The 115,343-nt window shown below is 72.4% G+C and carries 95 protein-coding genes and 8 pseudogenes (1 of these 103 running past the window's edge); 52 read left to right on the top strand and 51 right to left on the bottom strand.

What is annotated here, in order from left to right; translation table 11 throughout:
• The 5 genes from pucL to ASD33_RS08365 form a co-directional block, all read right to left on the bottom strand.
• Positions 1-599 carry the 5' portion of a factor-independent urate hydroxylase gene (gene pucL, locus ASD33_RS08385; protein WP_056555879.1) on the bottom strand. 325 nt of this gene lie to the left of the window's left edge, so 599 of the gene's 924 nt are visible here — the first part of the coding sequence; the start codon lies at positions 597-599; its stop codon lies beyond the left edge, outside the window.
• Between the two features lie 5 nt (positions 600-604).
• The gene (gene uraH, locus ASD33_RS08380) at positions 605-1,009 is read right to left on the bottom strand and encodes a hydroxyisourate hydrolase (RefSeq protein ID WP_056555876.1); all 405 of its coding nucleotides are present in this window, start codon (positions 1,007-1,009) and stop codon (positions 605-607) included.
• Positions 1,006-1,539, bottom strand: coding sequence for a 2-oxo-4-hydroxy-4-carboxy-5-ureidoimidazoline decarboxylase (gene uraD, locus ASD33_RS08375; RefSeq protein ID WP_056555874.1), 534 nt, complete (start codon positions 1,537-1,539; stop codon positions 1,006-1,008). The genes uraH and uraD overlap by 4 nt, the downstream gene beginning before the upstream one ends.
• A 155-nt stretch (positions 1,540-1,694) precedes the next feature.
• On the bottom strand, positions 1,695-2,033 hold the full coding sequence (locus ASD33_RS08370) for a helix-turn-helix domain-containing protein (protein WP_056556181.1): 339 nt from the start codon (positions 2,031-2,033) through the stop codon (positions 1,695-1,697).
• A gap of 44 nt (positions 2,034-2,077) precedes the next feature.
• Complete coding sequence (locus ASD33_RS08365; RefSeq protein WP_063991915.1) at positions 2,078-2,329, bottom strand: hypothetical protein; 252 nt, start codon at positions 2,327-2,329, stop codon at positions 2,078-2,080.
• Between the two features lie 140 nt (positions 2,330-2,469).
• On the opposite strand from ASD33_RS08365, the gene ASD33_RS08360 reads away from it, so the two are divergent.
• From ASD33_RS08360 to ASD33_RS08350, 3 genes are all read left to right on the top strand, one after another.
• Positions 2,470-3,321, top strand: coding sequence for a TIM barrel protein (locus tag ASD33_RS08360; RefSeq protein ID WP_056555869.1), 852 nt, complete (start codon positions 2,470-2,472; stop codon positions 3,319-3,321).
• A gap of 44 nt (positions 3,322-3,365) precedes the next feature.
• Complete coding sequence (locus tag ASD33_RS08355; RefSeq protein ID WP_056555866.1) at positions 3,366-4,256, top strand: 2-hydroxy-3-oxopropionate reductase; 891 nt, start codon at positions 3,366-3,368, stop codon at positions 4,254-4,256.
• 187 nt (positions 4,257-4,443) lie between these two features.
• Entirely contained in the window at positions 4,444-5,901 is a 1,458-nt protein-coding gene (locus ASD33_RS08350) for a catalase (protein WP_056555863.1), read from the top strand.
• 301 nt (positions 5,902-6,202) lie between these two features.
• Here ASD33_RS08350 and ASD33_RS08345 read toward each other — a convergent pair whose 3' ends face one another.
• Positions 6,203-7,495 (bottom strand): MFS transporter, encoded by a 1,293-nt coding sequence (locus ASD33_RS08345; protein WP_056555860.1) that lies wholly within the window; start codon positions 7,493-7,495, stop codon positions 6,203-6,205.
• Positions 7,496-7,566: 71 nt separating this feature from the next.
• Here ASD33_RS08345 and ASD33_RS08340 point away from each other — a divergent pair, with 71 nt between their 5' ends.
• Positions 7,567-8,553, top strand: a complete 987-nt coding sequence (locus ASD33_RS08340) for an ArsR family transcriptional regulator (protein ID WP_056555856.1) — start codon at positions 7,567-7,569, stop codon at positions 8,551-8,553.
• A 150-nt stretch (positions 8,554-8,703) separates the two neighbouring features.
• Here the strand turns inward: ASD33_RS08340 and gcl are convergent, their stop codons facing one another.
• Positions 8,704-10,491: a glyoxylate carboligase gene (gene gcl, locus ASD33_RS08335; RefSeq protein ID WP_079044649.1), complete on the bottom strand. Its 1,788-nt coding sequence runs from the start codon at positions 10,489-10,491 to the stop codon at positions 8,704-8,706.
• A gap of 204 nt (positions 10,492-10,695) precedes the next feature.
• On the opposite strand from gcl, the pseudogene ASD33_RS36155 reads away from it, so the two are divergent.
• The 4 genes and pseudogenes from ASD33_RS36155 to ASD33_RS08320 form a co-directional block, all read left to right on the top strand.
• A pseudogene (locus ASD33_RS36155) lies at positions 10,696-10,989 on the top strand (hypothetical protein); the annotation flags it as partial.
• Positions 10,990-11,535: 546 nt separating this feature from the next.
• Positions 11,536-11,964: pseudogene (locus ASD33_RS08330) on the top strand (hypothetical protein); the annotation flags it as partial.
• Between the two features lie 68 nt (positions 11,965-12,032).
• Complete coding sequence (locus ASD33_RS08325; protein ID WP_056556176.1) at positions 12,033-12,824, top strand: TIGR04222 domain-containing membrane protein; 792 nt, start codon at positions 12,033-12,035, stop codon at positions 12,822-12,824.
• 19 nt (positions 12,825-12,843) lie between these two features.
• Complete coding sequence (locus ASD33_RS08320) at positions 12,844-13,368, top strand: GNAT family N-acetyltransferase (RefSeq protein ID WP_056555839.1); 525 nt, start codon at positions 12,844-12,846, stop codon at positions 13,366-13,368.
• Between the two features lie 43 nt (positions 13,369-13,411).
• Here ASD33_RS08320 and ASD33_RS08315 read toward each other — a convergent pair whose 3' ends face one another.
• Positions 13,412-14,434 (bottom strand): serine hydrolase domain-containing protein, encoded by a 1,023-nt coding sequence (locus ASD33_RS08315; RefSeq protein ID WP_056555836.1) that lies wholly within the window; start codon positions 14,432-14,434, stop codon positions 13,412-13,414.
• A 109-nt stretch (positions 14,435-14,543) separates the two neighbouring features.
• Between ASD33_RS08315 and ASD33_RS08310 the strand changes: the two genes are divergently transcribed.
• Positions 14,544-15,443, top strand: coding sequence for a LysR family transcriptional regulator (locus ASD33_RS08310; RefSeq protein WP_056555833.1), 900 nt, complete (start codon positions 14,544-14,546; stop codon positions 15,441-15,443).
• A 54-nt stretch (positions 15,444-15,497) separates the two neighbouring features.
• Here the strand turns inward: ASD33_RS08310 and ASD33_RS08305 are convergent, their stop codons facing one another.
• Entirely contained in the window at positions 15,498-17,102 is a 1,605-nt protein-coding gene (locus tag ASD33_RS08305; RefSeq protein WP_056555831.1) for an AMP-binding protein, read from the bottom strand.
• On the bottom strand, positions 17,099-18,784 hold the full coding sequence (locus tag ASD33_RS08300; protein WP_056555829.1) for an AMP-binding protein: 1,686 nt from the start codon (positions 18,782-18,784) through the stop codon (positions 17,099-17,101). The genes ASD33_RS08305 and ASD33_RS08300 overlap by 4 nt, the downstream gene beginning before the upstream one ends.
• 91 nt (positions 18,785-18,875) lie before the next feature.
• Here ASD33_RS08300 and ASD33_RS08295 point away from each other — a divergent pair, with 91 nt between their 5' ends.
• Entirely contained in the window at positions 18,876-19,691 is an 816-nt protein-coding gene (locus ASD33_RS08295) for a helix-turn-helix transcriptional regulator (protein ID WP_056555826.1), read from the top strand.
• 141 nt (positions 19,692-19,832) lie between these two features.
• On the opposite strand, the gene ASD33_RS08290 is transcribed toward ASD33_RS08295, so the two are convergent.
• Complete coding sequence (locus ASD33_RS08290) at positions 19,833-20,957, bottom strand: winged helix DNA-binding domain-containing protein (RefSeq protein ID WP_056556173.1); 1,125 nt, start codon at positions 20,955-20,957, stop codon at positions 19,833-19,835.
• 117 nt (positions 20,958-21,074) lie between these two features.
• Between ASD33_RS08290 and ASD33_RS08285 the strand changes: the two genes are divergently transcribed.
• The gene (locus ASD33_RS08285) at positions 21,075-22,196 is read left to right on the top strand and encodes a magnesium and cobalt transport protein CorA (protein WP_056555823.1); all 1,122 of its coding nucleotides are present in this window, start codon (positions 21,075-21,077) and stop codon (positions 22,194-22,196) included.
• A 443-nt stretch (positions 22,197-22,639) separates the two neighbouring features.
• On the opposite strand, the gene ASD33_RS08280 is transcribed toward ASD33_RS08285, so the two are convergent.
• Positions 22,640-23,248 carry a PadR family transcriptional regulator gene (locus tag ASD33_RS08280; RefSeq protein WP_056555820.1) on the bottom strand — a complete coding sequence of 203 codons (609 nt, stop codon included), beginning with the start codon at positions 23,246-23,248 and terminating at the stop codon, positions 22,640-22,642.
• 61 nt (positions 23,249-23,309) lie between these two features.
• Positions 23,310-24,248 (bottom strand): formylglycine-generating enzyme family protein, encoded by a 939-nt coding sequence (locus tag ASD33_RS08275; RefSeq protein ID WP_056556169.1) that lies wholly within the window; start codon positions 24,246-24,248, stop codon positions 23,310-23,312.
• A gap of 343 nt (positions 24,249-24,591) precedes the next feature.
• Here ASD33_RS08275 and ASD33_RS08270 point away from each other — a divergent pair, with 343 nt between their 5' ends.
• The 5 genes and pseudogenes from ASD33_RS08270 (at position 24,592) to ASD33_RS36910 (ending at position 30,195) form a co-directional block, all read left to right on the top strand.
• Positions 24,592-26,199 (top strand): sulfatase, encoded by a 1,608-nt coding sequence (locus ASD33_RS08270; protein WP_079044647.1) that lies wholly within the window; start codon positions 24,592-24,594, stop codon positions 26,197-26,199.
• Positions 26,196-27,962: a sulfatase gene (locus tag ASD33_RS08265; protein ID WP_056555817.1), complete on the top strand. Its 1,767-nt coding sequence runs from the start codon at positions 26,196-26,198 to the stop codon at positions 27,960-27,962. The genes ASD33_RS08270 and ASD33_RS08265 overlap by 4 nt, the downstream gene beginning before the upstream one ends.
• A 116-nt stretch (positions 27,963-28,078) precedes the next feature.
• Complete coding sequence (locus tag ASD33_RS33980; RefSeq protein WP_157870012.1) at positions 28,079-29,425, top strand: MFS transporter; 1,347 nt, start codon at positions 28,079-28,081, stop codon at positions 29,423-29,425.
• 108 nt (positions 29,426-29,533) lie between these two features.
• Positions 29,534-29,905: pseudogene (locus ASD33_RS36150) on the top strand (alpha/beta hydrolase); the annotation flags it as partial.
• The gene (locus ASD33_RS36910) at positions 29,815-30,195 is read left to right on the top strand and encodes an alpha/beta hydrolase (protein WP_347232265.1); all 381 of its coding nucleotides are present in this window, start codon (positions 29,815-29,817) and stop codon (positions 30,193-30,195) included. The pseudogene ASD33_RS36150 and the gene ASD33_RS36910, both read left to right, overlap by 91 nt.
• A gap of 9 nt (positions 30,196-30,204) precedes the next feature.
• On the opposite strand, the gene ASD33_RS08250 is transcribed toward ASD33_RS36910, so the two are convergent.
• Positions 30,205-31,245, bottom strand: coding sequence for an Lrp/AsnC family transcriptional regulator (locus ASD33_RS08250; RefSeq protein WP_056555807.1), 1,041 nt, complete (start codon positions 31,243-31,245; stop codon positions 30,205-30,207).
• A 101-nt stretch (positions 31,246-31,346) separates the two neighbouring features.
• Between ASD33_RS08250 and ASD33_RS08245 the strand changes: the two genes are divergently transcribed.
• The 5 genes from ASD33_RS08245 (at position 31,347) to ASD33_RS36905 (ending at position 36,825) form a co-directional block, all read left to right on the top strand.
• Positions 31,347-32,558: a M20 family metallopeptidase gene (locus ASD33_RS08245; RefSeq protein ID WP_056555805.1), complete on the top strand. Its 1,212-nt coding sequence runs from the start codon at positions 31,347-31,349 to the stop codon at positions 32,556-32,558.
• 67 nt (positions 32,559-32,625) lie between these two features.
• Entirely contained in the window at positions 32,626-33,972 is a 1,347-nt protein-coding gene (locus ASD33_RS08240; RefSeq protein ID WP_079044646.1) for an MFS transporter, read from the top strand.
• A 40-nt stretch (positions 33,973-34,012) separates the two neighbouring features.
• Positions 34,013-34,912 (top strand): alpha/beta hydrolase, encoded by a 900-nt coding sequence (locus tag ASD33_RS08235; RefSeq protein WP_056555802.1) that lies wholly within the window; start codon positions 34,013-34,015, stop codon positions 34,910-34,912.
• A gap of 177 nt (positions 34,913-35,089) precedes the next feature.
• Positions 35,090-36,541 carry a cellulose binding domain-containing protein gene (locus tag ASD33_RS08230; protein ID WP_056555799.1) on the top strand — a complete coding sequence of 484 codons (1,452 nt, stop codon included), beginning with the start codon at positions 35,090-35,092 and terminating at the stop codon, positions 36,539-36,541.
• Positions 36,538-36,825 carry a CorA family divalent cation transporter gene (locus tag ASD33_RS36905; protein WP_347232264.1) on the top strand — a complete coding sequence of 96 codons (288 nt, stop codon included), beginning with the start codon at positions 36,538-36,540 and terminating at the stop codon, positions 36,823-36,825. The genes ASD33_RS08230 and ASD33_RS36905 overlap by 4 nt, the downstream gene beginning before the upstream one ends.
• A gap of 212 nt (positions 36,826-37,037) precedes the next feature.
• On the opposite strand, the pseudogene ASD33_RS08220 reads toward ASD33_RS36905, so the two are convergent.
• Both ASD33_RS08220 and ASD33_RS36140 read right to left on the bottom strand, forming a co-directional pair.
• Positions 37,038-37,707 (bottom strand): annotated as a pseudogene (locus tag ASD33_RS08220) (transposase family protein); the annotation flags it as partial.
• Positions 37,708-37,761: 54 nt separating this feature from the next.
• Positions 37,762-38,819: pseudogene (locus ASD33_RS36140) on the bottom strand (ISL3 family transposase); the annotation flags it as partial.
• Between ASD33_RS36140 and ASD33_RS35425 the strand changes: the two are divergent.
• Entirely contained in the window at positions 38,781-39,128 is a 348-nt protein-coding gene (locus tag ASD33_RS35425) for a hypothetical protein (protein WP_063991911.1), read from the top strand. The pseudogene ASD33_RS36140 and the gene ASD33_RS35425 sit on opposite strands and share 39 nt — an antisense overlap.
• Here ASD33_RS35425 and ASD33_RS08205 read toward each other — a convergent pair.
• From ASD33_RS08205 to ASD33_RS08180, 6 genes are read right to left on the bottom strand one after another with little or no spacing between them, the layout of a single operon-like run.
• Positions 39,100-40,290: an alpha/beta hydrolase gene (locus tag ASD33_RS08205; RefSeq protein WP_056555791.1), complete on the bottom strand. Its 1,191-nt coding sequence runs from the start codon at positions 40,288-40,290 to the stop codon at positions 39,100-39,102. The two genes, ASD33_RS35425 and ASD33_RS08205, sit on opposite strands and share 29 nt — an antisense overlap.
• Positions 40,287-41,528: an amidohydrolase gene (locus ASD33_RS08200; protein ID WP_056555788.1), complete on the bottom strand. Its 1,242-nt coding sequence runs from the start codon at positions 41,526-41,528 to the stop codon at positions 40,287-40,289. Before ASD33_RS08200 ends, ASD33_RS08205 begins: the two co-directional genes overlap by 4 nt.
• On the bottom strand, positions 41,525-42,346 hold the full coding sequence (locus ASD33_RS08195) for an ATP-binding cassette domain-containing protein (protein WP_056555785.1): 822 nt from the start codon (positions 42,344-42,346) through the stop codon (positions 41,525-41,527). Before ASD33_RS08195 ends, ASD33_RS08200 begins: the two co-directional genes overlap by 4 nt.
• Positions 42,343-44,196, bottom strand: a complete 1,854-nt coding sequence (locus ASD33_RS08190; RefSeq protein ID WP_056555784.1) for a dipeptide/oligopeptide/nickel ABC transporter permease/ATP-binding protein — start codon at positions 44,194-44,196, stop codon at positions 42,343-42,345. The genes ASD33_RS08195 and ASD33_RS08190 overlap by 4 nt, the downstream gene beginning before the upstream one ends.
• On the bottom strand, positions 44,196-45,191 hold the full coding sequence (locus tag ASD33_RS08185; RefSeq protein ID WP_056555781.1) for an ABC transporter permease: 996 nt from the start codon (positions 45,189-45,191) through the stop codon (positions 44,196-44,198). The genes ASD33_RS08190 and ASD33_RS08185 overlap by 1 nt, the downstream gene beginning before the upstream one ends.
• Entirely contained in the window at positions 45,191-46,759 is a 1,569-nt protein-coding gene (locus tag ASD33_RS08180; RefSeq protein ID WP_056555778.1) for an ABC transporter substrate-binding protein, read from the bottom strand. The genes ASD33_RS08185 and ASD33_RS08180 overlap by 1 nt, the downstream gene beginning before the upstream one ends.
• Positions 46,760-46,883: 124 nt before the next feature.
• On the opposite strand from ASD33_RS08180, the gene ASD33_RS08175 reads away from it, so the two are divergent.
• From ASD33_RS08175 to ASD33_RS08145, 7 genes and pseudogenes are all read left to right on the top strand, one after another.
• Complete coding sequence (locus tag ASD33_RS08175) at positions 46,884-47,948, top strand: AsnC family transcriptional regulator (RefSeq protein WP_056555775.1); 1,065 nt, start codon at positions 46,884-46,886, stop codon at positions 47,946-47,948.
• Positions 47,949-48,105: 157 nt separating this feature from the next.
• Positions 48,106-49,557 carry an amidase gene (locus ASD33_RS08170; RefSeq protein ID WP_056555772.1) on the top strand — a complete coding sequence of 484 codons (1,452 nt, stop codon included), beginning with the start codon at positions 48,106-48,108 and terminating at the stop codon, positions 49,555-49,557.
• A gap of 58 nt (positions 49,558-49,615) precedes the next feature.
• Entirely contained in the window at positions 49,616-50,572 is a 957-nt protein-coding gene (locus ASD33_RS08165; protein WP_056555770.1) for an alpha/beta hydrolase, read from the top strand.
• Between the two features lie 55 nt (positions 50,573-50,627).
• Positions 50,628-52,553 (top strand): acyl-CoA synthetase, encoded by a 1,926-nt coding sequence (locus ASD33_RS08160; protein ID WP_056555767.1) that lies wholly within the window; start codon positions 50,628-50,630, stop codon positions 52,551-52,553.
• 77 nt (positions 52,554-52,630) lie between these two features.
• Positions 52,631-53,379: pseudogene (locus ASD33_RS33965) on the top strand (cellulose binding domain-containing protein).
• A 446-nt stretch (positions 53,380-53,825) separates the two neighbouring features.
• Positions 53,826-54,521: a helix-turn-helix domain-containing protein gene (locus ASD33_RS08150; protein WP_157870009.1), complete on the top strand. Its 696-nt coding sequence runs from the start codon at positions 53,826-53,828 to the stop codon at positions 54,519-54,521.
• Between the two features lie 258 nt (positions 54,522-54,779).
• Positions 54,780-55,514, top strand: coding sequence for a DUF4232 domain-containing protein (locus ASD33_RS08145; RefSeq protein ID WP_157870008.1), 735 nt, complete (start codon positions 54,780-54,782; stop codon positions 55,512-55,514).
• A gap of 432 nt (positions 55,515-55,946) precedes the next feature.
• Here the strand turns inward: ASD33_RS08145 and ASD33_RS08140 are convergent, their stop codons facing one another.
• Positions 55,947-57,377, bottom strand: a complete 1,431-nt coding sequence (locus ASD33_RS08140; RefSeq protein WP_056556164.1) for an MFS transporter — start codon at positions 57,375-57,377, stop codon at positions 55,947-55,949.
• Between the two features lie 101 nt (positions 57,378-57,478).
• On the bottom strand, positions 57,479-57,937 hold the full coding sequence (locus ASD33_RS08135; protein ID WP_242426872.1) for a MarR family transcriptional regulator: 459 nt from the start codon (positions 57,935-57,937) through the stop codon (positions 57,479-57,481).
• A gap of 399 nt (positions 57,938-58,336) precedes the next feature.
• Here ASD33_RS08135 and lanL point away from each other — a divergent pair, with 399 nt between their 5' ends.
• The 6 genes from lanL (at position 58,337) to ASD33_RS08110 (ending at position 66,291) form a co-directional block, all read left to right on the top strand.
• Positions 58,337-61,096, top strand: coding sequence for a class IV lanthionine synthetase LanL (gene lanL, locus ASD33_RS08130; RefSeq protein ID WP_056556161.1), 2,760 nt, complete (start codon positions 58,337-58,339; stop codon positions 61,094-61,096).
• A 50-nt stretch (positions 61,097-61,146) separates the two neighbouring features.
• Entirely contained in the window at positions 61,147-61,302 is a 156-nt protein-coding gene (locus ASD33_RS35725) for a VenA family class IV lanthipeptide (protein ID WP_165962041.1), read from the top strand.
• Between the two features lie 173 nt (positions 61,303-61,475).
• Positions 61,476-62,615, top strand: coding sequence for an ATP-binding cassette domain-containing protein (locus ASD33_RS08125; RefSeq protein ID WP_056555752.1), 1,140 nt, complete (start codon positions 61,476-61,478; stop codon positions 62,613-62,615).
• A complete protein-coding gene (locus tag ASD33_RS08120) occupies positions 62,612-63,466 on the top strand; it encodes an ABC transporter permease (RefSeq protein WP_056555750.1) in 855 nt (284 codons plus the stop codon). The genes ASD33_RS08125 and ASD33_RS08120 overlap by 4 nt, the downstream gene beginning before the upstream one ends.
• A gap of 321 nt (positions 63,467-63,787) precedes the next feature.
• The gene (locus tag ASD33_RS08115) at positions 63,788-65,185 is read left to right on the top strand and encodes an APC family permease (protein ID WP_056555747.1); all 1,398 of its coding nucleotides are present in this window, start codon (positions 63,788-63,790) and stop codon (positions 65,183-65,185) included.
• Positions 65,186-65,436: 251 nt separating this feature from the next.
• Entirely contained in the window at positions 65,437-66,291 is an 855-nt protein-coding gene (locus ASD33_RS08110) for a serine protease (RefSeq protein WP_056555744.1), read from the top strand.
• A gap of 71 nt (positions 66,292-66,362) precedes the next feature.
• Here ASD33_RS08110 and ASD33_RS08105 read toward each other — a convergent pair whose 3' ends face one another.
• Positions 66,363-67,673: a hypothetical protein gene (locus ASD33_RS08105; protein WP_056555741.1), complete on the bottom strand. Its 1,311-nt coding sequence runs from the start codon at positions 67,671-67,673 to the stop codon at positions 66,363-66,365.
• Between the two features lie 299 nt (positions 67,674-67,972).
• Here ASD33_RS08105 and ASD33_RS08100 point away from each other — a divergent pair, with 299 nt between their 5' ends.
• Positions 67,973-68,191, top strand: coding sequence for a DUF6243 family protein (locus ASD33_RS08100; protein WP_056555738.1), 219 nt, complete (start codon positions 67,973-67,975; stop codon positions 68,189-68,191).
• A gap of 27 nt (positions 68,192-68,218) precedes the next feature.
• Here ASD33_RS08100 and ASD33_RS08095 read toward each other — a convergent pair whose 3' ends face one another.
• The 4 genes and pseudogenes from ASD33_RS08095 to ASD33_RS08080 form a co-directional block, all read right to left on the bottom strand.
• The gene (locus ASD33_RS08095) at positions 68,219-69,421 is read right to left on the bottom strand and encodes a type III PLP-dependent enzyme (protein WP_056555735.1); all 1,203 of its coding nucleotides are present in this window, start codon (positions 69,419-69,421) and stop codon (positions 68,219-68,221) included.
• Positions 69,418-71,196, bottom strand: coding sequence for an IucA/IucC family protein (locus ASD33_RS08090; protein ID WP_056555732.1), 1,779 nt, complete (start codon positions 71,194-71,196; stop codon positions 69,418-69,420). The genes ASD33_RS08095 and ASD33_RS08090 overlap by 4 nt, the downstream gene beginning before the upstream one ends.
• A pseudogene (locus ASD33_RS08085) lies at positions 71,196-72,474 on the bottom strand (MFS transporter). The gene ASD33_RS08090 and the pseudogene ASD33_RS08085 overlap by 1 nt, the downstream one beginning before the upstream one ends.
• Positions 72,471-73,928, bottom strand: a pseudogene (locus ASD33_RS08080) (IucA/IucC family protein); the annotation flags it as partial. The pseudogenes ASD33_RS08085 and ASD33_RS08080, both read right to left, overlap by 4 nt.
• On the opposite strand from ASD33_RS08080, the gene ASD33_RS36135 reads away from it, so the two are divergent.
• Positions 73,891-74,571, top strand: coding sequence for an ABC transporter ATP-binding protein (locus ASD33_RS36135; protein WP_056555729.1), 681 nt, complete (start codon positions 73,891-73,893; stop codon positions 74,569-74,571). The pseudogene ASD33_RS08080 and the gene ASD33_RS36135 overlap by 38 nt on opposite strands.
• Before the next feature lie 18 nt (positions 74,572-74,589).
• Here the strand turns inward: ASD33_RS36135 and ASD33_RS08070 are convergent, their stop codons facing one another.
• The 3 genes from ASD33_RS08070 to ASD33_RS08060 form a co-directional block, all read right to left on the bottom strand.
• Positions 74,590-75,936, bottom strand: coding sequence for a diacylglycerol kinase family protein (locus tag ASD33_RS08070; RefSeq protein WP_056555726.1), 1,347 nt, complete (start codon positions 75,934-75,936; stop codon positions 74,590-74,592).
• A 176-nt stretch (positions 75,937-76,112) separates the two neighbouring features.
• Entirely contained in the window at positions 76,113-77,459 is a 1,347-nt protein-coding gene (gene gdhA / locus ASD33_RS08065) for an NADP-specific glutamate dehydrogenase (RefSeq protein ID WP_056555722.1), read from the bottom strand.
• A 138-nt stretch (positions 77,460-77,597) separates the two neighbouring features.
• Positions 77,598-78,890, bottom strand: coding sequence for an NAD(P)/FAD-dependent oxidoreductase (locus ASD33_RS08060; RefSeq protein WP_056555720.1), 1,293 nt, complete (start codon positions 78,888-78,890; stop codon positions 77,598-77,600).
• A gap of 259 nt (positions 78,891-79,149) precedes the next feature.
• Here ASD33_RS08060 and ASD33_RS08055 point away from each other — a divergent pair, with 259 nt between their 5' ends.
• Positions 79,150-79,383 (top strand): hypothetical protein, encoded by a 234-nt coding sequence (locus ASD33_RS08055; protein ID WP_056555717.1) that lies wholly within the window; start codon positions 79,150-79,152, stop codon positions 79,381-79,383.
• A gap of 44 nt (positions 79,384-79,427) precedes the next feature.
• Here ASD33_RS08055 and ASD33_RS08050 read toward each other — a convergent pair whose 3' ends face one another.
• A complete protein-coding gene (locus tag ASD33_RS08050) occupies positions 79,428-80,141 on the bottom strand; it encodes a winged helix-turn-helix domain-containing protein (RefSeq protein WP_056555714.1) in 714 nt (237 codons plus the stop codon).
• Positions 80,142-80,279: 138 nt separating this feature from the next.
• Here ASD33_RS08050 and ASD33_RS08045 point away from each other — a divergent pair, with 138 nt between their 5' ends.
• Positions 80,280-80,762, top strand: coding sequence for a GNAT family N-acetyltransferase (locus tag ASD33_RS08045; protein ID WP_056555711.1), 483 nt, complete (start codon positions 80,280-80,282; stop codon positions 80,760-80,762).
• 35 nt (positions 80,763-80,797) lie between these two features.
• Here the strand turns inward: ASD33_RS08045 and ASD33_RS36750 are convergent, their stop codons facing one another.
• Positions 80,798-80,929: a hypothetical protein gene (locus tag ASD33_RS36750; RefSeq protein WP_277922082.1), complete on the bottom strand. Its 132-nt coding sequence runs from the start codon at positions 80,927-80,929 to the stop codon at positions 80,798-80,800.
• 147 nt (positions 80,930-81,076) lie between these two features.
• Between ASD33_RS36750 and modA the strand changes: the two genes are divergently transcribed.
• From modA to ASD33_RS08020, 5 genes are all read left to right on the top strand, one after another.
• Positions 81,077-81,904, top strand: a complete 828-nt coding sequence (gene modA, locus ASD33_RS08040; RefSeq protein ID WP_056555707.1) for a molybdate ABC transporter substrate-binding protein — start codon at positions 81,077-81,079, stop codon at positions 81,902-81,904.
• Between the two features lie 153 nt (positions 81,905-82,057).
• Entirely contained in the window at positions 82,058-84,037 is a 1,980-nt protein-coding gene (locus tag ASD33_RS08035; RefSeq protein WP_056555704.1) for an ABC transporter permease, read from the top strand.
• A gap of 150 nt (positions 84,038-84,187) precedes the next feature.
• Complete coding sequence (locus ASD33_RS08030; RefSeq protein ID WP_056556158.1) at positions 84,188-85,411, top strand: serine hydrolase domain-containing protein; 1,224 nt, start codon at positions 84,188-84,190, stop codon at positions 85,409-85,411.
• Positions 85,412-85,635: 224 nt separating this feature from the next.
• Positions 85,636-87,786: an RNA polymerase recycling motor ATPase HelR gene (gene helR / locus ASD33_RS08025; RefSeq protein ID WP_056555701.1), complete on the top strand. Its 2,151-nt coding sequence runs from the start codon at positions 85,636-85,638 to the stop codon at positions 87,784-87,786.
• Between the two features lie 114 nt (positions 87,787-87,900).
• Positions 87,901-88,311, top strand: a complete 411-nt coding sequence (locus ASD33_RS08020; protein ID WP_056555698.1) for a hypothetical protein — start codon at positions 87,901-87,903, stop codon at positions 88,309-88,311.
• Positions 88,312-88,438: 127 nt separating this feature from the next.
• On the opposite strand, the gene ASD33_RS08015 is transcribed toward ASD33_RS08020, so the two are convergent.
• Complete coding sequence (locus ASD33_RS08015; protein ID WP_056555695.1) at positions 88,439-88,828, bottom strand: VOC family protein; 390 nt, start codon at positions 88,826-88,828, stop codon at positions 88,439-88,441.
• A 296-nt stretch (positions 88,829-89,124) separates the two neighbouring features.
• Between ASD33_RS08015 and ASD33_RS08010 the strand changes: the two genes are divergently transcribed.
• The gene (locus ASD33_RS08010) at positions 89,125-90,405 is read left to right on the top strand and encodes a radical SAM protein (protein ID WP_056556155.1); all 1,281 of its coding nucleotides are present in this window, start codon (positions 89,125-89,127) and stop codon (positions 90,403-90,405) included.
• A 27-nt stretch (positions 90,406-90,432) separates the two neighbouring features.
• Here the strand turns inward: ASD33_RS08010 and ASD33_RS08005 are convergent, their stop codons facing one another.
• Positions 90,433-90,615, bottom strand: coding sequence for a cold shock domain-containing protein (locus ASD33_RS08005; RefSeq protein ID WP_079044659.1), 183 nt, complete (start codon positions 90,613-90,615; stop codon positions 90,433-90,435).
• 261 nt (positions 90,616-90,876) lie between these two features.
• Positions 90,877-91,476 carry a TetR family transcriptional regulator gene (locus ASD33_RS08000; RefSeq protein WP_056555693.1) on the bottom strand — a complete coding sequence of 200 codons (600 nt, stop codon included), beginning with the start codon at positions 91,474-91,476 and terminating at the stop codon, positions 90,877-90,879.
• 124 nt (positions 91,477-91,600) lie between these two features.
• Here ASD33_RS08000 and ASD33_RS07995 point away from each other — a divergent pair, with 124 nt between their 5' ends.
• Complete coding sequence (locus ASD33_RS07995) at positions 91,601-92,782, top strand: alkane 1-monooxygenase (RefSeq protein ID WP_056555690.1); 1,182 nt, start codon at positions 91,601-91,603, stop codon at positions 92,780-92,782.
• Positions 92,783-92,813: 31 nt separating this feature from the next.
• Here ASD33_RS07995 and ASD33_RS07990 read toward each other — a convergent pair whose 3' ends face one another.
• Positions 92,814-94,118: an amidohydrolase gene (locus ASD33_RS07990; RefSeq protein ID WP_056555687.1), complete on the bottom strand. Its 1,305-nt coding sequence runs from the start codon at positions 94,116-94,118 to the stop codon at positions 92,814-92,816.
• Entirely contained in the window at positions 94,115-95,407 is a 1,293-nt protein-coding gene (locus ASD33_RS07985) for an MFS transporter (protein ID WP_056555683.1), read from the bottom strand. The genes ASD33_RS07990 and ASD33_RS07985 overlap by 4 nt, the downstream gene beginning before the upstream one ends.
• A gap of 63 nt (positions 95,408-95,470) precedes the next feature.
• Here ASD33_RS07985 and ASD33_RS07980 point away from each other — a divergent pair, with 63 nt between their 5' ends.
• Entirely contained in the window at positions 95,471-96,562 is a 1,092-nt protein-coding gene (locus tag ASD33_RS07980; RefSeq protein ID WP_242426871.1) for an Lrp/AsnC family transcriptional regulator, read from the top strand.
• 174 nt (positions 96,563-96,736) lie between these two features.
• Here ASD33_RS07980 and ASD33_RS07975 read toward each other — a convergent pair whose 3' ends face one another.
• Positions 96,737-97,750 carry a LysR family transcriptional regulator gene (locus ASD33_RS07975; RefSeq protein ID WP_056555677.1) on the bottom strand — a complete coding sequence of 338 codons (1,014 nt, stop codon included), beginning with the start codon at positions 97,748-97,750 and terminating at the stop codon, positions 96,737-96,739.
• A 154-nt stretch (positions 97,751-97,904) separates the two neighbouring features.
• The gene (locus tag ASD33_RS07970; RefSeq protein ID WP_063991913.1) at positions 97,905-98,453 is read right to left on the bottom strand and encodes a carboxymuconolactone decarboxylase family protein; all 549 of its coding nucleotides are present in this window, start codon (positions 98,451-98,453) and stop codon (positions 97,905-97,907) included.
• 144 nt (positions 98,454-98,597) lie between these two features.
• Here ASD33_RS07970 and ASD33_RS07965 point away from each other — a divergent pair, with 144 nt between their 5' ends.
• Positions 98,598-99,176, top strand: coding sequence for a TetR/AcrR family transcriptional regulator (locus tag ASD33_RS07965; RefSeq protein WP_056555670.1), 579 nt, complete (start codon positions 98,598-98,600; stop codon positions 99,174-99,176).
• A 36-nt stretch (positions 99,177-99,212) separates the two neighbouring features.
• Here ASD33_RS07965 and ASD33_RS07960 read toward each other — a convergent pair whose 3' ends face one another.
• The 8 genes from ASD33_RS07960 to ASD33_RS07925 all read right to left on the bottom strand — a co-directional run bounded on the left by ASD33_RS07960 (position 99,213) and on the right by ASD33_RS07925 (position 110,452).
• On the bottom strand, positions 99,213-100,601 hold the full coding sequence (locus tag ASD33_RS07960; protein ID WP_056555667.1) for a M1 family metallopeptidase: 1,389 nt from the start codon (positions 100,599-100,601) through the stop codon (positions 99,213-99,215).
• Between the two features lie 91 nt (positions 100,602-100,692).
• On the bottom strand, positions 100,693-102,420 hold the full coding sequence (locus ASD33_RS07955) for an AMP-binding protein (protein WP_347232263.1): 1,728 nt from the start codon (positions 102,418-102,420) through the stop codon (positions 100,693-100,695).
• Positions 102,417-105,740, bottom strand: a complete 3,324-nt coding sequence (locus ASD33_RS33645; protein ID WP_242426870.1) for an FAD/NAD(P)-binding protein — start codon at positions 105,738-105,740, stop codon at positions 102,417-102,419. Before ASD33_RS33645 ends, ASD33_RS07955 begins: the two co-directional genes overlap by 4 nt.
• The gene (locus ASD33_RS07945) at positions 105,737-106,210 is read right to left on the bottom strand and encodes a cobalamin-dependent protein (protein ID WP_056555664.1); all 474 of its coding nucleotides are present in this window, start codon (positions 106,208-106,210) and stop codon (positions 105,737-105,739) included. The genes ASD33_RS33645 and ASD33_RS07945 overlap by 4 nt, the downstream gene beginning before the upstream one ends.
• A gap of 555 nt (positions 106,211-106,765) precedes the next feature.
• Positions 106,766-107,191 (bottom strand): cupin domain-containing protein, encoded by a 426-nt coding sequence (locus ASD33_RS07940; RefSeq protein ID WP_056555660.1) that lies wholly within the window; start codon positions 107,189-107,191, stop codon positions 106,766-106,768.
• Positions 107,184-108,095: a sulfurtransferase gene (locus ASD33_RS07935; protein WP_056555657.1), complete on the bottom strand. Its 912-nt coding sequence runs from the start codon at positions 108,093-108,095 to the stop codon at positions 107,184-107,186. The genes ASD33_RS07940 and ASD33_RS07935 overlap by 8 nt, the downstream gene beginning before the upstream one ends.
• 109 nt (positions 108,096-108,204) lie before the next feature.
• Complete coding sequence (locus tag ASD33_RS07930) at positions 108,205-108,744, bottom strand: HPP family protein (RefSeq protein WP_056555654.1); 540 nt, start codon at positions 108,742-108,744, stop codon at positions 108,205-108,207.
• Between the two features lie 157 nt (positions 108,745-108,901).
• Complete coding sequence (locus tag ASD33_RS07925) at positions 108,902-110,452, bottom strand: vanadium-dependent haloperoxidase (protein WP_056555651.1); 1,551 nt, start codon at positions 110,450-110,452, stop codon at positions 108,902-108,904.
• A 331-nt stretch (positions 110,453-110,783) separates the two neighbouring features.
• On the opposite strand from ASD33_RS07925, the gene ASD33_RS07920 reads away from it, so the two are divergent.
• Together ASD33_RS07920 and ASD33_RS33955 are read left to right on the top strand one after the other, a co-directional pair.
• Positions 110,784-111,272: a DoxX family protein gene (locus ASD33_RS07920; protein ID WP_056555648.1), complete on the top strand. Its 489-nt coding sequence runs from the start codon at positions 110,784-110,786 to the stop codon at positions 111,270-111,272.
• Positions 111,273-111,517: 245 nt separating this feature from the next.
• Positions 111,518-112,276: a ScbR family autoregulator-binding transcription factor gene (locus ASD33_RS33955; protein ID WP_242426869.1), complete on the top strand. Its 759-nt coding sequence runs from the start codon at positions 111,518-111,520 to the stop codon at positions 112,274-112,276.
• A gap of 71 nt (positions 112,277-112,347) precedes the next feature.
• Here ASD33_RS33955 and ASD33_RS07910 read toward each other — a convergent pair whose 3' ends face one another.
• Positions 112,348-113,298 (bottom strand): NAD-dependent epimerase/dehydratase family protein, encoded by a 951-nt coding sequence (locus ASD33_RS07910; RefSeq protein WP_056555645.1) that lies wholly within the window; start codon positions 113,296-113,298, stop codon positions 112,348-112,350.
• A 14-nt stretch (positions 113,299-113,312) separates the two neighbouring features.
• Positions 113,313-114,242, bottom strand: a complete 930-nt coding sequence (locus ASD33_RS07905; RefSeq protein ID WP_242426868.1) for a ScbA/BarX family gamma-butyrolactone biosynthesis protein — start codon at positions 114,240-114,242, stop codon at positions 113,313-113,315.
• 116 nt (positions 114,243-114,358) lie between these two features.
• Here ASD33_RS07905 and ASD33_RS07900 point away from each other — a divergent pair, with 116 nt between their 5' ends.
• Both ASD33_RS07900 and ASD33_RS36130 read left to right on the top strand, forming a co-directional pair.
• Complete coding sequence (locus ASD33_RS07900) at positions 114,359-115,072, top strand: ScbR family autoregulator-binding transcription factor (protein ID WP_347232262.1); 714 nt, start codon at positions 114,359-114,361, stop codon at positions 115,070-115,072.
• 158 nt (positions 115,073-115,230) lie between these two features.
• A partial coding sequence (locus ASD33_RS36130; protein ID WP_242427036.1) for an acyl-CoA dehydrogenase family protein occupies positions 115,231-115,343 on the top strand: 113 nt, incomplete at its 3' end.

Raw genomic sequence — 115,343 nt, 5'->3', positions numbered from 1 at the left:
TCGTCGGTCCAGTTGAACCGCCAGCGGGCGGACACCTGCGTGGCCAGGATGCGGTCGTACGCTTCCTGGAGCGTCGTGTACTGGTCCTTGATGTAGCCCCAGAACTCCGAGTTGGTGGAGTTCATGACGACGAGGTCCTTGAGGCCGGAGATGACCTCCCACGTCGTGCCGTCGTAGCTGATCTGGGTGACGCGGGTCTCCTGGCCCTTGCGGGCGAAGGAGTGGTTGACCTCGTCGGCGCCGATGAACTTGGAGTTGGCCTCGGAGGACGCGATGCGCTCCCAGGAGTACTCCTCGATCCGGATGCGCGCCTTCTTGATCGGCTCCTGGCTCGTCACGAAGTGGCGGGCGAGGTGGATGCCGAACTGCTCGGCGGACTCGATGCCGTACTCCTTGGCGAACGCGAAGATGGTGTTCTTCGTCGTGTCGGTGGGGAGGCAGTGGGCGTTCGAGCCGGTGAGGTGGACGTCGTCGAGGTCGCCGGAGAGGGCGACGGAGACGTTCAGGTCCTTGATGTGGTGGGTGTCGCCGTCCCGCGTGATCTTGACGACGCGGTTCTCTGCTTTGCCGTACTGGTTCTGGCCGAGAATCGTGGGCATGTCTGCTAGCTCCCTCGGTATACGGAGTAGCCGAACGGGTTGAGCAGCAGCGGTACGTGGTAATGCTCGCCCGGGGTGACGGCGAAGGTGATCGCCACCTCGGGGAAGAACGCACCGCTGTCCCTTACGCGGGGGGCGTCCTGCTGCGCCTCGGCTTGCTTCTTGAAACTGTGCTGACTGGAGAAGTACGTCTCGACCTCGAAGTCGAGGCGTACGTGGGTGGTGCCTTCCGGCAGGGCCGGCAAGTCCTTGCAGCGTCCGTCCGCGTCGGTGGCCGAACCGCCGAGCGCGACCCACTCCGCGTCGGAGCCGCTGCGGGCCGCGAGCGTGATGGCCACGCCCTCGGCGGGGCGGCCGATGCTGGTGTCCAGGATGTGCGTGGACACCGAGGCCGTGGTGTCGGTGCTCATGCGGAGCTCTCTTCCTCGGAGGTCTCGGAGGTCTCTACGAGACGGGTCAGCCGGATGCGGTTGATCTTGCCCAGTTCGGTGCGGACGATCTCCCGCTCCGCCTCGGGCGAGTTCCCGATCCGCTCCCTGAGCGCGTCCCGCATCTGCTCGCCGGTCCTGCCGGTGGCGCAGATGAGGAAGACGTGACCGAACCTGTCCTGGTAGTCCAGGTTGAGGTCGAGCATCTCGGCCTTGAGCTGGTCGGAGGCGCCGGCCATCCCGCTCTGTTCGCGGGAGGAGGTCGGGTCCCCTGCCTTCGGACGACCGATCGGCGGGTGCCCCGCCATCGCCTCGGCAAGGTCCTCGGCGGTCAGCTCGGCCATGGCGGCGTCACTGGCGAGGAAGAGAGCTTCGGCGGTGGAGTACGGGCGCTGGGCGAGGACCTTGCTCCCCCACGCCGAACTGGAACACACCTCGTGGAGCGCGGCGACGGCCTCGCTGTCCGCCGAGGTGTTGAACCGGGTGAGACCCGGTGTCGTACCTGAAGTCACGGGAAGCCTCCGTGGCTGTTTTTCGCTGTGCGTCGGACGGGCTGCGGATAGCTAACGCCCTCCGCAACACAACGTCAACACTTTGTTGAAAACTCGGCCACGCAAAAGCCGTCGTCCCGACATCCGGACGACGGCTTGTGGTCATAGGTGATCAACTAGTCGCCCTTGGCGGCCTTTTCCCTGTTCAGGGCGGTCTCCCTGTTGAGGTAGTTGTACACGGTGAAGCGGCTGACACCGAGTGCACCGGCCACCGTCTCCACTCCATGGCGCACCGAGAAGGCGCCGCGCGCCTCCAGCAGCCGTACCGCCTCCTGTTTGGCCTTGCGGTCGAGTTCGGCCAGCGGCACCCCGTGCCGCCGCTCCATCGCGGCGAGGATGTGATCGAGGGATTCGGACAGCTGGGGCAGCCGTACGGCGAGGACGTCCTCGCCCTCCCAGGACAGGACGACGTCGTCGGCCCCCGCCTGCGCGGGGACGAGCAGCTCGGCGCCCATGGCGTCGACCAGGGGCTTCACCGCGGCCACCAACGGGTGCTCACTCACTTCTCCTCCTCACCGATCACGTTGACCTGGAGCGAGACGCGCGTGGCGCCGGCCGCGAGCGACTTGCGCAGCAGCGAGTCGACCGCGGTGAGCACCGCGTCGGCGCCGCCTTCCGCCGTATTGCCGAAGGGGCCGACGTCGACCGCGTCCAGTTCGGCGGACTGGATGACCTCACGGGCCACGACCGCGTGCGCCGGCGCCTCGTCGAGGTCGAACGGCTCGGTCGTGAACTCCACTCTCAAACGCACCATGGCCCCAAACTACGGCCCCGATCCGGCCCACGGCAGCCCCGGACCTGCGGGGACCTCTTGACAAGCGGGGCAACCCCCTTGCAACATTCCGTCAGACAGAAACTTACTTCCGCGATACGGAAGGAGCGCCGCCCCTCATGGCCCGCTTCTCAGTAGGCGCAGGCACGGACCAGCGCTTCGATGTGAACCTGTCGATCCTCTTCACGGAACTCCCGCTCCTGGAGCGCCCCGCGGCCGCCGCCGCGGCGGGCTTCACCGCGGTCGAGCTGTGGTGGCCCTGGATCGACACCGCCACCCCCGAGCAGAGCGAGCTCGACGCCCTCAAGAAGGCTCTTGAGGACGCCGGCACCCAGCTGGTGGGACTGAACTTCTACGCCGGGCAGCTGCCCGGCCCGGACCGCGGAGCCCTCTCCGTACCGGGTGACGAGTCGGACCGCTTCCGCGCCAACATCGAGGTGGCGGCCGACTTCGCCGCCTCGGTCGGCTGCAAGGCGCTGAACGCGCTCTACGGCAACCGCGTGGAGGGCGTCGACCCCCAGATCCAGGACACCCTCGCCCTGGAGAACCTGGTCCTGGCCGCCCGCGCCGCCGACCGGGTGGGAGCGATCCTCCTCGTCGAGACCCTCAACAAGCCGGAGTCCCCGCTCTACCCGCTGGTGAGCGCCCCCTCCGCCATCGAGGTCATCGACAAGGTCAACGCGGCCACCGGACTCGGCAACGCCAAGTTCCTCCTCGACATCTACCACCTGTCGATGAACGGCGAGGACGTCAGCCAGGTCATCGCGGAGTACGCGGCCAAGACCGGCCACGTCCAGATCGCGGACAACCCGGGCCGCGGCGCGCCGGGCACCGGCGACCTGCCCCTGGAGCAGCTCCTCGACGAGCTGAAGAAGGCCGGTTACGACGGCTGGGTCGGCCTGGAGTACAAGGCCGCCGACGCCGCCACCTCCTTCGAGTGGCTGCCCGCCGAGGCCCGCCCGGCCCGCTGACGCAGGCCCCCTCCCCGTATCACCTTGTTTTGAGAGGCACCGTCATGAGCACTCTTCCCAAGATCGCGTGGATCGGCCTCGGCATCATGGGCTCCCCCATGTCCGAGAACCTGATCAAGGCCGGCTACTCGGTCACCGGCTTCACCCTGGAGCAGGACAAGCTGGACCGCCTGGCCAAGGCCGGCGGCTCCTCCGCCGGGTCGATCGCCGAGGCCGTCGGGGACGCCGACGTCATCATCACGATGGTGCCCGCCTCCCCGCAGGTCGAGGCCATCTCGTACGGCCCCGCCGGCATCCTGGAGAACGCCAGGCAGGGCGCGCTGATCATCGACATGTCGTCGATCACCCCGCAGACCTCGGTCGACCTGGCCAAGAACGCCGCCGAGAAGGGCATCCGCGTCATCGACGCCCCGGTGTCCGGCGGCGAGGCCGGCGCCATCGAGGCCGTCCTCTCGATCATGGTCGGTGGCGAGCAGGCCGACTTCGACGAGGCCCTCCCGATCCTCGAGGCCCTCGGCAGGACCATCGTGCTCTGCGGCCCGCACGGCTCCGGCCAGACGGTGAAGGCCGCCAACCAGCTGATCGTCGCGGTCAACATCCAGGCCTGCGCCGAGGCCGTCGTCTTCCTCGAGAAGTCCGGCGTGAACCTCCAGGCCGCCCTGGACGTCCTCAACGGCGGTCTGGCCGGCTCGACCGTGCTGACCCGCAAGAAGGACAACTTCCTGAACCGGGACTTCAAGCCCGGCTTCCGGATCGACCTGCACCACAAGGACATGGGCATCGTCACCGACGCCGCCCGCAACGTCGGCGCGGCCCTCCCGGTCGGCGCGGTCGTCGCCCAGCTCGTGGCCTCGCTGCGCGCCCAGGGTGACGGCGGCCTGGACCACTCGGCCCTGCTGCGCGCCGTCGAGCGCCTCTCCGGCCAGCAGGTCTGATCCACCGCCCCTTCGCGGGGCCCCCAGATTTCCGGTCGGCGGCGGCGCTGACAACCTGTCCTGTCGCGCCCAGGCGTCGCCGCCGACCGGAACACCACACTTCCTTTTCAACAAACTGTTGACGTTACGTTCCAGCCGAATTTACGCTCCTCGGACCGTCAGCAGAGCTCCCGTACGGAAGGTCACGATGTCGAAGCGCGTGCTTACGACCGAGTCCGGCGCCCCCGTCGCCGACAACCAGAACTCCGCCACCGCCGGCGTCGGTGGCCCGATCCTCCTCCAGGACCAGCACCTGCTGGAGAAGCTCGCGCGCTTCAACCGTGAGCGGATCCCGGAGCGCGTGGTCCACGCCCGCGGCTCCGGCGCGTACGGCTACTTCGAGGTGACCGACGACGTCACCGCGTACACGAAGGCCGACTTCCTCGGCGAGGTCGGCAAGAAGACCGAGACCTTCATCCGCTTCTCCACCGTGGCCGACTCGCTCGGCGGCGCGGACGCGGTGCGCGACCCCCGCGGTTTCGCCCTGAAGTTCTACACCGAAGAGGGCAACTACGACCTCGTCGGCAACAACACCCCGGTGTTCTTCATCAAGGACCCGATCAAGTTCCCCGACTTCATCCACTCCCAGAAGCGCGACCCCTTCACGGGCAAGCAGGAGGCGGACAACGTCTGGGACTTCTGGGCGCACGCCCCCGAGGCCACCCACCAGATCACCTGGCTCATGGGCGACCGCGGCATCCCGGCCTCGTACCGTCACATGAACGGCTACGGCTCCCACACCTACCAGTGGACCAACGAGGCGGGCGAGGCCTTCTTCGTCAAGTACCACTTCAAGACGAACCAGGGCGTCCGCAGCCTCTCCGCCGACCAGGCCGCCGAGCTCGTCGGCAAGGACGCGAACTCGCACCAGACCGACCTGCTCCAGGCGATCGAGCGCGGCGTGAACCCCTCCTGGACCCTCTACGTCCAGGTGATGCCGGCCGCCGAGGCCGTGGACTACCGCTTCAACCCCTTCGACCTCACCAAGGTGTGGCCGCACAGCGACTACCCGCTGCAGCGCGTGGGCCGCCTGGTCCTCGACCGCAACCCGGAGAACGTCTTCGCCGAGGTCGAGCAGGCCGCGTTCTCCCCGAACAACTTCGTCCCGGGCATCGGGCCCTCGCCGGACAAGATGCTGCAGGGCCGTCTCTTCGCCTACGCGGACGCCCACCGCTACCGCCTCGGCGTCAACCACACCCTGCTGCCGGTGAACGCCCCCAAGGCGACGACCGCGCAGAACTACGGCCGTGACGGCGCCATGGCGCTGCGCAACGGTTCGCGCCACGACAAGAACTACGAGCCCAACTCGTACCAGGGTCCCGCCCAGACCGACGCCGCGCTCTCCGCGCCGCTGGCGATCCACGGCTGGACCGGCACCCACGAGGCGCCCGCGCACACCAAGGACGACGACTTCTTCCAGGCCGGTGAGCTCTACCGCCTGATGTCCGAGGACGAGAAGGGCCGTCTGATCGCCAACATCGCCGGCGGTCTGTCCCAGGTCTCCCGCGAGGACGTCATCGAGAAGAACCTCGCGCACTTCGCCGCCGCCGACGCGGACTACGGCAAGCGCGTGGCCGAGGCCGTCCGCGCCCTGCGCGAGGACTGATCCTCAAGGAACACCCAGACTGCGTACGGCACCTGACGGGAGGTCAGTGCCGTACGTGGTCCGGATCGCCGGCCCGGATGAGGGGTGGCCGGCGGACCGGACAAGCGTGAGGACCGCGGCGGCGCCGAGCCAGTGCGGTGGTAAGGGCGTGAGGCCCTCCTTCTTGACCTGAAAGAAGGGGTGCGCCGGACGCCCGTCGGCACCGCCGCGGTCCCAACGCCCCCTTTGTCAGGGGAACTTCCCCAAGACTCCGCCCGGCGGTGCGAACGTCCTGTCGCGCCAGCCTCGCACCGTCGGGCGGTCACGAGCGGGAGAGCGCGGAACCAGGTTTACGGTCCCTGGTTCCGCGCTCTTCTTCGTTCCCGGGCACTTCTTCGTTCCCGGGCGCTCCTTCGTCCCCGGGCGCTCCTTCGCTCCCGGGCTCCGCGGTGGGCCGTCCCGTCCCCCGGTCGGCCCGCGCCAGCCCCAGCGTCACCGCGAGCGAGGCGAGCGCGAGCACCACCATCGCCGTGCGCGGCGAGGTGTACTGCGCGAGGGTCCCCGCGAGCGCCGCGCTCACCCCCTGGAGGGCGATCATCCCGGAGGAGTGCAGCCCCAGCGCGTGCCCGGACAGCTCCTCCGGCACCAGGGTCATCAGCCGCTCCTGGTGCAGCAGGCTCGCCGCGTACCCGACCGCCGAGACCGTCACCGCGAGCAACGCGAGCGGCAGCGGCGGGTTCAGGGCGAACAGCAGGAACGGGGCCGCCAGTTGCGCCTGGAGCGGGAAGCGGACCCGGCCCCGCAGCCGGGCCGGCAGGAAGCGTCCGACGACGGTGTCCCCCGCCAGCATCCCGAACGCCGCGCAGGCGAAGAGGAGCCCGGCGCGCTCGGGGGCGTACGGCACGAAGAGCGACTCGCAGCCCACGATCAGACCGTTCGGCACCCAGAGGGCCAGGTACGCCCGGCGGCGGGCGGGCAGGGACCACAGCCGCGCGTTGGTGCGCCAGGTCTCGGCGACCGAGGCCCGGCCCTCGGCGCGCGCCGGACGCGCCCCGAGGCCGAAGCGGGCGAGGAGCGCCGCGGCGAGGTAGAGCCCGGCGCCCGCGAGGACCGTGCCGCGCGGCGAGAGCAGTGCGATCAGGACGCCGCCGGTGGCGAAGCCCGCGATCTGGCAGACGCCGACGGCCATGTTGGTCACCGAGCGGCCGAGCAGGAAGGACTCGCGGGGCAGGATCTCGTTGAGGAGCCCGTACCGCACGCCGCCGCCGAGGGAGGCGGCGAGCCCCTCCGCGAAGAGGATCACGAAGACCGCCCAGGTCGGCAGCCCGGGGATCGCGAGGGCCGCGGTGCCCAGGGCGAAGAAGAGCCCGATCCCGGCCATCGTGGCGCGCGGCGGCAGCCGGTCGGCGGCGGAGAGCAGGGTGGTCGCGCCGAGCAGCTGGGCGAGCGAGGGCCCGAAGAGGGCGAGCGCGGAGAGGAACGGGGAGCCGGTCGCGCGGAAGACGAGCGTGGCGAGAGCGAGCCCGGCGACGGTCTGGGCGGCGGTGTGGACGGAGCCGGTGAGGAAGAGCGGGGTGAACTCGGGGGTCCGGAAGAGATCGCGGTAGCGGGGCATGCCGGGAGTCTCGGGCGCGGGTGGGGGTCCCGATACTGTTTCGCGGGGACGCGAAACGACAGGGGGCGGGAATGGGCTGGTGGCAGATCGGCACGGACTCCCTCGCCGGGAGCAGATTCGTCGTCTCACCGCTCGCCGAGACGGTCGCGGCCCTCAAGACCCTGCACGCGGCGGTCGGCGCCCACCCGGGCGAGCGGGCCTGGCTGACCGCCCATCTGCCGGCCTACCGGGCACGGCTGGCCGCCGAGCCCCTCGACGCGCTGCTCGTCCGGGCGGCCATCGGGCCCACCTGGAACGCCGACTTCCTGACGCCGACGCCGACGGGTGACCGCGACCGGTCGTTCGAGGAGGAGGTCGAGGCGGTCCGCGTCGTCGAACCGGCCGACGCAGTGCCGCAGTTGGAGGTCGCGGTCGGGGGTCCCGTACCGGAGCCGCTGCGGTCGGCGCGGGATCTTCCGCACCGGCTCGCGGGCGTCCTGGAGTGGGTGTGGCGGGAGACGGTGCTGCCCGACTGGCCGCGCCGGCGCAGGGTCCTGGAGGCCGATGTGGTGGCGCGGACCGCGCAACTGGCCCGGGACGGCTGGGCGGCGGCGCTCGACGAACTGTGCCCGGGAAAGATGCGCTGGCTGGGCGACGGGCGGCTTCAGGTCAACCCCCGCGCGTATCCGCCGAGGCGCTTCGACGACGGCCGGCTGCTCTTCGTCCCGGTGACGCCGAACAAGGGCTGGGTGTCCTGGGAGGGCTCCGAACGGTCCGCGATCGTGTACGCGTGCTCCGGCGCCCTGCGGGACGCGACCGTTCCGGTCGTGCCCGAAGCCCTCGGCGCACTGCTCGGCGGGGCGCGCGCCGGGGTCCTCGTACGGCTCGAATCACCCAAGTCCACCAGCCAGTTGGTGGCACTCACCGGACAGGGACTCGGTTCGGTGGGACGGCACCTGAAGGTGCTGCTCGACGCGGGGCTGGTACGGCGGGGGCGGGCGGGCCGCTCGGTGCTGTACGAGTGGACGGAGGCGGGCGGGGTGCTCGTACGGGCGCAGGGGCGCGCGGCCTCCACGTGAACGCCGGACGGCCCCCGCCCCGGTGCTCGTCCGGGCGGGGGCCGTGTCACGGCTCCGTGAGCGTCCTGATCCGGCCTGTCGGACCTGCCAGACCTGTGGGGCCGGTGGGGCCGGTGGGGCCTGTGGGGCCGGTCGGGCGGATCCCGCCGGTCAGGCCTGGAGGGCCTTGATCGCGGTCGGCGCGTGGCCGGGCTCGGTGGCCAGGTCCTCGAACTCGGTGACGTCGCTCATGTCGACCGTCTTGCTCATCGCGATGTTCGTGATGCGCTCCAGGATGGCCTCGACGACGACCGGGACCTGGTGCTCGACGGCCAGCTTCTTGGCCTCTTCCAGCGCCTCGCCGAGCTTGTCCGGGTCGGTGACGCGGATGGCCTTGACGCCCAGGCCCTCGGCGACCTTGACGTGGTCGACGCCGTAGACGCCGATCTCAGGGGTGTTGATGTTCTCGAACTCGAGGTTGACCTCGAAGTTGATCCCCAGACCGCCCTGCGCCTGACGGATCAGGCCCAGGTAGGCGTTGTTCACGAGGACGTGGACGTAGGGGACCTTGTGCTGGGCGGCGACCGCCAGCTCCTCGATCATGAACTGGAAGTCGTAGTCGCCGGAGAGCGCGACGACCGGGGTGTCCGGGTCGGCGGTCGCGGCGCCGATCGCGGCCGGGATGGTCCAGCCGAGCGGGCCGGCCTGGCCGCAGTTGATCCAGTGGCGCGGCTTGTAGACGTGCAGGAACTGGGCCGCGGCGATCTGGGAGAGACCGATGGTGGTGACGTAGCGCGTGTCCGGGCCGAAGGCCTTGTTCATCTCCTCGTAGACGCGCTGCGGCTTCATCGGGATGTTGTCGAAGTGCGTACGGCGCTGCAGGGTGGCCTTGCGCTCCTGCGCGGAGGCGGCCCAGGCGGAGAAGTCCGGCAGCGCGCCCGCGGCCTTCAGCTCCTTGGCGATCTCGATGAAGAGGAGCAGCGCGGCCTTGGCGTCGGAGGCGATGCCGTAGTCGGGCGCGAAGATCTTGCCGAGCTGGGTGGGCTCGATGTCGACGTGGACGAACTTCCGGCCCTTGGTGTACGCCTCCAGGTTGTAGCCCGTGTGGCGGTTGGCCCAGCGGTTGCCGATGCCGAGGACGAAGTCCGACTCCAGGAAGGTCGCGTTGCCGTAGCGGTGCGCGGTCTGGACGCCGACCATGCCGGCGGCCAGCCCGTGGTCGTCCGGGATGGTGCCCCAGCCCATCAGGGTGGAGATGACCGGGATGCCGGTGAGCTCGGCGAACTCGACGAGCAGGTCGGTGGCGTCGGCGTTGATGATGCCGCCGCCGGCGACGATCAGCGGGCGCTCGGACTCCAGGAGGAAGCTCAGCGCCTTCGCGGCCTGCGCGCGGGTGGCCTGCGGCTTGTAGACCGGCAGCGGCTCGTAGGTCTCCGGGTCGAACTCGATCTCGGTCAGCTGGACGTCGATCGGGAGGTCGATGAGGACCGGGCCGGGGCGGCCGGAGCGCATCAGGTGGAAGGCCTGCTGGAAGACGCCGGGGACCTGTGCGGCCTCCAGGACGGTCGTCGCGGCCTTGGTGACCGGCTTGGCGATCGTGGCGATGTCGACGGCCTGGAAGTCCTCCTTGTGGAGCTTCGAGACCGGGGCCTGGCCCGTGATGCAGAGGATCGGGATGGAGTCCGCGATGGCCGAGTACAGGCCGGTGATCATGTCGGTGCCGGCGGGGCCTGAGGTGCCGATGCAGACGCCGATGTTGCCGGCCTTGGCACGGGTGTAGCCCTCGGCCATGTGGGACGCGCCCTCGACGTGGCGGGCCAGCGTGTGGCCGATGCCGCCGACGTTCTTGAGCTCGCGGTAGAAGGGGTTGATCGCCGCGCCGGGCACGCCGAACGCGGTGGTGACGCCTTCGCGCTTGAGGATCTCAACGGCCGCTGCGGCGGCGGTCATACGAGGCATGGGAGTGCTCCTGCTTCGGCCGGGCGGATCCAAGCCCACCGGTCGGCTCGGGGAGCCCGGACGGCTTGTTTCCGTAATGCGGAAATACTGTTCTGCTATACGGAAGCAATGTAGGTCGGGCTCCGGAGAGCCGTCAAGAGAGGTCCGTGCAACGGACTGCCACGGACCCGCGGAAGTGGCCGAACAGCCTCCCCCCGGCGTCCGATGGGTGGACGATGGGGACCGAACGACAGGGGGTCGGTTGTGGGCGAGTCGGTACCGGTGCGCTGCCCGGAGTGCCTGCGGACGCAGGCGTACGCGGCACCCGTCTTCCCCTGCGCGTGCGGAAGCCCGGTGGCGCCACCGGTGGCGGCCGGCGCGACGGCCGAACCGATCACGCACCGCAACTGGACCGACGAGTGGGTCACGGTCCGCTGCGGGGCCTGCGGCCGCGAGGACGACTGGCCGCACCCGGAACTGGGCTGCCCGTGCGGGACGGTCCTGCGGGTACCGGTCCGCGCGGCGGGGGACGGAGCGGAGCCGGGGGCGAGTCCCGGGCCGGGGCCTGCGCCGGAGGCCCGTACGGGTACGGATACGGGTACGGGCGCTGCCGGCGGGACGCCCGGGACCGCCCGCCGGGCGGCGAGACCGACCGGCTCGGAGTGGTTCGGGCCGGGCCCCGGGAACAGGCGCGACGCGCGCCCGGGTGGGGTGGCCGGGACGCCCGGCGCATCGGGCTCCTCCGGCGCTCCGGGAACGACCGGAGCCATAGCCGGGCGTACGGCAGGGGGTGCGGTGGCGGGCCCGACCGCTGCCGGAGCGTCTCCCGGCGCAGCCCGTACGGGACCGGGCGCCGGGTCCGGGGCGCAGTCCGGGGCTGGATCCGAGGCTGGGTCCGGGGCCGGGTCCGGGACCGGGACCGGGACCGGGACCGGATCCGGGGCTGGGTCCGGATCACCGTCCGCGGCTGGATCCCCGTCACAGTCCGAATCCGGCTCCGATTCCGGCCCCGGCCCCGCGCGCCCGCCCCGATTCGCCGCGCCACGGGCCTTCGCCGAGCGCTACCCCGCGCACATTCCGCTGCCGCCCACCGCTCCGCACCCCGCTCCGGTGCGCGGTGCCTTCCGGCCCGTGACCATCCGGACCTCGCGGGACGCGGTCGCCGCGGCGGCCTCGTATCTGCGCTGGCTCGGGTTCCGGGACGTGGTGCAGCCGGAGGACCGGCCCGCGTCCGGGGTGGACCTGCGGGCGCCGGGGCTCGTCGCGCAGGTCGACCCGAGCACCCGGCCCACCGGGCTGCGGGCGGTCGAGTGCCTGTGGCTGAACGGGCTCAGCGCGTCCGGCGTGAGCGTGTTCTTCTCGCTGGCGGGCTACACGCCGGAGGCGCGTTCGCGCGCCGCCGAGATCGGGCTGCCGCTCTTCGTCCTCGATCTCACCGGCACCCCGCAACCGGTGAACAACGCCGCCGACGACCTGACCGCGGGCGGCGCCTGAACCGAATCCGGCCATTCACGCGTGACGATCACCCCCTCCCGGGCAGAACACCCTCGGGGGTGGGCGTCATGCCGACGGGGATGTGGTGGTTCATCGGAGCGGCCTGTGGCCAACTACTGGTCGCCGCCGTGCTGTTGCGAACGCGCAGCCGGGAAAGCGGAACGGACGATCCGCCGCCTCCGCAGGCCCTCGCGCTGCTGCGGGGCGGACGGCGGGCGGCCGTCACCGTGGCACTGGTGGCGCTGCACCAGCGCGGAGCGGTCGCGGCGGGCCGCAAACATACGATTCGGGCCAACGGCGGGCCGGGCCGCACCCGCGACCCCGTACAGCTGGGCGTGCACGGGGCGCTCCACCGGGCGTTCCCGCTGCGCGACCTCGTGCTGCGTCCCGAGGCGCGGCGGGCGGTGGACGCGCTGCGCGGGGAGCTGCGCGGGGCGGGGCTGCTGCTGCGGCCGGCGCGGCTGTGGGCGGCGAGGGCGCTGCTCGGCGGCGTACCGCTGACGGTGGCGGCGGGGGCGTACGCGACGGGCGGCTCGGACGCGGATCCGGTGGTGGCGCTCGTGGCGGGGGCTTCGGCGGCGCTCCTGGCGCTCCTCCTGCCGCGGCTGCCCCAGGCGACCCCGGCGGCGCAGCACCTGCTCGCCGGTCTGCGGGAGCGGTATCCACTGCCGGCGCATCGGCGCGAGGTGACGGACGGGTGGCTGGTCCAGCTGTACGTGGCGCTGTACGGCGATCCGGCGCTCGCGCTGTTCCTGCCCCGGTTCTCGCGGGACGGCGGGCTGCTCGACCGGCCCGGGGAGGCGGACGGGAACCGGCCTCCGGAGGATCGTGGAGCGGATTCGGGCGACGGCCGGTGCTGAGACCGCGCCATACTGTCGTATGCGCATCAGAGCGGCCGCACCGGCCGAACTCCCGCTGCTCCAGGACATCGAACGGGCGGCGGGCGAGCCGTTCCGCACCCTCGGGATGGCAGCCGTCGCCGACGACGATCCGCTGCCCCTGGACGTCCTGGAGTCCTACCGCCGCGGCGGCCGGGCGTGGGTGGCGGTGGACGCCGCCGACCGCCCGGTCGCGTATCTGCTGACCGACACCGTCGACGGCGCCGCCCACATCGAGCAGGTGTCGGTGCATCCGGACTCCGGGCGCCGGGGGGTCGGCCGGTCGTTGATCGAGCACCTGGCGGCGACCGCCGGGGAACAGGGCCTGGCGGCGCTGACCCTGACGACGTTCACCGAAGTGCCGTGGAACGCGCCGTACTACACGCGCCTCGGCTTCCGCCCGCTCACCGACGCCGACCCGGCGCTGACGGAGGGCCTGCGCGCGATCAGCCGGGCGGAAGCGGCCCACGGCCTCTCGGTCTGGCCCCGTGTCTGCATGCGCCGGGAGCTCGTCCCGTCGCGGTGACCGCGCACGTTCACCGAGTCGCCGGCAACCGCCCGGCCCGGGCTCAGTCGCCGCAGAACACCGTCCCGAGCAGCTCGCCGAGGGCCTTCGGGAAGGCCTCCGCCGGATCGGTCCCCGAGTCGCCCGTCGTCAGGCCGGCCGTCAGCGTCCGGCGGCCGTCGGGTGTGCTGACCATCAGCGAGCCGAAGCCGCCCGGCGCGCCACCGTTGTGGTGGACGACGGTGATGCCGCGGTCCGGGTCCAGCTCCTGCACCCACAGGCCGAGACCGAGACCGAGCTTTCCGTGCGGGGTGCGCATCTCGTCGAGCAGCTTCGCCGGGAGCAGCCTGCCGCCGAGCAGGGCGGAGACGAAGACCTGGAGGTCCCGGGTGGTGGAGATCAGGTGTCCGGCGCCGGCCAGCAGCGAGGAGTTCTGGCGGGTGACGTCGGCCGTCCGCCATTCCTCGCCGTCCTGGTAGCGGAAGTAGCCGTGGGCATGCGGCTCGGGCAGGTCCGGCGCGTCCGCCCCGGGGGCGACGGTGCCGGTCAGGCCGAGGGGCCGTACGATCCGCCGGTCGAGCGCCTCGGCGTAGGTGCGGTCGGCGGCCTTCTCGATGAGCAGGAGGGCCAGGGTGTAGTTGGTGTTCGCGTAGCTCTGGTCGGCGCCGGGTGCGAAGCGGGGCGGCCTGGAGAGGGCGAAGCGCACCAGTTCCTCGGGCCGGTAGGAGCGCAGCCGGTTCTCGGCCCATGCCTTGCCGGTGGCGTCGATCCCCGGCTCGAACGCGCCCTCGGGCGTGAGCTCGCCGGTGTAGTTGTACAGGCCGCTGGTGTGCTGGAGCAGCATGCGCACGGTGATCCGCGGGTCGAGGCCGAACGCGGGCAGGTGGTCGGCGACCGGGCCGTCCAGGTCGAGCCTGCCCTCGTCCACCAGCTGGAGGACGAGGGTCGCGGTGAAGGTCTTGGTGGTGGAGCCGATCCAGAAGTGCCCGTCGACCGGGGGTTCGACGGCCTCACCCGCCGCGCGCGCTCCGGCGCTGCCGGCCCGCTGCCGCGGTCGATTCAGCCTGGCTCCGGCGCGCGCCGTCATCAACGGCGGAGTTCGCAAGGCAGCGTTGCTCGTCAGGGCAACGATGCGCGTTGTGCCGGCACAACGCCGAGCGTTAGATTCTCGTTCCGAACGGTCTGCTGGAGGGGCGATGGAGCTGCGGGACATCGAGATCTTCCTGACCCTCGCAGAGGAGCTGCACTTCGGCCGGACCGCCGAGCGGCTGCACATCACCCCGTCCCGGGTCAGCCATGTCATCAAGAAGCAGGAACGGCGCTTCGGCGCCCCCCTGTTCGCCCGCACCTCGCGCACCGTGCGGCTCACCCCGCTCGGCGAGGAACTCCGCGACGAGCTGCTTCCGGCCCAGCAGCGCATCCGCCGCGCCCTGGAGCGGGCCACCGCCCAGGGGCGCGGGACGGCGGGCGAGCTGTACGCCGGCTACACGGCGCCCTGGTGCGCCGAACTGCTGCTGAGGGCGGCCGAGCCCTTCCGCGACCGGTATCCGGGGTGGTCCGTGCGGACCCGGGAGGTGTCGTTCAGCGATCCGTACGGTCCGCTGCTCCGGGGCGAACTCCAGCTGCACATCGCCGAGTTCCCGGTGATCGAGCCCGGGATGTCCGCGGGTCCGGTGCTGTTCCGTGAGCCCAGAGCCCTGATGCTGCCCGCCGGTCACCCCCTGGCCGCCGGCGCGAGCGCGTCCATGGAGGACCTGGCCCAGGTGTCCCTGATCGGGCTCGGCAATATCCGTCCGGGGCCCGTCGTGGACAGGCACATTCCGGAACGGACACCGCTGGGGCGCCCCATCCCGCGGGGACCGTCCTGCACCTCCTGGCACGAGATCCCGGTGCTGGTCGCCGCCGGATTCGGCGCGTCGATCGTCGGGGTGCGCGCCGCCGAGTACCACGCCCGGCCCGGCGTCGCATTCGTCCCGCTGCGGGACGGCCCGACGATGGACTACGGCGTACTGCTGCCCGTCGGCGAACCGGAACCCCAGGTGGCGGCCTTCGTCGACCTCCTCCGCACCCTCGCCGACGCCGAACGCGCCCGGTGACCCTCCGAAGACCGGCCGTCCACCGGGCACGTACGCGCGCGTGGGCGCGGACCGCTAGGAACCCTCGCCGTACCGCTGCCGCAGTTCCACCTTCCGCACCTTCCCGCTCACCGTCATCGGGAACTCCGCGAGGATCTCCACCCTGCGGGGGATCTTGTAGTGGGCGAGGCGGTCACGGCAGAAGGCGGTGATGTCATCGAGGGTCGGCGGGGCCGCCGGGTCGCGCGGGACGACGCAGGCCAGGATCTCCTCGCCGTAGCGCTCGTCGGGCACGCCCACGACCTGGACGTCGGCGATCGCCGGGTGCCCGTACAGGAACTCCTCGATCTCGCGCGGGTACACGTTCTCCCCGCCCCGGATGATCATGTCCTTGATGCGGCCGACGATCTGGACGTAGCCGTCGTCGCGCATCACCGCCAGGTCCCCGGTGTGCATCCAGCGGCCGGAGTCGATCGCCTCGGCGGTCTTCTCCGGATCGTCCCAGTAGCCGATCATCACGCTGTAGCCCCGGGTGCACAGCTCGCCCGCCTCGCCGCGTTCCACGGTCAGGCCGGTCGCCGGGTCGACGACCTTGACCTCGACGTGCGGCATGACCCGGCCGACCGTGCCCGTGCGCCGTTCCAGGTCGTCGTCGCGGCGGGTCTGGGTGGAGACGGGCGAGGTCTCGGTCATGCCGTAACAGATCGACACCTCCGCCATGTTCATCTCGGCGACCACCCGCTTCATCACCTCCACCGGGCACGGCGAACCCGCCATGATGCCGGTGCGGAGGGTGGAGAGGTCGTACGCGGCGAAGTCGGGGAGGTTCAGCTCGGCGATGAACATCGTCGGCACCCCGTACAACGAGGTGCAGCGCTCCTCCTGCACCGCCCCGAGGGTGGCCGCCGGGTCGAACGACGGCGCGGGGATCACCATGCAGGCGCCGTGCGAGGTGGCGGCCAGGTTCCCCATCACCATGCCGAAGCAGTGGTAGAAGGGCACCGGGATGCAGATGCGGTCGTGCTCGCTGTAGGCGATCATCTCGCCGACGAAGTAACCGTTGTTGAGGATGTTGTGGTGGGAGAGGGTGGCCCCCTTGGGGAAGCCCGTCGTCCCCGAGGTGTACTGGATGTTGACGGGCTCGTCGCAGGACAGCGGCTCCGGTCTCAGCCCGCCCGGCGTACGCGCGAGGAAGGCGTCCCACCCGGGGTCGCCGAAGTAGACCGCCTCCCGCAGCTCCGGGCATTCCGCACGCACTTCCTCGACCATCGCCCGGTAGTCGCTCGTCTTGTGGGCGAGCGAGGCGAACAGCAGGCTGATGCCCGCCTGCCGGAGGACATAGGCCAACTCGTGTGAGCGGTAGGCCGGGTTGATGTTGACCATGACCGCGCCGATGCGGGCGGTGGCGTACTGGACGAGCACCCACTCGGCGCAGTTCACCGCCCAGATCCCGACCCGGTCGCCCTTGCGGACCCCGCTGCCGAGCAGCGACCCCGCCAACCTGTCGACGTCCGCGCCGAGTTGGGCGTACGTCCAGCGTCGGCCGGACGGCACGTCGACGAGCGCCTCGCGGTCCGGCCACGCGGCGATGGTCCGGTCCAGGTTGGCGCCGATGGTGTCGCCCAGGAGCGGCGTCCCCGACACCCCGTGGGCGTACGAGAGTTCCCCGGTGGCGCTCATGCGAGGTCCCCTTCCGTGTACTCCGTGCCGCCGCCCTCGGCGGTGAGCCGGCGCAGCTCCACGCGCCGGATCTTGCCGGAGACCGTCTTGGGCAGTTCGGCGAACTCGATGCGCCGGACGCGCTTGTAGGGGGCGAGGACCTCGCGCGAGTGGGCGAAGAGGACCTTCGCGGTCTCCGCGTTCGGCTCCCAGCCCGCCGCGAGGACGACGTACGCCTTCGGGACGGCGAGCCGCAGCGGGTCGGGGGCGGGGACGACGGCCGCCTCGGCGACGGCCTCGTGCTCCAGGAGGGCGCTCTCCAGCTCGAAGGGGGAGATCTTGTAGTCACTGGCCTTGAACACGTCGTCGGCGCGCCCGATGTACGTGATGTAGCCGTCGGCGCCCCGGGAGCCGATGTCGCCGGTGCGGTAGTAGCCGCCCTCCATCGCCTCGGCCGTACGCTCCGGGTCGCCGTGGTAGCCGGTCATCAGGCCCACCGGGTTGGCGGACAGGTCGAGACAGATCTCGCCCTCCTCCACGTCCGGGCGGCCGCTCACCGGGTCGACGAGGGTGACCCGGAAGCCGGGGCTCGGGCGCCCCATGGAGCCCTCCTTGAGGCGCTGACCGGGGCTGTTGGAGACCTGGACGGCGGTCTCCGTCTGGCCGAAGCCGTCCCGGATGGTGACGCCCCAGGCCCGCCGCACCGACTCGATGACCTCGGGGTTGAGGGGTTCGCCGGCGGCGACGACCTCGCGCGGCGGGGTCTTGAGCCGGCTCAGGTCGGCCTGGATCAGCATCCGCCACACGGTCGGCGGGGCGCAGAAGCTGGTGACGCCGTTCCGGTCCATCTCGTCCATCAGCCGGGCCGGGTCGAAGCGCGTGTAGTTGTGGATGAAGACGGTCGCCTCCGCGTTCCACGGCGCGAAGAGGTTGGACCAGGCGTGCTTGGCCCAGCCGGGCGAGGAGATGTTGAGGTGCACGTCACCGGGCTTGAGGCCGATCCAGTACATCGTCGAGAGGTGTCCGACGGGGTACGAGGTGTGGGTGTGCTCGACCAGCTTGGGCCGGGCGGTCGTCCCGGAGGTGAAGTACAGCATCAGGGTGTCGTCGGCGAGGGTGACGCCGTCGGGCTCGAACACGTCCGACGCGCCGGCGGCGTGCTCGTACCCCAGCCAGCTCACCCCGTCGCCGCCGACCGCGATCCGCGTGTAGTCCCCGGGGACGTCGTCGAACTTCGCGGTGTCCTCGGCGCGCACGATGACGTGCCGGGCCCGCCCCCGCTCGACGCGGTCGCGCAGGTCGGCGGGGCCGAGGAGCGGGGTCGCGGGGATGAGGACGGCGCGCAGCTTCATCGCGGCGAGCGCGGTCTCCCACAGCTCGGCCTGGTTGCCCAGCATGACGACGATCCGGTCGCCCGCGCGGACGCCCTGGGCCCGCAGCCAGTTCGCGACCCGGTTCGAGCGGGCGGACATCTCGGCGAAGCCGACCTTCGTCTCGGAGCCGTCCTCCTCGACGATGTGCAGGGCGGTCCCGTCGTTGCCCTCCGCGATGACGTCGAACCAGTCGAGCGCCCAGTTGAACCGGTCGGACCGGGGCCAGGCGAAGCCCTCGTAGGCCGTCTCGTAGTCCTCGCGGTACTGCAGCAGGAAGTCCCGGGCGGCCCGGAACCTCTCCGTCGCGCTGGTCGCGCTCGTAGCCGTCATGCGTCCTCCTCGTTGCGGGACCGGTCCCGGACATCGTGTAATCAGTGACCCGGGTCTCACTACCCCCGTTCGGGGGTGAAGGAGTGGTTCCGTGCCCGAGCAGATGGAATCGGTGGAGCTGCGTACGGCGCTGCTGCGGCTGCGGCGCGCCAGCGGGCTGCCCGTCGTCTTCGGCGGACTGCTCCAGGAGGGCCGCACGATGCGGATCGCCGAGCTGAGCGGGGCGGTGACGCCCGCGCTGCGCGGCCTCGCGATCTCGACCGGCTCCGGTCTCGGCGGGAAGTGCCTGGCGCTGTCGCGGCCGTGCGCGGTCACGGACTACCCGTCGGCGCGGCACATCACCCACGAGTACGACCTCCCGGTCTCGGCGGAGGGCCTTCGCTCGGTGATCGCCGTCCCCGTCGTCGTACGGCGCAAGGTGCGCGGCGTGCTGTACGGGGCACTGCGCGAGTCCCTGCCGATCGGCGAGCGCATCTTCGACGCGGCGATGGCGGCGGCGCGGGACGTCGAGCAGGCCCTCGCGGTACGGGACCAGGTGCGACAGCTGCCCGCGCCGCCGGCTCCCGGGCCTTCCTGGGAGGAGGTCCGCCAGGCGTACGGGGAGCTGCGCGAACTGGCCCCGCAGGTGGTCGACCCCGGCCTCCGGGACCGCCTCCTCGCGGTCTGCGGCCGCCTCGAATCGGCCTCGGGCGCGGCCCCATCCGCCCCCGGCGTCTCTCTGACCCCCCGCGAGACGGACGTCCTGGCGGCGGTCGCCTCCGGCGCGACGAACGCGTCGGCGGCCGCGCGCCTGGGCCTCCGCCCGGAAACGGTGAAGGGCTACCTGCGCTCGGCGATGCGGAAGCTGGGCGCGCACACGCGGATGGAGGCGGTGGTGGCGGCGCGGCGGGCAGGGGCGTTGCCGTGAGGGGGGTGGTGCTTGGGTCAGACGTGATGCTTGGGCCGGGGGTGACGCTTGGGCCGGGGGTGGCGCTTGGGTCGGGGCTGGGTGCGCCACCGCCGACGCCCCCGCCCCCGCCCCGCCGCCACCGTCATGCCCGGCGTCGCGTCACCGGTCCGCGGGGTCGCTGTGGACGATGTCGTACGGGATTCCCTCCGGTGTCAGCAGCCGGAGGATCCGCTCGGCCTCGGCGGTGAGCGCGGCGCTCTGGGCCCGGGTGGGGCGCGCGAAGGGTTCGAGGGTGACCGTGGTGCGGTCCTTGCCCTCGTCGAGGTGCCAGATCCCGGCGAGGAAGCCGTCGAGGAGGAAGACCCGGTGCGCCTGGTTGCCGGTCCAGCTGCGGGAGCGGTACTCGGCCGGGACGACGCGGGTGCGGTCGGCGTGCGAGAGGAGGAGGTTGTCGAACTCGGGCAGGAGCCGGGGCGGGGCGGGGGTGTCCTCGTCGGGGCGGGGCGCGTCGGGGAGGTCGAGGAGTTCGGTGCCGTCCTCGGCCCGGAAGACGAGCAGCTCGGGCCGGAGCCGCTCGAAGGCGGGGCGGAGCCGGGTGAGACCGCACCAGGTCTGCATGTCCTTGACGGAGGCGGGACCGAAGGCGCCGAGGTAGCGCCGTACGGTCTCGTCGAGGTCGGCGGCGCCGTCCTCGGGCTCGCCGAACCACACGTCGGTGGTGGTGAGCGCGACCTGCCCGCTGCGCCGCCAGAGCCCGCGCGGGGTGACCTGCACCATCAGCAGCAGACAGCGGGCGGCGATGCCGAGCGACTGCGGGTCGGCGTCCGGCCACTCCTGGAGCAGATGGTCCCGGAGCGCCTTCGGGGTTCGGGGCCGCTCCTCGACGTACGCGGTCGCCAGGGCGGTGAGCCGGTCGAGGTCCACGCCGTCGAGTCCCTTGCGGAACATCTTCAGCTCTCGTTCGACGGCCCCCGCCTGGACGAGCCGGCGCAGCCCGACGGCGTCGCGGGCGGTGTGGGTGTGGACGGTGGACCGCAGGGAGACGATCCGGGCGACCCGCCGGGACTCCATCAGGGCGGACAGGTCCTCGGGCCGGAAGCCGTCGAGCCGGGCGGCGAGGGCGTAGTACGGGGGCTTGGTGTTCTGCGCCTGGAGCCCGACGAGGTGCCCGACGGCCTCCTCGACGCCGAGCGGGGCGGGGCGCAGGAGGAGCTGCCGGTCGAGGGTGGCGCGGTTCAGGGCGCGGGGGCCGAGCGCGGGGTGGGTGGTCGTCTTGGAGGCCATGACGAGCACGCTATCGAGGGATGAGGACAGCTTTGGTCCGCAATGAGAAAGTCAGGACGGGGGTGATTCGCCCCATATATTCTGCTCTCGGACCGAATATCCAGGAGGTGTACGAGGATGCCCGACCGCCGCCCGCGCGCGGCGTGGCGCCGCCGGCCGGAACCGCCGCCCGCGACCTCGTCCGCAGCGCCGCCCCCGGAGCCGTACGGGGAGGGGGAGCCGAGCGTGGTGCAGTCGGCGTTGTACCGCGACGGCCGCCGGGTCTCCTCCCCCGCGACGCTCGCGGAGACCTTCCGCAAGCTGCGGGAGCACCCCGACGGCATGGCGTGGATCGGGCTGCAGCGCCCGACGGAGCAGGAACTCCACTCGCTGGCGGCGGAGTTCGACCTCCATGAACTCGCGGTGGAGGACGCGTTGGAGGCCCATCAGCGTCCGAAGCTGGAGCGGTACGGCGACACGCTGTTCGTGGTCCTGCGGGCGGCCCGCTATCTGGACGCACAGGAGGAGGTCGACTTCGGGGAGCTGCACGTCTTCGTGGGCCCGGACTTCCTGATCACGGTCCGCCACGGGGCGGCCCCGGACCTGTCGACGGTCCGGCAGCGGATGGAGCAGGACCCGGAACTCCTCGCGCTGGGCCCGGAGGCGGTGCTGTACGCGATCCTCGACGCGGTCGTCGACGGCTACGCACCGGTGGTGGCGGGCGTCCAGAACGACATCGACGAGATCGAGACGGAGGTCTTCGGCGGCGACCCGGCGGTCTCGCGCCGCATCTACGAACTCTCCCGGGAAATGGTGGAGTTCCACCGTGCGACCCGCCCGCTGGTGGGCATGCTGCACGGCCTGATGGCCGGCTTCGCCAAGTACGGCACGGACGAGGAACTCCAGCGCTACCTCCGCGACGTGGCCGACCACGTGACCCACACGAGCGAACGCGTCGACGGCTTCCGCCAGGCCCTGACGGACATCCTCACGGTCAACGCGACCCTGGTCACCCAGCAACAGAACGCGGAGATGCGAGCGCTGGCGGAGGCGGGCTTCGAACAGAACGAGGAGATCAAGAAGATCTCCAGCTGGGCGGCCATTCTCTTTGCTCCCACACTCGTGGGAACTATTTACGGCATGAACTTCGCCTCCATGCCGGAGCTGCAGTGGGGCTTCGGATACCCCTTCGCCATCGGCTTGATGGGCGTTGTTTGCGTCAGTTTGTACGTGATTTTCAAGCGGCGGGACTGGCTCTAGGAGTCGCCCGGCTCCACTCACACAGCCCGCCCGGTTTGCTTCTACACCTCCCGCACGAACCACCCATTTCGGGCGCTGGGGAGTCCCTGGGGAGACGTGATGCGGGTGATCTCCTCACCCTCCTCCCGGCAGGCCTCTGACCAGCACTTTTTGGTGTTGGACGAGCGTCGCGGAGGATCCGGGAGAAACGACTGGCCTCACGGGTCCGGCAGCCGCACATCGCAGCCACGCGGGTTGCCACTCGGCGGCGTCCACGAGAAGCGGACAGCACCGACGCCCGTCACGGACAGTGAGATCAGTGCAAGGTTGGGTCGGGGCGTCCGGCCCTCGCAGGCGCCGGGACACAACCCCGCCGCAGCCTCGCTCAGCCGGTCCGTGTCACGAGCCAACCGTCCACTGTGGGGGACATCGCCACGCTCACCGTCGACCACATCCCTGAACGACTAGTCGGCAGATTCAGGGCCCCGGTAGGGGGTGTCACTGAGGACCCGGCCTGCCGCGACCTCCGCCTTGGCGAGGGTGAGCTGGAGCCAGGCGATGTACGCGGCGGTGTTGCTGTAGCCGAATTCGTGGGCCGAGAGCTGGATGGTGCGCGCCCACTCCGGGTCGATCTCGGGGACGGGGTCCAGTTCGACGGTGGTGAAGTCCATCCAGCCGGGCTCGCGGACTTGGGCGAGTCGGTGGTCGAGTTCGGTGCGGAGGATCTGGACGGTGACCTCGGGGCCGAGCTGTCCGGCGAAGAGGAACCGGAGTCTGAAGTCGGGGTCCATGGGGCGTGGAGAGGGTTCGTACGGAGAACGGGCCCACGCCAGGAGTTCATCGCGGCCGCCATCGGTGAGCCGGTAGACCTTGGCGTCGGGTTTGCCGTCGCGGGGGTCGACCTCGAATTCCGCCCAGCCGTTGGCGACGAGGCGGGGCAGGACCCGGTAGATCTGCGGTAGTTGCACGCCGTAGCCGATGTACTTGCCCGGGCCGTCCATCCACTTGCGCATGTCGTAGCCCGAGAGCGGGCGCAGGGCCAGCAGGCCGAGAATGACGTGTTCCAGACGCATGGCGGGTCCTCAACAGAGCGGGGTCGGTACGGATTGTCTCAGGGGTCGGCCGGGGGGCGGCTCACCGCAGTTCATCCGCCGGGGCGGGCCGCTCGTCCTCGGTGAGGTCGCGGGCGATCCGGAAGCCGCAGTTGCCGGCGGAGGACTCGGGGGTGTTGGCGGAGCGGGCGGCGATCCGGTAGCGGTTGCAGTAGCTGTCGTGGCAGAGGTAGGAGCCGCCCCGGGTGACACGGGCGGTGCCGGTGCGCGGGCCGAGCGGATTGCGCCGGGGCGAGCGGCGGTAGTAGGACGGGGAGAACCAGTCGGCGCACCACTCCCAGACGTTGCCGGACGTCTCGTACAGGCCGTGGTCGTTGGGCGGGTAGGAGCGTACGGGCGCGGTGGTGAGGTGGCCGTCGCTCAGGTTGTTGTGGGTGGGGAAGGTGCCGTGCCAGATGTTGCACCGGTCCTCGCCGTCGGGGGTGAGCGTGTCGCCCCAGGGGTAGCGGCGGCCGTAGTGTCCGCCCCTGGCCGCGTACTCCCATTCGGCCTCGGTGGGCAGGCGGGCGCCGGCCCAGCGGCAGTAGGCGACGGCATCGTCCCAGGACACGTGCACGACGGGATGGTCAGGGATCTCCTCCCAGCGGGAGAGCGGTCCTGCGGGGTGGGCCCAGTCGGCGCCGGCGACGTCGAGCCACCAGGGAGTGCGGGGAGCACGCCCCAGGACGTCCCGGGCCCGGGCGCGCAGTGCGATGTGGAAGACGGCGGACGAGCCGTGGCGCTCGGCGTCCGTGCGGTGGCCGGTCGCGGCGGCGAAGGCAGCGAACTGGGCGTTGGTGACGGTGGTGGTGGCGATGGCGAAGGGGGCCAGTGCCACCCGGTGCACCGGCTGTTCTCCGTCCGACGGGTATCCCTCACCGAAGCTGTCGCCCATCAGGAACTCTCCGCCGGGAAGGTCCACGAACTCTGGTTCGTCCCGCCCCTCCGGCGACGCGGCGAGCGGGGCCGGTGCGGACGGCACCGGCAGCAGCCTCGCGTTCTCGCGAGGGGCCGTGCGGCCCGGGGTGCAACAGCTGTCCACGGCGGACTTCTCCTCGCTCCTCGGTTGTGACTCCAAGACAGCTTCATATGTACGTCAGAACTCATAAACCGGCAAGGGCCGAGCGTCGGCACCCTCTCCCTCGGAGGACACGATCAACGAAGTGATGCGGGAGTATTGCAAATCCAAGAACTCAGGTGCGACATCTTGACACCGTCGACAACAGCCCTGAAACCTGAGGCTCATAGCTGCTGACGCATATATGCCCTGAGCGCTCATCGAATGCCGACCGCCTGCGGCCCCCGTCTGTCCCCCGGAGTTCCCCTTGCGCATCATCTACGTGGACGTCGACACCCTGCGGGCCGACCACACCACCCCGTACGGCTACCACCGGCCCACCACGCCCCACCTCCAGGAGCTCGCCGACAAGTCGGTGGTCTTCGACCGCTACTACTGCTCCGACTCGCCCTGTCTGCCGTCCCGGACCGCTCTGACCAGCGGACAGTTCGGGATCACGAACGGCGTGATCGGCCACTACGGCGCCGACGCCCAGTTCCGGCTCGACTCCGGCCACGGCCCCGAGCCCGACCGGCCGCTCCTCGGGCAGCGCCTCCAGCTCGACGGCTACTACACCGCGGCCGTCTCCGTCTTCGCCGAGCGCCATCGCGCGTACTGGTTCCACGGCAACTTCCGCGAGTCCGTCCGCGCCACCGGCAACTGGGGCGACGAGGACGCCGCCGACGTCAACCGCGCCGCCCTTGACTGGATCCGCAGACATGCCGAGGACGACGACTGGTACCTCCACCTCACCTACTGGGACCCGCACACCGACTACACCCAGCCCGCCGAGTGGACCGAACGCATGGCGGCCTCCGCCCCCGTGCAGTCCTGGCCGGACGAGCAGACGATCCGGGAACACGCGGAGATCTACGGCCCCCGCAGCGCCCTGGACCTGCACTACTCGCTCACCGGAGGCGGCGGCACCTCGCCCGTGCCGCACAACATGCCCGACGCGATCCGCTCGCGCGCCGACTTCGAGCACCTGATCAACGGCTTCGACGGCGCCATCGCCTACTGGGACCACCACTTCGGCCGGCTCCTGGCCACCCTGGAGGAACTGGGCATCGCGGACGAGACGGCGATCGTCGTCAGCGCCGACCACGGCGAGGCGTTCGGCGAGCACGGCATGTACGCCGAGCATGGACTGGCCACGGAGTCCGTCCAGCGGATCCCCCTCGTCGTGTACTGGCCCGGGGTCACCGACACCCTTCCGGCCGAGGCCCGCCGCAACGACGACCTCCTGTACAACATCGACCTGGCACCCACCCTGTGCGACCTCCTCGGCCTCGACGCGCCCGAGGGCTGGCAGGGCGCCTCCTTCGCGGGCGCGGTACGCGGCGAGGAGACCGGCTCCCGCCCGTACCTGGTCCTCGGCCACGGCGCACACACCTACCAGCGGGCCGTCCGTACCCGCGACCACCTCTACATCCGCACCTATCACCCCGGCTGCTTCAAGACGGCCTGGGAGCAGCTGTACGACGTCACCGACGATCCGTACCTGACCCGTGACCTCCTGGACGAGGAGCCCGCTCTCGCCGGGACGATGCGCTCCCACCTGGCCGAGTGGTGGCACGAGCACGCCGGCCGTCCCGGCTGTCTGCCCGACCCGATGCTGAGCAATCTCCAGGCGGGCCCCGTCTACTACGCCGACCCCACCCGGTACGCCCGGCATCTGCGCGACACCGGCCGGTCCCACCTGGCCGAGGACCTGGAACAGCGTCTGGCCGTACCCCGTGCCTCGGTACCGGTTCCCTGGCACGCTCCGGCACCACCGCGTTCCGCGGAGCTCTTCGGGCGCTGGATGGAGATCTTCCAGGAACGCGCCACGAAGTCGGCGACAGCAGAGGCGACAGAAGGGAAGTCCGTGCGATGAGGGCGATCATGGTGATGTTCGACAGTCTCAACCGGCGCATGCTGCCGCCGTACGGAGGGGACTGGACGCACGCCCCGAACTTCGCGCGCCTCGCCGAGCGTACGGTGACCTTCGACAAGGCGTACGCGGGGTCGATGCCGTGCATGCCGGCCCGCCGCGAACTGCACACGGGGCGCTACAACTTCCTGCACCGCAGCTGGGGACCGCTGGAGCCGTTCGACGACTCGATGCCCGAACTACTCAAGCAGAACGGCGTGTACACCCATCTGGCCAGCGACCACCCGCACTACTGGGAGGACGGCGGCGCCACCTACCACGGCCGCTACAACTCCTGGGAGTTCTTCCGCGGGCAGGAGGGCGACCCGTGGAAGGGCCAGGTGGCCGATCCGGAGATGCCCGAGGACCTGAAGCGGATGCGCTCGGCCGCGTACCGGCAGGACTGGGTGAACCGGCCGCACATGGCGACCGAGGACCGGCATCCGCAGACGCTCACGTTCGACGCCGGTCTGGAGTTCATCCGGACGAACAAGGACGCGGATCGGTGGTTCGTGCAGATCGAGACCTTCGACCCGCACGAGCCGTTCTTCTCCCACCAGCGTTACAAGGACCTCTACCCGCACGCGTATGACGGGCCGCACTTCGACTGGCCCGACTACAAGCAGGTGGTGGAGACGAACGAGCAGGTCGCGCACGCCGGTTACGAGTACGCCGCACTGCTCTCCATGTGCGACCACTCCCTGGGCCGGGTCCTCGACGCCATGGACGAGCACGGGCTGTGGGACGACACGCTCCTGATCGTCAACACCGACCACGGTCTGCTGCTCGGCGAGAAGGGCTGGTGGGGCAAGGGCGTCCAGCCCTGGTACAACGAGCTGGTCCACCTGCCTCTCTTCGTCTGGGACCCGCGCTCCGGCGGCGCGGGCGAGCGGCGCGACACCCTCGTGCAGACCATCGACCTCGCCCCCACACTCCTGGAGTACTTCGGCGTCGAGCGCCCGGCCGACATGCAGGGCGCACCGCTGCCCGTCACCGCTGCGGACGGCCCCGTACGCGAGGCCGGCCTCTTCGGCATCCACGGCGGTCACGTGAACATCACCGACGGCCGGTACGTCTACATGCGCGCCCCCGTCTCCCCCGGCAACGCCCCGCTGCAGGAGCACACGTTGATGCCGACGCACATGCGCGGCCGCTTCACCCCCGCCGAACTCGCCGACGTGGAGCTGGCCGAGCCGTTCGGCTTCACCAAGGGCCTCCGCACCTTGCGTACGGCGGGCCGTACCTTCGTCAATCCGTACCACCACGGCAGCCTGCTCTTCGACCTGGAGAACGACCCCCAGCAGCTGGAGCCGCTCGTCGACGACGAGGTGGAGCTGCGGCTCGCCACGCTGCTGGTGGAGCTGATGCGGGATACGGAAGCGCCGCTCAGTCAGTACGAACGTCTCGGCCTGCCCGCCGAGGGCCAGGTGACCGGCGCGCACCTCCTCGTACGGGCCCAGCGCGACCAGGCCCAGCGAGCCGCGGTGCCCCTGCCTCGTGCCGAGGACTATCCCGAGGGGCGGCTCTCGCTGCGCACGCCGGTCGCGACGCTGATCGGCGATCCGGTGGCGCTGGAGGTGCTCAAGCGGCACCTGCCGGGGATCGCCGACTCGGAACTCCTGCAGTTCCTGGGGCCGACCCCGCTTATCGACATCGCGGCGATGTCGGGCGGAATGATCCCGCCCGACCGGCTGCGTCTGGTCGCCGAGGAACTCACGGAACTCTGAGACCCAGTCGTCGGAACTCAGATGGACGCCGGTGACAGGGCGGCTACCCCGTCACCGGCTTGCCTTCCCTCTCCCCACCCATCCAGCGAAGAACGAGACGAAGAAGAGGTGGCGTCTTGCCCGATCTTACCGAGGCACCCGTCGGCACGACGAAGGAGAGAAAGGCCGTCCCCGTGAAGGGCCGCTGGCGCCAGCTGTCCCTGCTCGGCGGCACCATGATCGCCGAGAACACCGAGGCGAGTCTGATCAGCGGGCTGTTCCCGGTGATCCGCCACTCGCTCGGAGTCTCGCTCGGCGCCCTCGGCGTCCTGACCGCCGCAGGCCGGATCGCCGGCGTGTTCGCCGGCCCGTTCTGGGTGTGGGTCGCCCAGCGCTGGTCCCGCAAGGGCGTCCTCGTCCTGGCCACCGGCTTCTGGGGAGTGTGGGGCATAGCCGCCGGCTTCGCCCAGAACTTCACCCAGCTCCTCATCCTGATCACCATCCTCGCCGCCGGGTACGCCGCCTCCGGACCTCTCACCACGGAAATCCTCGGGGACCTCTTCGACAGCGAGTCCCGGGGCCGCGCCGTCGGCATGCTGTACGGCGTCATCAACCTCGCCGCCTCCCTCTTCGCCACCCTGAAGGGACAGCTCGCCGCGTTCGACGACGGCTGGCGCTGGGGCCTGTGGGGCATCGGCGCCGTCAACGTCCTGTGCGGCGTCGCCCTGTTGATCTGGATGCGCGACCCAGGCAGAGGCGCGTCCGAGCACCAGCTCGCCGGCCTCGACCGACGGACCCGCGAGGCCCACACCAAGGTCACCATGAAGCAGGTGACCGCGCTCTTCCGGATCCCGAGCCTGGTGGTCCTGCTCGTCTCCCGACTCCTGTCGGGGCAACTTCTCGCCGCGATGTTCGGTGTGATCTTCCTGGTGGACGTCTACGGATTCAGCACCCAGGTCGCCTCCGTCGTCCTCTTCCCCATGGGCATCGGTTTCTTCACCGGCACTGTGCTCGGCGGCTTCCTCGCCGACTGGGCCGTCCGCCGCAACCCGCGCCACGGCCTCGTGGTCATTCTCCAGACCGCTCAGTTCGCCTTCGCGACCGTGGCCTTCTTCGGTACCCAGCTCGACTGGGGCGGGATCGGCGTGTTCGCTGTCTTCTTCGCCCTCATGGGCCTCGTCCAGGGCGTCAACCCGGTGGTCAACCGGCCCATGATCATGGCCGTGACGCTTCCCGAACTCCGCGGCGCGGCCTTCGCCATCTACCTCAGCGTCTTCGAGGCCGTCGCCATCGCCGCGTTCAGCCTCGGAGCCGGCTTCCTCGGCGACGCCTTCGGACTGCGCGCGGTGTTCCTGTGGGTTCTCGTCGGACTCGTGCTCGTCAACGGCGCCTTCCTCACCTTGCTCTATCGCACCTACGCCACCGATGTGGCCCGCGTCCAGCAGGCACTCGAAAGCCGGCGGCAGGTGGCTCTCGGCGGATAGCCCGGGTCAGAGCGGACGCTCCCGTCCGCTTCCGGAGCGGGAGCTGCTTCCGGAGGTGACCGGAGTGGGAGCCGCGATACGTCCGACGGCCGCGCGTGGCGTGGTGGTATGGCAACGGTGCGGGCGATGAACGGGGTCGAGATCGCCTACGAACGGGTGGGGCAGGGACCGCCCCTGGTGTTCGTACACGGTGCGGGTCTCGACGGTCGCATGTGGCAGCCGCAGCTCGCGGGTCCGGCGGACGAGTTCACGGTGGTCGCCTGGGACGAGCCCGGCACGGGCCGTCCCTCGGACGTTCCCTCCGGTTTCGGCCTCGCGGACTACGCCCGGTGCCTCGCGGCGGTGATTGACGATCTGCGGCTCGGCCCCGTCCACGTCGCAGGTCTCTCCTGGGGCGGGACCGTCGTGCTCGAGCTCTTTCGCCTGCGCCCGGAGCTGGTCAGGACACTGGTCCTGGCCGACACCTACGCCGGCTGGAAGGGCTCGCTGCCGCCGGAGGAGGTACGGGCCCGCGTCGACGGCCTCGGGACGCAGCTCCTCGTCATGGCCGAGGCCGACCAGATGACCTGCTGCCCGAGATCGCGGTTCCCACCCTGCTCGTCTGGCGCGAGCTCGACGCGCGGTCGCCTCCGCACGTCGCCCACACCTTCCAGGAGGCGATTCCGGACGCCTCGCTCGTCGTGCTCCCTGGCACGGGCCATGTCAGCAACCTCGCGGAGCCGGAGCTCTTCAACCGGGCCGTCCGCGAGTTCTGGCGCGCACACGCCTGATCCGACGCCTCAGGAGGGCTCGGACCAGATGTCCATGGGGACGGTGCTCACGCTGCGGCCGGCCGGGTCGAGGATGCGGCCCATGCGCTTGACGAAGCGCATGGAGACCGCTTGGTCGAGCACCTTCAGCTGAGGCAGTGCGCCGGTGAGGCGGGCTTCGAGGCCCCGGATGTCGGGTAGAGAACGGAGCCAGACGCTGATGAGGAGATTCGCCGTGCCCCCGGCGAGGCCGATGCACGCCCGGATCTCAGGGACGGTGGCCAGGAGTCTGTTCAAGGCGTCGCGGTCCTCGATCTGGGCCTGGGCCCAGATCGTGGTGGAGATCGGCCAGCCGCACAGGGGCTGGGCGACCTCGCAGCGCAGTTCCAGGTCCTCGTTGGCGATGAGGAGGGCGAGCCGATTGCGTACGGTGGTGATCCCGACGCCCAGCTCCTCCGCGAGGTCCGTCAGCGAGGTGCGTCCGTCGGCCCCGAGGCGCACGATGAGGAGCCGGTCCCTCGCCGTGAGGGTCTGGGCCGTCGACGGCGACCGAGGTGGCCGCTCGGCGGTGATGTGGGCCCGCTGGCGGGGGTCGAGGGCACGCAGGCGCCAGTCGGTGGCGTGCGTGAAGACATGGGTGCCGAGCTGGGTGCGCGTGGCACTGATTCCCGGCAGCGATCCCAGGCGTTCGAGCAGGTAGCGGGAGAGGGACGCGAGCGTGGGCGTCGACACGGTGAGCAGCAGGTCCCGGCCCCCGCTGGTGTGATCCACGGTCAGGACGTGGGGCCACTGCGCGAGGGTGTTGGCGACGTCGAGCGTGCGGCCGGCCTGGCAGTCCACTTCGACGAAGGCCAGACAGCCCTGGGAGACCTGAGCGCGCCCGGGCTGTGCCGTGATCCACGCGACGCCCGTCCCGGTCAGCCGGGACCAGCGCCTGGCTACGGTGACGGGATCGAGGTCGAGTGCCCGTCCGATGCGCGACCAGGGGGCTCGGGGGTCGATCTGCAGCGTGTTGACCAGGCTGAGGTCGAGCTCGTCCAGGTGTGCATATTCCTGCAAACGATCAGGCATGGAAGAAAGATCCTGCGTTTTCGAGAGGTGTGAGTGTCAAGTATCCATCATCGCTGGCAACCGAGCGACAGCGAGGTGAACGTCAGTGAAAGGGGATACCGGTGTCGGTGCGCGAGGACGCACGGAGTGTGCAGGGTGATCTGGTCCGCCTGCGGCGGGCGCTGCATGCCGAGCCCGAACTGGGCCTGGATTTGCCACGTACACGGGACAAGGTCCTGGCCGCCCTGGACGGACTGCCGCTGGAGGTCACCACGGGGAACCGGCTGACCTCCGTCACCGCGGTGCTGCGGGGCGCCGGCCCCGGTCCCACGGTGCTCCTGCGCGCCGACATGGACGCGCTGCCCGTCAGCGAACGCGCGGATCTCTCGTACGCCTCCCGCTCCGAGGGGGTCATGCACGCCTGTGGTCACGACCTGCACACATCCATGCTTGCCGGTGCGGCCCAGCTTCTCTCCGCTCGCCGGGACGAGCTCGCAGGCGCCGTGGTCTTCATGTTCCAGCCCGGCGAGGAGGGCCAGGACGGGGCCGGCCACATGCTTGCCGAAGGGGTCCTGGACGCCTCCGGTGAGCGGCCGGTGGCCGCCTACGCCCTGCACGTGACCTCGGCGGGCCAGCCGAACGGGCTGTTCGCGACCCGCCGGGGCCCGGTCCTGGCGTCTTCCGACAGCCTTCGCGTGACCGTCCGCGGGGCCGGAGGTCACGGTTCGATGCCGCACCTGGCCAACGACCCCGTACCGGCGGCGTGCGAGATGGTCACCGCCCTGCAGACCTTCATCAGCCGGAGGTTCGACCCCTTCGACCCCGTGGTGCTGACCGTGGGCGCCTTCCACGCGGGCACGGCCGGCAACGTCATTCCCGACGAGGCCCGGTTCACGGCGACCGTACGGTCGTTCTCCGCTTCGTCGCACGGCCGGATCAAGGACGGCGCCGCGCAGGTGTGCCGGGGCATCGCGGCCGCCCACGGTCTCGACGTCGAGGTGGACTTCGCCGAGCTGTACCCCCTCACCGTCAACGACCCGGCCGAGGCCGAGTTCGTCGCCGACGTGGTGGCGGAGGTGCACGGAGAGGAGCGCTACGCGTGGGCGCCCCGGCCGGCCACCGGGTCGGAGGACTTCTCCCGGGTGCTGGACGAGATCCCCGGCGCGTTCGTGGTCCTGGGCGCCTGCCCGCCGGACCGGGACGTGCAGCGCGCCCCGTACAACCACTCACCCTTGGCCGTCTTCGACGACAGCGTGCTCGGTGACGGAGCCGCGCTCTACGCCGGACTCGCCCTGCGCCGCCTGGCGAAGGCGACACCCGCCCCCACCTCCTGACCGCACCGCCCGCAGCTCCGCCGGACGCAGCTCATCCAGGCTGCGTCCCGTCCCCCAGGAGAAAACCGTGCCTGACCACGCATCCCCATCCCCGGCCACCAGATCCGACGCACCAGAGGCCTCGACCACGAGCGCCACGACCAGGAGCACCCCCGCCCCGTCCCGGCTGCGCACTGTCATCGGCACCGGCGTCGGCAACGCCCTGGAGTGGTACGACTGGAACGTCTACGCGATCTTCACCCCCTTCTTCGCCTCGCAGTTCTTCCCCTCCGCCGATCCGACCTCGGCCCTGCTGAGCACCCTGGCGATCTTCGCCGTGGGCTTCCTCATGCGCCCCCTGGGCGGCCTGGTCTTCGGCCGGCTCAGCGACCGCAAGGGGCGGCGTGCGGCGATGGTCGGCTCCATCGCGCTGGCCGCCGCCGGAAGCCTGCTGATCGGCCTCGCACCGACCTACGCCACGATCGGCGTGGGCGCCTCGGCCCTGTTGGTGTTCGCGCGGCTCGTCCAGGGCCTGGCCCACGGCGGGGAGCTTCCCGCGGCCCAGACGTACGTGGCGGAGATGGCCCCCCGCGAACGGCGAGGGCTCTGGTCGAGCCTGATCTACATCTCCGGCACCTGCGGCATCATGGTCGCCACCGTGCTCGCAGCGGTCCTCTCCTCCTTCCTCAGCGAGGACCAGCTCCACGCGTGGGGCTGGCGCGTGCCCTTCGTCATCGGTGGACTTCTCGGCCTGTACGCGCTGATCATGCGGCTCCGCCTCGAGGAGACCGACGCGTTCGAGAAGCAGGCCGACACCCCGGACCACGAACCGCGCACGTCGGTGTGGCGCGGCTTCTGGGAGAACCGGGCGGCGTGCCTGCGCGTGATCGGCCTCACCCTGGGCGGCACGGTCGTCTACTACACCTGGGCCGTCTCCGCCCCGGCCCAGGCCATCTCGCTCAAGGGCATCGAGGCCTCCGCCGCGCTGTGGGCGGGCGTCCTCGCCAACCTGGTCTTCCTCGTGGCGCTGCCACTGTTCGGCGCCCTCTCCGACCGCGTGGGCCGCAAGCCCATCCTGTACGGCTCCTACATCGGCGGAGCCGTCCTGGCCTTCCCCCTGAACTGGTTCATCCAGGACCAGGCCTGGCAGCTGGCTGTGTCCATGACGACGGCCATGCTCTTCATGTCCGCCGGCGCGGCGATCACCCCCGCGGTGTTCGCGGAGATGTTCCCGACCCGGCTGCGCACGACCGGTGTGGGCTTCCCCTACGCGATCGCCGTGGCCGCCTGCGGCGGCAGTGCGCCGTATCTTCAGACCTGGCTGACCAGCAACGGGAACGGTGACCTCTTCCTCGGCTACACGGTGGTCCTGCTGCTCCTCGCCCTGGCCGTGGTGCACCGGATGCCGGAGACGAAGAACACCGACCTGACGTGACACCGAAGAACGCCGAGGACCGCGAGAACGGAGCCGTACCGTGCCGAGCCTGACCAGCAGAGCGATGCCGACCGTGGTGCGGCTCCGTGGGGCCAAGAAGGTGTTCAGCTCGGCGGAGGCCGTCCGGGAACAGGTCCTCGCCCGTTCCCTGCGGCCGACCGGGTACGCCCCACCGGCCGGACTGGAGCGCACGGTCGACCTCTCCGTACGCCGGGTGGCCGGATGGCCCGTCTACGAGGTCACACCTCGCGGCGCTCTCAGCCCCGGACGGCGGGCGATCTATCTGCACGGCGGCGCGTACATCAACGAGATAGCACCCCAGCACTGGAAGCTGATCGCCCACGTGGCCGCCGAGACGGACACCCGGATCACGGTGCCGATCTACCCCCTCGCTCCCCTGGCGACGGCATCCGAGGTGGTGCCGGCCGTCACCGACCTGGCCGCCGAGCTCCTCGACGACGCGGCCACCACGGCCCTCAGCCTCATCGGCGACTCCGCCGGCGGCGGGATGGCCCTCGCCGTCGCCGTCCACCTGCGGGACCGAGGACTTCCCTCTCCCGCCCGCACCGTCCTCATCTCCCCCTGGCTGGACATCAGCCTGACCGACCCACGCATCGCCCTGCTCGAAGACCGCGACCCCTGGCTCGCCGTCCTCGGTGCGCGCTACGCCGGCGACCTCTACCGCGGCGCACTCCCCATCGACCACCCGCACGTCAGCCCCCTCCTCGCCGACCTCACCGGGTTGAACCCGATCACGCTGTTCAGCGGGACCCGGGACATCGTCAACGCCGACGCCCGACGACTGGCCGCCCGCGCCACGGCCGCGGGCGTCGAGCTGGACTTCCACGAGGCGCCGGAGATGCTGCACGTCTACCCTCTCCTGCCGATCCCCGAAGGCAGAGCCGCCCGCGCCGCCCTCTGCACCGCCCTACGGAGCTGACGCTCCCTCAGCGGCTGCCCGGTCGCGGCACGAGGGGTTGACGCCAGCATTGGTCTATGCCAATTTCTCCTCGGCGCGTGATCAGCCTTCCCCCACACGGATGTTGAAGCAGCGGGCCTCACCCTCCGCACCGCGCCGCCTCCCCCTCCCCCCACCACCTCCCCGAGAGGAACTCCCATGCGCAACGGAACCAGCCGCCGAAAGACCGGCATGCGCACCGCGCTCGCCGCCGCCACCGCCGTGATCGGTCTCGGCGCCACCTCACTGACCGCCTCCCCGGCCGCTGCCGCGGAGGAGAGCGTCGCCGTCCTGTACCGGCAGGGCGGCGCGGGCAGCGACCAGGCGGCGCCCTGGTTCACCGTGGCCAACACCGGGACGACGAACATCCCGTTGAGCCAGGTCAAGCTGCGCTACTACTTCAAGGCCGACCCCGGTGCCTCGTACAGCTACGCGTGCGACTGGGCCGTCAGGGGCTGCACGCATCTGACGGGTACGTTCGGCAGGCCGGCCAACCCCACCGCCACGGCGGACCGGTACCTGGAGGTCGGGTTCACGGCGGGGGCCGGCTCCCTGGCGCCGGGCGCCGACACCGGGGACGTGCAGCTGCGCTTCCACCGCTCCGACTGGCAGCCGCTCGACCAGTCCGACGACTACTCGTTCGGACCCGCGCAGACCACGTACGGGAACTGGACCCAGGTCACCGCCACCATCGGCGGAGTCCAGGTCTGGGGCACCGCCCCCGCCGGCAAGGAAGCAACGCCGACCCCGACCCCGACGCCGACCGACCCGTCCCCCACGACTCCGGCCACTCCCCCGGCCGAACAGGGCGTCCTCTTCGACGACTTCGACTACACCGGCCACACCGACCCGGCGATCACAGCACACGGCTGGACCATCCGCTCCGGCGGTGGCGGCCCCGGTGTCGGCGACGCGACCTGGGCACCCGAGAACGTCACCTTCGCCAAAGACGGCACGAACTCCGTCATGACGCTGCGCACGTCGACCGCGGGCACCGGCACCTCGACCCGGCAGACCGAAGTGCACACCGCGGCACGGAAGTTCAAGAACGGCACCTACGCCGCCCGGGTCCACTTCACGGACACCCCGACCAGCGGCCCGGACGGCGACCACCTGGTCCAGAGCTTCTTCACCATCAACGACCTCACCGCACCGATGGCGGACGACTACGCCGAGTACGACTTCGAGTACCTCCCCAACGGCGGCTGGGGCGAGACCGCGAACGTCCTCTACACCACCTCCTGGGAGACCTTCCGGCCCGACCCCTGGGAGGCCGTCAACCAGCACACCGAGGCCCGCACGAGCCAGGCCGGCTGGCACGACCTCGTCCTGACCATCGACGACAGGGCACTCGTCTACTACATCGACGGCAAGGAGTTCGCCCGCCACGACGCCCGCTACCTGCCCGAGCGACCCATGTCGATCCACTTCAACCAGTGGCTGATCGACCTCGCCGGTCAAACCTCCACGACCACCCGCGCCTACGAGGAGCGGATCGACTACATGCTCCACGTGAAGGACGAGGTCCTCACCCCGGCCCAGGTGGCCGCGAAGGTCGCCGCGTACCGCTCGAACGAGACGGCCTTCGAGGACTCCGTTCCGGCCTCCTGAACGAACCGGCGGGAGCGGGGCCACGGCGACACCCACCCCGTCCCGGCCTGCCGTCCGAGTACAGCGACGAACGCCGGGGCCGAACGATGGATCGCGGTGTCAAGAAGATCTCAAGCTGGGCGGCCATTTTGTTTGCACCCACGTTGGTGGGAACAATCTACGGAATGAACTTCGACGCGATGCCGGAGCTGGACTGGGTGTTCGACTACCCGTTCGCGATCCTGCTGATGGCAGCGGTGTGCACGAGCCTGTACTTCATCTTCAAGAGGCGGGACTGGCTGTAGGGGACGAACCGGATACCTCGATCATCTTCGCAAACACGAACGCCCTGGCATGGTCGTTTCGAACCCCTGGGGAGAATCTGGGGAGAATGCGCCAAGCCGCAAGCGGGGAGCGAGCGAATGCCTCCCCCACCTGCGGTTCTGCTCCCCGCTTGCGGCTTGGCGGAAGTCGAGCCACTGCCGCAGCCGTCACCGAGAGTGATCATTTTCCAACCTCACGCTGATGCGTGGTGAAGGACGAGGACGGCCTTCACGACGTCGGTGATCCGGTTGGTGCTGCAGCGGAGCTTCCGCAGGAGCCGCCAGCCCTTGAGGGTGGCCATGGCCTGCTCGCCGAGGCAGCGGATCTTCGCGTGGCTGCTGTTGTGGCGGCGCTCCCATCTCTGCAGGTGGCGGCCCCGAAACGGTACCCGGACGCGTCTGCCGGCTCCCTGATACGCCTTGTCCGCCCAGCATTTGAGCCCCGACTCGGTGAGGGCTTCGATGATTCCATGCTGTCGGGCGGCGGTGAGGTCGTGGGTCGAGCCGGGCAGGGCGGGCGAGGCCCGGAGCAGCCGTCCGACCGGATCGGTCAGGACCTGCACGTTCATGCCGTGACGCTTGTGCTTCCCGGAGTAGTGGGGGGTGTAGGCGGCGATGCGGTCGATCGGCAACAGGGTGCCGTCGAGGATGACGAACGCCTTCTCCCAGATCGTCCGCATCGCCTCGCCAGGGAAGGGGCGAGGGTGGACAGGGCCTCGACGGCTTCCCGTATGGAGCGCGGGGTCTCACCTGCTCGAACGGAGTTGAGAGCTTGGGGAAGGTCGCGATCCCGATACCGAGCCCGGCGGCCAGTTGGGCATAGGTGTCACCGCACCGCAGGTGGGCCAGGGCGAGCAGGGCCTGGGGACTGCGAATCGTTCGGGTCTGTTCCGTAGTCGGCAGTGACGGAGAGTGTGGTCAGCCCAGGAGGATGCGGTGGCGGAGGAGGGGGAAGCCCGCGCGGCTGTACATCTGGCGCTCAATCAGCTTGGTTTTGTTGTTGACGCCTTCGGTGCCGCCGTTGTGGTGCGGCAGCGTGAGGGCGGCGTCGACTGCGGCGCGGTCCTTCTCGAGGCCCCCGGTGAAGGCCTGCAGGTGGGGCAGGTCCTCGGCCTGGGCCGCGGTGATCCGGGTGCTCAGCAGGGCGGCATTGCCGTCGGCGGGATCCAGCAGCGCTGCGAAGCGGTGGATGGGGTCGGCCAGAGCGGTCATCTCGTGGCAGGCGGCGCGGGCGGCCTCGATACGTTCCCGCCGATGGCCCTTGAGGCGGTCGGGGCGGGGGAGCAGGTAGCGGGCCAGGCGCCGGGGCGAGAGCGCGGGCCGGTCGGCCTCGACGCGGCCCTGGTTGATGTAGCGGACCAGGAGGTTCGAGCTGCCGATGCAGCCCAGATCCCTGATTTCCCGGAGGAGATGGGTGACGGGGACGGCCGGGTCCTCCAGCCGCCGTTGGCGCAGGTGATCGCGGTAGGGGTCCACCAGGGTGGGCCGGTACTCGGGGGCGCGGATGAGGCGCTCGGGCTCGGCAACACGGTCGTACCGCTTGACGGTGTTGAGAGCCAGGTTCAGGCGGCGCACGCACTCCAGCAGGCCCACTCCGCGCTCTCGCAGGTCGTGTACCTGCTGCCGGCGCTCACGGGTGGTGATGGCCTGGCAGCCCTCGGCCGGGGGCTGGCCCGCTTTCGCCCAGCAGATGTTGCGGGCGGCGACCCCTTTGCGGACGGCCTCGGCGAGGTTGTGCCACAGGTGCCAGCGGTCGCTGATCTGGACCGCGTCGGGCAGGGCTCGGCGGATCGCCTCGGCGTGGCCGATCCGTCCCGGCACACGGCCTCGATGCCCGGATGCCCGCGCAGCCAGGCTTCCAAGGTGGCGGCCTCGCGGCCGGGCAGTACCTCGATCCGCTGGCCGGTCTCGGCGTTGATGATGACCGTGGCGTAGCTGTGCCGGCGCCGCAGGGCGAAGTCGTCGACCCCGATCACCCCGACCGCGCCGGCATCAGCGCCACCAAGCGCACCGCGCTCAGCAACGGAGCCGACGCCCTCAACACCGTGATCCGCAACGAGGTGGCCCAGCACGGCGGGTTCGTCTACGAGGATGCCGCCGACCGCTTCACGGGCCACCAGCTGTGCGACGCGACCCCCTGGCTCCACGCCCTCAACTGGCCCATCGGGCAGTCCTTCCACCCCAACGCGGCCGGGCAGTCGAGCGCCTACCTGCCCGCTCTCCGGACCGCCGTCCCACCCGAGCCTCGCCGTCCCCTCATGCGGTGCGTTCGAGGAACGCGGTGAGGTGCTTCTCGTAGGTGTCGGGGTCGGCGTTCCAGGCGCCGGTGTGGCTCGCTCCCTCGACGTTCACGAGCGTGACCTCGTCCGGCCAGTCACGCGCGAAGGCGACGCTCGTGGAGTGGGGAACGACCCGGTCGTCCGTGCCGTGGAAGAGGAGCACGGGCTGCCGGGGCCCGCCGGCCCGCCGATTCGCGGACAGGGCGTCGACCGCGTCGAGGTCGGCTCCGGAGCGGAGCTCCACGAAGGCGGCGGTGATGCCGCCGACGGCAGGGGGCAGGCCGAGGCCGCTCGCGATGGTGCCGATGACGGCGCGGTAGTCGAGCGCGGGAGAGTCGAGGACGACGGACCGGACCGCGGTGGTGTCGGTGGCGCGGTCCAGGTAGGTCTCGACGATGCCGCCGCCCATCGAGAAGCCGTAGAGCACCACGTCGGCAGCACCTCGAGTGCGGGCGTATCGTACGGCGGCTTCCAGATCACGCCACTCGCTGTCGCCGAACTGTCGGTTCCCGCCGGCGTCGCGCGGGGCGCCGGGGTCGTTGCGGTAGGTGATGTCGAGAACGGGATAACCCTGGGCGTGGAGCTGGGGCAGGGTACGGAGTCCTGCGCCGCGGCCGGCTCCGAGGCCGTGGACCTGGATGACCCAGGTGCTCCTGGTGCCGGGGAGGAACCAGGCCGGCATCGGGCCGTTCTCGCTGGGGTAGGTGACGTCCTGGTAGTCGAGTCCCCGTGCCCGCTGCGGGTCGCTGGCCCACACGGTCACGGAGATCTTCGCTGCGGCGTCCGCGGCGGGTGGGGTCCCGTCGTGGGTGAGTTCGCGGGTCACCGTGCCGGCGTCGGCTCGGACGATCGGGCCGAGGATGCCCTGTCGGCGCTCGCCGGTGGATTGGTCCTTCCAGATCAGGCCGTAGACACCGGCCTGCCGGCTCTCGTCGGTGGCGGGCAGGGTCACCGTTCCCCTGCCCGCCGAGACGACGCGGGTGTTCAGCGGGGTGTCGTCGATCGGCTGTACGAACTTGCCCGTGACGATCCACAGCGAGCCCGCCCCCAGACCGGCGGCGAGCACGAGCACGCACGCGAGCCCGGTCAGCAGGCGCCGGCGCAGACGGGACCGGGGGGCGCCGGACGACGAGGCCGAGACGCGTGCCGTGTTCCTCGATCCGGTCACGCCAGGCGGCTCAGCGCCGCCGACACCAGGGTCTGGACACCTGGCACGAGCACGGAGAGGTCGGGGGCGAACAGGGGGCTGTGGTTGCCCGGTACGTTGCCGAACTTCTCCGCCAGGTCCGTGCCGGGGGCCGCCTCCCACACCTCGGCCGGAGTGGAGGTGACGTACCAGTAGTCGTACGGGACGCCGTCGGGTACGAGGAGGGAGAAGTCCTCGCTGCCCATGGCCGGTCCGAAGTCGAACACCGCCTCTGCCCCGCAGAGTTCGCGGTGCACAGCCGTGATCTGCCCGTCGAGGACGGCGTCGTTGACGGTGTTCGGGTAGCCGGGCCGTACCGTGACCTCGGGCGGCTCCGGGCAGCCGGCGGTCCGGCACTCGCCCGCGACGATTCGGCGTACGGCGCCCAGGACCCGGTCGCGTACGTGCGCGTCCTGGGTGCGCAGGTTCAGGGAGAGCCGGGCGTCGGCGGGGATGATGTTGTGCTTCGTGCCGGCGTGGAACTGGCCCACCGTCAGCACCACCGAGTGCGCAGCCGCGACCTCCCTCGACACCACCGTCTGCAGGCGGGTGACGATGTAGGCGGCCGTCACGACCGGGTCGATCGTCGACTCGGGACGTGAGCCGTGGCCGCCCACGCCGTGCACGACGACGTCGATGTCGTCGGAGGCCGACATGGTGAGGCCCGGGGTGTGCGGGTAGAACCCGGCGAGACCGGGCGTCACGTGCTGGCCGAGCAGCACGTCGGGGCGGGGAAAGCGGGTGTGCAGCCCACCGGCGACCATGGCCGCCGCGCCGCCGCCGGACTCCTCGGCGGGCTGCCCGATGACGACCAGCGTACCGGACCAGGTGTCGCGGGCGGCGGCCAGCGACTCGGCGGCGCCGGCGAGCCAGGTGACGTGCAGGTCGTGGCCGCAGGCGTGCATCAATCCGTCGACGGAGGAGGCGCACTCCAGGCCGGTGGCCTCCTGGACCGGCAGCGCGTCCATGTCGCACCGCAGCCAGACGACCGGGCCGTCGCCGTTGACGAGGACACCGACGACACCGGTGCCACCGACCCTTTCCGTCACGTCGTAGCCGGCCGCGCGCAGGCAGGCGGCGAGCTTCGCCGCGGTGCGGTGCTCCTGGAAGGCGAGCTCGGGATGGCGGTGCAGGTCGCGGTAGAAGTCCTCCAGTGCGGCGGGTTTCAGACCGGCGGTGATCTGCCGCGTGCTGTCGGCGACGGCGGTCGGCTCGTTCATGCTGCAGTCTCCTTCTTCTCGGGCGTCTTCTCGGGTATCGGCTTCTCCCCGAACGCCGGTACGCTCGCCAGCAGGCGGCGTGTGTAGGGGTGTCGCGGCGTGCGGTACACGTCCCGCACCGGCCCCTGCTCCACCAGCTCCCCCTGGCGCAGGACGGCGACCTCGTCGCTGACGTGGCGGACGACGGCCAGGTCGTGGGAGATGAAGACCATCGTCAGGGCCAGCGAACGCCGTAGTTCTTCCAGGAGGTTGAGCACCTCGGCCTGGACGGAGGCGTCGAGCGCCGAGGTGATCTCGTCGGCGATCACCACTTCGGGTTCCACGGCCAGGGCGCGGGCGACCGCGATGCGTTGGCGCTGACCGCCGGAGAACTCGTGCGGGTACCTGGCCGCGGCCGAGCCGTCCAGCGCGACGGTCTCCAGCCACCGCTCGACCGTCGCCGCGTGCTTCCTGGCGTCGGCCCGCACCGGGTCGACGGCCTCGGCGATGGCCTCACCGACCGTCATGCGCGGGTTGAGCGAGGCGTACGGGTCCTGGGAGACGAGCTGTATCCGGCGGCGTACCGCGACGAGCTCGCTCCCCTGGAGACCCGTGAGGTCTTCTCCACCGAGCGTGATGCGGCCGGTGCGGACCGGGTGGATGCCCACGATCGCCTTGGCGATCGTCGACTTGCCCGATCCGGACTCGCCGACCAGGCCGAGCGTCTGCCCTGCCCGGACCCCGGTGGACACACCGTGCAGCACCGTCCTGGCGCGCCGACCGTACCCGAAGGTGACGGTCAGGTTCTCGACGGCCAGCTGGTAGGGGGACGTGGTCATGCGGGCTGCACCTCCTGGCGTACGGCATGGCAGGCGACGGCGTCGGCCATCGGCGGGCGTTCGGTTCCGCAGAGGCCGTCGAGCACCACCGGGCAGCGATCGGCGAAGGCGCAGCCGGCCGGGCGGTCGGCGGGTGCCGGTGGGCGGCCCGGGATCGTCGCGAGCGGTGCGCGCTCCACGACGGTGTCCGTATCCGCGTCCATGCCCTGAAGACGTGGGCTCGCGGCCAGCAGGGCCTTGGTGTACGGATGCCTGGCGCGGCCCGCCCGCAGGTCGGCCGCGGACAGTTCCTCCACCACCCGGCCGGCGTACATCACCACGATCCGATGGCAGACCGTGCCGATCACGCCGATGTCGTGGGAGATGAAGAGCATGCTCGTGCCACGGGTGCTGTTGATGTCCTTCAGGAGGTCGAGCACCTCGGCCTGGACGGTCACGTCGAGGGCGGTGGTCGGTTCGTCGGCGACGATCAGCCGCGGACCGGGCAGGATCGCGGCGGCGATCATCGCGCGCTGCCGCATGCCACCTGACAGCTCGTGCGGGTACTGCTTCACGACCCGGGCCGGGTTCTCGATCCGCACCTGCTCCAGGGCCTCGACAGCACGCCCCCGCGCTTTCCCTCCGCGCACTCCCTGGTGCACGCGGAGCGTCTCGGTCAGCTGACCGCCCACCTTCAGGGCCGGGTTGAAGGAGGCCGAGGGGTCCTGGAAGACGATGCCGATCTCGGTGGCCAGGCGCCGGGGGTCGGCTTCGGAGCCGGTCAGGTCGAGGTCGTCCAGAGTCAGTTCCGCCGCGTGCGCGGACAGCCCCTCCGGCAGGATCCGGGCCACGCTCATCGCCGTCAGCGACTTTCCGGAGCCGGACTCTCCCACGAGGCCGAGGATCTCGCCGGGCATGACGTGGAAGGAGACGTCGTCGACGAGACGGGTACCGTCCGGCAGGGCGACGACGAGGTTGTCCACCGTCACCAGGGCGTCCGCGGGCGTCCGGTGGGATCTCGCGGCGACCTCGACGGCCGGCCTGGCCCTGGCTGTCGTACCGCCGGCACGGGGGTCGAGTGCCGTGGCGAGGCCGTCGCCGACGAAGCCCGCGAGGACGCCGGTGACGGTGATGGCGACCGCCGGGCCGATCGCCTCGGCGGGGTTGGTGTAGAGCGACTCCAGGCCGGAGTTGAGCAGCGCTCCCCAGTCGTAGTCCGGCGACTGCACGCCGACGCCCAGGAACGACAGGCCGGACAGCGCGACGAGTACGTTCGCGAAGGCCACCGAGACCAGCACGAGCAGCGGCCCGGAGATGTTGGGCAGCAGGTGGCGGGCGAGCAGACGGAAGGGCGGTACGCCCATCAGACGGGCCTGCGTCACGAAGTCGCGCTGGGCGACCGAGGCCGCCATGTTGGCGGTGAGTCGGGCGAAGGCGGGTGCGCCGCCCAGGCCGATCGCGAGGAGCGAGGCGGTGGGTCCGGTTCCGAGGACCGTGGCGATCACCAGGGCCAGGATGAGCGCCGGGTAGGAGATCATCACGTCGATCAGCCGCAGGCCGAGCTCGCGTACGCGTCGGCCGGAGACCCAGACGACGGTGCCGAGCAGGCTGCCCGCGACGGCGGCGAGCGCGGTCGCGGCGAGCGTCATCTCCAGGGTGAGGCGGGTGGCGACCAAGGTGCGGGCCAGTACGTCGCGGCCGAGGGCGTCGGTGCCGAGCCAGTGTGCGCCGGACGGGTGCGCGCGGGCGGAGCCGCCGAGCGCGGTCGCCCGTTCCTCCCACAGGAAGGGGGCGACGATGCCGAGGAGGGCGATCAGGCCGAGGCCCGTGAGGGCCACGACGAGCGGGGCGTTCCACCGTGCGCGTCGCATCAGTGGCCTCCCTTTCCGGCGAGGGTGCGCGGGTCGAGCAGCGCGAGGACGAGGTCGACGAGCAGGTTGAGCAGGGCGGCGAGCAGGCCGAGGACCAGGACACAGCCCTGGATCACGGGGTAGTCGCGGACGAGGAGCGCCTCGACGACGCGCTGGCCGATGCCCGGCCAGGCGAAGACGGACTCGACGACGACCGTGCCGCCGAGCAGGCCCGCGAGGATCAGCCCGCCGAGGGTGAGCGTGGCGGTCAGCAGATTGGGCAGGGCGTGCCGGGCGTACAGACGCAGCGGTGACAGGCGGCGGCCCCGCGCGGTGCGCATGTAGTCCTGGGCGAGGACGTGCGCGGCCTCGCTGCGCACGATGCGGGCCATGACGCAGGTCCCGGGCAGGACCAGCGCGGCGACGGGAAGCACCATCGAGGTCACCGTCTCGGCGCCCGCCGCCGGGAACCAGTCCAGTCCGATCGCGAAGCCGAGGACGAGGAGCGTCCCGATGATGTACTCGGGTGTGGCGCCGACCAGGCCGGTGAGGAAGGTGAACGCCCCGTCGGCGCGCCGGCTTCCGCGTGCGGCGACGGCGAGTCCGATCGGCACGGCGAGCAGCAGTACCGCCAGGACGGAGAGGAACGCGATCTCGGCGGTGAACGGCAGACGGCTGCCGATGATCTCGGCGACCGGTTCCTTCGTCTGGAAGGAGGTGCCCAGGTCGCCGCCGAGCAGACCGCTCGCATACGTACCGAACTGCGTCGACAACGGCTGGTCCAGGCCCAGCTCGTGGCGGGCCTGCTCCACGTCGGCGGGCGTCGCGTCGGCGCCCGCGACCACGTGCGCCGGGTCGCCGGGGATGAGCTGCACCATCAGGAACGTGCCGACGACGAGTGTGATCGCGACGGCGGCGAGCCCGACGAGTCGCCGGAGGAGGAAGCCGCCCCAGGGGCCGAGCGCCGTCGTGCGCCCCGCCCCCGCGGCCGCGCTGCCCGTCGGTGTCGTCGCCATCAGCCGGTGATCCGGAGCGTGGAGACGGTCAGGGATCCGGCCGGCATCGCGAAGGAGACGCCCTCGCGGGCGACGTAGTGCACGTTGACCGTGGCGAGCGGAATCACGTCGTCGGCCTTGAGCAGGGCCTCCTGCGCCTTCTGCCAGGCGGCGCACTTGGCGTTCCGATCGGTGGTGGAGGTGGCCGCGACGTAGTTCTCCGCGAACGCCGTGTTCTTCACCGCGCCGTAGTTCAGACCGCCCTCGGCCGGTTCGGGGCCCAGGAAGTAGGTGCCGCCGCGCGCGAGGAGCCCGCTGATCAGCGGGAAGACGGTGACGTCCCAGTCGCCCTGGTTGGCGGTGACGTCGGTGGCCCAGGTGGCGTTGTCGGCGTTGGTGAGCTTCACCTCGGCACCGGCGGTGCGCAGGGCCTCGGCGACGTAGGAATTGCCGGCACCGCCCGCGACCGCGTTGGACCCCTCCAGCTTGATCTTCACTCCTGCGAGGGTCTTCTTCGCGGCGGCCGGGTCGGTCGCGGTCAGCAGGGAGGTGTCGGTGGAGACGCAGGCGGACGTCTCGTCCACGTACGACGTCATGGGTCGGCCCGCGCCGCCGAAGACCTTGTTGAAGGCGGTGGCGCTGACCGCCTGCGCGACCGCGTTGCGGATCTTCGGGTCGGCGCCCGGGTGCCCGGGGCGCTGGTTGAAGGCGATGTAGTTCCGGATGAACGGCGCCGACCTGATCCCGTACCCGGCATCGCCGGTGAACCGCGTGACGTCGGTGCCGGTGAGGGGGGCCAGGTCCAGGGCGCCTGTCCGCAGCTGGTTGGCGAGGGTCGACTCGTTCCTCGCGATCTGGATCCGCAGGGTGTCGGCCGGTGTTCCCGCGGGCAGCGAGGCGAAGCGCGGATACGCGTCGAAGCCCTTGCGCAGCTTCAGTTCGTAGGAGGCGCCGCGCCGCGCCGTCGCCATCTCGTACGGGCCGGAAGCCGCGCCCTTGACGGCGCCCTGAGCGAGCGCGGCGGTGCCGGCGTCGAGACCGGCCCTGCAGATGATCCCGGCGCCGGTGCCGGAAAGGCCGCTGAGGACCTCGCCCCACGGGGTGGCGGTGGTGATGGAGACGGTGCGGGCCGCGTCGTCGCCCGTGATGGTCGTCTTCTCGCCCGCGTTCGCGGCGCCGAAGGTGAGGAGGGCTCCGGCCGAGGTCGTCCGGTAGCGCTGCAGGGAGGCGACGACCTGCGAGGCGGTTAGGGAGGAACCGTCGGAGCAGGTCAGGCCCTTCTTCAGGGTCAGGGTCGTCTTCGTCGGCGTGGACGTCCACGTCTCGGCCAGACCGGCGACGAACACGCCGCCGTCGTCCTGGCCGATCAACGGCTGGTACAGCAGCGACGTCATCACGTAGTCCGTGCCACCCGCGCCCCTCGCCGGGTCGAACGAGGTGACGTCGGAGGTGACACCGATCCTGACGGTGCCCCCGCTCTTGCCGCCGCTCGACGAAGGGACGCCGACGGAGCCGGTGGTGCAGGCGGAGGCCAGGAGGGACGTGGCGGCGACCGTGACGGCGCCGGAGAGGAATCGTGAACGGTGCATGGAGGACTCCCCGGGACGGAGGACTGAGGGCGGGGGCGGCGCTGCGGTGTGATGCGGCATACAGAACAGGCCACTTCCCGCACCAGCCCGAAATTGCAAGAATCCGCAGCCGGGAGGCGCTTACATGCATGGATCCGCAGCATCTGTCGGCCCGGCCGCGGCCGACGCCCCGTCCCGGGGAACGCTCGATGAACTCGATCTCGCGCTCGTCAACGCCCTGCAGATGGCGCCCCGCGCCCCCTGGGCGCAGTTGGCCCGCCCGCTCGGCGTGGACGCGGCGACGCTGTCGCGGCGCTGGGCTCGGCTGCGCGCCTCCGGTGAGGCGTGGATCACCTGCCACGCGGCTCCTTCCCAGGTCGCTCACGGAGCCCTCGCCCTGATCGAGGTGTCGTGCGTGCCCCGGGCCCGGGAAGCCCTGGCCGACCGGCTCGCGCGACACCCGCAGGCGACGAGCGTGGAACTGGTGGCCGGATCGTGCGACCTGCTCCTGACGGTGGCCACGGCGACCAAGTCGTCGATGACCGCGTACGTCCTCGCTCTCGGCCGCGACGAGGCGGTGACCGCCACCCGCACCCACCTGGTGCAGCAGCTGTACCAGGACGGAAGCGAGTGGCGCATGGACTCGCTCTCGCGCGATCAGCGGCGCGACCTGGCGGAGGCCGAGGACAGTGCCGGCCGCACCGCCGTCGCGGTCCTCGCACCCGAGGACCGCGCCCTGATGCTCGTCCTCGCCGAGGACGGCCGCCGCTCCGTCGCCTCGATCGCCGCCGAGCTGGACCGCCCCGAGTCGACGGTGCGGCGGCTTGTGCACTCCCTTCTGCACGGCGGCAGGGCGGTGCTGCGCTGCGACACCGCTCACCTGCACTCAGGCTGGGGGAGCTCGGCGACCGTCTGGATGTCCGTGCCGCCCGCGCAGCTCGCCACGGCGGGTGACGAGTTGAGCCGGTTGCGGAACACCCGTATGGCGGCGTCGGTGTCCTCCGAGGCCAACCTGCTGAGCGTCGTGTGGCTGCACGCCCTGGACGACCTCGCCCGCTACGAGGCCCAGGCCGCCGCCAGGATCACCTCCGTGCGCGTGCTCAATCGCGCGGTGAACCTGCGCTGGGTCAAGCGCATGGGGCGCCTGCTCGCCGACGACGGCCGCAGCACGGGCTTCGTTCCCATCGACCTGTGGGCCCCGGTCGCCTGAATCACCCCCGCCCGAGCGTGCTGCGGTTTCCCGCACAGCGCCCCTGGTCGTGGCGGATCCGTGCAATCCGCGGGGCGGACGGGACCGGTCCATGAGGCTGACACCACCGGCAGACGGCCAACCGGCCCGCCTCAGCCCATGACCGAGAGGGACGCCCATGTCCAGCCACACACCCGTCGGCGACGGCCTTGTCCACCTCAGCGCCACCGACGCCATCCGGCTCTTCACCCGCCGCGAGGTGTCCCCGGTCGAGCTGATGCGCGCGGTCGTCGAACGCGCCGAGAAGGTCGAACCGCGGATCAACGCCTTCAGCGAACGCCTCTTCGACGAGGCCCTGGAGCAGGCCCGGCACGCCGAGGACCGCTACCTCGGCAAGGACGGCCTGGCCCCCCGCCCGCTGGAGGGCATCCCGGTCGCGGCGAAGGAGAAGCACTCCATCCTGGGCCGCACCCTGACGGAGGGCTCCCTCGTCCACGAAGGCCGGATCGCCGCCGAGAACGCCCCCGTGATCGACCGCATCCTCGACGCCGGCGGCATCATCCACGCCCGCACCACCACCCCCGAGTTCTCCCTCTCCACCTACACCCACTCCCGCATGTGGGGCACCACCCGCAACCCGTGGAACCTCGACTTCACCCCCGGCGGCTCCTCCGGCGGCTCCGGCGCCGCCCTCGCCGCCGGGACGACCGTGCTCGCCTCCGCCTCCGACATCGGCGGCTCCACCCGCATCCCGGCCGCTTTCACCGGAACGGTCGGCTTCAAGGCGCCCTACGGCCGCAATCCCGGGCTCGGCGTGCTCACCGCCGACCACTACCGCGGTGACGGCCCGATGGCCCGCACGGTGGACGACACCCTCGCCTTCCAGAACGTCCTGGCCGGCCCCGACCCCCGCGACCACACCTCGATCCGCCCCAGGCTGACGCTGCCCACCGCGTACGAGGACGTCAGCGGCATGCGGATCGCCCTGTGCGTACGGCTGGGCGAGTACGACGTCCACCCGGAGGTCGAAGCCAACACCCGCGCCGCCGCCCAGGCCCTCGCCGACGCCGGCGCGCACGTGGAGGAGATCACCCTCCCCTGGACCCATGCCGACCTGCTCACCTCGCTCGCCGGCCACTTCTCGACCATCTTCGGCGCCCTCGTCATCGAGGCCGCCGAGACCCATCGCGAGCTGCTGAGCCCGTACGCGGTCGCCTTCGCCGACACCATGACGTACGCCCGCACCCAGGTGAGCTACCTCGACTCGCTGCGCGCCGAGCACCGGCTGCAACGTGAACTCGCCACCGCCATGGCCGGATTCGACGTGCTGCTCTGCCCCACCACCGCCATCCCCGGCTGGCACGCGGGCGACGACCTCGCGGGCGAGAAGGTCGTGGTGCACGGCGAGGAGGTGGCCGACACGCTGTGGTGCGCCATGACCAGCCCTTTCAACATCAACAACCGCTGCCCCGTCCTCAACGTCCCCTCCGGCATGTCGAGCTGGGGAATCCCCACCGGCCTCCAGATCGTCGGCCACCCCTACGACGACCCGGCCGTCTTCCGCGTCGGCAAGGCCCTGGAGATCCTCCGCCCCTGGTCGTACGCACAGATCGAGGACCGACTGTCGTAGCCCCGCCTCCTCACCTCACCACCCACATCATCGCCCGTCGGCCGTCAGGAGACATGTCGTGCCCCTCGACCCGCACATCGCCGCCCTGCTGCGGGCGCTCGCGGACCTCGAAGCCCCGGAGAGTCCGAAGACCGATGAGCAGGCGGTGGCGCAGGCCCGGTCCCGCCTGCGCACGCTGACCGTCGACCAGCGCGACCCGGCCACAGTGCGTGAGGTCGCTTCCGTGACATCCACCGTTCTGGCCGGCTACCTCCCCGCCCGCGTGTACCGCCCCGACGCGGTGGCCCCGCTGCCCACGGTGGTGTACCTGCACGGAGGCGGCTGGGTGGCCGGCGGCCTCGACACCCATGACGCTCACGCCCGCACCCTGTGCGACGACCTGCGGGCCGTGGTGGTGAGCGTCGACTACCGGCTCGCCCCCGAGCACCGTTTCCCCGCGGCGGTCGACGACGCGTACACCGCCCTCACCTGGGTCGCGCAGCACTTGGACGACTTCGGCGGAGACGCCTCCCGGCTCGTGATCGGCGGGGACAGCGCCGGAGCGACCCTCTCCGCGGTATGCGCGCAGCAGGCCCACGCCGACGGACTGCCCCTGGCCGCGCACCTGCTGGTCTACCCCAGCACCGACATCACGGGCACGTACCCGTCGCGGACGGAGAACGCCGAGGGCTATTCCCTCACCACCGCGCAACTCCACTGGTTCGTCGAGCAGTACCTCGGGCTCTCCCGCTCGGACCCGGCCGCCGTGCGGCTCGGGACCGACCCGCGCTTCGCCCCCCTACGGGCGGAGCGGCTGTCCGGTCTCGCGCCGGCGGTGGTCGCCACAGCGGAGTTCGACCCGCTGCGCGACGAGGGAAACCGGTACGCCGATGCCCTGCGCGACGCCGGAGTACGTGTCGAGCACCGGGAGTTCGACGGGCTCATCCACGGCTTCTACGGCATGGACCACCTCAGCCCGGCCGCCGGCGAAGCGACGGCATGGATCAACACCGCTCTCAAGCGTCTGATCGGCTGAGCCCGAACCGGATCCCGCTTCACCTCCACCAGCCCACCCTCGGAAGGCAGTTCCCGTGAGCGTCCCTCAACCCGATCCGCTCTGGCCGACGTACGACCAGCCGGGCGACCTGAAGACCATCGAGTCCCTCGCGCTGGAGGACCGCGGCCTGCCGGGTTCCGCCTACGACGTCCTGGCCCGCGCCGCCGCGCTGTGGCCCGACCGGCCGGCTCTCACCGCGCTGCCCAGCGCGGAGCAGTGGACACGCGGCGAGACCGTGGGCTTCGCCCAACTGCGCGACCAGGTACACCGCATCGCGAACCTGTTCCACCAGCACGATGTCCGCCGCACCACCGCCGTGGGCCTGCTGACCCCCAATACCGGCCTGCTGCCCGCCACGCTCCTGGCCGCCCAGCTCGCGGGCATCGCCGCACCGGTCAACCCCTCCCTCGCCGCCGAGCACGCCGAACGCCTGCTGAGGCTGGGCGGGGCCAGGATCCTGGTCGCGGCCGGACCCGAACTCGACCCCGGTGCATGGCGGACTGCCCGCACCGTGGCGGCATCGCTCCGCTGCTCGGCACTCTTCGCGCTGCGCCCCGTCGGCGCATCCGATCCCGCGCCCGCGCTGGAGCCGATCGAGGGGGTCGAAGTCGCCCATCTGCACCTCGCGGCCGCCGCCCAGCCGACGGAACTCCGTCCCGGGTTGGTGCCCCCGAAAGCCGGTGACCTGGCCGCGTACTTCCACACCGGCGGCACCACCGGCGCCCCCAAGCTCGCCGCGCACACCCACGCCAACGAGGTGACCGATGCCTGGATGATCGCGGCCAACAGCCTGCTGGACCCCGATTCCGTACTCTTCGCCGGGCTGCCGCTGTTCCACGTCAACGCCCTGGTCGTCACCCTGCTCGCACCGCTGCTGCGCGGTCAGCACAGCGTGTGGGCCGGCCCTCTCGGTTACCGCGAGCCGGCGCTGTTCAAGGTCATCTGGAAGATCGTCGAGCACTTCCGGATCGCCACCATGTCCGCCGTTCCGACCGTCTACGCCGGACTCGCCCGGGTACCGCTCGACGCGGACATCACCTCGCTGCGCTTCGCGATCGTCGGGGCGTCCCCTCTGCCGCCGGCGGTACGCGCGGCGTTCGAGGACCACACCGGCGTACCCCTGTGCCAGGGGTACGGACTGACCGAGGCCACCTGCGGCAGCGCCCGAAGCTTCCTGCGCGAACACCAGCGCCCCGAGGCGGCGGGCCAGCGCATGCCCTACCAGCAGGTGAAGACGGTACGGATCGGCAGCGACGGCCAGTGGCACGACCTCCCGCAGGGTCAGCCCGGCATCCTCGCCATCAGCGGCCCCACCGTCTTCCCCGGCTACGTCGTCGGCCACGACGCCGACGGACCGCGCACGGACACCCTCGGCACCGTGCGCGACGGCTGGCTCGACACCGGTGACCTCGCACGCGTGGACGCCGATGGCTTCATCCACCTGCTCGGCCGCGCGAAGGACCTGATCATCCGCGGCGGCCACAACATCGACCCCGCCGTCATCGAGGACGCACTCCTCGCCCACCCGGCCGTCACCGGCGCGAGCGCCGTCGGCCGCCCCGACCCGCACTCCGGCGAAGTCCCCGTCGCCTACGTCACCCTGGCCCCGGGCGAGACCGACACCGGCGCCGACGAACTGATCGCGTTCGCCGCACGGCACGTACCCGAGCGAGCCGCGGCCCCCAAGGACGTCATCGTCCTGGCGGCGCTGCCCCTGACCGACATCGGCAAGCCCTCCAAGGTACCCCTGCACCTCGATGCCACCCGGCGTGCCTTCTCCAGTGCTCTGGCCTCCATCGGCATCGCCTGCTCCGACCGGCAGATCCGATGCGACCTGACCGACGGCCGCCCGGTGGTGTCCCTGCCGCCGGTCTCCGACCCCGGTCTACGCCGCCGGATCACCGCCCAGCTCGCCCCGTACGGCGTGGACTGGGCGTTCACCGACCCCGGAAGTCACTGAGACCGGCCTGCCGCATCCGGTGGCAGCCTGCGGCACCGTGCCGCCTTCCCTCCAATCACCTCCCCGAGGGGCACGCCATGCGCAACGGAACGAACCATCAGAGGCCGGGCATACGTGCGGTGCTCGCCGCCGCCACCGTGCTCGGTCTCGGCGCCACCGCGCTCACCACTCTCCCTGCCGCCGCCGCGGACGAGAGCATCGCCGTCCGGTACCGGCAGGGCGGCACGGGCAGCGGCCAAGCCGCGCCCTGGCTCACCGTGGTCAACACCGGAGCTACGACAGGCCCGTTGAGTCAGGTCAGGCTGCGCTACTACTTCAAGGCCGCCCCCGGCGCTTCCTACACCTACGCCTGCGACTGGGCCGTCAAGGGCTGCACGAACCTGAGGACCCGCGCAGACCGCGTACGCGAACTGGACCAAGGTCACCGCCACCATCGGCGGCGTCCAGGTCTGGGGCACCGACCCCGGCGGCGACGCGCCCACCCCTGCGCCGACCACCCCCTCCCCCACGACTCCGACCACTCATCCGGCCGAACAGGGCGTGCTCTTCGACGACTTCGACTACACCGGTACTACCTCGACGGCAAGGAGTTCGCCCGGCACGACGCCCGCTATCTGCCCGAGCGACCCGTGTCGATCCACTTCAACCAGTGGCTGATCGACCCCCCGCCGGCGAGACCTCCACGGTCCCCCGCGTCTACGTGGAGCAGGTCGACTACCTGCTCCACGTGAAGGACGAGGTCCTCACCCCGGCCCAGGTGGCGGCGAAGGTCGCCGGCTACCGTGCGGCCGGGACGGCCTTCGAGGACTCCGTTCCCGGCCCCTGAACGCAGCAGTGGGCGAGTACCAGGCCTGCCCCCGCGCCAGCATGCTGGTGCCCTGGATGATCGTGTCGCCGGCGGCCGTGGCCACGGACGTGGTGGCCGCCGGGGCGGTATCGGCGGGTGCGGCGGCGGGGCCGGCCAGCAGGCCGGCGGCCGCGAGGACCGTGCCGACGACGACGGCCGCGTGCGCGGCGAGCGCGTGGCCCGGGTCCCCGACCCGCTCGCCGAGACCGTCCTGAGCCTGCCCGTACTGCAGGACGGCGGGCCGGGGGCGTCGCGTTCGGGGGCTGGCGGGAGCGCACGCGCGGGGGCCTGCGGGCGGCCATGCGGCCGCTGTTCGAACTGGCTTCCGCCGGCGTCGGGGAGTACGTACCGGAGGTCTTCACGCACGCCGTCACCGGCACCCTCACGGACAGCATCGACCACACCTGGTCACTGCCCCGCCTCCAGTGGGCGGCGGACTTCGACGCCGTCGCGCAACAACGCCCCGCGCACCGCGCTGGATCCACGCGCTGCACCACGGCGACCCGGAGTGGGGCGCGGTCGTCCGCCACGCCCTGTCGGCCTACCACGCCGTGGCCGTCGCGCCGTACTGGGCGCAGATCGCGGCGACGGCGCACACCGACCGGACCCGGCGTGCGCTGGCCCTGGCCGACTCGGGAGTCGAGGGGCTCCTCACCGGCCTGCACCCAGATGTCCGGTGGACCACGCCCGTCCTCCACGTCCCGTGCGACGTCGACGCGGAGCTGCGGCTGGCGGGGCGCGGGCTGCTGCCCGTACCGACCTTCTTCTGGCCGAAGCCGCTCGCCCTGGCCGACAACGCCGACCCGGGCCGGCCGTTGGTGCTGCGGTACCCGGTCGCCCGCGACCTCGCCGGCTACGGCCAGGTCCGGGCGCCTTCCGCCCCGCACCGCCCGGACGGGGCGCCCTCGGCGCCCTGCTCGGCAGCACCCGCGTGCTGCGGGCCGCCGAGGGCGTCCGCGAGCACGGCGGAGCCGGGGCGGCGCACGGGTACGTCCCCGGCGACCGCGAGCCACCACGCGACGGTGCTGCGGACGGCCGGCCCGCTGATGTCGGACCGGGACGGGAACGGGGTCCGCCACTCCCTGACACCCTTGGGCCGCGCGCTGCTGAGCGATCCCTAGAACGTCTCCTTTCGGATCACCTCTCACCGATCGGAACCCCTTGCCGCGCGGCTCGGGCATGAAGTGGTCCCCGTTCTCACAGGGCCCGGCCCAACAGCTTCCGCCCTCGTCCGGCTCGGTCACGTCATGACTTCCGCTTCGTACGGGGGCTGTAACAGACGCGGGGACGCCGGTGTATCGACCTTCCTCGCGGTGACAATGGCGGTGTCGCTTGCACGGGGACCGGCTTCGGCTCGGTCACGGGGGAAAGAGAACGGAATGAACTCGAAGACTTTCAGGGGTGGTTCGGCACGTCGCGGCCTGCGTGGCGCTGTCCTCGGGGCGGCCGTGGTCGCGGCTCTGCTGACGACCAGCGCCTGCCAGGGCGACGACCAGGCCGGTGCGGCGCCGACCGCCGCCCCGTCGAGCTCCACGTCGGCCGGTGGGAGCGCGCCGAAGACCACCGCGCCCACCAACGACTCCGGCACCGGCACCGCCGGCCCGGCGGCGACAGGGACCGGGGACAGCGGCGAGACCGGCGGCGGCAACGGCACGACGTACCCGGACTGTGAGGCGGACGGGCTCACCACCGCGGTCGAGCTCCAGGACGCGGCCGGGGAGACCCCCCGCCACTTCCTGCTGACCGTCACCAACAAGGCGAAGGCGCCGTGTGTCCTCAACGACGCGCCGCAGGTGCGGCTGAAGGCCGGCAACTCCGCCCCGATCGTCGAGACGCTCGGAGAGCCGGACACCGAGCCCGTCGTCGTCGAGGGGGGCGGCAAGGCCTATGCCGGCCTGTACGTCTTCGGGAACGACGAGGGGGGCGAGGCGCAGTACGACCAGTCCGACCGCTTCACCGCGACCCTGGTCGCCGGTGAGGGCACCGAGCTGAGCGGCACGCTGATCTTCGACCTGCCCGACGGCCTCGACACGGTCTCCGTCGACGGCGCGGCACGGGTGAACGGCTGGGCCGGCACCGAGGGGCTCGCGATGCGCCCGATCAACCAGCTCTGAGGAGCAGCGCCTCCCCGGTGAGGACCGGGAGCGGGACGACGGTGGTGCCCCGCGCGGGCTTGTGGGGCAACCACGGATACGACGGTCCCAGATCCGACGGTCCGTCGTCCCGCGCTCCCACGTCGAGCGCGTGTTGGCCGATTCCCGCACGTCGGCACCTTGAGGTCGACGACTTCCAGAAGATCTCGGCCTGGGCCGGCCACGAACGCCCTGGCCGGCGATTCAATGCAAAGGTTTCACGGGGTGATCCGAGATGCGACTCATACGCGGCGCCGCCTTCTTGGTGGGTGCAGGATTGCTGGTTTCGGCATGTTCCATATCGCCGTCGAAGTACGAGGAGTCATGCTCGACCGGAGAAATCTCGGCGCAGCTCAGAGTGAGATACTCGCTGGGAGATCTCCCGGAAATGACTTCCTGGCCGGTGCGCTTGGGTCAGCGTGCCGATGGTGAGGGAGTCCGGCGGCTTCGGCCCTCAGCTTCCCCGTTCGTCTCGGGTGAGCGTCGGCCGGCCAGGGCCAGGGCGGCCGTCGTCGTGATCGCCATCGCGGCGACGCCGATCAGCGCCGCGGTCGTGTAGGCGTCCTCGTTCGGGAAGAGGCGGCCCGTGGCGGTGCCGGCGGCCAGGACCAGACCGCCGGTGGCACTGCCCAGGGAGTATCCGACGCTGCGGACGACGTAGTTGAAGCTCATGGCGCTGGACGTCTCGCTCTTGGGCGTGGCAGCCAGGATGACGCCGGGCATGGCGGCCGAGAAGCTGCCGACTCCGAAGCCCAGCACGCCCATGGCCACGAGCAGTTCGGCCAGGCTGGACCGGGCGGTGGCGAACAGGACGAACCCGCCGCCGACGATGACGGCGCTGCCGGCCAGGAGCAGGGGGCCGTCGATCCGTCGACGGACCCGCGGCGTGAGCTTGCCGGCGACGAACCCCAGCACGGAGAACGGGATGAGGACCAGCCCCGCCACGAAGGTGGTCAGTCCGAAGCCGTAGCCGGCGCTGTGCGGCGTCTGCGCGTAGCGGGTGATGAGCGTGAGCAGGAGGTACATGCCGATCCCGCCGACGAACATGGCGATGTTCGCCCCGGCGACCGCCGGGTGCCGTACCGCCCGGACGTCGACCAGGGGCGTCTCGGTTCGCAGTTCGGAAACGACCCAGACGCAGAGCAGGAGGACGGCGGCGACGGCGAGGGTCACCGCCACGGCGAGGTGTCGGCTCCACAGGCTCCGCTCGCCGGCCAGGAAGAGGACGAGGAACAGTCCACCCGCCAGGACGAGCGCACCGGCCACGTTCACGCGGGCGGAGCGGCCTTCGGGAGCCGCGGGCACGGAGCGCCACGCGGTCACGAAGGCGAGGGCGGTGACGAGCAGGCCGAGGCCGTAGGCGGCCCGCAGTCCGCCGAACTCGGCGAGCAGCGCGGCCAGCGGGTAGCCGACGCCGGCTCCGATGATGGAGACCACGGAGATCAGGGCGATCGTGGCCACGCTGCGCTCCTCGGGAAGATGGTCGCGGGCCACGCCCATCATCAGCGCCGTGAGACCGAGTCCAACGCCTTGGGCCGCCCTGCCCACGAGCAGCCAGGCGAACGGCAGCGGCAGCACGGTGAGCGCGCTGCCGACGACGACGATCGCCAGCGTGGCGAGGATCGTGGCCCGCCGGTGCGGACCGGCACCGAGCCGGCCGAGGACGGGGGTGGCGACGGCGCCGCTGAGCAGGGCGACGGTCAGGGTCCACTGCGCGCTGTCGAGGGAGACGTGGAACGTGGTCGCCACGCTGGTGATGAGCGGCGTCCCGAGGCTGGCGACCGCCGCCACGACCAGGGCGATGAACGTCAGGGCGGGGACCAGCAGACGTGTCTCGGAACGCATCGGGGCGGTGCTCTCGGGCCGGTCCTGGCCCTCGGCCGCGGTCACCGCATCGGAACGTATCGGGGCGGCGCTCTCGGGCCGGTCCTGGCCCTCGGCCGCGGTCACCGGTCCGACTCCTCTCGGGCGTGGCTTTCGAGCTCCGCCAGATGCAGCAGCGCCGGAAGGGCTGCCGTCAGGGCCTCGACCTCGTCACCGGTGAGTTCGTCGATCAACCGCGCGTACGCGTCGACGCCCGCCCGGCGTCGCGTCCGGACGTACGCCGCGCCGGCCTCGGTCAGGCACACCAGCGTGACCCGCTTGTCGGAGGGATCACCCTTCCGCTCGACCAGCCCGGATTCCTCCATCACCCGGACCAGGACGGTCATCGCGGGCTGGGTGACGCCCTGGGTCACCGCCAGATCGGTGATCCGTCGCGGGCCGGTCTTGTCCAGGGTGGCCAGGGTGGCGGCGGACGTCAGGCTCATGTCGCGGGGAAGGCGCCTCACGGCCCTGGTGGCCAGGCCGTAGAGGGCTGACCCGATGGCATCGGAAGCGCTGTGCGCGGCGTCTCGGCGACTCATGCCTGAAGCATAGCGAGTTTATATGAATCTTTTATAGATCTCCCGTTCGGGGTGCGCTTCGCATGAAGGAAGGGTCGGGCCTCCTGCGCGGCGGCGGACGGTCCCGGCCGGCGGTCGGGACCGCCCGCGACCGTACGGCGACGGGCTTCGCGGTGCCGGCTTCCGCCCAGGTCAGCGACCTCCGGCCCACGGACCGTGGCTGTGTGACGGCGTGCGTCGACGTGAATGCGCCCCGTAATGCGCGGCCGCACGCTCTCCCTGCGCGGTCGCACCACAAGGTGGCACAACGGGGCCGCGCGCTCGGCGAATCAAGTGAATCCGAGGGGGTGTGTGTTGATACGACTTTGACGTCGGGGCACGCTCCGTCCCAGCGGTTCTCACCCGTTGAGAGGGATGGGCATGACGACCCAAGTCACCGAGTCCGAGCTGGAAACCCTGCTCCATGGCGCACTCCGCTCCGAGGGAGCGGGCGAGCGCTGGGCCACCGAGTCGAACGAGAGCTGGTGCCGGGTGGCACCGCGCTCCGGGACCGGGCCGGCCCAGGGCTGGAAGCTGCACGTGTCGGCGACGGCCGCCTCCGCCCCGGCGGTGCTCGAGAAGGCCCTGGAGGTCCTGCTCAAGGACGGCTCGGCGTTCAAGTTCGCCCGCTCGCTGGAGCAGGTGAGCGCCCTCAACACCCGTGCCACGCCCCGCGGAAGCTCGGGCAAGTTCATCACGGTCTACCCGGCCTCCGACGCCGACGCGGCCCGTCTCGCGCAGGACCTCCACACGGCGACCGCGGGGCTGGCGGGACCCCGCATCCTGTCCGACCGGCCGTACGCCCCCGACAGCCTGGTGCACTACCGCTACGGCGCCTTCGTCGGGCGGCGGCGCCTCTCGGACGAGGGGCTGATGGTCTGGTACATCGAGGACCCCGACGGCAACCCCGTGGAGGACAAGCGGACCGGCCAGTACGCGCCGCCGGCGTGGGCGGTCAGCCCCTTCCCCGCTTCTGTCCCCGTCGCACCGGCCAAGACGGAGGCGCCGCGGCGCCCGGTCCTGCTCGGCGGCCGGTTCTCGGTGCGGGAGGCGATCCGGCACACCAACAAGGGCGGCGTCTACCGGGGCAGTGACGTCGAGACCGGCGCCCCGGTCGTCATCAAGGAGACCCGGCCCCACGTGGAGGCCGACGCCTCCGGCAACGACGTCCGCGACTGGCTGCGCACCGAGGCCCGCACCCTGGAGAAGCTCAAGGGCACGGGGCTCGCACCGGAGCCGCTCGCGCTGTTCGAGCACGGCGGACACCTGTTCCTGGCCCAGGAGGAAGTGCCGGGGATCCCCCTGCGCAACTGGGTCGCCGAGCACTTCCGCGACACCGGCGCCGCCCGCTACCGCACCGACGCGCTGGCCCAGGCCGGACGCCTGGTGGACCTCGTCGAGGCGGCCCACGCCCGGGGCTGCGTACTGCGCGACTTCACCCCCGCCAACGTGATGGTCCGCCCCGACGGCGCGCTGCGCCTCATCGACCTGGAGCTCGCCGTCCTCGCCGACGACGCCGCCCTCCCGACCCGCGTCGGCACGCCCGGCTTCAGTCCCCCCGAGCGCCTGGTGGACGCACCCGTCTCCCCGACGGGCGACTACTACAGCCTCGGCGCGACGTTGTGCTTCGTCCTGACCGGCAAGGTGCCCGCCCTGCTGGAGGAGAAGCCCGCCACCCGGCCCGCGGAGGACCGGCTCGGTGAGTGGCTGGACGCCTGCGCCGCTCCCCTGGAGCTGCCGGACGGCCTGCGCACGATGATCCTCGGGCTGATGAAGGACGACCCCGCCACACGCTGGGACCCGGCCCGGGCGCGGGACGCGCTCCGGGAGAGCGGTACGGGGAGCGGCACCGGGAGAAGACGTGGCGAGGCTGCTCGTCCGGCCGCGGCTCGCACCGGCCCGACGGGCACCGAAGCCACCGGTACGGACACCGACATCGGCACCGCCACGGCCAGGGACACCACCGCCACCACCACCGACCCGATCGACATCGCCGTGGCCGGCATCGTGGAGCACCTCGTCGACTCCATGACACCCGACGACGACCTGCGGCTGTGGCCCGTGTCCGTCAAGGCCGGGGAGACCGACGCCTGCATCGTGCAGCAGGGTGCGGCCGGTGTGCTGTCCGCCCTGACGCGCTACTTCGAGGTCACCGACGACCCCCGCCTCCCCCGGCTGATCGCCACCGCGGGCCGCTGGATCGCGGACCGCACCGACACCCGATCCACCCGGCCCGGCCTGCACTTCGGCGGCCGCGGCACGGCCTGGGCGCTGTACGACGCCGGGCGCGCCGTCGACGACCGGGCGCTCATGGACCACGCCCTGGCCCTGGCCCTCGCGCCGCAGGAGTCGACGCCCAGCCACGACATCACCCACGGCTCGGCGGGCAGCGGAATGGCCGCCGCCCACCTGTGGCACCGCACCGGCGATCCGCGCTTCGCGGAACGGGTCGCCGAGGCCGCCGACCGGCTGGCCGTCGCGGCCCGGCGCGAGCCGTCCGGGGCGAGCTGGCCGGTGCCCGCCGAGGCCGTGGCCGAGGAGACCGGCAAGCGCTACCTGGGCTTCGCCCACGGCACCGCCGGCATCGGCTGCTTCCTCCTGGAGGCCGCCGCCGTCACCGGGAACCCGGAGCACCGGGAACTGGCCCTGGCGGCGGGCGAGCTCCTCGTGACGCACGCCGTCACCGTCGGGGACGCGGCCCAGTGGCCGGCCCAGGCCACGGACGTACCGACGGCGCCGTACTGGTGCCACGGATCCGCCGGCATCGGCTCGTTCCTGGTCCGGCTGTGGCGGGCGACCGGCGACGGACGCTTCCGTGACCTCGCCGTCGGCGGCAGCCGGGCCGTGGTCGAGCGCGCCTCCCGCGCCGCCGTCACGCAGTGCCACGGCCTGGCGGGCAACGGCGACTTCCTCCTCGACATGGCCGAGGCCACCGGCGACCCCGCCCACCGGGCGCGGGCCGAGGAACTGGCCCGCCTCATCGTCTCCGAACGGTCCCACCGCGGCAGCCACGTCGTCTTCCCCAACGAGTACGGGGACGTCTCGACGAGCTGGAGCGACGGATCGGCGGGAATCCTGGCGTTCCTCCTGAGGGTCCGCCACACAGAGCCCCGGCACTGGATGGTCCAGCAGCCGGTTTGAGCGGCAGGAATCTCTGCCGCCACGGTGTCACACGAGAGAAGGAGATTGTCATGGAGAACCAGGACCTCGAGCTGCTGGCCCACCTGCACGCCCTTCCGGAGACCGACCCGGTCGGCGTCGACGGCGACTCGTTCAGCGGAACGTGCGCGTGCGTCGGCCTGCTGACGCTCCTCAACACCATCTGTATCGGTATCAGCTGCGCGTAACACCGAAGCACCCCCCGGCCGGTGGTTGCCCCGAGGCAGCCACCGGCCGGAGTGGGCTCCGGCTCCGTGCGGACGACCCGGAAGACGACGCGGAAGGCGACCCGGAGGACCACACGGACACAACGCGGAGACGACACGGAAGAGGACGAGGAAGAGGACGAGGACGGGACCCCATGCAGCCATCCGCAGGTGACGACGCACGCGCCGCAGCCGCCCTCCTGACCGCCGAGGCCACCGGCCCCCGCGCGGGCAAGCCTCCGCACGACCCCGACCCCGACCCCGACCCCGACACAGAGCCCGACCCCGAAAGCGGCACCAGCACCAGTACCGACCCCGCCACCGAGTACGCCATCCGCACGCGCCGTCTGGTGAAGAGCTACCCCGGCCCGGACGGCACCACCGTCGACGCGGTCCGCGGACTCGACCTCGACGTGCGCCGGGGCGAGACCTTCGCCTTCCTCGGCCCCAACGGCGCGGGCAAGTCCACCACCATCGCCCTCCTGTGCGCCCTCGCCCGCCCCACCTCCGGTCACGCCACCGTCGCCGGCTTCGACGTCGCCGCCCGGCCGCACGACGTACGGCGCCAGGTCGGCATCCTGTTCCAGCACAGTGCCCTCGACCCGGACCTGACCGTCGAGCAGAACCTGCGCATCCACGCCCGCCTGTACGGGCTGCCCCGTCGCGACGTACGCAGGCGGACCGCCGAGGTGCTCGAACCCGCCGGACTGACCGACCGGCGGCGGTTCCCTGTACGCGCCCTGTCGGGCGGGATGCGGCGGCGTCTGGAGATCGCCCGCCAGTTGCTGCACTCCCCGAGCGTGCTGTTCCTGGACGAGCCGACGACCGGGCTCGACCCACACGCGCGCGCCGAGATCTGGGAGCACCTGCGGGCCCTGCGCGAGCGGCTCGGCAGCACCCTCTTCGTCACCACCCACTACCTGGAGGAGGCGGAGAACTGCGACCGGATCGCGATCATCGACGGGGGCCGTCTGGTCGCGCAGGGCACGCCGCACGGGCTCAAGGCGGAGATCGGGGACGACCGGGTGGTGCTGCGCACCAGCGACGACGGGCGGGCGCGGAAGGTCGTCGCCCTGGCGGCGCCGGACCGCCCCGTCACGGTGGACGCCGACGGCACGTGGCTGCGGGTGCCCGACGGCAGTGCGTGGATCCCGCGTCTGTGCGCGGCGCTGGAGGCGGACGGCATCGCGGTGCACGCGGCCTCCGCCACCCCGCCCACGCTCGACGACGTCTTCTTCCACCACACCGGCCGCAGCATCACCACCATCCCCGCCGCGATCGGAGGCGGCCGATGACCGCCCTCACCCTCCAGGCGCCCGAGGCCACCGAGCGGGGGCGGGCGCCCCGGCTGCGGCACGAGCTGCGGGCGATCCACGCCCTGGTCCACCGCGATCTGCTGCGCCTGGCCTGCCAGCGCTCCCACACCGCGCTGATCCTGCTGCAGCCGGTGCTCTACCTCTTCGCGCTCGGCGGCGGGCTCGCCACCCTCATTCCCGCCGCCTCGCTGGGCACCGGCTACCAGACGTACCTCTTCCCCGGCATGCTCATGATGACGGTGCAGACCCCGGCCATCATGGTGGGGATCCGGCTGATCACCGACCGGCAGAGCGGCTATCTGCGCGAGCTCCTGATGGCCCCCGTCAGCCGCTCCACCCTGCTCCTGGGCAGCTGCGCGGGCGGCACCCTGGTCGCCGCGGTGCAGGGCTCCGTCCTGCTCGCCCTGGCCGGCGCGGTCGGCCTGCCGTACGACCCCGTGCTCCTGCTGCTGCTCCTCGGCGGCATGCTCCTGGCCTCGTTCGCCCTCACCAGCATGACCCTGGCGCTGTCCGTGACACTGCGCAGCCCCGAGCTGTTCCACACGCTCCTCAGCCTGCTGATGATGCCCCTGCTGTTCCTCTCCGGCGCCTTCTTCCCGCTGGAGTCCATGCCGGGCTGGGCGCGCGGCCTCGCGACCGTCAATCCGCTCGCGTACGGGGTGGACCTGCTGCGGCGCTGCATCTCCCTGCGGGACCCGGACCAGGCGGCCGTCGGCGGCATCGAATGGGCGGGGCGGCAGCCCCCGCTGCTTTTGGAGGCCGGGCTGCTCCTCGCGGTCGGAGGCCTGGCCCTGCTGTGGGCCGCCCGCCGCTTCAGCCGTCCGGAGTGACCCCCCTCCCCCGTATGCCCGCGCGGCCCGCCCGACCGGCGGGCCGCGCGGGTGTGCGGGGGTAAAGCGCGGGAAAAGTCCTGGTCGGGCCGCTGCGGTTCCCGCACGCAGCATTGACGGCTTCCTTACGCGTTCCTGGCGCCCCCGGGCCTCGTTCCGGCACCCTGGAACGACGGATTCCGCAGCGGGAGGGGCATTGACCTGCGGTTCCACCCGGGCTTCCATTCAGGCCGGGAGCCACGGACCCCACTGACACCGGACGCCTCGGAGGCGATACCGCTCCCGTTCAGATACACCGCTCGCACCGATCGGAACCGCCTGATGACGGACACCCTCAGCGCACCGCACGCGTTGGCCCCCCAGACCGGCCCCGTGCCGCAGAAACTCAAGCGCTCCATCGGTGTCGTGGGCGGCACCCTGCTCACGCTGTCGTGCGTGACGCCCGCCTCGACCCTCTTCGTGGTCGTCCCGGACCTGTTCGACGGCGTCGGCACGTACGCGGCGCTGACCATCGCCATCGGCTCGCTGCTCTGTATCGGCGTGGCGTTCTGCTACTCCGAGCTCGGCACCCTGATCCCGAGCGCGGGCGGCGAGTACGCCATCGTCTCCACCCTCGCGGGCCGCCTGGCCGGCTGGCTGGTCTTCGTGCTGTCCCTGCTGGTCGTGATGATCGTGCCACCGGTGATCGCCATGGGGACCGCGGACTACCTCGCGCCGCTCGTGCACATCCCGGCCCCGCTGGCCGGTGCCGGCGTCATGGTCCTCGCCACCCTCGCCGGTCTGCTCGACCTGCGGGCCAACGCCTGGATCACCGGGATCTTCCTCGTCCTGGAGGTCGTCGCCGCCGGCATCGTCGCGGTCCTCGGCTTCTCCCACTCGCAGCGGGGCGTCGGCGCCCTGGTCCACGGCCAGGTCGCGTCCGCCGGCGGCGGACACTCGCTCGTCACCGGCGCCATGGTCGTCTCCGGCCTCGCCATCGCCCTCTTCGTCACCCAGGGCTTCTCGACGGCCGTGTACCTCTCCGAGGAGCTGGAGAACCCGCGCCGCACGGTGGCCCGCACCGTGCTCGCCACGCTCGCCATCTCCACCGCCGTGATCCTGGTGCCCGTCGTCGCGATCACCCTCGGCGCCGGCGATCTGGAGACCCTCACCGGCGGAGACATCAGCGGCATGATCGCCGCCTGGTCCAACTCGGCCGTCGGCACCTTCATCAGCCTCTGCGTCGCCCTGGCGATCATCAACGCGGGCATCGTCATGGTCATCCAGAACTCCCGCGTCCTGTTCGCCTCCGCCCGCGACAAGGCCTGGCCGGAGCCCGTCAACAACGCCCTGTCCCGGCTCGGCCGCTTCGGCTCCCCGTGGGTGGCCACCCTGGCCGTCGGCGTCCCGGGCGCGGCCCTGTGCTTCGTGAACCTCGACACCCTGTACGGCGTCACCGGCGTCTCCGTCACCGGCATGTACCTGCTGGTCGCGGTGGCCGCCCTGTTCAGCCGCCGGGCGGCGCACCGCGAGACCGCGGCCTGGCGCATGCCGCTGTGGCCGGCCGTGCCGCTCCTGCTCATCGGCGTCCTCGCGTACGTCCTGTACATGCAGGACGTCAAGTACCTGGCCTGGACCGGCGGCATCACGGCCGCCGCCACCCTCTACTGGGCCCTGTACCTGCGCCCCCGACGGGACACCCGCTGGCTGGTCAGCATCCCGGAGGACGAGCAGGTCTGACCTCCCCGAGATCCCCTGGGTCCCCGAAGGCCGGGGCGGCACCAGCCGCCCCGGCCTTCGGCGTCGGCCCGTCCGGTCCCACCGCCCGCACGGGCCGCGGCCATGGGGAGGTTCCGGGCGCCCGACGGGTGGGGCCGGCGCGGTGGTGACTCATTTCCGTACGCCCTCTTGTGGGTTGGTGCCGCGCTTCTAAGAATGCACATGACAACCGGAGGATCTTCGGTTGCATGTCATCAGAGGGGAACCCCCACATGAAGAAGCCTCTCGTCGGCGCCCTGCTCGCGCTGCTCCTGACCGGAGCGGCCGCGGTCCCGGCCATGGCGGCCGCGCCGCCGCAGGCTCCCGCGGCCAAGGACCGGACCGCGGCGGCCGTCACCGTCGACTTCGCCGGCACGGTCGCGCTCAGCAACTGCTCCGGCTCGCTCGTCCGCATGCCGAGCTCCCAGCCGAACGACCCCGCGCTCGTCCTCTCCAACGGCCACTGTCTGGAGACCGGCATGCCGGGACCCGGCGAGGTCGTCAAGGACGTCCGCTCCACCCGCTCGTTCTCGCTGCTCAACTCGGCCGGCACCAAGGTCGCGACGCTGCGCGCCAGCAAGATCTCGTACGGCACGATGACCGACACGGACATCTCGATCTACCAGGTGACCAAGACCTACGCGCAGATCCAGAGCCTGTACGGCATAGGCGCCCTCACCCTCAACGACGTCCGCCCGACGCAGGGCTCGTCGATCAAGGTGGTGTCCGGGTACTGGAAGCGGATCTACAGCTGCGACATCGACGGCTTCGTCTACCGGATGAAGGAGGGCGACTGGACCTGGAAGGATTCCATCCGCTACACCTCCTCCTGCAACACCATCGGCGGCACCTCCGGCTCGCCGGTCATCGACACGACCACCGGCAAGGTCGTCGCCGTCAACAACACGGGCAACGAGAGCGGTGAGAGCTGCACCGTGAACAACCCGTGCGAGATCGACGAGAACGGCACCGTGACCGTCCACCAGGGCATCAACTACGCCCAGGAGACGTACACGATCGTCCCGTGCGTCGGTGCGGGCAACGTGATCGACCTGAACCGCCCGGGCTGCACCCTGCCGAAGCCGTAAGGCCGTAGAACGCGTCACGGCGCCGCCCGTCCGGTCACGCGGGGACCGGGCGGGCGGCAGTCGGTCCGTGCCTACGCGGGCCGCGCCGGGAACACGACCACCGAGCCGTCCTTGTAGCGGGCGATGTCGATCGCCACGTCCGTCGGGCGGCCGTTCACCGTGACGCCGTCGCCCAGCTTGCGGATCCGGTGCGCCGCGCTCATGAGGCGATCGACCTCGCCGGTCGTGAAGACGGGCCGCAGACCGGTCGGGCGTGCCAGTTCCAGTGCCGACAGGCGTACGAGGACACCCGCGATGCCCGACTCCCGTTCGTCGAGCTGCTGTTGGTCGCGGTGGAGGGCGCGGGTGAAGTTCTCGAACGGATTGCCCGGCTCGCTCTGGGCGTGCTCGACGGCCTGGAGGACGACCACCCGGCGCATCAGCGCGATGGCCAGGCCGGCGAGTTCGAGGTGGGTGCGGAACGTACCGCCCGGGTCGTCGACGCCGGGGAACGACTTGGTCAGCGTGCCGAGGTCGACGGGCTCGCCCTCGGTGAGCGCGTCGATTGCGCTCTGCCAGCGGGCGAGGCGGCGGTCGGCCTTGCTCAGCGCCGTGTTGATGGCGTGCACCGCCGAGTCGAGTCCCAGCGAGGCACCGACCCTGCCCTGGTCGAGCAGGACGGCGGTGGCCTTGTCGATGGCGCTCCGGCAGGCGTCGAGCGCGCTGAGCTCGTCGTCGAGCTTGTCCGCCTGGAGCTGCTCCAGCAGGTCCGTGATGTGCTCGATGGCCTGCCGGCGCTTGTGGTCGGCGTGCGCGCTGGCTCCCACCGCCACGGCCATGAGCACGAGCGGAGCGGCCACGGTGAGCGCCGTACCGCCGGCGACCGCGGCACCGGCGGCCGCACCGGCCCCGCCGATCGTGCCCGCCGCCGCCGCTCCTCCGACCGGCACGTACTGCGCGTGGGCGACGATCCTGCCCGTCGAGTCCACGAGGGGGCTGTAGCTGCCACCGGCACCCCCCTTCGGCACCATCGACCGGACCAGCCCCTGCCCGAACCGGGCGGCGACCTTCGCCGGGACGACCATGCGGTACAGGCACTCGCCGGAAGCGGTCGCCCTGGCCACCGTGAGAGAACTGCGCGCCGATTGCGTGATGACCTGGGACAGGTGCTGCGCCAGCGGACTCACGACATCGAGCGGAATGCCACCGCCGCGGTCGGTCTTCTCGGGCAGCGGATGCGCTTCCAGCGTGACGATCGGCTCGTCGGCCAGGACGGCCAGCACTCCGCGCAGCTCGGCCAGGCGCTCGGCCGTCATCGACTCGCCCGCGGCCAGGCCCGGCACGCGGACATCAGCGGTCGCCAGCGTCCACACGGGAACGGTCGCCCTACGGTCCTCGGTCATCTTCCCCCACCTTCTCCGCCCGGAGCCTACGCCCCCGGCGTCACACGGACGGCGCATCGCCGTCTTCGGCTCCCGGCCCGCACGACGGACGCGCGAACCGGGACCGGCCCGCCCCGGCCAGCCCCCCTCCGCGTGTGGCGCGCGGTGTCGACGGAACCGGGTAACGTCTTTGTCATGTTCTTCCAGACGCCGATTCACGAGTGAGAGCGCGACGGGCCCCCGCCGACGCCCCTCGGCAGCGCCGTCCGTCCCCCACCGATGAATCCGTAGATCACCTCACCACACCACCGGGAGAACCCGTGACCGACAGCAAGAACATCAACAACCCCGTGGGCCAGGGCGGCGGCCAGCGCAAGAAGCTCTCCCGCGCCGAACGCCAGAACAACGGCCCGCACCGCAACCTCGACCGCCAGGGTGCCGCCGACAAGAAGGCGGAGCTGGTGCGCAAGATGCGCGAGAAGACGCAGCCGGCCGGGACCACCGAGCAGGCGGGCGACGCCACCACCACCGAGGGCTGACACCCGCTCCCGCGCCCCCCGGTCCGGTCAGCCCAGGAAGTGGAACCCCGGCCGGGGGTGCATGAGGAAGTCGTGGTGCGAGATGTTCCAGGCGTACGCACCCGCGAGGCCGAAGGCCACCCTGTCACCGGCCCGCAGGCCCGGTGCCGGCACGTGCCGGGCGAGCAGGTCCTTGGGGGTGCACAGCTGTCCCGTCAGGGTCACCGTGTCCGCCCCGGACGCGGGCCGGGGCCAGGGGTGCGGCCAGCTGTCCACGGGGAGCACCGTGCAGGGCTGGTCGTGGCCCTTCGTCGCCGGGGTGCGCAGGTGGTGGGTGCCGCCGCGTACGACGGCGAAGTCCTCGCCGTGGCTGCGCTTCACGTCCAGGACCTCGGTGGCGTACCAGCCGCAGTACGCGGTCAGCGCCCGTCCCGGCTCGATGCGCAGGGTCAGCTCCGGGTGGTCCTCGGCGAGCAGCGCCAGGCCCTTGCCGTAGGTGGACCAGTCGAAGAGGCGGTCGGGGGCGGCGTAGTCGACGTGCCTCCCACCGCCGACGTCGACCTCGTCGAGGCGTACGCGGTGCCGGGCGGCGAGCCCGGTGGTCCAGTCGACGACGGACCGGGCGACGGCGATCTGTTCTGCGGCGTCGAGACCGCTGGCGAGGTGGGCGCGGACGCCGAGCAGCCGCAGGTGCGGGAGGGTGCCGTCGGTGAGCAGCGTGACGGCGGCGTCGGCGTCGGAGGGGTCGAGGCCGAACGGGGTCGGCCGGCCGCCCATGGCGAGCGAGCTGCCCTCCAGGCCGGCGGCGGACAGCGGCAGGTTGAACCGGAGGAGAACGCCGACGGCCGTGTCCGGGGCGCGGCGGGTGGCCAGTTCACCGAGCATCCGCAGCTCGTACAGACTCTCGACGTGGAAGCGTTCCACCCCGAGCTCCAGGGCGGTGACGATCTCGTCCGGGGTCTTGCCGGGGCCGCCGAACGCGAGGGGGCGGCCGGGCACGGCGCGGCCCACGTGGGCGAGTTCGCCGCCGGAGGACACCTCGTAGCCGTCGGCGTACGGGGAGAGCGCGGCCAGCAGCTCCGGCTCCGGGTTGGCCTTGGCCGCGTAGTAGAGCTCGACGCGCTCGGGCAGCGCCGCGCGTACGGAGGCGGCGTGGGCGCGCAGTGCCGTCAGGTCGTAGACGTAGGCGGGCAGGGCGTCGGCGGGGAGGCCGAGGACGTGCTCGCGCACGGCGGGGGTGGGGGCTGTCATCGGGCCGGGCTCCAGGGGTGGTCGATCGCGTCCGGGAGCACGTCCTCGGCGAGCGGGGAGGGAAGGCGGACGTATCCGGCCTCGCGGTCGGCCTTGCGCTCCCAGCGGGTGAGCAGGTTGGCCTTGGCCGGCAGCGGTACGCCGGCGAGGAGCGCGGCGAGCCGGGGCGGGCGGCCGTGCAGGTCGGCGTAGGTCTGGAGGGTGGCGCGGCCCCGCGCCCAGAGGGCGGGTTCGGTCTCGGGGTGCAGGTCGGCGAGGGCGGCGAGCATCTCGGCGATGTGGTTGACGAACAGGCAGTAGGCGACGCGGTCCCAGCCGCGTTCCGCGTCGTACGTCATGGCGTCCGCGACCTCGGCGGGCAGCGCGGCGAGGGTGTCGGCGTGGTGTTCGGGGAGGAGCTTGGTCCCCTCCAGGTCGCGGAAGAGGACCTGGGCGGGCATGGCGTCGTCGTCGACGCAGACGAGGACGTTCTGCAGGTGCGGCTCCAGGACCAGTCCGTGGTCGAAGTAGGCGGCCAGGACGGGCGGGACGAGCAGCTTCAGGTACGCGTCCCACCAGGCGACGACGGTGGTGGGGCCGGCGCCGTCCAGGAGGCGGGAGATGTGGGCGGGGCCGCTGGGGTACTCGTCGGCGACGGCGCCCGCGAGGAGCGGTGTGGTGCCGGGCAGCAGCCGCGCGGAGAGTCCTTCGCGGACGATGACGCCGAAGCCCTCCAGGAGGGCGCGGTCCGGGGTGCCGTCGGGACCGGGCAGGGCGAGGCTGCGGTAGGCGGGCTCGCGGAGCACGGCGCTGCCGGGGAACCGGGTGGTGAGCGCGTCGAGGACGGGTTCGAGGAGGCGGGTCAGGGCCACGGCGCCGGTGAGTTCGTAACGGGCGTTCTTGCGGAGGCAGTTGGTGATGCGGACGTTGAGGCTGAACTTCAGGAACGTGTCGCCGTCGTAGAGGGTGCGGACGGAGGCGGTCGCGGCGAACGGTGTCCCCGCCCTCCCGAGGTCCAGGATGTCGCCCCGGTCGAGCGCCTCGCGCAGCGACGGGTGGTCGCGCAGCAGCATCTCGAACTGCCAGGGGTGCGCCGGCAGCGGCCGGTAGCCGTCCGGGACGCCTTCGCCGAGCCGGTCGAGGGGCGCGGTGGCGGCGGGGTCGGTGGACTCCTCGGCGATCAGTTCGGCACGGACGGCGAGGCGGCGCAGGGGAAAGGCGGCTCCGGCCTCGGGGGCGTAGGCGAGCCAGGAGGCGGCGTCGCCGTCGCGGGCCTTGGGGGTGGGGTGGAAGCGGTGACCGAAGAGGAGGGACTGTTCGGAGGAGAGAGAGGGGTCGGGCGTGGCCGTGGCCCGGCCCGGGGTGCGCGCGTCCGGCCGTACGGGGAGGGGCGCGGCGGCGAGCCCGGCGGTGATCGCCCCGTGGCTGGAGGCGATCTGGTCGAGGAACTCCTCGTTGCGGACGCCGGTGCGCAGGGACAGTTCGTCCTGGACGTACTCGGCGAGGCGCCGCCAGTCGATCCGCTCCCAGTCCCCCTCGCGCTGCTCGTGGACCGGGCCGGTGAAGCGGTGCGCGCCCAGCAGGGACGTGCGGCGCAGTGCCACGCGCAGCAGCACCCCGCGGCGGGGCAGCCGCAGCAGGAGGTGGCCGTCGCTCGCGGCCGTCTGGTGCTCCGGCCCGGAGACCTCGCGCAGCAGGCAGTTGAGGAGGGTGTGCGCCACGACCGTGTCGGCGTCGGGCAGTTCGGTGGGGGCGGCGGCGCCGCGGGCGGCGTCCGTGGATCGGGGCAGCGACATCAACGGCTCCAGCGAGTGCCGAGAGGGTTCACGAAGGGCAGGGCGATGGGGACGATCGTGGCCAGGGCGACGGCGGTGCCGATGAGGACGGGCGCGGTGGGGCCGAAGGAGGCGGTGCCGACCGCGGCGGCCACTCCCGCCGCGACGGCGCCGGCCTTGGAGAAGAACTCCAGGGAGCCGAACATGCCCCCGGGAGCACGGCCCTTGGCACAGTCGGCGGCCAGCACGGAGAGACAGACGAGCCCGAGGGTGAGGCCGGCGCCGAGGACGAGCCGTACGGCGGCGAACGCGGGCAGCGAGCCGGCCACACCGTGTCCGGCGAGGCCGAGCGCGATGCAGAGGAAGCCGAGGGCGAGCCCGAGCCGGGGGCGGTGGTGGAACGCCCGGTGCACGGGCATCGCCACGAGCAGGTAACACAGGTGCGGCAGGGCGAACATGACGCCGGAGACACCGGTGGAGGTCCCCGGGAGGCGTTCCTCGACGAGGGAGATGAGGTACGGGAAGGAGATGACGGTGGAGAAGACGAAGGCGAACTCCAGGGCGTAGAGGGTGCAGGGGGGTGGCCGGCCGGGTTCGCTCCGGAATCTCCTGCGGGGTCGCCGACGGTGCCGTCGCGTCCGGGGCCACGGGTGTGTCCGGCAGCGCCGTGCCGTCCGGTTCCTCTCCACTCCCCCGTGACTCCGGCAGCGCGCAGATCAGCAGGGCGGCCGTCAGCGGCAGTACGGCGAGCAGGGCGTACTGCCGGTGCGGGGAGAGCCAGGGCGAGAGCGATCCGACGACGATCGGCGCGAAGACGAGGGAGGCGCGTGCCGCGCCCTGCATGAGGGTGAGCGCCTTCGAGAGGGCGGGGCCTTCGAGCGCCGCGCCGAGGTAGGCGTTGGAGGCCGCGAACGTTCCCCCCAGGACGCCCTGGAGGACGAGCGCGGCGGTGAAGGCCGGGAGCGAGTCCGCCCAGCCGGCGAGCAGGAAGGACACCGCGAGGCCGAGCTGTGCGCGCAGCAGCAGCCGCTTGCGGCCGTAGCGGTCCGCGAGCCGCCCCCACAGGGGTGCGCCGATGGCGCCGAACACGGTCGGGACGATGTAGAGCACCCCGGCCCAGCGGGCCGTGGGGTCGCCCAGCTCCGGCAGGATCTCGGTGAGGAAGGGCGGCAGGCCGAGGGCGGCGAACGAGGCCACGAAGTAACACCCGGCCACGGCGCGCACCTGGCGGCGGGCCGCTGACGGGTCGGTCGACGAGGGGGTCCTCGTACCGGCCGATGACGCGGTGGCGGCGCTCATCTCTCCACCGTCCTCAGGTAGTTGGGGCCTGTGGTGTAGTGCTTGTTGATGTCGGCGGCACCCGAGCGCTCCTTGGAGAGCAGGGTTCCGGCGGTGACCATGGCCTTGACCGGGAGTTCCGGGGCCCGCAGCACATGGGCGCGCAGGACCGCGCCGGGCTCGCCGGGCCGGGTCCCGAGCCGTTCGACGGCCTCGGTCAGCCGGTCCCGTACGAGCGTGAGCAGGGTGTTGAGCGGGGCGCGGCCCTCGCGGGCGAGGCCGAAGGCGTACGCGCCCGCGCACAGGTGCAGGGTGATGGTGGTGAACACGTCGGTGACGGCCCGGTCGTCGTCGGCGGGGACGCGGGGGTCGTCGAACGCGGCGGGGTCGGGTGCGTCGGCGCCGAGGGCGTCGCGCAGGCGCCGGAAGTCGATGCGCGGCCCGTCGTTGTCCTTGAACAGCAGCCGGAGCCGGGTGCGGCCGTCCGGGGTGCGGTCCAGTACCAGCGAGATGTTCTGCTGGTGGGACTCCAGGGCGATCCCGTACCCGAAGAGCGTGGTCTGCCAGTCGAACAGCAGCGTCAGGACGGCGTCGAGCAGGGCGACCGGGTCCCCGCCGTGGAACCGGTCGGCGAGGTGGTCGATCAGCGGGCGCCCGCCGGGGGCCTCGCTGAGCAGCGCCGCCAGGGGGACGACGACCGAGGCGTCGAGACCTGCCGGGTAGCGGCGGCAGAGCACGGCGAGGAGTTCGTGGCCGGCGTGGGCGTACACCGTCTCGTCGGCGTGCAGGATCGTTTCGCGGAACCGTGGTTCCCGGGAGATCACCGTCTCCAGGAGTCGCTGGCCCGCGGCCCCGTCCACGAGCGTGCCCGGCTTGATGGTGCGCCGGTTGCGCAGGCCCAGGGTGGCGGTGACCAGGGGCAGTTTGAGGTGCAGGGACGGTTCGTCGGCGAGGGCGACCGTACGCATGGAGAGGGTCGGCACGACCTCCAGGTACGGGCGCGGCGCGATCACCGCACGGCCGTGCGGGGCGACGGCGCGCAGGGCTTCCGTGAGGGAAGCCGCCGACTCCCCCGCCGTGAGCGGGTGGACGGGGAGGACGAGATGGGTGCCGGACAGCTCCGGCAGGCCCAGTTCGGCCGGGGAGGGCCAGCGGGCGGGGAGGCTCGCGACGCCGCCGGGCACGGTGACGGCTTCTTCGGGGACGGCGACCCAGCGCAGCGGGAAGCGGGGGTGGAACTCGGGTGCGTACGCGCGTACGTGGTCGTCGTCGAGGCCGGAACGCCCCCGCGCGGTGGGGTACACGGGATGGTCGAGCCGGGCGGCGAGCGCTTCGTGCGCGAGTCCGCCGGCGCAGCCCGTCCAGCGGGAGGGGTCGTTCCCGTACCGGGCGGTCAGCCGTTCGGCGGCCTCCTCCCGGGTTCGTTCGTGCAGCCTCATGGTGGCGAGCGTCTGCCCGCACTCCAGTGCCCGGCTCCTGACGCCGTCCGGCGGCACCGTCCACCTCGACGGCGAGGACATAGCGGGCCTCTCCGCCCGCGACTTCGCGCTGCGCCTCGCACTGCTGCCGCAGACCCCGAGCGCCCCCGACGGCATCACCGTCCGCGACCTGGTCGCCCGCGGCCGCACCCCGCACCAGCGCTGGTGGCGCCAGTGGTCCTCCACCGACGAGGCCGCCGTGGACGCGGCCCTGGCCGCCACCGGCGCGGCGGACCTGGCGCTCCGGTCCATCGACGAGCTCTCCGGCGGCCAGCGCCAGCGCGTCTGGATCGCGATGGTCCTCGCCCAGGACACACCGGTGCTGCTCCTCGACGAGCCGACGACGTATCTGGACCTGGCCCACCAGGTCGACGTCCTCGAACTGGTCGCGGGGCTCAACCGGTCCCACGGGCGCACGGTGGTCATGGTCCTCCACGAGCTGAACCTCGCCTGCCGCTACGCCGACCACCTCATCGCCATGCGCGACGGCCGCGTCGTCGCCGCCGGTGCCCCTTCGGACATCGTCACCCCCGACCTGGTCGAGGACGTCTTCGGCCTGCGCGCCAAGGTCATCGCCTGCCCCGTCGCCGGCACCCCGCTGGTCGTACCGGAAGGCGGTCGCCGGACCGAGCCCGTGTGAGGGAGCCCCCGCCCGGCGTCACCCCGTGGCGCCGGTACGCCCGAGGGCCAGGTCGAGGATCTGCCGCCACCGCACGGGCGGCAGGGGTACGGGGACACCCGGGCGGTCGCGCGGCACCAGCACCCGCAGCGCCCCCGCGCGGAGCGTGCACACCACCGGGGTGGGCATCCGCAGGGCCTCGCCGTCGACCGCCACCGCGATCTCGTCCGTCCCCGCGGTCACCTCGACGCGCTGGGCGCTCATCACGGTCAGTCCGTTGGACTGCGAGCCCCGTACGGCCAGGTCGGCGGCCTGCCCCGCGTCCTCCACACGGATGCCGAGCACACCCAGCTCACCGTCGTCGAGGCTCGGCCGGCGGCCCGAGCCGCTGAGTTCGTCGGGCGAGACGTACGGGTTGTTGCTGATCAGCAGGGCCTGCTGGGCGGAGAGCGTGGTGTCGTCGACCCGCGCGTCGACCCGTCGTACGCCGTCACCGAGCAGCAGGTCCGGCATGAGGGCCAGCGCCGTGCCCGTCTTGTCGTCGCGGTACTCGGGGTGCTGGACGACGTCGGCGTACACCCCGAAGGACACCGTGTTCACGAACGCCCGGCCGGCCACGTCGCCGAGATCGATCCGCAGCTCCTCGCCGTCGGTCAGCGCGTCCAGGCAGCGGGAGGGGTCGGACCGGTCGAGGCCCAGGTCCATGGCGAAGTGGTTGCGGGTGCCGGCGGAGACCACGAGGAACGGCAGGTCGTGCTCGGCGGCGACCGCGGCGACCAGTGCCTGGGTGCCGTCGCCGCCCGCGACCCCCAGCAGGTCCGCGCCCCCGGCCACCGCCTCCCTCGCCAGCTCGGCGACATCGGCGGGGGCGGACGGGTCGAGCAGAATCACCCGTGCGCCGAGCTCCTCCGCGCGTTCGGCCAGGTGGAACCGGCCCACCTTCCCGCCACCGGACTTCGGGTTCATGATCAGGACCGGTCGGACCGGCGGAGAGGCGGGCGTCGCCCGGGACGACTTCTCCGGCCGCGCGCTGCGCAGCGCCGCCCGTGCGCAGAGCAGCGCCACGGCCCAGCACAGGCACAGGAGGACCGCCGTCAGCCACAGCCCCTTGTACGTGAAGAGCACGACGACGCCCGCGGGAGCCGCCGCCGCGAGGAGCGCGCCCAGCAGCCGTACGGCGCCCCGGTGCGCCACGAACCACCACACGCCGACGGCGCAGGCGACGAGCCCGAGGAGCCCGGCCCCGAGGACGAGCAGCCCGCCCTCCCCCACCGCCAGCACGAGGGCGACCAGCGAACCGATCACCGCGAGCAGGGCGAGACGCGCGAGCAGACGCGCGATCCCTCCGCCGTCGGGACCGGCCACGCGCGTACTGCCCCTGCCCATGGCGTCCTCTCCCTCTCACCGGCGGCGCCCGGACGGGAGCCCCGCCCGGGACACCAGCCTGCACACTCCGGGGCGAGGCGGCATCCCGGTGGGGCCGCGGGTATGACACGGATGGCCGGTCGGACGGACCCGGTGACCCCCGCCGCGCCGGGCCGCGCCCGTCGCTTCCCCGTCGCTCAGATGACGCCCTGCGCCGCCATGGCCTCCGCGACCCTCAGGAATCCGGCCACGTTGGCGCCGAGGACGTAGTCGTCCGTGTTGCCGCCGTACGCCTCCGCCGTGGTCCGGCAGTCGGTGTGGACGTCGCGCATGACGGCGGAGAGACGGGCCTCGGTCTGCTCGAAGGTCCAGCTGTCGCGCGCCGCGTTCTGCTGCATCTCCAGGGCCGAGGTCGCCACGCCGCCCGCGTTCGCGGCCTTGCCGGGGCCGAAGAGGACCCCGGCCTGGCGGAACACCTCCACCGCCTCGGGCGTGCAGGGCATGTTCGCGCCCTCGGCGACGGCACGGACCCCGTTCTTGACCAGGGCCACGGCGTCCTCGCGGCGCACCTCGTTCTGGGTCGCGCAGGGCAGCGCGATGTCGCAGGCCACGTCGTACACCGTGCCCCGGGCCGAGAAGCGCGCGGTCGGCTTCGCCTCCGCGTAGTCGGAGATCCGGGCCCGGCGTACCTCCTTGACCTCCTTCAGCAGCTCCAGGTCGATGCCGTCCTCGTCGACGAGGTAGCCGGAGGAGTCGCTGCACGCCACCACCCGGCCGCCCAGGGCGTGGACCTTCTCCACGGCGTACACGGCCACGTTCCCCGAACCGGAGACGACCACCCGGCGCCCGTCGAAGCCCTCGCCGCGCGTGGCGAGCATCTCCTGCGCGAAGAACACCGCGCCGTACCCGGTGGCCTCGGTGCGCACGTGCGAGCCGCCCCAGCCGACCGGCTTGCCGGTGAGGACGCCGGACTCGTATCGGTTGGTGATCCGCTTGTACTGGCCGAAGAGGTAGCCGATCTCGCGTCCGCCCACGCCGATGTCACCGGCCGGGACGTCGGTGTGCTCGCCCAGGTGACGGTAGAGCTCCGTCATGAAGGACTGGCAGAACCGCATGACCTCGCCGTCCGAGCGGCCCTTGGGGTCGAAGTCGGAGCCGCCCTTGCCGCCGCCGATCGCCATCCCGGTCAGCGCGTTCTTGAAGATCTGCTCGAAGCCGAGGAACTTCACGATGCCGAGATTGACGCTCGGGTGGAAGCGGAGGCCGCCCTTGTACGGGCCGAGGGCGCTGCTGAACTCCACCCGGAAACCCCGGTTGACCCGCACCTTGCCCTGGTCGTCCACCCATGGGACCCGGAAGATCAGCTGCCGCTCGGGCTCGACCAGCCGCTCCAGTATCCCGGTCTCGGCGTACTCGGGGTGCTGTTCGAGGGCGGGCGCGAGGGAGTCGAGGACCTCGGCCGCCGCCTGGTGGAACTCGGCCTCGCCGGGGTTGCGGCGGCGGACCTCTTCGTAGACGGCCTCGATGTGTGAGCTGACGTTCATGGCGGAGTCTCGCCTTCCCTGTGTCCGATGGTTCCGGGCTCCTGTCGCGCGATACGCGCATCCTGCCGGAGTTCCGGCCCGGGCCGCCGAGGGGTCCGGCATCCGGTCCCCGCCGCCCCGGGCCACCACCGGTTCCGGTCAGGGCGCCGTCGGTACGGCCGGCGCCGCGGCCCCGCGGTGCCGGAGGTGCCGGATGTTGACGGCCACCGCCCTGGCCAGCGCCGCCGGGCTCAGGAAGCGCAGCGGGCCGATGAGACGCGAGGCGAACAGGTACATGTGGCGGGCCACCGCCTCGTCGCGCGCCGCCGCCGAGAACACCAGCCGTTCCATGGGGTTGAACGGGCGCCCCTTCGCGTAGTCGGCGGCCAGGTACTGGTGCGGGCGCAGCCGGCGCCGGTGCACGCGCGCGTACCGTGCGAGCGACCGGTCGAGGTCGCCGCGACCGGCGGCGGCGGGGCCGACCGCCTCCGCCAGCCAGTGGGCGGACTGCAGGGCCCAGCCGCATCCCACGCCCCACAGGGGGTCACCGGTCAGGGCCGCGTCGCCGACGAGCGCGAGCCCCGGCGCGGTCGGCTCGCGGCTGAGGAGCGGGTAGTCGAGCGTGCCGATGATCTTCGAGACGCGCTCGGCGTCGTCGACGGGCGGCGCTTCGGGCAGGGCGCGGACGAAGTCGAGGAAGCTGCCCTCCAGGTCCTCCCGGAAGGCGGGCAGCCGCTTCTTGTCCGGGAGGACGGCGAGGACGGTGACCCCGTCGTCGTTCGGGAACGCGTACGCCATGTCGGGTTCGAGGAACCAGGTCTGGCCGATCCCGCCGTGCAGCGGGAGTCCGCGGAAGTGGGCGAGATAGCCGAACCGGCCGTTCTCGTACGTCCGGGTGGGCAGCCCGGCGAACCTCGCGACGGGCGAGTCCTTGCCGTCGGCGCCGACCACGAGGCGGGCCCGGATCTCCCGCTCGCCCTCGCGCGTGGACGCGCGCACCCCGACGGTGCGCCCCCGCGGCCCGTCCTCCCGGAGCAGCCCGGTCACCTGGTGGCCGAGGAGCAGGTCGACGCCGGGGGTCTGCGCCGCGCGGGACCTGATGAGCGGATCGAGGACGCTGCGCCGGATGTTGTACGCGTACGGCAAATCGGGTCCCGTCGCGGCGGCCCTCGGCTCGATCCATCCCCAACGGGTGTACCAGCGGGCCTCGTTGCGGACGGCTCCGGCCTTCTCCAGGTCGGGAAGGAGGCCGAGTTCGTCCAGCACCGGGTGGGCGTTGGCGGTGAGGGAGTGGGTGCAGAGCACCTTGTACGCGGCGGGGTCCGAGCGGCGTTCCAGCAGGGCGACGCGGACGCCGCGGCGCGCGAGCAGGATCGCCGCGGCGCTTCCGGCGAGGCCGGCTCCACTGATGACGACGTCGTACGCGTCCCCCGCGGTCCCAGGCTTGGTCATGCGCTGATCTCCCCCTTGGCTTCGTGACGCCGTCCGCGAGACGGCGCGGCGACCCCACTGCTGTCAGGAGCATGACTGGTTGTCAAGGGCGGGGGCGCGTGCGGCGCGGTCGGCCGGGCGACGCTTCTTGCCGGTCGTCGGCAAGGACGGGGGCGCCCGGGTGCGCGTCAAGAACCTGTCAACGACCCGCGAGGGGCCCATAAGTTCGCTGGTGGCGCGCCGGGAGGCCCGGTCGGCGCCCCGGCCCGAGGAGCATGCGGTGAACGACGACGAGCCCGTCTTCAAGAAGAGCAAGTGGGGTACGAACCGCTACTCCCTCAATCCCCGCAACCCCGTCGGCCTCGGCCTGATCATCGCCACCTCGGTCTTCGCGATCCTCATGGTCGTCCTGATGGAGAACCGCGCCGGCCCCTTCGAGCCCTCCCCCGCACCGACCTGGAGCCCGCACGCGTACACCGACGGACTGTGGCACCCGACGCCGTCGCCGTCGTGAGGCTCAGCGCCCCGGAACGACGGGGCCGGAGTCCCGCCGGGGGCTCAGAGTCCGGCCGGCGGCAGACCCAGGTGCTCGTGGAACGCCCGGCGGCCCGCGTCGGTCACCGAGAGCGCGCGGGTGGTGCCGATCCGCGTGACCCAGCCGGCGGTGAGGGCGTGGCCGCAGAGGGCGGCGCCGACGGCGCCGGCCAGATGGGGGCGGCGCTCGGTCCAGTCCAGGCACGCGCGCACCAGCGGTCGGCGCGAGCCCTCCGGCAGAACGATCCCCGCCCCGGCCAGCCAGTCCGCGCCCTTGTGGGTCAGCCCCGGCTCGGAGCCCCACTCCAGCAGCCCGCGCCCGGCCATCGCGTCGGTGACCGCCAGCGCGAGGGATCCGGCGAGGTGGTCGTAGCAGAGCCGGGCCCGGCCGAGCGCCCGGCCGCGGCCGGAGGCCGACAGCGACCGCGTCCGTACCGCCCGCCGGGGGGCGAGCTCGGCGAGGCTCTCGATCAGATCGACCACCCGGCGGTCGGCCAACCGCACATAGCGGTGGCGTCCGTGCCGCTCCTCGACGAGGAGTCCGCCGCCGACGAGCAGGTTCAGATGCGAGGTCGCCGTGGAGGACGCGACCCCGGCATGGCGGGCGAGCTCGCTCGCCGTCCACGCCCGGCCGTCGAGCAGTGCCAGACAGAAGGAAGCCCGGGTTCCGTCGGCCAGCAGCCCCGCCACGGCCGCCAGGTCCACCCCCACGTCCCGGCCCTCCGCGTCCCTGTCCATGCCCCCATTGTCGCCGTCCTCGGTTCGACGACCGTCGAAGCGTCCGCGCCCTAGCCTCGCCGGGTGCGCGGGGCACACCCCCACGCCCCGCGACCGCACCGGGGGCGCGACCGCCTCCGCCCACCCCCTGGAGGAACCATGGCCGCATCCGACACGACCGCCGGTGCGCCCCCGCGAGGCGGACCCCACCCGGACCTCGCCGTCACCGACGCCCCGGCGCCCGGGGACCTCGCGGCGATCTCCGACGCCCTGGACCGGTTCAACGTCGAGAGGACCGGGGTCGACGACCGCCGCCCTCTCGCCGTCCTCGTCCGTGAGCCCGGGACGCACCGGGTGGTCGGCGGACTCACCGGGCGCACCTCGCTCGGACTGTTCTTCCTCGACCTGTTCTTCCTGCCGCCCGAGCTGCGCGGCGGCGGGCTGGGCGCGGAGATCCTCCGCCGGGCCGAGGGCGAGGCCCGCGCCCGCGGCTGCGCCATGGGCGTGCTCTACACGATCACCTTCCAGGCCCCCGGCTTCTACCGGAAACAGGGGTGGCGGCAGCTGGGGGAGGTTCCCGTCGCTCCGCCGGGCGCCGGCCGCGTCTTCATGACCAAGGACCTCACCGCACGACGTCCCTGACGGACACGGGCCCGTGCGCCCGCGCCGTACCCGCGTCACGGTTCCCAGTACGTGGCCAGCGCCCCCTCCCGGTACGGTGCCGGGCTCACGCTGAGTTCGCCGGCGAAGGGGCGGTCGAGGACGAAGACCAGGAGGAGGCTGAAGCCGATGGTCCGACCGCCGTTCATCGCTTCCTCCAAGCCGCCTCTCATTCGCCATGGAGAGTCACACGTTTTTGTTGCAGATAAGAGGCTCATCCACCTACGGTGTCGCACATGCGGCCCCAACCGTCCTCCAGAACTGGGGCTGGACGACACCAAGGAGTCACGAAGCCCATGTCCCTCGCGCTCACTCCCGCCAGACGCCGCACCGCCGCCGCCGTCCTCACCGCGGCCCTCCTCGTGCCGCTCGCCGCCTGCGGCGACGACTCAGGGAAGGACGGCGCGGGCTCCACCACTCCCGGCTCCGCGCCCTCCGGTTCCGCGAGCGCCGCCCCCGCCGCCGACCTGACGGTGCTCGCCGCGGCCTCCCTGACCGACGTGTTCAGGACCGCCGGTGCCGCGTACGAGAAGTCCCACCCCGGCACGAAGATCACCTTCTCCTTCGCCGGTTCCCAGGAGCTCGTCGCCCAGGTCGCCCAGGGGTCCCCCGCCGACGCCCTGGTCACCGCCGACACCAAGAGCATGGACAAGGTGAGGGCGGACACCGGCACTCCGACGGTCATCGCGAAGAACCGGCTCGTCATCGCCACCGGCAAGGGCAACCCGTTCAAGGTCGACGAGCTGAAGGACCTGGCCGACACCAAGCTGAAGGTCGTCCTCGCCGCGCCCGAGGTCCCGGCCGGCAAGTACAGCAGGAAGATCCTCGACGCCCAGAAGATCACGGTGAAGGCGGTCTCCCAGGAGCCCAACGTCCGCGCCGTCCTCAGCAAGGTCGAGCTGGGCGAGGCCGACGCCGGCCTCGTCTACCGGACGGACGCCGAGAGCGCCAGGGACAAGGTCGCCGCCGTCGAGATCCCCGACGCGCAGAACGCCGTCGCCGAGTACCCCGCCGCCACCGTGAAGGGCTCCGCGAACGCCGAGGCGGCGGCCGCGTTCGTCGCCTGGCTGTCCTCGCCCGAGGCGCAGAAGATCCTCCGGGACGCCGGCTTCCAGAAGCCGTAGCGACCGGAGGGCCGGCCGCCGAGCCCGCCCCTCCCCCTGACCAGGGGGCTGCCCGTTCCGGGGGGACGGGCAGCCCCCTCCGCCGTTCCCGCCGGACGGCCTGGTTTCCTACGTCGTGCAGGACACCGTTCCCTACGTCTTCCAGGACACTCGATGAAACGATCAGGCGTCCGCCGTACGCCCCGGGCCCGCACTCCCGTCACGCTCGTCGTGCCCGCGCTCCTCGCCGTGGCGTTCCTGACCCTCCCCCTGATCGGCGTCCTGGTCCGGACCCAGTGGGACGAACTCGCCGACCACCTCACCTCCCCCGGGACCGTCGAGGCCCTCCGCCTCTCCCTCGTCGTGTCGTTCTGGGCGCTGGGACTCTCGCTGCTGCTCGGCGTCCCGCTCGCCTGGCTGCTCGCCCGGGTGTCCTTCCCCGGCAAGGCGATCGTCCGTTCCCTCGTCCTGCTTCCCATGGTCCTGCCGCCCACCGTCGGCGGTGTGGCGCTGCTGCTCGCCTTCGGCCGGCGCGGACTGCTCGGCCCGTGGCTGGAGGGCACCTTCGGCATCACCCTGCCGTTCCACACCTCCGGCGCCGTCCTCGCGGCCACCTTCGTCGCCATGCCCTTCCTCGTCATCAGTCTGGAGGGCGCCCTCGGCGGGCTCCGGCCGCGGTACGAGGAGACCGCCGCGTCCCTCGGCGCCCCGCCGGTACGGGTCTTCCTCACCGTCACCCTGCCGATGGTCGCGCCCGGACTGATCGCGGGGGCGGCCCTCACCTGGGCGCGGGCGCTCGGCGAGTTCGGCGCCACCATCACCTTCGCCGGCAACCTGCCCGGGACCACCCAGACCCTGCCCCTCCAGGTCTATCTGCTGCTCCAGGACGAGCCGGAGGCCGCCACCTCCGTCTCCCTGCTGCTGCTCGCCATCGCGATGGCCGTACTGATCGCCCTGCGCGGACGCTGGACGGGCACCCCGTCCGACCGCCGCACCCGCCGCCCCGCACCGGACACGGGTGACGACACCCCCGGTCCGGGCCCCTCCTCGGCCCCCTCCCCCGGCGCGGCCGTGCCGCACGGGGAACAGCCCGTCGAGAAGCAGCCCCCCGGGGACCGGAGCTGGGCCCTCCACGCCGAGGTCACCGGCTTCACCCGGCTCACCCTCGACGCCGGACCCGGCACCACCATCGCCGTCGTCGGCCCCAACGGCGCGGGCAAGACCACCCTCCTCCGCGCCCTGCTCGGACTCACCCCGCGCGCCCACGCCACGCTCCGGCTCGGCGACACCGACGTCACCGCGCTGCCACCGCACCGGCGGCACGTCGCCTGGGTCCCGCAGGACGGCGCGCTCTTCCCGCACATGAACGCCCTCGCCAACACCGCCTACGGGCTGCGCGCCCAGGGCGTCCCGCGCGCGGAGGCCCGCCGGGAGGCACGCGCCTGGCTGGACCGGCTCGGCGTGGGGCATCTGGCGCACCGCAGGCCTGCGCAGCTCTCCGGCGGCCAGGCCCAACGCGTCGCCCTCGCACGGGCGCTGGCCGCGCGGCCCCGGCTGCTGGTGCTCGACGAGCCGCTCGCCGCGCTCGACCAGACGACCCGCGCGCAGGTACGGCACACCCTGCGCACCCATCTCGCGGGCTTCGGCGGGGTCTGCCTGATCGTCACCCATGACCCGGTCGAGGCCGTGTCGCTGGCGCAGCGCGTCCTCGTGCTCGACGAGGGGCGCGCCCTCCAGGACGACGCGCCCGCCGAGGTCACCCGGCACCCCCGGTCGCCCTGGGTCGCCCGGATGCTCGGCCGCAACGCCTGGCCGGGGACGGCGACCTCCGAGGGCCTCGCCCTGGACGGGGGCGGCACCCTGGTCGCCGCCGAACCGCCGGAGCCCGGCACCCCGGCCCTGGCGATCGTCGCGCCCGAGGCGGTGTCGCTGCACCGCGAGCGGCCCGGCGGGAGCCCCCGTAACGTCTGGCCCGGCACCGTACGGGAGATCACGGCCAGCGGCAGCAGGCTGCGGGTCCTGGTCGCCTCGGAGCTGGCGCCCGATCTCGTCGCCGAGATCACCCCGCAGGCGGCGGCCGAACTCGGCCTCGCCGACGGGGTGTCCGTATGGACCAGCGTGAAGGCGACGGAGGCGACGATCGTGCCGCTGTGACCGCGCGAGCGGCCCAGGGCGCCGGTACGGGGAGTGGCGCCGAACGAGTGGACTCGCCGGGGGGCGCCCCTTGCCGGGGGCCCGCGGCCCGGGGTGCCGGTGGTGATGTTGCGGTCCGTGACCGTGATGACCCGGAAGAGGCGCTCCGCCATGAGACGTATCCCCTCCCGCAGACTGTTCGCCGCGACGCTGCTCGTGGCGTCCGTGCTGACCCCGATGACGGCGGCCCCCGCCGCGCCCGCCGTCGCCTCGCCCGCGCACTCCGCGCACGCCGTGACCGGCGAGGGCTACGGCGAGGACGACCTCTCCTCCGCCGGGTTCGGCCCGGAGCTGACCGCCCGGCTGGACCGGACGATCGAGGACGTCCGCAGGAAGGCGGGCATCCCCGGTGTCGTCGTCGGCCTGTGGATGCCCGGCAAGGGACGGTACGTACGCGCCACCGGCGTCGCCGACACCAGGACCGGCCGGCCGATGCGCGTCGACACCCGCGTCCGGATCGGCAGCGAGACCAAGACGTTCACGGTGACCGCACTCCTCCAACTCGTCGACGAGGGGAAGGTCCGGCTGGACGACCCGATCTCGGACTACGTCCGCGGCGTCCCCGACGGCGACGACATCACGCTGCGTCACCTCGCCGAGATGCGCAGCGGGCTGTTCCCGTACACCGCCGACCCGGAGTTCGTCCACGATCTGCTGAGCGAGCCGGAGCGCCCGTTCAACCCCTGGGAGGCGCTCTCCTACGGGTACCGGCACGCGAACACCTTCGCTCCGGGCGCGAAGTTCCAGTACTCCAACAGCAATCTGCTGCTGCTCGGCCTGGTCGTCGAGAAGGTCGGCGGGCAGCCGCTCGCCGAGCTCCTCCACCAGCGGGTGGTCCGCCCGGCCCGGCTGCGTCACACCTTCCTCCCGGAGGGCGCCGAGTTCCCCGAGCCGCACGCGCGCGGCTACACCGACCAGACGCTGAGCGGGAAGGTCGCGGACGCCACGGACTGGAACCCCAGTTGGGCATGGGCGGCCGGCGGGATGATCTCGGACCTGCGCGACCTGCGCCACTGGGCCAAGGTCCTCGCCACCGGCGAGCTGCTGAGCCCCGCGACCCAGGCGCAGCGGCTCAGGACGCTGCCGACCCCCTTCCCGGGCACGAGCTACGGTCTCGGGATCCTGAAGACGAACGGGTGGATCGGCCACAACGGCTCGATCCCCGGGTACGAGACCGTGACGGTCTACCTGCCCTCGCAGAAGGCCACCATGGTCATCATGATCAACACGGACAGCCTCAGCCAGGGCCAGGAACCTTCGACGCTGCTCGCCCGCGCGGTCACCGAGGTCGTCACGCCGAAGAACGTCTACGCCGGGGGAATCACCCCGCGCTAGGCCTTCCGAAAGACGGACCCCCGGGCGGCCGGATCCGGGCTCGCGGCCTCGCGTCGGGATCAGGGCAAGGGGGAAACCCTCCTCTTGCCACTTCTAACGTATAGCGCATGGGGGGCCTTGCGGCAAGGCCCCCTTCGTACCGCAGAATCGCTGATCTCGGCCCGCCCGGCCGCGGACTTCGCCTGCAGATACGGGAGATTCACGAAGTGCATGTGTTTTCGTCGGTGGACACGTCGTACGGCACCGGTGCGTTCGACCTTCCCGACCGTCTCTCCTCGAAGGCCGACCCGGCCCTGATCGCCCGCGACGAGCAGCACTTCGCGGCCGTCGAGGAGAGTCTCCGTCAGTCGATCGACGAACTGTCCGACCGGCTCGACGCCACGCGCAGGGCGCCCGGCGGCGCCGGCCGGGAGGCGATGGACCGGGACGCGGAGATCCACCGCCTCACCGGCCGTCTGCGCACCCTGCGCCGCTTCGGCCTCGACCTGTGCCTCGGGCACATCGTCGCCGAGGACGACCCGGAGCCCGTGTACATCGGGCGCCTCGGGCTCACGGACAGCACCGGCCGCCGGCTGCTGCTCGACTGGCGCTCGCCCGCCGCCGAGCCCTTCTTCGCCGCGACCCACGCCCGCCCGATGGGGCTCGTGAGCCGCCGCAGGTACCGCTGGTCCGGCGGGCGCGTCAACGACTACTGGGACGAGGTGTTCACCGCCGACGGCCTCGAAGGGCACGCGGCGCTCGACGACCAGTCCGCGTTCATCGCCAGCCTGGGCGGCAGCCGTTCGCCCCGCATGCGGGACGTGCTCGGCACCATCCAGGCCGACCAGGACGCCATCATCCGGGCCGGCTCGCGCGGCACGCTCGTCGTCGACGGCGGCCCGGGTACGGGCAAGACGGTGGTCGCCCTGCACCGCTCGGCCCACCTCCTCTACGCGGACCCCCGGCTCGGGCACCGCAAGGGCGGCGTCCTGTTCGTCGGCCCGCACCAGCCGTACCTCGCGTACGTCGCCGACGTGCTGCCCAGCCTCGGCGAGGAGGGCGTGCAGACCTGCACCGTGCGGGACCTCGTCGCCGAGGGGGCCCGCGCGGTGGCCGAGACCGATCCCGAGGCCGCCCGGCTGAAGTCGTCCGCGGACATGGTCCGGGCGATCGAGACCGCCGTCGGGTTCTACGAGGAGCCGCCCGCCCGGGGGATGACGGTGTCGACCGACTGGGCCGACATCCGGCTGACCGCCGACGACTGGGCCGAGGCCTTCGACGCGCCGGACTCCGGTACGCCGCACAACGAGGCGCGCGAGCAGATCTGGGAGGAGCTGGCCACGATCCTGCTGGCCAAGCTCGACGGCGAGGTCCCCTTCCACCTGTTCCTGCGCTCCCTGCGGCAGGACGAGGAGCTGGTCAAGGAGGTGCACGGCGCCTGGCCGCTGCTGGAGGCCGCCGACCTGGTCGGGGACCTCTGGTCGGTGCCCGCCTACCTGCGCAAGTGCGCCCCCTGGCTCGACCGCGAGGAGGTGCGGCTGCTCCAGCGCACGGACGCGCAGGCGTGGACGGTCTCCGACCTGCCCCTCCTCGACGCGGCGCGGCAGCGGCTCGGCGACCCCGAGGCGGCCGTGCGCCGGAGGCGGCGGCAGGCCACCCTCGCGGCGGAGCGGGCGCGCATGGCCGATGTCATCGACAACGTGCTCGCGGCCGACGACGACGGCGAGGGCGCGGTGACGATGCTGCGCGGACAGGACCTCAAGGACAGCCTGGTCGACGAGTCCGCGGTCACCGGGACCGAACCCGACCTGCTCGCGGGCCCCTTCGCGCACGTGGTCGTGGACGAGGCCCAGGAGCTGACGGACGCGGAGTGGCAGATGCTGCTCCTCCGCTGCCCGTCCCGCAGCTTCACCATCGTCGGTGACCGCGCCCAGACGCGGCACGGGTTCACCGAGTCGTGGCAGGAGCGGCTGGAGCGGGTCGGGCTCGACCGGATCACCGTGGCGTCGCTGAGCATCAACTACCGGACGCCGGAGGAGGTCATGGCGGAGGCCGAGCCGGCCATCCGCGCGGCGCTCCCGGACGCGAACGTGCCGACCTCGGTGCGCAGCAGCGGCATCCCGGTCGTCCACGGCTCGGCCGCGGACCGCGACGGCATCCTGGAGGACTGGCTGGCCGCGCACGCGGACGGCGTCGCCTGTGTCATCGGCGACCCCTCCTTCCGGGGGTCGGCGCGGGTTCGGTCGCTCACCCCTTCGTTGTCGAAGGGCCTGGAATTCGACCTGGTCGTGCTCGTCGACCCGGAGCGGTTCGGCGAGGGCATCGAGGGTGCGGTCGACCGCTATGTCGCGATGACCAGGGCGACACAGCGGCTCGTCGTCCTCAGGAGCGCGTGAGGGCTCCGGGGTCTGACACCGTGGGACGAACCGGGCCGGTACGTGGGCGCGCCACGGCGGTTCCTGCGATCAGATGACGTATCGATAGGTTCCATGACTCCTACATGCGAGCCCGTGCCCACCTCCGTTCCCCGTGACCCACGTGATCTCCGGGACGCCCGTGACACCCGTGACGCGTTCGTTCCCGGTGGGGAGTGCCCCGAGGTCGCGTCGCTGGTCACGCCGTATCTGCGGATCATCCGTGCCGTGCTGCCGGCCGTCGAGGCGGAACGGTTCTTCATCCGGGCGCTCGCCGCGCACGAGGAGGAACGGCGACGGGCCGGGGCGCCTCAGCTGGGCTTCAGCGCGTACCTCTGGGACGGGCTCGGGGAGACCTGGGGCGGATCGCTGGCGCAGACCTCCGCGTGGGAGGCGATGCAGGCGATCCGCCATGTGGTCCGCAAGGCCCCCCGCGCGGACCTCGCCGCCTATCTGCACCTCGGACTGCGGATGAGCGCCGAGACGCAGGTGCCGGTGGTCGCCTGAGGGAGGGGGGCGGGCTCCTGCCCCCGGAGAATCCGCCGGGTCGGCGCCCGACTCCCGGACCGCGGGGCCGGCCCCGTGCCGGCCCCGCGGCGTGTTCACAGCCGGTCCGGGTTCTCGGGGGCCGCCGTCACGCGTACTGGGCGATCTGGATGAGGTTGCCGCAGGTGTCGTCGAGGATCGCGACGGTGACCGGGCCCATCTCCACGGGCTCCCGGGTGAAGCGGACCCCGAGCCCCCGGAGGCGCTCGTACTCGGCGCGGACGTCGTCGACGGCGAAGGAGGTGAGCGGGATGCCGGCCTCGACGAGGGCCTCCTTGTACACCCGCGCGGCGGGGAGGGCGGTGTCGGGTTCCAGGACCAGTTCGACGCCGTCGGGGTGCTCCGGGGAGACGACGGTCAGCCACCGGTACTCGCCCAGGGGGACCTCGGTCTTCTTCAGGAAGCCCAGCACGTCGGTGTAGAAGCGCAGGGCCTTCTCCTGGTCGTCGACGAGGAGGCCGGCCAGGTTGATCCTCATGTGTGCTCTCCGGTTCGTGGTGCGGGCGTGGGTGCGGATGCGAAGGCGGTACGGGCAGGACGGCGGGCGGGTACGAAGACGGGTACGCGCACGGGTACGCGCGGGGGCCGTGGAACTTCTAGCATCCCGCCCCGCCCTCTCGTGCCGGGACGCGCCGGGCCCGGCCGGACGGGCCCGGTCGTCGCTCCGGGGGTGCGCGCGCGTAGCGTGAGGTCGTCGGCTCCGTCGTCTCTCACCACTGGAGATCCGCTGTGTCCAGCGCCGCCCCGACCCGTACCGCCGTCGTCGAGTCCCTCATGGACCGCTTCCCCGGGCTCCCTCCGGAGGCGGTGTTCAAGGAGGACCTGCTGCGCGGCGGGCTCGCCTTCGACCCGTCCGCGCTGAGCGGCAACGAGGGGGGCGAGGTGAAGCCGAAGTCGTACTTCATCTTCTCCTTCGACCACCGCACTCTGCCGGAGCTCGGGGAGGCGGCGCTGAACCGTCCGCCGGAGGAGATCGTGCTGACCGGCGGTCCGTACGGGCTGCGGCGCACGGTGGTGTCGGTGCGCGTCAACCCGTCCTCCCCCTACCGGGTGGCACCGGACGGCGACGGCGCGCTCGCGCTCTTCCTCGACGGGGTGCGGATCGCGGACGTCGGTCTGCCGCCGATGCCGGAGTACTACCGGCACCCGCTGGCGAACGGCAAGTCCGTGATGGAGGTCGCGCCGACCATCCAGTGGGGGTACCTGATCTACCTCACGGTCTTCCGGGTCTGCCAGTACTTCGGCGCCAAGGAGGAGTGCCAGTACTGCGACATCAACCACAACTGGCGCCAGCACAAGGCGGCGGGCCGCCCGTACACCGGGGTGAAGCCGGTGGACGAGGTCCTGGAGGCCCTGGAGATCATCGACCGCCACGACACCGCCCGCACCTCGACCGCGTACACGCTGACCGGCGGGGCGGTCACCTCGCAGGTCGGCGGGAAGGACGAGGCCGACTTCTACGGGCAGTACGCGCGCGCGATCGAGGAGCGGTTCCCCGGCCGCTGGATCGGCAAGGTCGTCGCCCAGGCGCTGCCGAAGGAGGACGTGCAACGCTTCCACGACTACGGCATCCGGATCTACCACCCCAACTACGAGGTGTGGGACCGGCGGCTGTTCGAGCTGTACTGCCCCGGCAAGGAGCGCTACATCGGCCGGGACGAGTGGCACCGCCGCATCCTGGACTCGGCGGAGGTCTTCGGGCCGCGCAACGTCATCCCGAACTTCGTCGCGGGTGTCGAGATGGCGCGCCCGTCCGGCTTCCTGACCGTGGACGAGGCCATCGCCTCCACCCGGGAGGGCCTGCGGTTCTTCATGTCGCGCGGGATCACCCCCCGGTTCACCACCTGGTGCCCGGAGCCGACGACCCCGCTGGGCCGGGAGAACCCGGACGGCGCCCCGCTGGAGTACCACCTGTGCCTGCTCGAGGCGTACACGGCGACGCTGGAGGAGTACGGGCTGACCGCCCCGCCCGGCTACGGCCCCGCGGGTCCCGGCCGGGCGGTGTTCTCCGTCAGCTCGTTCATGGACGCGCTGCCGCCGGCTCCGGGCGAGTGACCCTCGGGGGGCGGGGGCCCTCCGGGTTCAGACGCGCAGTTCCCTCGCCTCGAAGCGGCCGTCGCCCAGGACCAGGACGAAGGAGACCTGCTGACCCTCGGAGAGGGTGCGCTCCTCGCCCTCGATGTCCTCGGCCCTGAAGTAGACCTGCTCCTCGGAGCCCACGGGGACGACGAATCCGTAGCCGCCGGCGCGGTTGAAGGAATGCACGAACCCTTTGCTTCTGCCCTCCACGGCGGCCTCCTCGTCGTCACCGGCGACGCGGCCGAGGGGAAGGGGGCCCGCGCTCGGCCGCATCCGCGTCTCAGAGGAGGTGTACCCCGCCGGGCCCCGGTTCGCGCGTCGGAGAGGCGCCCCGGGGGCACGTACCGGACACACCCCGCCGTCTCGTACAATGTTCAACAGAGGCCTGGTGCCGGAGATCCCCCGTGTCCGCCACCAGGTCTCGCCCACTTCTCCCTGCGGCGGCCCTCAGGCCGCCCCGCCGCCCGGGTACGCGATCCTCGACGTGATCCGGGCGATGCGCCGCGCCGACTCCCCGGGGTCCGCCACCGGCTGGACGATGTGGCTGACGGTGAGCCGCACGATCGTCTCCACCGCGAGGCCCCGCGACTCCTCGTCGACATCGGGCCAGGCCTCGGTCGCGTACGCCTCCAGCATCGCCATCGCCGTACCGAAGACCGGTTCCGGGCGGGTGGTGAGATAGGCGAGCAGGTCGTCCTCGCCGCCGCGCGCCGCCACCAGGACGCTCTTGATCAGCGGGTTGTCCACCGCCTGCTGGAGCACGTAGCCGACCCCGGCCGCGGCCGCGGCCTCCAACCGGCCCCGGTGGGCGTCGAGTTCGCGCTGGATGCCGACGAGGAAGCCCTCCAGCTCGCGCTGGACCAGCGCGTTGCCGATGGCCTCCTTCGAGCCGAACTCGTTGTAGAGGGTCTGCCGACTGATCCCCGCGGCCCGCGCGATGGAGGTCATGCGCAGCCCGCCCCAGCCGTCGGCGGCGACGAGGCCGTAGGCGGCGTCGAGCACCTGCTCACGCAACAGGGACCGAACACTCTCGCGAAAACGTGTCATCGTGCCCCCACTTTATCCATCGGGCCCCGCCCAAAGCATTGACGCTTCACGGGTGAGACGTCTAAGAACTGGACACTGAGCAAGTGAAGTGTCCACCACGTGTCCTTCCTCGTGAGGAGCCGGCATGGCCCTGCACAGCGACCCTCCCGCGACACCCCCGACGGTCCCCGCCGTCTGGCGCGATCCCAAGCGCTGGCTCTGGCTCCTCGGCCTGCTGATCCCGGCCTTCCCGTTCCTCTCCTGGGGCCTGGTGTCCGCGACCGGGCTGCGGGTCTTCTGGTGGACCGGGGTCCTCGTCCTGTACGCGGTCTTCCCCGTGGTCGACCACCTCATCGGCAAGGACTCGGCCAACCCGCCCGACAGCGCGCTCGCCCACCTCGAACAGGACCGCTACTACCGCTGGTGCACGTACCTCTACCTGCCCCTCCAGTACGCCGGCCTCGTCCTCGGCTGCTGGCTGATCGCCCGGGGCGACCTCGCCGTCGTGGACCGGATCGGGCTCATGTTCACCCTCGGCGGCGTCGCGGGCATCGCGATCAACACCGCCCATGAACTCGGGCACAAGACGGAGTCGCTGGAGCGCAGGCTGTCCCGGATCGCGCTCGCCCAGACCTGGTACGGCCACTTCTACGTCGAGCACAACCACGGCCACCACATCCGCGTCGCCACCCCCGAGGACCCGGCGAGCGCCCGGCTCGGCGAGAGCTTCTGGCGGTTCCTGCCCCGGACCGTCGCCGGCAGCCTGACCTCGGCCTGGCGTCTGGAGAAGCGCCGGCTCGCCCGCAGGGGCCGGTCCGTGTGGAGCCCGCGCAACACCGTCCTCGGCTCCTGGTCGCTGTCGTTCGCACTCTTCGCCGCGCTCGCGCTCGCCTTCGGGCCGGGGGTCCTGCCGTATCTCGCGGGGCAGGCGGTGTTCGGCTTCTGTCTGCTCGAAGTCATCAACTACACCGAGCACTACGGCCTCAAGCGCCAACTCCTCGCGAGCGGCCGGTACGAGCGCTGCGCCCCGCGCCACAGCTGGAACAGCGACAACGTCGCCTCCAACGTCTTCCTCTACCACCTCCAGCGGCACAGCGACCACCACGCCCACCCCACCCGCCGCTACCAGGCGCTGCGCCACTTCGAGGAGGCCCCCGAGATGCCGACCGGCTACGCCGGGATGATCGTCCTCGCCTACGTCCCGCCGCTCTGGCGCCGGGTCATGGACCCCCGCGTCCTGGCGCACTACGACGGCGACATCACCCGCGCCAACCTCCAGCCGTCCCGCCGCGCCCGGCTGCTCGCGCGGTACGGGACGACCACCTGATCGCGTCCGAGAGGTGGCGCGCGGTCCGGTGTCAGGCGCCGGGGACGGCCGTCCTCGTCAGCCACGGGGCGGCGGCCGCGAGCAGGGCCGTCACGCCGAGGGGGACGGTCGGCCCGGGAACGGGGGCGAAGTGCGGCGAGTGGTTGGCGGGGACGGTGTCCGGGAGGCCGTCCTCCAGGAGGGAGCCGGGGTCGATGCCCGCGTAGAGGGCGGGGTCGGCGCCACCGAAGTGCCAGAAGACGGAGGGGACGCCGAGCGCGGTCCCGAAGGTGCCGAAGTCCTCGCTGCCGGTGATGATCTGGGTGAGCGTGAAGACCCGTCCCTCGCCGAGGACTTCGGTGAGGGAGTCCTGCACCACGGCCGTCGCCGCCGCGTCGTTGACGGTGACCGGGAAGGAGTTGAGCGGGGTGAACTCGGGCTCCTTGGGGGCACCCGAGGCGACGGCCTCGGCCCGGACGATGCGCGTGACGGCGGCCAGGATCCGCTCCCGCACGGCCGGGGTCGTCGAGCGGACGTTGATCCACAGCTCTGCGGTGTCCGGGATGATGTTCTCCTTCGTCCCGGCGTGCAGCGCGCCGACGGTGACGGCACCGGTCTGCGCGGGACCGATCTCCCGGGAGACCACCGTCTGCAGCCGCATCACGACCGCCGCGGCGAGCACCACGGGGTCGACGGCCGTCTCCGGGGAGGAACCGTGGCCGCCCCGGCCGAAGAGGGTCACCCGGAAGCTGTCGGAGGCCGCCATCACCGGGCCCGGCCGGGTCCCCACGAAGCCGACCGGAGCGGGGGCCACGTGCTGGCCGAGGCAGACCTCGGCGCGCGGGAAGCGGTCGAGGAAGCCGTCCTCGATCATGGCGGGCGCGCCGCCGACCTCCTCGGCGGGCTGGAAGACGGCGACGACCGTGCCCTGCCAGGCCTCCCGGTGGGCGGCGAGCTGGGCGGTGGCGCCGAGCAGACAGGTGACGTGCATGTCGTGCCCGCAGGCGTGCATGACGGGCACCTCGTTGCCGTCGGGGTCGGTGCCGGTCGCGGTGGAGGCGTACGGCAGTCCGGTCTCCTCCTTGACGGGGAGGGCGTCCATGTCGGCGCGGAGCAGGACGACGGGGCCGGGCCCGTTGGCGAGGACGCCGACGACTCCGGTGCGCCCGACGCCCTCGGTGACCTCCCAGCCCTGGGCCCGCAGCCGCCCGGCGACGACTCCGGCGGTGCGGAACTCCTGGAACGACAGCTCGGGATGGGCGTGCAGGTCCTCGTAGAGGGCGAGGAGGTCCGGCAGCCGTCCGTCGAGGCCGGAGAGGAGCGGGGCGAGGGAGGTGGCGGCGGCTTCGGTGGTCATGCGGGGTCCTTTGCGGTGCTGGGGGACGGGGTCGTCGCCGGTTCGCCGGCGGCGGCGCGGAAGGCGGCCGCGTCCTGGGGGGTGAGGCAGGCCATGACGGCGGCGATCAGCGCGCCGAGGACGAGGAAGCCGAAGGCGACCTGGAAGGAGAAGGCGTCGGCGAGGGCCCCCATGACGGGCGGGGCGATCATGCCGGCGACCTGGCCGCCGAAGATCACGACGGCGCTGCCCGCGCCCACGTACGCCGGGGAGAGACCGGCGAGGGGGACGGCGAAGATCGGCATGTACGCGAGGGAGGCGGCGAAGACGGCGACGGTGCCGAAGACGACGAAGCCGGCGACGGAGGGCGAGCCCGCCATGAGGAGGAGGGCGACGGCCGCGACGGCCATGCCGGGGACGATGATCCTGCGGTGGTGGCCGCCGAGCCGGTCGGCGAGCCGCCCGCCGAGGACGGTGGCGAGCGCGGCACCGAGCGCGGGGACGGCGATGAGGGCTCCCGCCGAGGTGAGGGAGACCCCGTGTTCCTCGCTGAGATACGACGGGACCCAGGTGTTGAGCCCCCAGACGATCGTGTTGTAGCCGAACATCATGAAGGCGAAGCGCCACAGGACACCCTTGCCGAGGACCGCGCGGAGGGCCGGCCGGGCGGTCCCGGGGGCGGCGTCCCGCGCGTCTTCCGTACGGGGCAGGGGGGCCGGGAGCCAGCGGCGTACGGCGAGGAGGGCGAAGACGCCGAGGGCGGCGGTCGACCAGAAGGCCGAGCGCCAGCCGAAGACCGCGACGAGCGGGGCGACGCACAGCGGGGTGATGACGGCGGCGAGGGCGTTGGAGCTCATGACCGTGCCGTTGGCGCTCATGCGCTCCTCGGGCCGGGTCCGCTCGACCAGGACCTTCGTCGCGGCGGGCGGGAAGATCCCCTCGGCCGCACCGAAGGCGAAGCGCAGGGCGAGCAGCACGGCGAAGGACCAGGCGAAGCCGGTGAGGGCGGTGAAGACCGACCAGGTCAGCAGCGCCCAGAGGGTCACCCGCCGGCCGCCGAACCGGTCGGCGAGCAGGCCGCCGGGGATCTGGCAGAGGGCGTAGGCGAGGAAGAAGGCGGAGACGACGAGCCCCTGCTGGGTGCGGTCGAGGTCGAACTCGGCACCGAGGGAGGGCAGGACGAGGTTGATCACGAGCCGGTCGGCGTAGTCGACCAGCCAGGCCGCGAAGAGCAGGACGACCGTGACGCGGACGGTTCTGCGGTGTGCGGCCGACGCCCCCGGGGACGCGGGAAGGGTCGGAGCAGGCACAGTACTCCTCTCACCGGTGGCCGAATCTGGTGGTCGGCCGGAAGTGCCCCTACGATCCGGTCCGTGAGCGAGAACCCTTCCGGAATGCCGGAAAGCCTCAGAGAGGACGCCTCCGCACCGGATTCCCGCACGGAGGGCGCTCTCGCCGGCTTCTCCGAGCTGGATCTGGCGCTGATCGACGCCCTGCAGGCGGCCCCCCGGGCGCCGTGGACCCGGATCGGGCAGGCGCTCGGCGTGAACGCGACGACGGCCGCCCGCCGCTTCGAACGGCTCCGCGCCGAGGGGCTCGCCTGGGTCACCGCGTACGACGCGGCGAAGACGGCCACGGTCGCCTATGTGGAGGTGCGCTGCCGGCCGCGCGCCTTCGACCGGGTGAGCGCGGCGGTGACGGCGCTGCCCTGGGTGTTCAGCGTCGACGAGACGGCCGGGGACTTCGACCTGTTCCTCTCCGTCGCCGCCCCGGACCTGCCGTCCCTGGGGCGTGCGGTGCACCGGGGGATCGGCGGTCTCCGCGGCGTCCGCTCCACCCGGACCCGGCTGGGCATCACGCTGTACGGAGAGGGCCGCGACTGGCGGATGCGGGCGATGAACCCCGCCGGGCGCGCCGAACTGGGCGGCGGCCCGGCCGCCCGGCCACGCACCTACAGCACCCATCTCCACGAGCGGCCGTCGCCGCAGGACCAGGCACTCCTCACCGCGCTCGGTGCCGACGGACGGCTCGGCTACGGGGAACTCGGCGCGCTGACGGGCATGAGCGAGCACACGGCCCGGCGCCGGCTCCAGCGGATGCTCCGGGACGGGGACATCACGCTGCGCTGCGACCTGGCGCATCCGATGGCGGGGCTGTCCACGACGGTGGTCTACCGGACCTCGGTACCGCACGCGCTCCTGGAGCAGACGGGCCATGCTCTCGCCCGGCTGGAGCAGGTGCGGATGTGCGTGTCGGTGAGCGGCCCGTACAACCTGCTCGTCCTGGTCTGGCTGCACGGCCTCGGTGCGGTGGACCGCTTCGAGGCGCTGCTCGCGGAGCGTTTCCCGGCCCTGGAGGTACGGGACCGGACGGTGGCCCTGCACTCCCCCAAGCGGATGAGCTGGCTCCTCGACGAGCACGGGCGGGCCACGGGCCGGGTCCCGCTGGGGCTGCCCGAGCACTGAGGGGCGGCGGCCGGGAGCTGCCGGACGCGGTGCGGACGAAGAGAGGTGCCGGACGCGGTGCGGGCGAAAGGAGGTGCCACGGCGCGCCGTCGCTCCCGTAAGGACCCGGTCGGGGGTGGGGCCGGGGGGAGGCGGCGGTGCGCCGTGGCACCGGTCTGTGAGGAGTGGGGCGGGTTACGAGGCGATGCTCGGGTCCGGGTCGAGGGCGGCGGTCCCTCCGTCGAGGACGACGGACGCGCTCTCGGGGCCGGGCTCGTCGGGGCGGACCACGCAGGAGAGGGCGGTGGCCTGACGGAGGGTCTCCGTCAGGTTCTGCCAGTCGAGCGCGGGCCGGGTCTCGGGGCGGCCGTGGACCAGGGACGCGTTCCACCGCATCCGGGGGACGCCCGGGAGGGGCCGCAGTCCGCCGGCCTCCTGGTGGGAGGCGGCGAGGGCCATGGGGAGCATGGCGCAGCCGAGGCCGGACTGGGTGGCGGCGCGGACGCCGGCCATGGAGCCGAGCTCGTGGATCTCGGGAGGGCTGTCGCAGCGCAGGCGGAGGAACTCGGGCAGCCAGCGCTGCGAGGGACAGTCGGGGTCGGCGATGACGACCTGGCGGCCGAGGTTGCCGCGCCGGTGTCCGACGCTCGTGACGGGCACGAACTCGACTTCCTGGAGGCGCACTTCTGTCAGGTCGTCGGAGCGTTCGGTGTGCAGCTGGTCGGCTAAAAGAGCGGCCGGGTCGTCCGCGTCGACGACGGTGAGCACGAGGGCCCCGTCGATCGCTCCGGACCGGAAGGCGTCGTGCACCTCGGCGGTCCCCATCACGCGCAGGGCGAGCTGGACGCCGGAGAGCAGCCGCCGCCCGAGGTGGGTGACCCGGGCGAGCTGCTGCCCGTACGCGAGGGCGGGGACGATCCCGACGGTCAGCCGGGGCGGGTTGGCCGCGGGCCGGCGCAGGGCGGTCTCCATCTCGCCGACGAGAGTGAGGATCTGGCGCGCGTAGTCACGCAGGACGGTTCCGGAGTGGGTGAGCCGGACCCCGTTGGGAAGCCGCTCGAAGACGGGTTCTCCCACCTGCCTCTCCAGGGCACGCATCTGTGCCGTGACGCTGGACTGCGAGTACCCGAGGCGTCGCGCCGCCTGGGTGAAGGACCCGGTCAGGGTCACCTCGCGGAAGGTCCGAAGGGTTCTTGCGTCGATGTCCACGTGAATTCCCCCCTGCCGCGCGCAGGCGGCAGTTCCTCGCACCGGGTGAATGGTCGGCCACCCGCTTCGATCGCCCCAGTCGGTCTGTCACCAACAGCCGCAGGGGTGCCGGACGCCTCTGCGCGCCCGGCACCCCTGCTCGGCCGCGAAGACTCTACTCGGCGAGGTGGGCCGGGACCAACGGAAAGTCCAAGTCCGGCTGCGCAACGTGATTGAAGAAGTTCGACAGCACGTTCAGCGCGACGTGGCCGACGATCTCCGCGATCTCGGCGTCGGTCACGCCGGCGGCGCGGGCGTCGGTGAGGGACTCGTCGGTGACGCGGCCGCCGGTGGCCATGACGGCGCCGGCGAAGCGGAGCACCTGGTCCATGTGCGGGTCGCCGGCGTCGGTGCCGCGGCGGGTGTCGAGCAGTTCCTGCTCGCTCAGGCCGACCTTGCCGCCGCGCAGGGTATGCGCGGAGACGCAGTAGGTGCAGTCGTTGCGCTGCGCGATGTAGAGCGCGAGCTGCTCACGCTGCCGGGCGCTGAAGCTGCCGCCGACCAGGGCCTCGCGCATGGCGAGGTAACCGCGGAGCGCGGAGGGGCCGTTGGCGAGGGCCGCGTAGAGGTTCGGCAGCTTGCCGAGCTGCTTGAGGGTGCCTTCGAGCAGCTCGCGCTGCTCCTCGTTGGCGGTCTCGACGGTCAGTTGGGGCAGGCGGGGCATGGAGCTCTCCTTGAGCCGGAGCAAGACGGAACTGGTCGGTACCATCCAGACGGTACCGATCGGTTCCATCTGGCGCAACGGGAGGCGGTCACTCCGCCTGTCGCATCGGAATCACCTATACGGCACCGAGTGGTACCGTCTGGTATGGCCACGAACGCGAAAGAACGGCTCCTCAGTGCGGCGGAGCGCCTGTTCTACGAAGAGGGGATCCGGGCCGTGGGCATCGAGCGGATCCTGTCCGAATCCGGAGTCGGCCGCGCCTCCTTCTACCGCCACTTCCCCAGCAAGGACGACGTGGTCGTCGAGGTGCTGCGCCGGCGCGACGACATGTGGCGCGCCTGGCTCGACGGCCGGATCGCGGTCAGTGAGCGCACACCCGAGGAACTTCCGCTCGCGCTCTTCGACGGCCTAGCGGAGCGCTTCGCCGCGGCCTCGTTCCGGGGCTGCGCCTTCATCAACACGATGGTGGAGACGGCCGATCCGGACAGCCCGGCGCACCAGGTGGCCGCCGAGCACAAGGAGAAGGTGATCGGCGTCCTCGACCGCCTCCTCACCGAGGGCGGCTACCGCGACCACGAGGGCCTGGCCCGCCAGCTCGCACTGCTGGGCGACGGGGCCATCGTGACGGCGGTGCGCGAGGGCACGGCGGAGGCGGCGGTACGCGCGCGGGGCGTGGCGGAGGTCCTGCTGCGCACGGCGGAACGGGAGCGGGTCGGGAGCTGAGGGCCCGCCGCGGCCGGCGGGCCCGGGGCTCCGGTCTCAGCCGATCCGGTGCTCGGTCCAGAACGGGCCGAGGTCCTCGGTGGTCGCCGCCTGCGCCGCGCGCTTGAAGTCCTCGGTGGTGGCGACGCCCAGCCAGTGGTCCCGCACGTAGCCGCGCAGCATGGCCGCCGTCGCCGGGCCGCCCAGGACGCGTTCCAGGTCGTGCAGGGCGCAGGCGCCCCGCGTGTAGACGACCCGGACGTACTCCGGGCGGTGGCCGTCGGCGTAGTAGCCCATGGAGCGGGTGAGGGCGGCCGTCCCGCTGGGCCACTGCCCCTGGTCCTCCCAGCAGGTGGCGGTGGGCTCCCCGTAGTACAGCTGGTTGGCGTACTGGGCGAAGGACTCGTCCAGCCAGGGCGACGCGAACTGGTCGTTGCCGACGATGCCGTAGAACCACTGGTGGGCGACCTCGTGGACGACGGCCGAGCCCTCCGGTTCGGTCCACAGCAGCACGAGGCCCGGGAACTCCATGCTGCCGAACTCGTCGAGGTTGTCGCTCATGACGAGGTCCAGTTCGCCGTACGGGTAGCGCCCGAACCGCTCGCCGAAGGCGTCGACCGCGCCGGTGGCGGACCGCAGGTCGGTCGCCACGCCCTCCGGGGAGGTGGCGGCGGTCCAGTACGCGTTCAGCCGGACGCCGCCGGGGGTGGTGACCGTACGGGTCCGGAACGGGCCCGCCGCCCAGGCGAAGTCCCGTACCCCGCGCGCGACGGCGGTGGTGACCGTGCGGCCGGGCGCGCCGGGCCGCCGGGTGGTGGTGCCCGTCGTGGGGACCTTCAGCGCGGCGGGGTGGTCGAGGACGACCCGGAAGTCGCCGGCCAGGGTCAGGAAGCTCTCGCCGAAGCCGACGTCCGGGTCGAGGTGCGGGCCCCGCGCGTCCCGCACGGACAGCAGGGGCAGCGCGTTGCCGAGGTAGCGGTGCGCGCCGTCCCTGCCGAACCGGTGGACACGGTCCGGGACGGCGATCGACACGTCGAAGGCGACACGGGCCCGCGCCCCGTACGGCAGCGGGGCGGGCAGGTCGACGCGCAGCGCGGTGCAGCCGACGGTGAGCGCTCGCGGGGTGCCTCCGACGACCCCGCCCACCCGGACCGGGGACGGCTTCCCGGGGGTTCCGCACCCCTCGGCGCCGTTCCCCCACAGCCGCAGGTCGACCGAACGCAGGGGCCTGCGGTCGGCGTTGCGGAACGACACCGTCTGGCGGCCGGTCCAGTGCGAGCCGTCGCCGTCGGCGCGCAGGGCGACCTCGTACGAGGGCCGGTCCGGCGTCGCCGCCCGCACCGGGGCGGGCCCCGGGGAGTCCGGCGCGGCGGCCGCCCCGGGGACGAGCAGGAGGAGGGCCGCGAGGGCGAGCGAAGCGGCCCGCCGGTACCTGAGCGAGGTCATGGCAGGCACGCTAGGCCGCCCGGGCGCCCGGACGGGAGCCTTCCGACTCAACTATTCGCTGGATCAAGCGAGTTGGTGCCAGTGCCGGCCGTCAGGGCTTCGGGGTGAGTTCCCCCCGGCGCACCTTGCCCGAGCGGGTGCGCGGGAGGCGGGCGATCACCTCGACCCCGCGCGGGACGAAGACCGGCGCGAGCCGTTCGGCGGCGAGCGCCAGGAGTTCGGCCGCGACGCGCCCGTGCCCGGCCGCGTCCGGCTCCCCCTTCCCCTCCCGCAGTTCCACGACCGCGTACGGGGCGAGGCCGCCGTCCGGGTCGGGGCACGGCACCACCGCCGCGTCGGCCACCTCCGGGTGGGTGCGCAGGACCGCCTCGATCTCCGTCGGGGAGATCCGGTGGCCGTGGGACTTGAACACCTCGTCCAACCGGCCGAGCAGCCGGATGGAGCCGTCCGCGCACCGCTCGCCGCGGTCCCCCGTGCGGTACAGGCCGTCGGCGAAGGCCTCCGCCGTGCGCTCGGGGAGACCCGCGTAGCCGCGCATGAGGCCGGGCGGGCGTTCCGTCAGGTCCACACAGACCTCGCCGCTGTCGCCCGTCTCCCCGGTCTCCGGGTCGCGCAGCACGATCCGGTACCCGGGGAGCGGGTGCCCGAGCGGGGCGATCGGCTCGGGGGTGCCGGGGGCGCGGCCGATGAGCGCGGTCGCCTCCGTCTGGCCGTAGCCGTCCCGGACCCGTACGCCCCATGCGGTCTCGATCCGTGCCACCGTCTCGGCCGTCAGGGGCTCCCCGGCGGCCGTCGCCTCCCGCAGCCGGGGGGCTCCGGCGCCCCCGCTCACGTACGGGAGCAGCGAGCGCCAGGCGCTCGGGGGCGCGCAGAAGCTGGTGACGCCGTGCTCGGCGAGCACCCGGGGCAGGGCGGACGACGGGAGTCCGCCGTCCGGCGGGGCGAGGATCGTGGCCTCCGCCGCCCAGGGCACGAAGAAGCTGGACCATGAGTGCTTGGCCCAGCCGGGCGCGGAGAGGTTGAGGTGCCGGTCGCCGGGGCGCAGGCCGCTCCAGTACAGACTGGAGAGGTGGCCGACGCCGTAGCCGACGTGGCTGTGCTCGACGAGCTTGGGCAGCGAGGTCGTCCCTGAGGTGAAGTAGCAGAACGACGGGTCGGCGGCGCGGGTGGGCCCGTCGGGGACGAAGCGGGGACGGCCGGCGGCGCGGGTGTCGGGGTACGGGAGCCAGCCCGGCCTTCCGGTTTCGGGCGCCGCCGCCATCCGGATGCCCGGCACCGGCAACTCGTCGAGCAGGCCGACGAGTTCAGGTGCGGCGATCAGGTGCCGGACGCCTCCCCGGGTGATCCTGTCGGCGGCCTCGGACCGGGTGAGGTCCTGGTAGCCGGGGACGACGACGGCCCCGAGCTTGATGCAGCCGAGCAGGGTCTCCCACAGCTCGGTGCGGGTGCCGAGGAGGATGAGGACGCGGTCGCCGCGTGCGACGCCGTGCTCGCGCAGGGCCACCGCCAACGCGTCGGAGCGGGCGGCGAGTTCGGCGAAGGAGACCCGGTCGACGACCGGCACGGACCCGTCCCGTGCCGGGTGGCCGAGGAGTTCGAGCGCCGGCCGGTCGTTGGCGTCGGCGATGACGTCGAACCAGTCCAGGGCCCAGTTGAAGCGCTCGGCGCGCGGCCACCGGAAGGCGGCACCGGCCGCCTCGCGGTCGCCGCGCAGCCGCAGCAGCAGGTCCCGGGCGGCCCGGTACTCCTCGTGGGCCCCGGTGTGCCGGCCGCGGGGCGACGCGTCACCCCGCGGCCCCGGCGTGCGCACGGTGCTCACCGCACACCCCCGGCCGGTACGGCGTCGGCCCGCGCACCCTCGGCCTCCCCGGCCCCCGCGCCCTCGGCCCCCGGGGCACCCGCCCCGGCGCCGCCGAGCAGCGCCTCCGCGATGGCGTCCGCGTCACGGGTGAAGGAGCCCCAGGGTCCCGGCCGGCCGCTGCCCACCTGGGTGAACCAGCGGGTGTGCTCGCTGGGGATGCCGAGCACATGGGTGCTGGTGTCCACCGAGCCGTCGGCCCGCACCGGGTGGAACGGCGCGTCGGTGCAGTCGAGCCCGCCGGTGGCGAACTCCCCCGCCCCCTCGGCCGCGTTGGTGAACGTACGGATCTCCCCGTCCACCATCAGACAGCGGATCAGCGGGTCCCGGTCCGCCGCCAGATCGGTGCTCGGCACCCGGGCGTCCACGACGACGTCCAGCGCCACCCAGGAGTTCTCCACCTGCGTCGACTCGACGGCGAACCGCCCCTCGACGGGATCGGCCGTGAACCGGGCGCCGGGCCCGACCGGTTCGAGGACCCCGGCCGCGAGCAGGGCGAGGAACTGCTCGGAGCGCTGCTGCGGCGGCCCGGTCGACACCATCGCCGCCACGGGGCCGAACTCGGCGAGGAACCAGCGGTGCGAGTCGGGGGTCAGCCCGCCGAAGTCGACCACGGTACGGATCGTCTGCCGCACGTCCCGCAGGACGTCGGCGGCGGCCTTCAGGGGGCCCTCCGCGTTGCCCTGACGCGCCTCGAACAGGTCGGCCCGCAGCCATTCGGTGAGCACCTTGTGGAACTCGGCGGGCGAGCCGAACTGCCGGCCGCCGAACGGCCGGGCGAGCGCGTCGAGTCCGCCGAGCGGGCGGGCGTCGATCCGGTATCCGGCGGCGATCCGTTCGAGGACCTTGGGGTCCGGCCGGTCGCGGAGCGCCTGGGCGGCCCGCTCGGTGAACTCGGCCGCGGCGTCGGGTCCGTGGACCTGGCGGACGCGGGTGGCGAGCAGGACGAGGTTGACCTCGGCGAGCAGCCAGGGCAGTACGTCCGCCTCGAAGTCGAGCGGCGCCGATTCCGCGCGCAGCTCAGCCATCCGCTCGGCGGTGAACAGCCGTGCGCGGTAACGGTGTTCGGGACCCTTCTGGTTGGCACCCCGGGTGAGCAGGGGCACTCCCCCGCGCGAACCCGCCAGGATGCGGGGCTCCTTGCCGCTGGGCAGGTACAGCAGCCCGTCGCAGCCCTCGGTGAAGGTGCCGCCGCGCCCGAGGGTCAGCTCGGTGAGGATGTCGTAGAAGGTCAGCCCCATGCCGAGGATGCCCACGCGGGCGCCCGCCGGGATCTCGGCGAGCGGCATCTCCGTCGCGGAGCCGCCGACGATGTGCCGGACGGGCCGGGCGGGGGTGCTGTGGGTCCGGGCGAAGCGCGTCCAGGCCTGCTGCTCGGCGTCGGGCTCGTTGATCGGGTGGCCGGTGGCGAGGACCACCCGGTCGACCGTGAGGACGTCGCCGCGGTCGAGTCTCAGGCGGTGCGGTGCACCGTCCGGGCCGCCGCTGCCGGCCCTGCCGCCCGTACCGCCCACCCGCTCCGCGCAGATCACCCGGGCGGGGACGCGGTGGACGGTGAGCGAGGGCGGCAGGGTCTCCTCGATCCGCCGCATGACGTACGTCAGGTAGCGGCCGTAGACGGCGCGGGGCGCGTACCCCTCGGGATCGGCGCCCGCCGGGTCGTCCTCGGCCCACCAGGCGCCGAGGGTGGGCCCGGCGCCGGGCCGGTGGGGCCCGTCGTCGGCGGGCCCGGAGAACATGGTGACCTCCTGGGCCGGGGTGTTCATCAGGAACCAGGGCGACTGGTCCGTACGCCAGATCCGTCCGGCCCCCGCCTCGTACGGATCCACCGCGAAGACCTCCACCGGCCGGCCGGGGGGCCCGTCGGCACAGCGGGCCGCGAGCCGTTCCAGGACGGAGAGACCGCGCGGGCCCATGCCGACGAACGCGATCCGCAGCGGGTCCGCCGAAGGCGCCGGGGCCTCGCGCGGCGCCGGCTCGGGCGGCGGGTTCGTCCCGGCGGCCAGGTCGTGCTCCCGGGCGACCCTGCCGAGCATGCCGGACAGCTGACGTGAGGTCATCGGAATGGTCCTCCTGCTGGTGGTGAGCAGCGGCAGCGCGCCGAGGTCCGTCCACTGCAGGCGCCCGTCCGGTGCGACGGTGGACCGGACGGCGCCCCGGTTGTCCGGATGCAGGCAGAACGGCACGTCGAGCAGACCCCGGTCGAAGGCCTTGAGGAGGGCGACGCCCAGGTCGTCGGAGAGCGCGAGGACGGCGGTCACCATGGCCCGCGCCTCGGCGAGCGTCTCCTCGACGTCGGCCTCGGCGGCGGTCCTGCCCGGGTTCGGGCCGCGCCGGGGCGCGGAGCGGGCCGCGTCGGCGGCGATCCGCAGCGCCGTCAGGTTCTCGGCGACGGTCGGGATGCGGTGCGCCTCGGTCTCCGTCTTCACGATGAGGCGCTGCGCCCCGCCGCGTACGGCCAGTTCGGCGCTGCGGCGCAGCAGCAGCCGGGCGCCCGGCACGGTCCTCGGGTAGACGCCCATGTACGTGTAGAGCACGATGTGCCGGTCCACGGACGGCGGCAGGAACTCGTCGGCGAGCAGCCGCAGCGCGGTGAGCGCGCCGGCGTCCTGGGCGGGATGGGTCTGCTGGGCGTAGCTGAGGGAGACGCTGGTCGCTCCGTTGGCCGCGAAGAACAGGCACTCCAGGACGGAGACGGCGACGAGCAGCGACGGCGGGCAGAGCTGGCCGAGGAGGCAGCCGCCGAAGGATTCGAGATGGGCCCGGCGGCCGTGCGCGCGGCTCTCCTCCGTGAGGAACTGGACGGAGTCGCGCCAGGCGGCGACGGATTCGGCGAGCGGGGTGCGCCCGTAGGGCAGGCAGTACGAGACGGGTCCGCCCTCGGAGGCGGAGAGTCCGGCGGCGGCCATGGTGCGGAAGATGGCCATGGGGTCGGCGGAACCGTGCCTGATCTGGACGGGCGTGGTCCGTCCGGCCGCGGCGGCGACCCGTGCGGTGGTCTTCGGGCCGTGGCTGACCAGCGGGAAGCCGTTGAGCGGCAGGCCGGCGCGCAGGGCCGCGGTGGCGGCGGCGTGGTCGCCGACGCGGGTGTAGCTGTCGATGGTGAGGGTGGCGACGGTCCGTTCGGGCAGTGCGGCGACGGCGGCGACTCCCGCGGTCATCTCCTCGGGCGCGACCATGCCCATCCGGGGCTGGACGACGAGTTCGCCGGCCTCTGCCGACGCCTGGACGAAGGCACCGAGATCGCCGGGGGCGAGCGGGGGCGAGGCGGAGGTCGTCACGCCGCGGCCCGCCCGGTACACGCGCCGCCGAGTCCGGCGAGCTTGCGCAGCAGCGCGGTGGGCGGGGTCCCGTCGGCGTACACCTCGTCGTATCCGGCGTCGAGGAGTTCGGCGGTACGGGTGGCGGCGCCCTCCGGGGAGATGCCGAGGAGTCCGCCGATGACCATGGGCACGGCGCGGGTCTTGCGGTCGGCGCGCAGGGCGCGGGCGGCGCGCAGCCCGTCCTGGTGTCCGTGGCCGTTGACGGAGGAGAGGACGACGAGGTCGGGGCTGGTCATCCGGGCGGTGTCGACGAGCAGCTGCTCGGGGACGCAGGGCCCCAGGTTGAGCACGGAGTGCCCGTGCTCCTCCAGGAAGAGCTGGAGGTGGACGAGGTTCCAGGTGTGGGCGTCGGAGGAACCGGTGGTGAGCAGGACCCGACGGGAGGGCTCGGGACTGCGCAGGGGCTGAGGCCGTGCGGACGGTGTCATGGCGTCTCTCTCCGAAAGGGGTGCGGGGCGGGTGCGGACGGGTGTGCGGGACCGCCCGTACGGGACGGGTCGGGGTGGGGGGAGAGGTCGTGCGGGGGCGCCGCGGGGCGGGTGCGCCGTAGGGCCGCCGGACCGTCGCCGGACGGGGTGGGGCCGGGCGGTGGAGCGTGGACCGGCGTGTCCGGTGCGGGGCCGGGTCGTGCGTGGGGCGTGCGGTGTGGTGCGTGGTGCGGGCGGTCGCCGTGCGTGGGGCAGGGCGGTCGACCTGGGGGTGCCGGGCCGGTCGTACGGGGTACGGGGCCGGGGTCGTACGGGATGCGGACCGGGTGTCGTACGGGGGGCGGACCGGGTGTCGTACGGGGGCTCCGCCCGGACCCGTACGGGTCGCGGACGGGCTTCGTACGGCGCCCGGGGCCGCTTCGTACGGCGGCCCCGGGTCCGCGATCCGCCGTGCGCGGGCCGACGTCGGCCCGCGTCCCGGACGGCGCGGCGGCGGGCGTGCGCCGAGGCCGCCGGGCCCGTACGGGCTCCGGTGGCCTCGGGTCCTCCTGCGGGTCAGGCGCCGCCGGTTCCGGCGCCGACGCCGGTGGTGATCTCGCCGGCCTCGGGGGTGCGGGAGGCGGCCGGCCGGGCGCGGACGGCGAGCACGGTGCAGCCCTCGGCGCTGGACATCTGGTGCCGGGTGCCGGGTTCCTCGACGACGAGGTCGCCGCGGTGGAAGCGGCGCCCGTCGCTGTGGTCGAGGGTGCCGTCGAGGACGAGCATCAGCTCGTGCCCCAGGTGCTCGTGGAAGTCGCCGTGGGCGCCCGGCGGGAAGCGGAGGAGGAGGGACGCGGAGTCCTCGTCCTCGGCCGGGTCGGGGCCCCAGAGCACGACGTACTCGACGCCGACGCGGCCGGGTTCGGTCCACGGCACCCACGGCAGGTCGGTCTGGTCGAAGCCGTCGCGGAGCACGTTGCGGAAGACGGTGACGTCAGGCACGGGCGGGAACCTCCGATGCGGCGCCGCGCTGGGCGACGATGGACGGGATGCCGTCGGGGCCCCAGGGCCGGGGCCCGTTGACGATGGGGGCGCCGATGAGCGAGCCGAACTCGCGCCAGGCACCGTCGTAGTTGCGGATGTCGGCGAGGCCGAGGAGTTCGCTCAGCACGAACCAGCTGTGCGCGGAGCGCCAGCCGACCCGGCAGTAGACGACGGTGGGCGCGTCGGTGCGCACGTCGGCGTAGACGGCGGCCAGCTCCGCGTCGTCGCGGAAGGTGCCGTCGGCACGGACGGCGCTGTGCCAGGGGATGTGCTCGGCGGAGAGGGCGTGCCCGCAGCGCACGCCGAGGTCCTCGGGAACGCCGGGCGGGGTGTTGCTCTGCCCGAGGTACTCCTCCAGGGAGCGCACGTCGAGGAGCTGGTGGCGCCCGATGTGGTCGAGCATGTCCTCGCGGCGGGCGCGGACGGTCTCGTCGACGTCCGGCACCGGGTACGCGACGGGCTCGCGTTCCGGGACGTCCTGGGTGAGGGCGGCGCCGAGCGCCTCCCAGCGCAGCCGGCCTCCGTCGAGGATCCGCAGTTCCCGGTGGCCGTACAGGCGGAACTGCCAGTACCCGGCGGCGGCCCACCAGTTGTTGTTGCCGCTGAGGAAGACGACGGTGTGGTCGGCGGATATGCCGTGCCGGCCCAGGAGTTCGGCGAAGGCCTCGGGGCCGATGACGTCCCGGCGCACCGGGTCCTGGAGGTCCCCGGTCCAGTCGAGGCGGACCGAGCCGGGGATCCGGCCCAGCAGGCTGCCGCCGTCGGTGATCTCGACGAGGACCGTGTTCTCGTCCCCGGCCGCGGGGTTCCGCAGCTGTTCCATGATCTGCTCGCAGCTGACGAGCAGTCTGTCTCGGTTCACGGGCGCTCCGTTGAGGTTCGGTACGCGGAGGTACGGACGGGCGGGGGAGGCTTGGGGAGGGGCGGGGCGCGGCCGGCGGCGGGTGGGGTTCACCGCCGGCGGGCCGGGGTCACCACCAGTACGTCGGGTACTTGCCGATCACGCCGACGCGGGAGGCGACCAGGCCCACGAGGACCAGCAGGGCGCTGCCGACGGCGAGCAGCAGGAGGAAGCGCAGGGGCGCGGGGTCCTGGAGGACGGCGAGCACGGCCGTGGCGGCGGCGGGCGCGTGGACGGCCCGCAGCAGCAGCATCAGGCCGACGCTGAGGCCGGCGGCGACGGCGGCCACCCAGAGGGAGTGGCCGAACAGCGCGACGGCCACGAGGCCGAGGACGCCGGAGCCGATCTGGCCGAGCAGCACGCCGCGGGGCTGGGCCGGCGGCAGGGCCGGGGTGCTGCAGATGATCATGGCGGTGGCGGCCAGCGGGGCGATCATCAGCAGGTGGCCGGTGGCCTCGCCGAGCGCGACCAGGATGACCAGCGACACGACCGTCGCGAGGGTGCCGAGCACGGCGGGCCGGGTGCCGGGGAAGGGCGGGGCGCCGCCCGCCCAGCGGCTGCGGGCCGGCGGGGCCGCCGCTCCCGCGGGGGTCTGGGTCTGATTGCTCACGGTGTTCTCTCCTTGGCGGGGCGGGCGGGGCGGCGAGGGCGGTGCGGGGCTCGTACAGGGGGCGTGCAAGGAGCGCACGGAGGGCGGCCGGGCCCGGCCGGGGCCCGCGGGACCTGACCCCGCGGGTCCCGGCCGGACGGCCGGGCCGGCCGGAGCGTCAGCGGTGGCTGCCGCCGAAGTAGCTCATGGCCCGCCGGTGCACGACCGCGCCGATCTTGTGCCCCATCTCGATGCCGGGCTCGTTGTCGAAGCTCCAGTGCATGCCGCCGTAGACCCGGGAGATGCCGGCCTGGTGGGCGGCCTCGCTGAAGGTCGACCAGTGCAGGACCACGTCGGTGCGCGGGGTGAGGCCGGGCTCGACCGTGGAGGCGCCCGCCTTGAAGCGGTACGAGTCGCCGAAGGAGTCCGAGCCGGTGAAGCGGCGCAGGAACTCGGCGGCCGCGCCGGAGAAGGTGCTGTGCCCGGAGACGGTGGCCGGGAACGGCGGAACGGCCACGTACGCCTGCCAGTCGACGCCGTCCATGGTGACGGTGCCCTGGCCGGGGCCGCCCCAGGTACGGATCTGACGGCCGCGCTGGTCGTACGGGATCAGGGTGGAGGGCCGCGCGAAGTCGTACGAGGCCTTGACGGCCCAGGAGCCGATGGCGGCGTCGCACTCGGCCATGTTGAGGCCGAAGAAGATCTGGGCGTCCTCGTCGACACCGTGGCCGTCGCGGGCGGAGACGTAACGGCCCCACATCTGCTGGGCGCCGGGCGGGGTCACGTCGTCGTTCAGCCAGAACTCGGCGATGGCCTTCTGCTCGTCCGTCAGGTTGGCGCTGATGTCGAGGAGTTCCTCGATGGCGGCGGTCATCCGGACCGAGGGGTACGCGGGCGGGGCGGCGATCGTGAACTGGTCGGGGCTGCTCAGCGCGAAGGGCTTCATCACCGCGAACTGCGGGGTGAGGTAGCGCTGCGTCTTGCCGTTCACTATCAGCGGCGTCCAGTGGGCCGGCTCCGCGACCGTGGACGGGTCGAAGGCGCCGGCGACCTGCGGGGTGTTGCGCGGCTGGTAGCCCGTGGTGTCGGAGTACGCAGGGGTGCCGAGCTGGTTGGCGCCGTCGGCGTGCCGGTAGTCGAGGACGGCCTGCGCGGTGCGGCGGCCGATCCAGGCGGGGCTGTTGCGGCGCGGGGCGGTCAGCTCGGGGTCGTAGCCCAGGCCGCGCAGCATGCCGTCGATGGCGACCTTGTACTCGGGGTACAGGTCGAGCATCGCGAGGTGGGCCGCGTAGCTGATGGCCTCGTTCTTGTTGTCGAGGGTGCGCTCCGAGCGGGGCCGGCGCAGGGCGCCGCCGAAGCGGGTGCCGACGGCGCAGTGGTCGTAACACGCCCAGGCGTCGTAGATGGCGTTGTGGATGACCGCGAGGGCACGGGCGTTGACGGTGGCGGGGCCGAAGCGGTTCCCCGCGGCCTGGTAGCGGCCGAGGATCGCGTCCATCGCGGCCTGGTTCCAGCGGATGACGACGCTGGGGTCGGCGACGGCACCGGGGGCACGGCGGCCGGTGCGCGTCTCCGCCTCGAAGCTGGTGGGGACGCCCCAGGCGACGGCGCCGGGCAGGGCGAGCACCCCGGCCGCGGCAGCGGTCGTGGTGAGCACCCGGCGCCGGGTGAGCGGGGTGCGGGCCGCGGCGGTCGTGGACGGAGCGGGAGCGGCGGGTCGGTGGGACATCCGTGGATTCCTTCGCATGGTGCCGGGAGCGGATGGACGCGGTCCGGGTCCGTGGATCAAACACAAACTCGAACAGACCTCAGGCTGGCGAGAAATGATCGCGTCCGGCAACGCCCGATCGACTTCTTCCATCGCAGGCATGCAAGGAAGCGATGGGCGTCGCGGGGGTCCTCGGGAGGTGGCTAGCGTGACCCCACGGCGTCCGACCCTCCTGCCGCGATTTCGGCGTGATCCGAGCGGTCCGCCGCCCGGCTACGCCCCACCCGGCCTCGATCCGCCCCGCCCGGCCCCGTCCGGCCCCCGCGTCGACTCGTGATGGAGATGCCCGCGCATGACCGTTTCCTCCCAGGTGATACCCACCGCACCGACCACCGCACCGCAGCCCTCCGCCGCACCGACGCCGCCCGGTCTCTTCGACCGCCTCGCACCACGGCTCCACCACTACGGCCTGGGCATGCTCCGGGCCGGTCTCGGCGGTGTCTTCGTCTGGTTCGGGGTGCTCAAGGTCATCGGACTGAGCCCGGCGGCCGAACTCGTCGTCGCCGTCCTGCCGTTCCCGGCGGGCGACTGGTTCGTCCCGGCGCTCGGCTGGGCCGAGGTCGTGCTCGGCCTCTGGCTGATCTCGGGGCGCGCCCGCGCCGTGGCCCTGCCCGTGCTCGTCGGCCACCTCTGCGGCACCTTCGCTGTCCTGGTCCTCACGCCCTCGGCGGCCTTCGCGCACTCCAACCCCCTGCTCCTGACGCTGGTGGGCGAGTTCGTCGTCAAGAACGTGGTCCTGCTCGCGGGCGCGGTGGTCGTGACGACCCATCCGCGCCGCTGAACGGCGGGGCCCGTCCGGGCCCGGGGCGACGTCGCGTCGCACGCCGCCCCGACGGACCGACGCACCGGTTTGCCGAGGGGCGTGACGAGCGCCCTCCCCCACGACCCCTCCCCCGCCGCGGCGCGCGCGTTCCAGGAGTGGACCTCTCCTGCCGAAGCCCCGCGAGGCCCGACGAAAAGCCCTTACAATACCGAGCAGTCGGTTTTGATCTCGTCGAGCGACGCATGGGGCTACGGGAGCCGTTGGTGACCAAACAAGAGCGGGCCACACGGACCCGCGCCGCGCTGATCAGGTCGGCCGCGGGCGAGTTCGACCGGCACGGTTACGCCTCCGCCAGGCTCTCCACGATCAGTGCGGCGGCCGGCGTGAGCCCCGGCGCGCTCCACTTCCACTTCGAGAACAAGGCGGCGGTCGCCGCCGCCGTCGAGCACGAGGCCTCCAGCAGACTGCGCAGGACCGCCCGCATCGTGTACGGGCAGCGGTCCAACGCCCTGCAGAACCTCACCGACACCTCCCACGCCCTGGCCCGACTGCTCCGCGAGGACGTCGTCGTCCGCGCCGGATTCCGGCTCAGCTGCTCCCGGAGCTGCCACACCGATCTGAACCTGCGCCAGGAATGGCAGAGCTGCGTCCTGCAACGGCTCGCGGAGGCGGCCGACGAGGGGCTGCTCGCCACCGGCGCCGGGCGGCACCAGGACCTGACCCGGACGATCGTCGCCGCCACCGTCGGACTCGAGGCCCTCTCCGGGGACAACGGCGAATGGCTCGCGCCCGAGACCGTCACCGGCCTGTGGCGGACCCTCCTGCCGATGCTCGCGCACCCGGAGGCGCTCGCGGGCCTCGAACCGGCGGGCAGCGCGGACAGCGGGGGAGGTAGGGCAGGGACAAGCGGTACGGGAGGTGCGGAAGGTACGGCTATCACGGGTGGCACCGCCGCCCACGACCGTCCCCACGACCGCGCCGTCCACCACCCCCACGGCCCCGCCCACCAACCCGTCGCCTGACCCCCGGCCGGCGCGCGGCGGCGGCCGGCCCGACCCCGGCCTCCGCCCCCGCCCTCGCCCCCCGCCTCCGCTCAGGCGTCCGCGAGAAGCCCGTGGTACCAGGGCAGATGCGCGGCGAACCCCTCGGTGAAGCCCGGCCCCGGGTCGCAGCCGAGCTCCCGCCAGGGGCGGCCGTCGGCGAACCAGTGGTCGGTGGCGAGCATGGCCAGGTGGTGCTGCGCGAAGGGGAGGTCCGCGAGCAGCGCGCGGGCCTCCGCGATGTCGACCGCCGAGCCCCTGGGCGTACCGCTCCGGTGGGTGAGCAGCCCCTCGGCCGCCGCGAGGAGGTCTCCGACCGGCACCGGCTCGGGGTGGTCGACGTAGTACGGACCCGGCTCGGTCGCGGGCGAGAGCGCCGCGCCCAGCAGGACGCCCGCCAGGGTGTCGACGTCGATCAGGGAGTGCAGGGAGGCTCCCCCGTCGAGCGGTCCGGGGAGCGCCTCGAGCAGCCGGACCAGGCCCGGCATCAGCCGGCGGTCGCCGGTGCCGTACACGAGGTGCGGGCGCAGGACGGTGCCGCCGGCGTCCATGACGTGCCGCTCCCCCGCCGCCCTGGTGCGGCTGGTCGCGGAGCCCGGGGCGAGCGGCAGTGTGCCGGGGGCGGCGGCCCGGAAGGGGCCGCGGCCGTGGACCGACGCGGTGCTCAGGGCGACGATCCTGGTCACCCCGGCGCGCACGGCGGCGTCGACGAGGGCCCGGGTGCCCTCGTCGTTGACCGTGCGGGACAGCTCCTCGTCCGCGCCGATCGCCGAGGCGCAGTGGATCAGTACGTCGATCCCCTCGCAGGCCCGGCGCAGCGATGCGGGATCGCGGAGGTCGCCCGGGACGGTCTCGGTCTCCGGTCCCGTCGGCCGGGCACGGCCGGTGAGCGGGCGGCGGGCGAGGAGGCGTACGGAGGCGGGCGCCGTGTGCGCCGCCGCGGTGGCCGCCACCCGGCCGCCGATGAATCCGGTCGCGCCGGTGATCAGGATGCGAGGGCCCATCGTGCCGTTCCGGTTCAGCCCGCCAGGCGGCTGCCGAGGCCGGCTCCGGCCACCGCCAGTTCCCGGGACGGGGAGGTGAGCATGCACTGGAAGACGGGGTGGCCGTCCTGGTGGCCGACGACCCGGACGGTGGTCCGCGCGGGGTCGACGCCGGGCACGATCTCGGCCTCGATCCAGCAGGGGGTGTCGAGTTCCGCGTACCGGGAGAAGGAGATGTCCATGACGGTGGGCAGGTATCCGCCGTCGCCGAGCGTGATGGTCGCCGCCTGGCGGGCGGCTTCGAGGAGGACCATGCCGGGCACGTGGTCGTTGGGGCGCCGGAAGAGGGTGCCGTGCTCGGTGTTGATCCGCAGCTGCCACTGGCCGGGGCGGCTGCCGGGGCCGAGGACGACGTCCTTGACGCGTTCGCGGCCGACCAGGTCCGGCGCCGTTGCCGTGATCAGCGGGACGGGCCGGCCGAGGGCGGCCATCCGCTCGCCCCTGATCCTCCGGTACGCCGGAGCGGAGGTGCAGCGCGCCATGGCCCTGCCGGTGCCGAGGAAGCGTCCGTCACGGGTGAGGACCATGGTGGTGCGCAGGTCACGGAGGCGGCCGCCGCGGCTGCTGAGGTCGGAGCAGATCACGTCGACGGTCACGTCGGAGGAGAGCCCGTCGACCGTGAGCGCCTCCGGATCGGTGTCGTACGAGAGGCCCCACATGACGAACTGGTCGTCCACGGGTACCCCGAACTCGGCATGAGCGATCAGCATGGTGGTCTGGCGTATCGTCTCGGCCACCAGTACGGGGTCGTGCCGGTCGCCCGCCACCGGAGAGAAGAAGGGATGTGAGGCAGGCCAGCGCGCGGAGACGGAGAACCGGTTCTCCTTCAACTGCGTCCACCCCGTGGGGATGATGTCCGCGGGATCCGCCCGGTGCACGAACTCCCCGGGGACGTGTGACGTCACTCCTCGACGGTTCTGATCCATGGATCCCCCTTGCGGCCCCGCGCCCCTGGGCGGTGAGTCCGCCCGAATTAGAATACGTACAGCGCGGTTTTCTTTTCAATGCTTCACGTCACACGTTGAGCACAGACAGCGAGACAGCAGGAGGCGCCTTGGCGCAGCAAGCGCGTGCAATCCGAACCCGCCGGGTGATCCTCGAGTCGGCCGCGACGGTCTTCGCGGAGCGCGGCTACGAGCGGACCACCATCGGCGAGATCCTGGTGCGCGCCGGGGTGACCAAGGGAGCTCTGTATTTCCACTTTGCTTCCAAGGAAGACCTTGCCCTAGGCGTGCTCGACGCCCAGATGCTCGACGTGCCCCTCGCCCCGCAGGAGGTCAAGCTCCAGGAGCTGGCGGACCAGGCCTTCCTGCTGACCCATCGCCTGCAGGGCGACGCCCTCGTGCGGGCGAGCGTCGCCCTGGCGCTGGACAGCGGTGCCACCGGCGTGGACCGGGCCGCGCCCTTCCGGGCGTGGATCGATCAGGTGTCGGAGATCCTGATGGTCGCCAAGGCGCGGGGGGAGCTGCTCGTCCATGTGGACGTGACGGACACGGCCGAACTGTTCTCGGGGGCCTTCTCCGGCATCCAGGCCATGTCCCAGATCCTGTGCGACCGCAACGACCTGGCCCACCGGGTCTCGGTGCTGCTCCAGCACTTCCTGCCGAGCATCTGCACCCCGGCGCTGCTGACCCGGCTCGACATGACCGAGGCCCGTGCCCGGCAGCTCGGTGCCGAGTACGACGCGAGCCGGCTGCGCCGGGACGAGGGAAGCCTCGCGGACACCACGGGTTAGACAAAACCGACCGTCCGGTCCCTTGGAGTTCACCTCCCCGGACCGCACCCCCGGAGCGCCCCGACGCGGAACAGCGTCGGGGCGCTCTGGCGTCATGGCACTGAGTGTGTTTTGCTGAGGGTACTCAGTGCCACAAGCGTCTAGGGGAGCTCCACATCATGGGCAAGGACTTCGACCTGTATCGGCCCTCCGAGGAGCACGAGATGCTCCGGGAGTCGGTGCGTGCGCTGGCGGAGGCGAAGATCGTTCCGTTCGCGGCGGCGGTGGACGA

Origin of the sequence: Streptomyces sp. Root1304, assembly GCF_001426405.1 — a bacterium.
GTDB lineage: Bacteria > Actinomycetota > Actinomycetes > Streptomycetales > Streptomycetaceae > Streptomyces.
The sequence above is the reverse complement of the archived record's forward strand: the minus strand, read 5'-3'. Positions and strand labels throughout refer to the sequence as shown.

Bases quoted from the DNA above. Each gene is read 5' to 3' on its own strand.
- uraH (WP_056555876.1), bottom strand. From the start codon at position 1,009: ATGAGCACCGACACCACGGCCTCGGTGTCCACGCACATCCTGGACACC.
- ASD33_RS08370 (WP_056556181.1), bottom strand. From the start codon at position 2,033: ATGGGCGCCGAGCTGCTCGTCCCCGCGCAGGCGGGGGCCGACGACGTC.
- ASD33_RS08360 (WP_056555869.1), top strand. From the start codon at position 2,470: ATGGCCCGCTTCTCAGTAGGCGCAGGCACGGACCAGCGCTTCGATGTG.
- ASD33_RS08355 (WP_056555866.1), top strand. From the start codon at position 3,366: ATGAGCACTCTTCCCAAGATCGCGTGGATCGGCCTCGGCATCATGGGC.
- ASD33_RS08350 (WP_056555863.1), top strand. From the start codon at position 4,444: ATGTCGAAGCGCGTGCTTACGACCGAGTCCGGCGCCCCCGTCGCCGAC.
- ASD33_RS08345 (WP_056555860.1), bottom strand. From the start codon at position 7,495: ATGCCCCGCTACCGCGATCTCTTCCGGACCCCCGAGTTCACCCCGCTC.
- ASD33_RS08340 (WP_056555856.1), top strand. From the start codon at position 7,567: ATGGGCTGGTGGCAGATCGGCACGGACTCCCTCGCCGGGAGCAGATTC.
- gcl (WP_079044649.1), bottom strand. From the start codon at position 10,491: ATGCCTCGTATGACCGCCGCCGCAGCGGCCGTTGAGATCCTCAAGCGC.
- ASD33_RS08325 (WP_056556176.1), top strand. From the start codon at position 12,033: ATGCCGACGGGGATGTGGTGGTTCATCGGAGCGGCCTGTGGCCAACTA.
- ASD33_RS08320 (WP_056555839.1), top strand. From the start codon at position 12,844: ATGCGCATCAGAGCGGCCGCACCGGCCGAACTCCCGCTGCTCCAGGAC.
- ASD33_RS08315 (WP_056555836.1), bottom strand. From the start codon at position 14,434: ATGACGGCGCGCGCCGGAGCCAGGCTGAATCGACCGCGGCAGCGGGCC.
- ASD33_RS08310 (WP_056555833.1), top strand. From the start codon at position 14,544: ATGGAGCTGCGGGACATCGAGATCTTCCTGACCCTCGCAGAGGAGCTG.
- ASD33_RS08305 (WP_056555831.1), bottom strand. From the start codon at position 17,102: ATGAGCGCCACCGGGGAACTCTCGTACGCCCACGGGGTGTCGGGGACG.
- ASD33_RS08300 (WP_056555829.1), bottom strand. From the start codon at position 18,784: ATGACGGCTACGAGCGCGACCAGCGCGACGGAGAGGTTCCGGGCCGCC.
- ASD33_RS08290 (WP_056556173.1), bottom strand. From the start codon at position 20,957: ATGGCCTCCAAGACGACCACCCACCCCGCGCTCGGCCCCCGCGCCCTG.
- ASD33_RS08285 (WP_056555823.1), top strand. From the start codon at position 21,075: ATGCCCGACCGCCGCCCGCGCGCGGCGTGGCGCCGCCGGCCGGAACCG.
- ASD33_RS08280 (WP_056555820.1), bottom strand. From the start codon at position 23,248: ATGCGTCTGGAACACGTCATTCTCGGCCTGCTGGCCCTGCGCCCGCTC.
- ASD33_RS08265 (WP_056555817.1), top strand. From the start codon at position 26,196: ATGAGGGCGATCATGGTGATGTTCGACAGTCTCAACCGGCGCATGCTG.
- ASD33_RS08250 (WP_056555807.1), bottom strand. From the start codon at position 31,245: ATGCCTGATCGTTTGCAGGAATATGCACACCTGGACGAGCTCGACCTC.
- ASD33_RS08230 (WP_056555799.1), top strand. From the start codon at position 35,090: ATGCGCAACGGAACCAGCCGCCGAAAGACCGGCATGCGCACCGCGCTC.
- ASD33_RS08200 (WP_056555788.1), bottom strand. From the start codon at position 41,528: ATGAACGAGCCGACCGCCGTCGCCGACAGCACGCGGCAGATCACCGCC.
- ASD33_RS08195 (WP_056555785.1), bottom strand. From the start codon at position 42,346: ATGACCACGTCCCCCTACCAGCTGGCCGTCGAGAACCTGACCGTCACC.
- ASD33_RS08190 (WP_056555784.1), bottom strand. From the start codon at position 44,196: ATGCGACGCGCACGGTGGAACGCCCCGCTCGTCGTGGCCCTCACGGGC.
- ASD33_RS08185 (WP_056555781.1), bottom strand. From the start codon at position 45,191: ATGGCGACGACACCGACGGGCAGCGCGGCCGCGGGGGCGGGGCGCACG.
- ASD33_RS08180 (WP_056555778.1), bottom strand. From the start codon at position 46,759: ATGCACCGTTCACGATTCCTCTCCGGCGCCGTCACGGTCGCCGCCACG.
- ASD33_RS08175 (WP_056555775.1), top strand. From the start codon at position 46,884: ATGCATGGATCCGCAGCATCTGTCGGCCCGGCCGCGGCCGACGCCCCG.
- ASD33_RS08170 (WP_056555772.1), top strand. From the start codon at position 48,106: ATGTCCAGCCACACACCCGTCGGCGACGGCCTTGTCCACCTCAGCGCC.
- ASD33_RS08145 (WP_157870008.1), top strand. From the start codon at position 54,780: ATGAACTCGAAGACTTTCAGGGGTGGTTCGGCACGTCGCGGCCTGCGT.
- ASD33_RS08140 (WP_056556164.1), bottom strand. From the start codon at position 57,377: ATGCGTTCCGAGACACGTCTGCTGGTCCCCGCCCTGACGTTCATCGCC.
- ASD33_RS08135 (WP_242426872.1), bottom strand. From the start codon at position 57,937: ATGAGTCGCCGAGACGCCGCGCACAGCGCTTCCGATGCCATCGGGTCA.
- lanL (WP_056556161.1), top strand. From the start codon at position 58,337: ATGACGACCCAAGTCACCGAGTCCGAGCTGGAAACCCTGCTCCATGGC.
- ASD33_RS35725 (WP_165962041.1), top strand. From the start codon at position 61,147: ATGGAGAACCAGGACCTCGAGCTGCTGGCCCACCTGCACGCCCTTCCG.
- ASD33_RS08125 (WP_056555752.1), top strand. From the start codon at position 61,476: ATGCAGCCATCCGCAGGTGACGACGCACGCGCCGCAGCCGCCCTCCTG.
- ASD33_RS08120 (WP_056555750.1), top strand. From the start codon at position 62,612: ATGACCGCCCTCACCCTCCAGGCGCCCGAGGCCACCGAGCGGGGGCGG.
- ASD33_RS08115 (WP_056555747.1), top strand. From the start codon at position 63,788: ATGACGGACACCCTCAGCGCACCGCACGCGTTGGCCCCCCAGACCGGC.
- ASD33_RS08110 (WP_056555744.1), top strand. From the start codon at position 65,437: ATGAAGAAGCCTCTCGTCGGCGCCCTGCTCGCGCTGCTCCTGACCGGA.
- ASD33_RS08105 (WP_056555741.1), bottom strand. From the start codon at position 67,673: ATGACCGAGGACCGTAGGGCGACCGTTCCCGTGTGGACGCTGGCGACC.
- ASD33_RS08095 (WP_056555735.1), bottom strand. From the start codon at position 69,421: ATGACAGCCCCCACCCCCGCCGTGCGCGAGCACGTCCTCGGCCTCCCC.
- ASD33_RS08090 (WP_056555732.1), bottom strand. From the start codon at position 71,196: ATGTCGCTGCCCCGATCCACGGACGCCGCCCGCGGCGCCGCCGCCCCC.
- ASD33_RS36135 (WP_056555729.1), top strand. From the start codon at position 73,891: ATGGTGGCGAGCGTCTGCCCGCACTCCAGTGCCCGGCTCCTGACGCCG.
- ASD33_RS08070 (WP_056555726.1), bottom strand. From the start codon at position 75,936: ATGGGCAGGGGCAGTACGCGCGTGGCCGGTCCCGACGGCGGAGGGATC.
- gdhA (WP_056555722.1), bottom strand. From the start codon at position 77,459: ATGAACGTCAGCTCACACATCGAGGCCGTCTACGAAGAGGTCCGCCGC.
- ASD33_RS08060 (WP_056555720.1), bottom strand. From the start codon at position 78,890: ATGACCAAGCCTGGGACCGCGGGGGACGCGTACGACGTCGTCATCAGT.
- ASD33_RS08050 (WP_056555714.1), bottom strand. From the start codon at position 80,141: ATGGACAGGGACGCGGAGGGCCGGGACGTGGGGGTGGACCTGGCGGCC.
- ASD33_RS08045 (WP_056555711.1), top strand. From the start codon at position 80,280: ATGGCCGCATCCGACACGACCGCCGGTGCGCCCCCGCGAGGCGGACCC.
- ASD33_RS36750 (WP_277922082.1), bottom strand. From the start codon at position 80,929: ATGAACGGCGGTCGGACCATCGGCTTCAGCCTCCTCCTGGTCTTCGTC.
- modA (WP_056555707.1), top strand. From the start codon at position 81,077: ATGTCCCTCGCGCTCACTCCCGCCAGACGCCGCACCGCCGCCGCCGTC.
- ASD33_RS08035 (WP_056555704.1), top strand. From the start codon at position 82,058: ATGAAACGATCAGGCGTCCGCCGTACGCCCCGGGCCCGCACTCCCGTC.
- ASD33_RS08030 (WP_056556158.1), top strand. From the start codon at position 84,188: ATGAGACGTATCCCCTCCCGCAGACTGTTCGCCGCGACGCTGCTCGTG.
- ASD33_RS08015 (WP_056555695.1), bottom strand. From the start codon at position 88,828: ATGAGGATCAACCTGGCCGGCCTCCTCGTCGACGACCAGGAGAAGGCC.
- ASD33_RS08010 (WP_056556155.1), top strand. From the start codon at position 89,125: ATGGACCGCTTCCCCGGGCTCCCTCCGGAGGCGGTGTTCAAGGAGGAC.
- ASD33_RS08000 (WP_056555693.1), bottom strand. From the start codon at position 91,476: ATGACACGTTTTCGCGAGAGTGTTCGGTCCCTGTTGCGTGAGCAGGTG.
- ASD33_RS07995 (WP_056555690.1), top strand. From the start codon at position 91,601: ATGGCCCTGCACAGCGACCCTCCCGCGACACCCCCGACGGTCCCCGCC.
- ASD33_RS07990 (WP_056555687.1), bottom strand. From the start codon at position 94,118: ATGACCACCGAAGCCGCCGCCACCTCCCTCGCCCCGCTCCTCTCCGGC.
- ASD33_RS07970 (WP_063991913.1), bottom strand. From the start codon at position 98,453: ATGCCCCGCCTGCCCCAACTGACCGTCGAGACCGCCAACGAGGAGCAG.
- ASD33_RS07965 (WP_056555670.1), top strand. From the start codon at position 98,598: ATGGCCACGAACGCGAAAGAACGGCTCCTCAGTGCGGCGGAGCGCCTG.
- ASD33_RS07960 (WP_056555667.1), bottom strand. From the start codon at position 100,601: ATGACCTCGCTCAGGTACCGGCGGGCCGCTTCGCTCGCCCTCGCGGCC.
- ASD33_RS07945 (WP_056555664.1), bottom strand. From the start codon at position 106,210: ATGACACCGTCCGCACGGCCTCAGCCCCTGCGCAGTCCCGAGCCCTCC.
- ASD33_RS07925 (WP_056555651.1), bottom strand. From the start codon at position 110,452: ATGTCCCACCGACCCGCCGCTCCCGCTCCGTCCACGACCGCCGCGGCC.
- ASD33_RS07920 (WP_056555648.1), top strand. From the start codon at position 110,784: ATGACCGTTTCCTCCCAGGTGATACCCACCGCACCGACCACCGCACCG.
- ASD33_RS07910 (WP_056555645.1), bottom strand. From the start codon at position 113,298: ATGGGCCCTCGCATCCTGATCACCGGCGCGACCGGATTCATCGGCGGC.